The organism is Tsuneonella litorea (assembly GCF_025154015.1).
GTDB classification, from domain to species: Bacteria; Pseudomonadota; Alphaproteobacteria; order Sphingomonadales; family Sphingomonadaceae; genus Tsuneonella; species Tsuneonella litorea.
Window position 1 is genome coordinate 1 of sequence record NZ_JAOAMV010000003.1, and the last position, 113,150, is coordinate 113,150.

Here is a 113,150-nt window from a genome sequence, read left to right on the forward strand (position 1 = left end):
ATCGCTGATCTCCCGGCTGTCGGGATCATTGAATCAGCGGTTTAGTCCCTCGGCAAGGGGAGTTTTTCAACAGAATACACCCCAAATCAGACATTCGAGCAACGCTGCAAATTACCGGAAAGCGGACGTTCTGACGAGCGCGGGCTAAAAGCTGGATTAGCGTTTACACAGGGGATCGGTAATGGTGTCCTATGCGCTCCGGCCAGGCTTCAGACCGCCCCCTGTGATCGTCCTGCCGATGTTCTGCAAAATTGGATGGTTCCACTTAATGATGTCGTAGCCGAGATATGGGCTATTTCCGCCTGAGGTGAGGTGATGTGATTTGATGTGATGAAAAGCAAACGCAGTGTCCGCTTCGAGTTGAACATGCACGCGGCCTGTCGCGTACCCGCCACCCCCATGTCCGCCATCATTCTGAATCTTTCCGTCGACGGGTGCCGCGGGCGCTCGAGGTGTTTTTCGCTAAGCCGCGGTGCGACGATCATCATGAAGCTCGCATCGGGCGACGAAATGGCCGGCTAGGTTGTTTGGGCCGATCGGGAGGAGTTCGGAGTCCAGTTTTTTGAGCCGATGCCGACCGACACGGTCGCGCGTCTCAGCGCGGAACAGCCTGACAGAGGCTCGTTGCCGGATCATCGGGACCATATCCCCGTACCCGACTTCGAAGTGAAGCTGGCGCCGGATTAATCGATCTTTGTGCGGTACGACAGTGTGAAGGACGTGGGGGTACCACTTGGGGCCGCGGCAAATGCACCCTTCAATCGAACTCGCATCCGCGTGACGTTTCCGTCGAGCTGCTGAGCATCGGCTACCGGCGTGTACGTCCACGTCGCACCGTTGTCGCTCGAAAACTCCAGGTCGTCGGTCGTGCTCGATAGCGACGTGAAAGTGTACGTAAGCGATGACGGAGGCGTTCCGTTGGTGAATTGAACCGGACCGCTCGATCCCCCGCCAATGTCAGCGACCGACAATTTGGTCGACGCAGGAACCGCGAGGATCACGTCGACTGTGTTAGAATCGGGCGCTCCGGTTCCGCTGTTCTGGACGGTCGTCGAGTGTGTAACCACTGCACCCGGGATATCCAGCGGATTGACGGTGCCGCGAATCGGGTCGTTGAGCGGCGCACTCGTCAGCGTCGCGCTGATCGTCGGCGATCCGCCCGAATTGATTGGGACTGCGACGATGCCCCAGGCATCCTTCTGGGACAGGTTCCAGGTGAGCGTGTTAGTTGCAGCGCCCGCCTTGGTGCTGCCTGCGCCGATAAGACCTGCGCCGCCCGTTCCGTTCGCGATCGACCAGAGCGCGGTCTGTCCGGGATCGGCAGTCGCGTAGGTCGTGTCGCCATTGGTGACGATACCGCCAAAAATAAGTTGCGTCGCCGAGCCGGCAAGGGAAATCGATGGCACAAAGTGATCGCCGAGAAGTGTCGCTGGGGTTCCCCAAGGAGCCGATTGGTTGACGCCAAAAAAGCTTGTGACACCGATCACCGATGGGCGCGATTTGGTGAGGGTGACAACAACGTTGTTCGTGCCCATCGCCGGTGCGACCCTACCCCAGACTTCGATGGCGCCGTCGCCGCCCTTGCCGCGCGTAAGGGCGATCAGTGTCAGCGGCTGCCCGGCATATGTCACCGTCGAAACGTCGGCGTCCTTCTCCGCGATCGCCACCGTGACTAGGATCAGGCGACTGGACGACGAACCCACCGTATGGGTGAAGGTGACTGTGCTGCTGTTGACTGAATTGGTCGATACTGCGTCGACGGTCGGCTGGGCCAGAACAGCTCCAGAATGAAGAGCCACGAGCGCCAGCAGGAGGGCCCCCACGGCTCTGCAGAACATCTTCAGTCTCGGGGTGAACATCGTGGTCATCTCCGCCTCCCCAAGCCAAGAAACGACAGGCTTTCGGAATCGAACTTCATGCGGATGCTGGCGAAGAGGCCCTTGTCGGTCTCACGAGCCTCAGAGAAGTCGCGGTCACGAAAGCCCGTCATGTTGTATCCGAGCGTCACTAGTGTGTTGTCCGCCGGCGTGAAGCCGATCTGCGGTCCGATTGCGAAACTGGTTGTTCCGTCGCTAACGTTCGCCCGGATCGTTGCCGAGCCGCCGATCTCGAAGCGCTCGCCGATACCAAGGCGGGCATCGAGCCCGCCGAGCAGTGTCGTACCCGCAAGGTCGAAATCCTCGATCCGGTCGAGATTGCGACGAAGGCCCAGGAACATTCCGGGCTCCGAACGCTGGTAAAGTTGTCCGTTCCGTACGGTGTAGGGCGACCAATTGGTCGAAAGGCTCGCCAGCAGCCGCTGCGACTTTGCATCGCCACCGACGGTCACCGCGTTCGATCCAACAGGACCTGGCTCACCAAGCACGGCACCTGCGACCCGGTCGCTGCGGTACTGGAGCTTGCCAAGGAAAGAAATTTCTGATCCCGACGGCCGATATGCCAACGCGAGGGCGGCATCCATGATCTCGCTGGTCGCCGCGTCGTTGGCGGTCGCCTTGGTCCAAGTCCCGCCGCCGCCAACCACGACGCCATCCGCCAGTTGCCGGATCACGCTCGCGGTCACGCCCTTGCGGTCGACGCTCTCCCCGTCACGATATTCGCCCCGGACGGTGGCCGACCATGCATCGTGCCGCCACGAGCCGCCAAGGGTAATGGCGGTGAAGTCTTCGAACAAAGACTGTTCCGAAACGATATGGCCGCCGCTGGAAAGCGGATGGTCAGGATTGACGAGTTCGCCGCGGTCGAAGCCGCCCAGTTCGCGATTGCCGTCGATGGTCGCATCGATCGTCAGGCTCGGCGCAACGGGCAGGGTCTGGGCAAGACCGAAGGCAGCGTAAGTGCGCTGGCCGGACTCGTCGATCTGGCGACCCACAGAAGTTAATGCCCGGCTGCCCTGCCACGGGGTCAGTTCGAACCCGGCATTGAACGTGCGCGCTTCAACGGTGTCGCCCCTGGCGATCTCATAGGTGCCGACCGCGCGGGCCCAATCGGTCACTGCATAGCTCGCGCGTAGCCTATGGCGTTCGGGGAGGTCTGCCGATTCCGTCCCATCGATCGCGACGCTGCTGGTCGCGCTCAGTTCGAGCTTGTTGCCGAGCAGTCGCTGCGAAACGCCAACCTCGACGACGGTCGAATCTCGGTTGGTGCCATCGGAGAGCTTGTCGGCGAATTTGGCGATGCCGAGCCGAGCCTCGGTCTGGCCAGTCCGATAAGTGCCCGTAGCCTGGACCGCCTGGCGACTGGAGGAATCGACGACGCTGTCATCGTACCATGCACTGAACACGTATGCGATCTTCTGGCTCCCTTCGAGCCGCGCGTCGAAGCCGAACTTGCGACGGCCGACCTCCGCACCCGAAACTTGTCCGATCCCGAAATCGGCATCGACCGAGCGGACATAGGCTATGAGGTCGACTGCGCCCGTCCGATGTTCAGCTTCGACGAGCCAGGCTGTCGCCTCCCTACCGTCCTTGCGGCTGACCGCGAGTTCGGCGCGGATCTCAGTATTGTCGCCGATGCGTGCCCGCAGATCGACCGCCGCCAACTCGGTGCGGAATTCTTGACCCTTGTCGGTCAGGACCGTCGCACCGAAACGCAGGACGTCTTCGCCGAAGGTGTAATCGATCCGCGCACCAGCGTTCCACGCCGAGGAGGCTGAGGCTTCGAACACCTCGTAATCGATAACGATGAACTGCGGATTCAGATCGAAATCGCGGCTGAGAACTGGCTGCTTGAAACTGATTGTGCCCGCAAGAAGGTCGATATCGTAGTCGAGGAACCGGACCAACTCGCGGCGGGACACCACGATTTCAGATCGGAAACGGTCGCGCACCTCGATCGAGACGACTTCGGAATTTGCAAGGATATCGCGGTCGCGCAGCTGATACGGGCCGGAAAGGCCATTGCCCTGGATCTCGTCGTGGCGGTGGCGGCTGGCAACCTTCGCGGCGAACGCCTGACCATGGACCTTGCCGACACGCCCCTCGACCTTCGCGCCCGTGGCGGTGCGCCGATACTGAGCGAGGACCGTCTGGTCGAAGCCGGTCAGGAAGTCACCGTAGAGCGCGTAGAACGCCTTCGTTTCGATCCGGACATAGAGCTTTTCGCGGCCGGCGGCATCGAAGCGGCGGTCCGATCCGTCGGCGAACACGGTGTAGTATGCTTTGGGATCGATCGCGCCGAGAAGGCGCTGGTCGTCCTTCTGCTTCGCGCTGTCGTATGCCAGCGTCATGAGAAACCGACCGAGCACGCTGCCCTTGGCATATAGCGCGACCCGGGCGTCGTCACCGAAGTCGCTGTCGAACTCGCCGGTCCGCTCCATGTTGTCCGCGACGCTCTTCGCGCCGATCGATCCTTCGGCAAGGCCGATGATGGTCCAGTCGAGGTCTCCCGGCACCACCCAACTTTCGAGCTCTTGGCGGCGCTGGACACCGCCGTCGGCGAACTGGAAGTCGAGTCGTAGTGGTCCGCTCACCATCTTCGGCGCGAGCTCGATCAGGGCAACGCCCTTGTCGCCCTCGATCGTCCAGTTGGCCGATGCAGAGCCGCGTCCGGTGAGCTGGCCGAGCTGCAACTGGTCGAGCATGGCCGCACTCTGGAATGGCTCGCTTACGGCGAAGGTCCCGGTCACCCCGGCGCGGACCGGACGGCCGCGGCGGTCGGTGAACTTCACTGCCACCACCGGACGGCTCTTGCCGTCGGCGACGAGATGCGAACGAGTCTTTACCAACTCCGCTCTCCACGGCGCCGACACGAATTGCACATCGCGTACGAGCTCGGTGGCGACCGTTCCGTCGGGGTTGCGCACGATCGCGCGCAACACGGTCTGGCGCTGGGTCAGCGGGATCGCGCGCCAGGCGGAGACGGCATAGGTGCGGTTGGCCGATACCTTGGTGCCGTCTAGCGCAAGAGCGCCAACCGCCTTGCCGCCGGCAAAGAGCTCGATCTTCTGGCCGGCCCTGTGCCGAATGACCACCCGAACGGCAGGCGAACGGGGATTGTGATCGACATTGGGAAACAGGAACTCGGTCGGGCCATCACCCAGCGCCATCCAGTCGGTCTCCGCACCAGATGCCGCCCGTGAATTAACAGTATAGGTGGGGGCAGGGGCAGCGGCATCTGTGGGACCTCCATCCGCCGCAGGAACCTCCGCGGCTTGCGGGGAGCCGGGCACGACCGCATGGAAATCGGCGACCGCAAGGCTGCCGCCCTGGCCGCTCACGAAGCGCGAGATGGCGCTCCCGGCGCTGCGGGTGGAGCGGTGACAGTCGACGAAATGCCCATCTCCCGGAAGCGTCTGAGTCTGGGCCTGCACGACATGGGTGCCAGGCACCACGCCGTCGAAGTGATAACGTCCTTCGCGGTCCGTAATCGCGAAGCTCCCGTCTTCGAGCATGACCCGCACACCGGGAATGCCGACCACGGGACCTTCCTGCCGGCAATCACCGAGCATCACCCGGCCGGTGATAGTCATACGTGAAATCAATTGGTTATGTTCGATTACTACCGAAGATTCTACGTCGGTACGGGTGCCGGATGCATCGATAACGGTGGCGTGGTTGACGGCCTGTCCGGGGGCAGCGTCTTCGCGGACGACCATTGCGTAGGTCACGCGCACCGAACCGTTCGGCGGTATGCTCCCAAGCGCTGCCGTGAAGCCGTGACCGTCGATCGACGCCGAAACGACGCTGGGCTTCGCCTGGCCGTTGATCCGCAACGATTCGGGGCGAAGTCTGAGCGCGCGCGGCGCACTGTCCGCCAGCACGATATCCGTCTTCGCGCGGGTTGGATCGGGGTTGCGAACCGTGACGCTATAGAACACCGCGTCGCCCGGTTCCGCGCGTGGGCGGGAGGCGGACTTCGTGACAGCGAGGGGAACCTTGGGTCGGTCTACCGGAATGTCGATTCGTACGGGCGTGATCGAGGTCAGCGCGAAGCTCCCCCCATAGGACGCGTCGTTGATCGTCAATGCCGATCCGTCGGAATGACGAAAGTTCGCGAAGTTCGACGACGAAACCGTTGAAGGTGCGGAATACGGGGAGGGCGGGGCGACGATAATCCGATAGTTGCCTAGCGACGCATTGGGGAATCGGTACTCACCTGGTCCCATGGGGTGGGACACGCCCGCGCCGTCGACAATCGGCGCACCCGTGACGACACTGGAGGGCCAGGGGGTTACGCCATCGTCGGCGAATACGGTCGCAGGCGCACCTGATTGCGCGTCCACGAGCGAGACTCGCGCGCCCGAAACCGGGGTGCCGTCGTCGCTGTCGAAAACAAGCCCGTACGGGTCTGCCAGGATGGCGACGAGTGTGGTGGCCACCGGCGGAAGACCCGTTCCACCCCCAACCGCGACTTCAACCAATTCCTCAGGTTCGACACTCAACCTGCAGTCATTTCTAGATTTGCTAACTGTCGATGCTAACGTATTGATTGACCCTGTAAAAATTCCCGTATCTAAACCTGTTTCGAGGATAGCGATGACTTCTCTGTCACCACGCGCGCCGGTGATGGTCACGCTCACGCTATCGGCAATTGAGGGATTGAGATTTGCGGCGGGCGCCCAGAAGCGAAGAATTAGCACTTCACCGATCGCGAGAGTGCTCGTTCGAGCCGAAGCGACGTTGATAGCGCCTCCGGATTGGCCGGCAAACACGAACAACGGATTGCCGCCGCATTGGGAGGGTGAGATCGAAAGCGGGGCTGCGTTATCGACCGGATGATAGGTCTCGATCTCGGCCGGTTGCGGATCGACATCGATATCGATCGTATTGGAAAGTGCCGATCTCGCAGCACCTTCCTGCGACCAGCTCACACGTGCCGTGTTGGAAATCGTCTGTGCATTCACAGGACCCGCAAACAGCAACAGCGCCCAGATGAGCGCTGCTGCCATTTCGAGGATGAAGGCCCACGGACGCATGCGATTACTCAGTCACCGATCTCCCAGCCGTTGATCAGTTGATCGTCGCTTGGAATCGAAGAGTTCTCGTTTCCGTCGCCGCAATCGAAGCGAAGGTGTTGCTCACCGTCGTAGTCCCCGCGTTGTAGTTCGCGGCGTCCGATCCGGCCGATCCGCCGCTCGACGTACAAGTGTCGGGAGCGGAGAACGCACCGTCGAGGTAGACACTTCCCGAAACGAAGGTCATTTCGGTCGGCACCACATCGCTGAGCGCTACATCGGCCGCGGTGGCGGCGCCCGACGCGTTCGACACGACGATGCAGTACTCAACCACAGCTCCGGGGATGGAGCGTGGGTTAGTGCTACCAACAGGATCGCTGACCACACGGCTATACTTGTTGACCGATAGGAGAGCACCCGCGACTTGGTAGTCGCTGCGAGCCGCGTGCTGGCCGTTATAGGCCGTATCGCCGCTGGGGGCGTAGGCCGCGTCGGCGAAGACCGTTTCCATCGTCGTCTGGCCGTTTGCCGTACCAGGCGGGGTCTGCGAAATGGCCGAACCTCCTGAACCGGCGACTGTACCGCCGATTTGGCTGGCGCCGGATGCTGCTGTCGCCGTCAGGACTACCGTCGCGATGCTGCCGTTCGTGGGCAGCGCTGCCGGCGGACCCGCGCTGAGGACCATGTCGGCCAGGACATAAACAGTCGCGGTGTCACCCGAGGCGATTCCAGCGAGTGCGCCTGCTTGGGTATCGTCCGTCTGCCAACCCGGCGTGCCGTTCGTTTCGACGTAGACGCGCACGTTGGCGCCGTCGAAGCTGTCCGACCCGCTGAACTGCGCGCTGCCGCCCGACTGGTTCGTCGCGGCAAGCAGGAAGTCGAGCGTGGCGTTCGAGTTGTTGGTGACCGTGAAAGTCGTGACCGCATCGGTCTGACCAGGCGAAACGCTTACGGCCGATGCGTCGGTCGTCGCCACAGTCACGTTGACCTTGCGGTCGACCTTGAACGTGTCCGTAGCCGAAACCTGGGTCTGGCTGACCCCGCCGACCTTGTAGTCGACCTGGACGGTATTGGTAATGTCGCTGCCAGCGGCAGTCCCTACGGGGGCCGCTTGAACGACGGATGGTGCTACGGCCAGTGAGATGCCACTAACCGCAGCGAGCCATTTGCTCCTGAGCATCATAGTCGTGATCCATCTGCATGCTCGCTCTCGATCCCCCGCCCGCGAGCTGTGGGCGGCATTTATCTCTTCCGCGCATCATCGAACGACCGCGAAATAAGTCAGCGAACCCTGCGCTCCCGGTGCAATCCTCGCGAGGGTCCAGCGAACGTGAGTCACGTCTGCCAGGGTCGCAGGCCGCGATCCGGAGTCGCCATTGGCGACTTCCAGCGAAGCCAGATGCCCGTAAGTCTTTCCTCCATCGACCGAGACATCGAAGGATCCGTCTTCGGCCAGCATCACCGCGCTCGGCAGTGGATTGGTGACTACGAAATCTTCGGCCGGCTCGGCGCCGGAATTGATGTAACGCGTCGAGAACGCGAGTCGGTCGCCGGGAACGACCCGGGTCGGCTCCTGCAGTTCCTCGTGCTTCTCGTCCCCTTCGCCGACGACCCGCACGACCTTGACATCGCCCTTGAGTTCAACCGACTGCGGCTGCGCAAGCAGGGGAGTGCCGGGAAAGGCCACAAGAATCATCGAAGCAGCTGCAAGAAGATGCCGTTTCACGCTGATTTTCCTCACTTATCGATCGTTACTTTGAACGAGACGGTGTAGCTGGATCCGGCTGCCGCATTGCCTACGACAACCGAAATGCCAGCAGCGCTCAGCTCACCGGCATCCATATCTGCGGCGTCGGTCAGTGACACGCCATCGAGCTCGATGCTGCCGGGCAGGTACGTCGTGGACGACGACAGTATTCGCAGGCGCAGGTGCGTCCGGGGTCGATGCGGTCGTGGGCCTATCCGGCGGTCAGGCGATCGCGACGGGTGCGGTCATGGCGTCGCTCGCCAGCGTCACCCTCGTGAAATCGGCAAGCGTTGAGCCGGTGCCGGTCGCAGCTTGCGCGGTCAGCTGCAACTGGCTGTTCTGACCGTCGGTTGCACTCGCAGGCACGAGCGCGACGACGAGGATCGCGATCGAGGCGTCGGCGTCGAGCGACGGCGTGGCCGCGCCCCCGGGGATCACTGTGTCGATCCCGTCGTCGTAGACGCCGTTGGCATTCGTATCGATTGCGATCTTGTCGACTATGAGGTCGAAATCGTTCCCCGCCACTGCCGGCTCTGCCACGAGATTAAAGGTCTCAGGTCCGTTGCCGGTATTGCTCAGGAGGAAGCGGAGAACCACGTCGCCGCTAGAGGTGATCGGTCCACCGTCCTGAGAGGCCAGGGCCGCGTCGAGAGTCTCATTGACTGTGATCGAAACGATGTTTGAGTCGACCGTCTGAGTCACGCCATTGTGCGTGAAACTTGCGGTGGCAGTATTTTGGATCACCGAACCGGCCGGCACGCCTTCCGCGCGGACGGAAACCGCGCACAGTGCGGCCGCACTTGCGGCCGACAGCAAAAGACAGTGAACAGGGCAGAACTTCATCCGGCCCAAACTAAACGGTATAGGTTAACGAATCTCACCCAGTGGCTAACAGAGGCCTAGGGATCTGTATCTATTAGGGAATCGGTCAAAATCACGAATTCGGCGAGGGGGGGGCAGCGTTTCGTGGAAGCGGATGGTAAGGCTTCAGGACGCTCCCAAATTAGACGCAACCCCGACAAGACAAACTATCTCGGTTAACGGCAAGCCGTCCGGGCATTAGATTTTGAGTGACATGCCAAGAACTTCGCAAGGGCGGAGTTGCGGATCGAGGGGATCAGCGGCGGTCTGCGCCATCGGCCGTGTACAGTTATGTCCAGACGCATGTCGCGTAGCGCCTTCGTCAGCGTAATGTCATGTCGGACAGCGTCTTTCCGCGCTTCGTGCCACAGAAGACGAGGTCGCAGTTCTGTCTCTGTGCACCTTCATGCGCTCGAACAGCGCCAGCGCCGGCACGGGAAGGGGAACGACGTGCTCGCGTCCCGCCTTCATTTTACAGCTCGCCTTGTGCTCAGTACGGAGCAACTTGGCGGCTTCGCGAAACGTGGGAATACCGGCCGCCTTGCGCCGCTCAGCAACGGGATCGATGCCCGATTGGATCTGCTCTCTGACAGACTGGGCTCTTTCGCGAGCCAGGTTCAGGGGAACCTTGCTGGCGCTACCCAAGGCGATATCGCGTCGCCGACCGTCTTTCTGGCCCCGAACCATCCAACTTTTTACGCCGCCCTTGCCGACTAGCAGGAAAAGTCCGTCGCCGTCGCCTTATCGCCTCGGCCTACTCGCCGCCTTGACAGTGGTGACTGTCAGACTGCCCATTAGTCAGTCTCCCACACTTTCTCCCGCGCCATCTCGCAGCTAGCGGCGAACGGCCAGAAACGGAGGGACACGGATAAACGGCTAAGTACTGCTACGTTAGCCACCTCAACGGGTCGGTTAAGAAATAGGGAAGTGGCGGACAGGGTGGGATTCGAACCCACGGAGAGCTTGCACCCTCGCTGGTTTTCAAGACCAGTGCCTTAAACCGCTCGGCCACCTGTCCGTCGAACCGAGCGGCTAGCGAGCCGAATGGCGCTTGTCACGAACCCTTTGCGGTTTGCACCGTTACCAAGGCTATGCGACACAAACCCATGCGCCTGAAACCGTTTGGCTACGCCGCCGCTTTGCTTGCTTCCATCCTCGCAACCCCGTCTCATGCACAGGACCTGTCGTTCGACGCCTACCTGCAACTGCTGATCGCGCGTGCGCGTGCGGAAGGGGTGAGCGAGCCGACGATCCAGCGGATGACATACGACCTCACGCCGAACCCGCGGGTGATCGAGCTCGACCGGGGCCAGCCGGGCACCCCGACGAGCAGCGGATCCTTTCCGCGCCTGCAGCCCTACCTCGACGATCATGTCGACGCCGCGCGCATCAACGGAGGACGGCGGAACTACCAGGCGCTCGGGCCACTCGCCGCGCAGATCGAGTCGAAATACGGCGTACCAGCCAATGTGGTCGTCGCAATCTGGGGGCACGAAACGAATTACGGCAGTTACACCGGCAATTTCGACCTCGCGCGCAGCCTGGCAACGCTTGCATGGGAAGGGCGCCGGCGCGAGCTGTTCGCGACCGAGTTCGTCGACCTTCTCAAGATCGCTGACAAGGGCGTCAGCCGCTCCACGCTGAAGGGCAGCTGGGCCGGCGCCTTCGGCAATCCGCAGTTTCTGCCCAGCATCTACCTGCGGCTTGCCCAGGATGGTGACGGCGACGGTCACCGGGACATCTGGAACAGCCGTGCAGATACGCTCGCCTCAATCGCCAATTACTTCCGCGATGCGGGCTGGCGGCGGGGGCAGCCTTGGGGGGTGCTCGCCCGCGTCCCCCCCAGCCTCGATTGGGCAGCGCTCAAGTCGCCGATGAACGCGCCGGTGTGCAGCCGGGTGCACGAACGCCACAGCCGCTGGATGAGCGTGGGCGAGTGGAAGCAGCTCGGCGTGCAGCCGCTCGTTAACCTCCCGGACGATGTCACGGCGTCGCTGTTCCAGCCAGACGGCCCCGGCACCAGGGCTTGGCTGTTAACCGCAAATTATCGGGTCATCCTCGAATATAACTGCTCGAACTACTACGCGATGAGTGTGGGGTTGCTTGCAGATGAGATTGTCCGTTGAGGCCGGTTGCCGGCAGTTTCTCGTTGGCCTGACCGCCACGGCGCTCGCGGGTTGCGGGCTGGTCGGGGGCGGTAACCACCCGGACATGGCGACCGCAATCCAGCCTGCCAGATCCGGCCCGGCAGCGGATTACCCGATGGTTCTGGGCGATCCCTACACGATCGATGGGGTGCTCTACACCCCGGTCGATACGCTCAATTACGATGTAGTGGGCTACGCCGCGGTCGCCGGTGGCGAAGGGATCACGCTTGCGCACCGGACCCTGCCGCTGCCGAGCTATGTCGAGGTAACCTCGCTTGCCAGCGGAAAGACGATCCTCGCCCGCGTCGAGCGGCGCGGGCCAATGACCGGCGACCGCTTCGTTGCCCTGTCGGCCGCAGCTGCCGCCCAGCTCGGGGCAGACGAAGGCGCTGCGGTCCGGGTTCGCCGGGTCAATCCGCCCGAGAAGGACCGGGCCGAACTGCGGGCGGGTCGCCCGGCGCCGGAACGCATGGAAACGCCCAAGTCCCTGGTCGAGGTACTTCGCCGCAGGCTCCCCGAATCGGGGGCTGCCAGTCTGCGCGCTCCGGTGCCGGACGTGGCCGCGATCGCCGCGGCGGTGACCGTTTCCCCCTCGGCGCCCTCTGTCACGCCGTCGTCGCGCGCTGTCGCGGGACCCCCCGCCGCTGCCAAATCGACCACCGCATTCCCCCTCCTTCCGCTCGCCGGCAGCGGCGAGGCGGCCAAGCCGGTCGTCGTCGCCCGTGCCGAAGCGGAACCTGCAGCGGCTTCCCGCGCAAAGGCGCCGTCTCCGAAATCTGCCGAGACAGCGCCGGTTTCGGCTGGAGAAGGCTTCGTCATCCAGGCTGCGACCTTCTCTGTTCGCGAGAATGCAGAAAAGGTCGCGCAGGCCCTGGGCGGATTCATCAGTCCGTCGGGCAGGTTCTACCGCGTCCGGACGGGACCGTTCGAGAACCGGGGACAGGCCGAAGCCGCGCTGGCTAAGGTTCGAGCCGCCGGTTATAGCGACGCGCGAGTCTATAGCGCAGGTTGACAGCCGCCGGCTTCCGCCCGGCGCGGGAGCATCGTTGAACACCCTCATCAAGTCACTGCTGGCCGCCGCCGCACTCTCGACGAGTGCCGGCGCGGCGAGCGCGGATCGCGCTCCGATCGAACCGCTGGTGCCACCGCCCGAGGTTCCGATCGCCCTCCTGGTGGACCTCTCGTCGGGCCAGACGCTCTACTCGCGCGAACCCGACCGGCGCTTCATGCCGGCGTCGATCACGAAGGTGATGACCGTGTTCACGGCCTTCGAGATGATCGATGCGGGCAAGATCTCGCCGAGCCAGGAGGTCATCTTCAGCGAGCCGACCTGGAACGACTGGCACGGCGTCGGCTCGACGATGTTCCTCGAGCTCAACCAGCGCGTGACGATCGACGCGCTTCTTCGCGGAATCACCACCGTCTCCGCGAACGACGGAGCGGCGGCACTGGGCGTGGGGCTGGCCGGTTCGCTCGACCGGTGGGTCGACAGGATGAACGCTACCGCCCGCTCGATCGGAATGCACGACAGCCATTTCGGGACGCCGAACGGATGGATGGACGAAGGGCGCACGTTCGTGACCGCGCGCGACCTGGTCACCCTGGCGACGGCGATGATCACGCGCCACCCAGACCTCTACGAGCGGTATTTTGGTCATAAGCGACTGAAGTTCAACGGTTTCGAGCAGCGTAATCACGACCCCGTGACCGGCGTCGTCGATGGAGCCGACGGGATCAAGACGGGTTTCACCAATCAGGCCGGTTACGGATTTCTGGGCAGCGCGGAGCGTGACGGGCGCCGGCTGGTGATGGTGATCGGGGGCGCGCCGACCTCGCGCATTCAGAAGCAATCGTCGCGCTCGTTCCTCGAATGGGGGTTTCAGGCTTTTGAAGGCCATCCCTTGTTCGCCGCGGGCACGGTCGTCGGCGAGGCGCGCGTGCAGGGCGGGGCGCAGAGGTCCGTCTCGCTGGTGGCCGAACGCCCGATCGGGTATGACCTGCCGATCGGCCAGACCGGAAAGGTCGAACTGACGATCCACTACCAGGGCCCGCTCCGCGCGCCAGTCGCCAAGGGCGAACAGGTCGCCGAGCTGGAGATCGCGGTCGAGGGCCTGCGCACCTCACGCGTTCCGCTCGTCGCCGCGAGCGATGTCGACGAAGCCAACCTGGCAGAGCGTCTGGTCAACGGCGTTGTGGCCCTGTTCTGATGATCCCGGGCAAGTTCATCGCGTTCGAGGGCGGGGAAGGGTGCGGCAAGTCCACCCAGGCCCGACTGCTGGTCGATGCGCTGGCCGGACGCGGGATCGACGCCGTGCTCACCCGTGAACCCGGCGGTACCCCGGGGGCGGAGGCGATCCGCCGGCTCCTGCTCGATCCGCCGGGCGAGGGGTGGGGTGCCGAAGCCGAGGCGCTCCTCTTCGCCGCCGCGCGCGCCGATCACGTCGCCCGGTTGATCCGTCCGGAAATCGCGAAAGGCCGCTGGGTGATCAGCGACCGGTACGTCGATTCGAGCCGTGCCTATCAGGGTGGAGCGGGCGGCGTCGGTGACGAGGCGGTGCAGGCCCTCCACGCGATTGGCAGCGGCGGCCTTCGCCCCGACCTCACGATATTGCTCACCGTCGATCCCGAAACGGCGGTCGCGCGGACCCGCGCGCGCGACGGTGATGCGGCCGACGCGATCGGGGGCCGGGATGCCGGCTATCACCGGACGGTCGGTGAGACGTTCGCCCGGCTTGCCGCGAGCGAGGACGAGCGGATTGCCGTGATCGACGGGGGCGCCGCGCCCGAAGTGGTCCACGAGGCCGTGTGGGGGGCGGTTTCACCGATCACGGGAATTGGCACGTGACCCTCATCGGTCACGACGCCGCCTGGCGCGAATGGCGGGACGGGCTCCGCGGAGAGCGGATGCATCATGCCTGGCTTCTCGCGGGCAAGAAGGGGCTCGGCAAGATGCGCTTTGCGCTTGCCGCGGCGCGCGAACTGGTTGCCGAACCCGGCATCCCCCAGCCCGAGGGCCAGCATCCCGACATCCTCGTTCTCACCAACCTGCCCAAGGACGAAAAGGAAGAGAAGAAGCGCGAGGACGGCAAGGAATACGAACTCGCACGGAACATCAAGATCGCGCAGGTCCGCGAAATGCAGCGCCGGCTGACCACCCGTCCCACGCTCGGCAGCAAGCGGGCGGTCATCATCGACCCGGCCGACGACATGGAAACCGGTTCGTCGAACGCGCTGCTCAAGAGCCTCGAGGAGCCGCCTGCAGGCACCTTCTTCCTGCTCGTCGCCCATCGCCCCGCCCGGCTGCTGCCGACGATACGGTCACGCTGCCGGCTGTTGCGCTTTCCCACGCTCGAAGATGCCGCAATCGCTCGCATCCTCGGCGAGCAGGCGCCGGAAGCCGATGCCGGGACCCGCGCCGCGGCGGTCGCGGCTGCGGCGGGCTCGCCCGGAGCAGCGCTCGAATTCGTCGCCCAGGATCTGGCGCCGGTCGATGCGCTGATGCGGCGGATCGTCGAGACCGGTGATCCCGACTTCACGCTGCGCGGCAAGCTGGCGGCAGAGATCGGCGCGCGGCCCGAACGCGCGCGGATCGCCGCAGTGCTGGACCTGGCCCGCGCGCGGCTGGCACAGATGGCGGCCGCGGCCCCGCGCGGCGGCCTGCCCGCGATTGTCGATGCCCATGCCGACCTCGTGCGTCTTTCCGCGCAGGCGCCGACACACAACTTCGATCCCGGCTTGCTGGTGATGCAGATCGGCGGCTTGCTCGCGTCGACAGCGGCGGCTAGCAGCCACGCCGATGCCTGAACCCTATTATCTTACCACCGCGATCAGCTATCCCAACGGTCGCCCGCATATCGGCCACGCCTACGAAGCGATTGCCGCCGACGTTATCGCGCGCGTGAAGAAGGCCCAAGGGTTCGACGTGCGGCTCGTCACCGGGACCGACGAGCACGGCATGAAGATGGCCAAGACGGCGCGCGAGGCGGGCCGCGACACGCTCGAATTCGCAAATGAAATGTCCGGGTATTTCCGTGATATGTGCGCTGCTCTTCATATCGATTACAGCGCGTTCCGGCGCACGACCGAAGAGCAGCACTTTGCGGCCAGTCAGGCGATCTGGAAGGCGATGGAATCCGCCGGCGACCTCTACCTCGATCGTTACGAGGGCTGGTATTCGGTTCGCGACGAAGCTTTCTACGGTGAAGACGAGATTGTCGAAGACGAGGGGGGTGCCAGGCTCTCGCCGCAGGGCACCCCGGTTGAATGGCAGGTCGAGGAAAGCTGGTTCTTCCGGCTGTCGAAATACCGTGATTACCTCATTGAGCTGAACGAGAGACCGGGCTTTCTCGAGCCGGAAAGTCGCCGGAACGAGGTGCTGGCCTTCCTCAATGGCAACGACCTGCGCGACCTGTCGGTCAGCCGGACGAGCTTCGATTGGGGCGTGCCGGTGCCCGGCAGTCCCGGTCACGTCATGTACGTATGGGTCGATGCGCTCACCACCTATCTCACCGGTATCGGCTTTCCGGACCGGGAAGGGGAGTTCGACCGCTTCTGGCCCGCCGACCTCCACCTCATCGGCAAGGATATCGTTCGATTCCATGCGGTCTACTGGCCGGCATTCCTCAAGAGCGCGGGTCTGCCCGCGCCCAAGGCGATCTTCGGGCACGGCTTCCTGCTCCACCGCGGCGAGAAGATGTCAAAATCGACCGGCAACGTTGTCGATCCGCTCGAACTCGCGGAACGATACGGGGTCGACCAGTTGCGCTATTTCCTGCTGGCAGAAGTGCCGTTCGGCAAGGACGGCAGCTTTTCCGCGGAGGCGATCGTCACGCGATGCAATGCCGAGCTCGCCAACAGCTTCGGCAACCTCGCGCAGCGCGTCTTGTCGATGATTTTCAAGAACTTGGACGGCGAACTGCGCAACGATCTGCCCCTGAACGAAGCCGATGAATTGCTGGCAAAGGCGGTCGGCACCGAAATCGACACGATGCGCCAGCGGTTCGAAAACTTGGCTTTCAGCGAGGGTATCGAGGCGTGGATGCGCGCGGTCTTCGCGTGCAACGCCTATGTCGACGACCAGGCCCCGTGGACGCTCCGCAAGACCGATCCCGAGCGGATGGCGGCCGTCCTGATGACCCTGGTTCGGCAGGTCCGCGATCTGGCGATCGCGATCCGGCCGGTCGTGCCGTCGAGCATCGACCGCCTGCTCGATCAGATCGGAATCGCCGCCGATGCCCGCGGTTTCGCCGCCCTGGATGACAAGGACTGGATCGCGCAGTTGGGCGCGTTCCGCCTGTCGCAGCCGGTGGGCGTGTTCCCGCGCCTCGAGATGCCGTCCGAGGAGGCCGCGTGAGGCTGATCGACAGCCATTGTCACCTCGAATACGAGGGCGTGGCCGAATACAGGCAGGGCGTGCTTTCCCGCGCGCGCGATGCCGGGGTGACCGGGATGCTCAACATCTCGACCCGCCGCAGCGAATGGGAAACCGTGGTGGGCACGGCCGAGCGCGAGCCTGATGTCTGGGCCAGCGTGGGAATCCATCCGCACGAAGCCGACCAGCACGCAGACCTCGGCCGCGACGCGCTGCTGGCGGCAACGTCACACCCCAAGGTCATCGGGATCGGCGAAAGCGGGCTCGACTACTATTACGACAAGTCCGATCGCGCGGTGCAGCGCGACCTGTTCCGGATGCACATCGGCGTCGCGCGCGAAACCGGCCTGCCGGTCATCATCCACACCCGCGATGCCGAGGGCGACACCGCGGCGATCCTTGCCGAGGAGATGCAGCAGGGCGCTTTCCCGGCCCTGATCCATTGCTTTACCGCATCTCGCGATTTCGCGAAGTCCGTCCTCGACCTGGGCTTGACGATCTCCCTTTCGGGTATCGTCACGTTCAAGAACGCGAAGGAACTGCAGGAAATCGCTGCAGACCTTCCTTCGGACCGGCTGCTGGTAGAAACCGACAGCCCGTTTCTCGCTCCGGTGCCGCATCGCGGCCGCCCGTGCGAGCCGGCCTTCGTGCGCGACACAGCGGCGTTCGTCGCAAACCTGCGCGCGGTGCCACTGGAAGACCTGGCGGAAACGACGACCGCCAACTTCTTCAGTCTTTTCACGAAAGCCGCGGCGTGAAGCTCATCATGCTCGGCTCGGGCACCTCAACCGGGGTGCCGCGGATCGGCGAAGACTGGGGCGACTGCGACCCCGCCGAACCGCGCAACCGCCGTACGCGGGTATCGATCGTGGTCGAGAACGCCGAAGGCAAGCGCCTGCTGGTCGACACCTCGACCGACCTGCGCCAGCAACTGCTCGCAAACGCCATTGAAAAGGTCGACGGCGTGTTCTGGACGCACGACCACGCCGATCACTGCCACGGGATCGATGACCTGCGGGTCATGCGTTATGACCGCTCGGGTCCGTTGCCAGGGTTTGCCGCCGACGAGACTGCCCGGCGCCTGCGCGCGCGCTTCAGCTATGTTTTCGCCGGCGAACACGGGTATCCGACGATCTGCGAGCTCAACACGCTTGAACGCCTACGGATCTTTGCCGGATTTGGCGTCTCGCATTGCCAGATGCCGCACGGGCCGGCGCAATCGACGGCATTCCGTTTCGACGCGGACGGAAAATCAATCGGTTATGCGACAGACTTCAGCGAAATTACCGAGTCCATGGTGGCGCTCATGCGGAAGGTCGACCTGCTTGTGGTCGATTGCCTGCGCCGCAGACCGCATCCGACGCACGCGCATCTCGCCATGGCACTCGAGTTCGCGAAGCGTTGCGGTGCGCGCCGCGCGGTCCTGACGCATCTCGACAAGTCGATGGATTACCGGACCCTGGCTGGCGAGGTGCCGGACACGGTCGAGGTTGGATACGATGGGCTGGAGATCGCGTTATGAACGAAATCAGCACCGTCCAGATCGTCGCCTTGCTCGGTTGGCTGCTGCTCGCCGGCAGCGCGTTCGCCGGTTATCGCCTGGGGTGGAAGGAAAGCATCCGGCTGGCGCTGCTATGGGCTGGCATATTCATCGCCGTGGGACTGGCGTTCTCGCTGGCGATGGGGTGAGAGGCCCAGGATGTATTTAACATAATATATATTATCATCGCACAATGTCCGACCAGCTCGACCGCCTCCTCGCCATCATGGCCACTCTCCGCGACCCGGAAAACGGTTGCGACTGGGATCGCGCACAGCGGTTCGAGACGATCGTCCCGCACACGATCGAGGAAGCTTACGAAGTCGCCGACGCGGTCGCGCGCGGAGACGTCGATGACATCCGCGACGAACTCGGCGATCTGCTGTTCCAGGTCGTGTTTCAGGCCCGCATTGCCGAGGAAGCCGGATTGTTCGATTTCACCGCCGTCGCGCGGTCGATCGCGGACAAGCTCGTGGCCCGCCATCCGCACATCTTCGCGGATGCCGAGGCGCCCGGCGCAGATCGCGACAAGCAGTGGGAAGCGCTCAAGGCTGCAGAGCGCGCCGACAAGGGCGCGACCAGCGCGCTCGACGGCGTTGCGGTCGCGCTTCCCGCGCTGATGCGCGCCGACAAGCTTCAGAAGCGCGCCGCGCGGGTCGGCTTCGACTGGCCCGACCGCGACGGGCCCGCCGACAAGCTCGCAGAGGAAATGCGCGAACTTGCCGAAGCCGATGAACCCGAGCGCTTCGAGGAAGCGGGCGACCTCCTGTTCGCCGCGGTCAATCTCGTGCGCGCCTACGGCATCGCGCCCGAGGACGCGCTGCGCGCTGCCAACGCCAAGTTCGAACGTCGTTTCCGGGCAATGGAAGAACGAGCCAAGGCTGATGCCGCCGACTTTGCCGGCCTCTCGCTCGACCGGCAGGAAGCCTATTGGCAGGCCGTCAAGCTATCGGAAAAAACGCTGGATTGATCCGGCCGGACGTTCACAGGGCCTCGAACTGGCCCCGCTCCTTGGGGTTGAGGCGGACCGCAAGCCGCCGCAACGGCCCTTCGGGCCCGGCACCGGCGTCAGCTTCCTCGATCACCTCGCCATGCGCGTGAAGCCAGGCGATCTGCCGGCCGGCGCTCGCCGGAAGGACGAATTCGTGAACGCGCGCGCCCCGGGTCAACTGCTCACCGAGCCGGATCATCAGCGCATCGACGCCCTCGCCCGTTTCGGCAGAAAGCGCGATCGTCATATCGTCAGCCTCGGCGGCGGCGCGCACGTCCGCAGCCACCTCGGCGGAGAGGAGGTCGATCTTGTTCCACACCTCGAGAATGGGAATCCCCCCTGCCCCCTGCCCCCTGTCATGCCCCTCGGTGACCCCGAGATCGCCGAGCACTTCGAGCACCTGGGTCTTCTGCGCCTGGGTCGATGGGTTGGCGATATCGCGCACGTGCAGGATCAGGTCGGCACCGGTCACTTCCTCGAGCGTCGCGCGGAATGCGGCGACGAGCTGGGTCGGCAGGTCGGAAATGAAGCCGACCGTGTCGGACAGGATCGCCTTTTCCACTCCCGGTAGCGAGATCGCCCGCATCGTCGGATCGAGCGTGGCGAACAGCAGGTCCTCCGCCATCACCTCCACCCCCGTCAACCAATTGAAAAGAGTAGATTTTCCAGCATTCGTGTATCCGACCAGCGCGATAACCGGCCAGGGCGCCCTCCCCCGCCTGTCGCGGTGGAGCTGCCGGGTCCTGCGCACGCCTTCGAGCTCCTTGCGCAGGCGCGCCATGCGCTGGCGGATCATCCGCCGGTCCGCCTCGATCTGCGTTTCGCCCGGCCCGCCGAGGAAGCCGAAGCCGCCGCGCTGCCGCTCGAGGTGGGTCCACGAACGCACGAGCCGGCTCTGCTGGTAGTCGAGGTGAGCAAGCTCGACCTGCAACCGCCCCTCCGCAGTTGCCGCGCGCTCGCCGAAAATCTCGAGGATGAGCCCTGTGCGGTCGATCACCTTGCGCTTCAGCCTGTCCTCCAGGTTGCGCTGCTGGATCGGACTGAGTGCGCCATCGACGATGACAAGTTCCGCCTCGTTCTGCTCGCACGCGATACCGATGTTCTCGACCTGACCGGCGCCGAAGAGCGTGCCCGGACGGACTTCGCGCACGGGGACAACCTGGGCCTCGGCCACGACAATGCCGATCGCGAGTGCCAGCCCGCAGGCTTCCTCGAGCCGCGCCTCGGGGGAAAGGTCGTGGTGCCGGCCCCGAACGTCAGGACATACCACGACGGCCCGCGCCCCGCGGGAGACTTCGCCAAGCAGGTTTTCGTCGAAACTCAGTCGCCGTCGCCTTCGAACTCGTCGGACAGGTCCACCGGGCTTGCCGGCTGGATCGTCGACACAGCATGCTTGTAGGCAAGCTGCACGTAACCTTCGCGTTCGAGCAGCATGCAGAACAGGTCATAAGCGGCGATCTTGCCCTGAAGCATCACGCCGTTGACGAGGAACATCGTCACCTGGACACCCGCCTCGCGCACGCGGCTGAGGAATACGTCCTGCAGCAGGCGCTGCCGCGCGTTCGAACCCTGGCTCGTGAACTGCGCCGCGTCGACCGGGTTCGACGGCATGATCGTGGATACGGCGTGCTTGTAGACCAGCTGCGACTGCCCGTCCCGCCGGAGCAGGATCGAGAAGTTGTCGAACCAGGTCACGATGCCCTGCAGTTTTACCCCCTTCACCAGGAACATGGTGACGGGAACCTTGTTCTTGCGCAGCAGGTTGAGAAACGCGTCCTGCAAGCTCTGCTGCTTGCCGCTCGAGGGCGGGCCAGACGATTCGTTTTCCTCGCTCGGGGGTTTCGGGCGCGCGGACAGCGTGCGGGATGTGGACACTTGCAACGTCTCCTGTTGTTGGCGGCCGCTTCTGCGGTCCGCAATCTGGCGCGTCCCTAAGGGGAACGCCGGAATCGCTGCCGAATATGGCGAGCCCGCCTCAATTCGCAAATGCTTTTGCTGCAACTGCGTTCCGCCATGTCGCGGTTCAATCCTCGTCGCGGCGCTCGCCCATCCCCAGCAGCTTGAGTTTCCGGTGGAGTGCAGACCGTTCCATGCCGATGAAGTTGGCGGTTTTCGAGATATTGCCCGAAAACCGGCGGATCTGGATGGTCAGGTATTCGCGCTCGAAGCTCTCGCGCGCTTCGCGCAGTGGAACGCCCATCAGCGACGATACCGCCCCGCCCCCGCCGATGCGGCTGCCGGTCACTTCCCCAGGCAGCATATCGGCCTCGATCGTGTCGAGCTTGTCGCGCGGGGTAAGGATGATCGTGCGCTCCACGACGTTGCGCATCTGGCGAACGTTGCCGGGCCAGTCGTAGGCCTGGAGCGCCGCGATCGCCTCCTGGCTCACCGTCGGGGCAGGTATTCCCTGCTCGGCCGCATAGCGGGTGAAGAAATGCTCGGCGAGCGCCGGGATGTCGTCGCGCCGCTCGGCAAGCGACGGGATCGTCACCGGCACCACGTTGAGCCGGTAGAACAGGTCTTCGCGGAAACGCTTTTCCTCCATCTCCCGCGCCAGATCGCGCGAGGTCGAGGAGACCACCCGCACGTCGACACCGACCTGCCGGTTGCCCCCCACCCGCACGAAGCTCTGCTCGGTCAGCACGCGCAGGATCCGCGCCTGGGTCGAAAGCGGCATATCGGCCACCTCGTCGAGATAGAGCGTCCCGCCGTCCGCCATCTCGAGCAGGCCCGGGCGAACGAGGCTGCCGTCGGCTTCCTCGCCGAAGAGTTCCTGCTCGAACCGCTCCGGCGTGATGCGCGCCGAGTTGACGATGACGAACGCGTTCTCGGCCCGCGGACTCCAGGCGTGGAGCAGACGGGCGGCGACTTCCTTGCCTGCACCCGCGGGACCGCTGATGAGGACCCGGCTGCCGGTGTTGGCGACCCGCTTCAGCGTGGCGCGCACGGCATTGATGGCCACCGAGTTGCCGGTGAACTCCTCACCCCTGGCAAAGCCCTCGCGCAGCCGGGTGTTCTCGCGCCGCAATCGCTCTGTCTCGGTCGCCCGCTGGACGAGCAGGAGCAGCTTTTCGGCCTCGAAGGGCTTCTCGATGAAGTCCATCGCCCCCCGGCTCACCGCGCTGACCGCGGTATCGATGTTGCCGTGGCCCGAGAAGATGATCACCGGCAGCTCGGGCTCGCGCTTCTTGATCTCGTCGAGCACCTCCAGCCCGTCCATCGGGCTGCCGTGGAGCCAGACGTCGAGCAGGACGAGGCTCGGCCGCCGCTCGTCGACCGCGGACAGCGCAGAGGTGCTGTCGCCGGCCGTGCGGCATTCGTAGCCTTCGTCGGACAGAACGCCGGCGACGAGTTCGCGGATATCGCGTTCGTCGTCGACGATGAGAATGTCGAGAGCCATCAGACCTCCATCCGTTTCATTCGGCCGCCACGGTTCCGCCCTGGGTGAGTGGATCGCGCGCGAACCGCAATGTCACGCGTGTCCCTCCCCCCCCGTTCGAAGCCCCGGCGAACGTCATGTCGCCCCCGTGTTCCTCGACGATCTTGTTCACGATCGCGAGCCCCAGACCGGTCCCCTTCTCGCGCGTGGTCACGTACGGTTCGACGATGCGTTCGCGGTCCTGCGGCAGCCCGACACCGTTGTCCTCGACGCTGACCGTGACGAAGTCGGACGTGGCGTTCATCGTCACGGCGATCCGCCCGCGATAATCGGGTTCGGCGTTGCGCGCGCGTGCCTCGATCGCCTCGGCTGCATTCTTGAGCACGTTGGTCATCGCCTGGCCGACCTGGTGACGATCGGCAGCAATCGTCACCGGCGCCTCTGCGTCGGTCGAGAATGCGAAATCGATTTCTGGATGCGCGACCTCCTGCAGGAACAGCGCCTGCTTGACGAGGTCGAGAGCATCCTCTGGCCGGAACACCGGTTTTGGCAGGCGCGCGAAGCTGGAGAACTCGTCGACCATCTTCCTGAGGTCGCCGACCTGGCGGACGATCGTGTCGGTCAGCTCGTCGAACAGTTCGCCGTCGCTCGCGATCTGCTTGCGATAGCGGCGCTTCAAACGCTCGGTGGCAAGCTGGATCGGGGTGAGCGGGTTCTTGATCTCGTGTGCGATCCGGCGGGCCACGTCGGACCAGGCTGCCTGGCGCTGGTCCAGGATCTGGCGGGTGATGTCCTCGAACGTGATCACCCGTCCATCGGGGGCATCGGCGACTTTCACCGCGAGGGTCAGCAATTCGCCGCCCTTCGACCAGTTGACGATCCCGCTGGCGAGGCGCGCATCGGCCAGGTTCGCCAGTTGGGGCGCGACTTCCGACAACTGGACCGCGGCGGGGACAGGGCCTTTTTCACCGAGCAGGAGTTCCTGTGCGGAGCTGTTCATCAGCAGCACCCGTCCATCGCGATCCAGTGTGACGATGCCGGCCGATATCGATTCGACAACCGCCTCGATGAACGCCCGCCGCTCGTCAAGCTGGCGGTTCGCGCCGAGTAGCGCGGCGGTCTGCTGCTCGATCTGGCCCGCCATCCGGTTGAACGCGCGGTTGAGCATCCCGATCTCGTCCGAGCCGGTGCGCCCCTCGACCCGCACGAAGTCGCCCGCGCCGATCTTGCGCGCTGCACCGACCAGTTCGGTCAGGGGCTCCACCTGCCGATCGGCGAACCGCAGCGCGAACCACACCGCTAGTCCCACCAGCGCCAGGCTGACGAAGAACAGCGCCAGGTTGAAGCGCAGCTGCAAGGCCCGGGCGCGCTTCGTCAGCACGTCGTACGCGCCGACCACGGATTGCGCCGTGGACCACTGGCTGAAGCCGAGCGATTCGGTATTACGCGCGTTGTAAAGATAGATTCCCGCCTTCGGGTCGATCGGCGCCAGCGCCTCGATCCGCATGGGGTTTCCGCTGACCACCACCGGCTCGCCGGTCGCAAGGCGGTTGGCGGCCGCCTGGGCGAACACCGTCGGCTGGTTCCCTTCGTTGAGATCGAACACCGCGGCGATGCGCATCGAACCGTCCGGCACGCGTTGGAGAATGGCGGATTCGTTGATCTCGCGCTGCTTCACCTGCAGGAAATAGATGTCGGCGAGGTCAGGATCGGTCAGCTTGAAGGACTGCAGGTAGTACTGCATGTCGCTCGCCATCGCGACTGTCTGGTTGGCCACCTGGACCTGGTTCTGCTCGTAGTAGCCCCGCGCCAGGTTGTTCGCGTTCTGCATCAGGCCGCGCGAATTGTCCGAGAACCAGAAGTCGACGCCCGACTGGAACAGAAACGCGGCGAACGCTGCCACAAGCAGCGTGGGTACCGCGGCGATCAGCGAGAAGAAGAACACCAGGCGCACGTGCATCCGCGCGGTCGTTCCCGCCGCCCGGCGCAGCGCGAGCCGCCGCCCCAGCAGCACCAGCAAGGCCATTGCCGGAAGCAGCGTGGCGATCAGCAGACCGGCTACCTTGCGCGAAGGCAGCAACTGGCCATCGGGCGGCGCGCTCGTGAACGTGTACCAGGTCGTCCAGACCATCGCGCCGAAGGCGATCGCGGCGACCACCTCGAGGATGAGGTAGAAGTTGGCCTTGCGGCTGGCGACGACGAAGCGTCGCCACCAGCGCGGGCTGCGACGGTAGGCGACGTCGGTCGGTCCCTGTTCGGAAGCAGCCATCGTTGCTGAGTTACAACGCCACTGTTGCAGAAATGCAAGTGATTTTAGGCAAACCGTTTCAATCCCGCCGAAGGCAGCCGTCAGGATCGATATCGAGATCGGTGAGCCGCTTGCGAAGCGTGTTGCGATTGATGCCGAGAAGGCGCGCGGCGCGAAGCTGGTTGCCGCCGGTTTCCACCAGCGCATGGATCAGCAGCGGCCGCTCGAACTGCGCAAGCGCATCGTGGTAGAGCTGGCCTTCGCGCATCGGCGCCACGCGAAGCCATGCCTCGAGCGCGCCTGCAAAACCCTGCGCGCGACCGTCCCCTGCCACCGATTCCGGCGTGCCCAGCACGGCTTCGACCGTCGCCGCGTCGATCGCCTCCTCGCGTGCGATCAGGGCAAGCCGGTAAATCGCGTTGCGCAGTTCGCGGACGTTGCCACGCCAGGCGAAGCGTTCGAGCGCCGCGATGGCGTCCGGTTCGATGCGCCGGCGCGGAAGTCCCTCACCCACCGCCTGGCCGAGGAAGTGGCGCGCCAGGGCGGCGATATCGTCGCGCCGCTCGCGCAGCGGCGGCAGTTCGATCGGGACGACGTTGAGTCGGTAGAACAGGTCCTCGCGAAAGGTCCCCGCGGCGATCATCGGGACGAGATCCCGATTGGTCGCCGCGACGATTCGCACGTCGACCACAATCTCCTGCCGCCCCCCCACCCGGCGGATGCGGCCCGATTGCAGCGCGCGCAGCAGGCGGGTCTGCGCCTCGAGCGGCATGTCGCCGATCTCATCGAGGAACAGCGTGCCTCCGTTGGCCTGCTCGAACTTGCCGATCGCCTGCGCGATCGCGCCGGTGAATGCGCCCTTTTCGTGCCCGAACAGCTCGCTCTCGATCAGGTCGTGCGGGATCGCCGCGGCGTTTACGGCGACGAACGGTCCCGACTTGCGGTGACCGAGCTGGTGGATAGCCTCGGCGACCAGTTCCTTGCCAGTCCCCGATTCGCCCAGGATCAGCACCGTCAGGTCGTTGCGCAGGACGCGCGTGATCATGCGGTAGACGCCCTGCATCGCCCGGCTGCGCCCGACGAGCGGCAATCCCTCTCCGCTTTCGTCGATCGGCACATCGCCCGGTTCGGCCCGCTGTCCCGCCGCCTGGCGGACCGCGCGCACCAGTTCGTCGAGATCGAAGGGCTTGGGAAAATATTCGAACGCGGCAAGGTCGCTCGCGCGGACCGCGGTGTCGAGCGTATTCTGCGCCGACAGCACGATGACCGGCATGGCGGGATGCCTGTCGCGCAACGCGGGCAGCGTCGCCAGGCCGTCGCCGTCGGATAGCATTACGTCCGTCAGCATGACGGCATAGGGTTCGCCCGCCAGGCGCACGTCGCGCGCGGCGATTCCGTCGACCGTGTCGACCGCAAAGCCTTCATCCTCGAGCGCGGTGACGATCACCGTCGCGATGCCGGGGTCGTCTTCGACGAGGAGAATGCGATTGGTCATCTCTATCCCTGTTTCGCCACCGGCAGATGTATGCGGAAGTGCGTGCACCCTGCCTTCGCGTCGCGCTCGTGGGCGATGCGGCCATCCATGTCGTGCACCAGCCGGCGCACCAGTGCGAGACCCAAGCCCTGCCCGCTCTTCTTGCTGCTCACGAAAGGCTCGAACACGTGGTCGAACAATTCAGGGTCGATGCCCGGTCCGTTGTCGCTGACGGTCAGCTCGATCGGCAGGCGGACAGAGCGACCGGGACGGATCGCGTTGTAGATGAGCCCGCTGACATAGCGGGTCTTGACGGTGATCTGCGCACCGTCCTCTCCAGCACAGGCATCCCGCGCATTGGCGAGCAGGTTGATAACGACCTGCTCGAGCGCCTCCTCGTTGCCCATCACGGGGGGCAGCGAGGGATCGAATTCCTCGATGATCTCGACCCCGCGAAGGCCGCCGCCCCGCACCGTGCCGATCGCCCGGCGGATCGCTTCGTGGAGGTTGAGCGGGAAATTCGGTTCGGCTCCGCGTGCGCCGAGGCGCTGCATCCGGTCGATGAGCGAGGCGATCCGCGCGACCTCGGTGGCGATCAGGTCGGCCAAGGGGCGGTCCCGTTCGTCGAGCTTGCGAGCGATGAGCTGTCCGGCTCCCCGGATCGCGGCGAGCGGGTTCTTGATCTCGTGCGCCAGCACGGCCGGGGCACTGAGGCGGCTGGCCCGGGCCTCCTCGCCCATTTCCTCCTGCCCAGCGTCGGACAGCGTGACCACCCGCCATCCAGGGTGCGACGAGAGCGGCGACATCGACAGGTTCACCCGGCGCTCGCGCTCGCCCGCCCGTATCGCGACGCCGCGGGCGACCAGCGGGGCCGCGTCCTCGCGCGAATGGGCGGTGACGCGCGAATCGTCGATCCGCACGACCTCGAACAGTGGCCGCCCGATCATTCGGTGCGCGCTGCGGCCAAGCATTTCCTCGCTGGCCGGATTGGCCTCGACGATGGTCATGTCCGGGTCGAGCAGAAGGGTCGCGAAGACCAGGCCCGCCAGCTGCTCGCGCGCGCCGGGCGACCCGCCCGTTCCGTTCACGCAGCCATCCGCAGCCGCAGCGGCTCGTAGAACCGGTCGATCTCCCCGAGCACCTGGCCCGCGTCGTCGATGAAGTTCACCTTGTTGCGGAACTCGGCCGAGCCGTGGAGGCCCTTGGTGTACCAACCAATGTGCTTGCGGGCCATCTTCACGCCCGTGTCCTCGCCATAGTGATCGAGCATCGCGCGGTAGTGCTCGACGAGCGTTTCGTGCTGCTCGTCGAGCGCCGGGTCGGCCAGCGCCTCGCCGCTCTTCCACCAGTGCATGACCTGGCCAAGTAGCCACGGCCGGCCATAGGCCCCGCGCCCGATCATCAGACCGTCCGCGCCGGATTGCTCGAGCGCCTTCGCGGCATCGGGGATCGAGCAGATGTCACCATTGACGATGACCGGAATGCGCACGGCATCCTTGACCTTGCGGACGAACGCCCAGTCGGCTTCGCCCTTGTACATCTGGTTGCGGGTCCGTCCGTGGACCGTGATCATCTGCACGCCCAGGTCCTCGGCGATGCGCGAAAGCTCCGGTGCGTTCAGGCTGTCGTGGTCCCAGCCCATCCGCATCTTGACGGTCACCGGCACGTCGACCGCCTTCACGCAGGCCTTCATCAGCTCGATCGCGAGCGGTACCTCGCGCATCAGCGCGCTCCCGGCGTACTGGCCGACGACCTTGCGCACCGGGCAGCCGAAATTGATGTCGACGATCGCGGCTCCGCGATCGGCGGCAAGCTTGGCCGCCTCGCCCATCGATACGGGGTCGCAGCCGACCAGCTGCATCGAGACCGGATCCTCGATCGGCGCCCATGCGGCTTTCTGGATCGACTGGCGTGTCTCGCGGATCGCCGCCTGGCTGGCGATCATCTCGGTCACGTTGAGGCCCGATCCGTACCGCCGCACGAGCGCGCGGAAAGGCATGTCGGTCACGCCGGTCATCGGCGCGAGCACGACGGGCGTGTCGATCGTGACCGGGCCGACCCGGATCGGCGCCATTGGCGGCGGGGAAGGAAGCGAGTTCAACTGCTGGATGCCTAAAATTTGGGCAGCGCATAGTGGATTGATGGGGTGCGCGCAAGGCGGTAGCGCGCGCAGGTCATGACCACCCTCCCCTCCTTTGCCGCCATCGTCGTTGCCGCTGGGCAAGGCCTGCGGGCCGGGCAGCCAGTACCCAAGCAGTTCGCCCATTGGCGCGGCAAGCCGGTCGTTCGCCATTCGGTCGAGGCGCTGCTCGCAGCGGGTGCGAAGCCGTTGGTCGTGGCGATTCCCGATGGCGCCAGCCCGTTGGCCGAAGAGGTGCTGCGCGGACTCGATGTCCAGCTAGTGACCGGGGGAGCCACAAGACAGGTGTCGGTCGCTCTCGCGCTCGAAGCGATCGAGGAAGCGCAGCGGGTGCTCATCCACGACGCCGCCCGCCCCGTTCTCCCTGAGAGCGTCATCGGGCGATTGCTCGTCGCGCTCGAGACTCACCCTGGCGCCATCCCGGTGCTTCCCGTGGTCGACAGCATTGCGATCGAGCACGACGGCCTCATGGCGGATGCGGCAGACCGCGCGGTGCTGCGCAGGGTGCAGACGCCGCAGGCCTTCCGCTTCGGAGACATCGCCTCGGCCCATCGCGCATGGACCGGCGAGCCGAGTGCAGGCGACGACGCCCAGGTGCTGCGCGCGGCGGGCGGTTCCGTCGTGCTCGTCCAAGGCGACGAGGCGCTCAGGAAACTGACATTTGCGGGAGATTTCATGGCCGAAGCCCAATACCTGCGGGTCGGCACGGGGTTCGACGTTCACCGCCTGGCGCCGGGCGCGGACTTATGGCTCTGCGGCGTGCAGATCGATCACGCCTTCGGGCTTGCCGGTCACTCGGATGCCGACGTGGGCCTTCACGCAGTGGTGGACGCGCTGCTCGGCGCGGTCGGCGCAGGCGACATCGGGCAGCACTTTCCGCCGAGCGATCCGCAATGGAAGGGCGCGGCGTCATCGCGCTTTATCGAGCACGCGGTGCGCCTCGTCGAAGAGGCCGGATACCGCGTGGGCAACATCGACGTCACGCTGGTCTGCGAGGCGCCGAAGATCGGCCCTCACCGCGACGCCATGCGGGATCGCATCGCCGCACTTGCCGGGATCGATGCAGCCGCTGTAAATGTGAAGGCCACTACCACCGAGGCGCTCGGCTTCACCGGACGCGGCGAAGGGATCGCCGCGCAGGCCGTGGCCACTGTGATCCGCAACTCGTGAGGTTTTTCGTGAAACGCACCCCTACCCTGATCGCCGCCGCAGCGTTGGCATCGCTTGTCCCTGCGCAGGTCCAGGCGCAGTCGGCAGCCGCGTGCCTGACCGAGCGCGAGGTCGCGCAGATGGCGATCTATGCAGTCCCCTCGCTGGTCGATGGGGTTCGCGGAAAGTGCGCCGGAAAGCTCGCCCCGACCGCTTTCCTGGCCACGCGCGGGGACGCGTTCGCCGCGAAGTATGCCGCCTTGCAAGGCGAAACCTGGCCGGTCGCGAAATCGGCGATACTCAAGTTCGTTTCGGGATCGGTCAAGGACCGGAATGCCGACACCCTCGCGATGGTCGCCGCGCTGCCCGACGAATCCGTCCGTCCATTGGTCGACGGAATGATAGCCCAGAAGATCGGAGAGTCCGTCAGCCCCGACCAGTGCCGCAACGTCGAGCGCGGGATGCAGCTGGTTTCGGTGATGAACCCGCGCGACAGCGGGGCGATGATCGCGTTCGTCATGGCGGTTGCCAAGCCGAGAAGCCCGGCGATCTGCCCGGCCAGCTCATGAGCGATCTGTTGCCAGCGGAAATCGTCGACCTCGCCCGGCGCGTGGTCGAGGAAAATGCGAAGATCGGCCGCAAGGTGGCGCTCGCCGAGAGCTGCACCGGAGGCCTCGTCGCCGCGGCACTGACCGAGATCCCCGGATCTTCGGCGGTACTCGATCGCGGGTTCGTGACGTATTCGAACGATGCGAAGCAGCAGGAACTCGAGGTTTCGAGCGAACTGATCGAAACCTTCGGCGCGGTCTCAATCGCATGCGTCTGGGCGATGGCCCAAGGCACGCTCAAGCATTCTTCGGCCGACATAGCGGTCGCGATCAGCGGCGTTGCCGGTCCGGATGGCGGCACGCCCTTGAAGCCGGTGGGAACGGTCGTTTTCGCGCGCGCCTGCCGCGAGGGCGACGGCGAACCCGAAGGCGAAATGAAGCAGTTCGACGGAAAGGACCGGTCGGAAATCCGCCGTCAGGCGACGCTCGCCGCGCTGGAGCTGCTGTTGCCGTAAAGCTGGTGGGCGCGCTGCTCGAACGCGGCGACCATCTTGCGGAAAGCGCGGTCGAAATACTGGCCGGCAAGCGCCTCGAACACGGCGTTGCGGAAGGTGAAATCCACGCAGAAGTCGACCTCGCACCCGCCGTCCGCCAGCGCCCGGAACAGCCAACGGTTGTCGAGGTCCTTCATCGGCCCGTCGAGGTAGTGAACCTCGATCCGGTCCGGCCGGTGCTTGATCACGCGCGAGGTGAACTTTTCCCGCAGCTGCTTGAACCCGACGAGAAGGTCGGCGACCATCTCCGTCTCGCTGTTTGACTTCACGCGGGTTGCGACGACCCAGGGCAGGAACTCCTGGTACCGGCCGACATCGGCGACCAGGTCGAACATCTGCTCTGCCGAGTACGGCAGGACGTGAACCTCGTGAATGCCCGGCATCAGCGTCGCTGCCGCGCCAGCTTTTCCTCGCGCGCGGCCCGCATCTGGGCGAAATCGTCGCCCGCATGATAGCTCGACCGGGTCAGCGGGCTCGAGGCGACCTGGAGAAATCCCTTCGCCCGCGCGATCGCGCCATATACCGCAAAGGCCTTGGGCGTGACGAACTCCTCGACCTTCGCGTGGCGCGGGGTGGGCTGCAGGTACTGTCCCATGGTCATGAAATCGACATCGGCGCTGCGCATGTCGTCCATCACCTGGTGCACCTCGAGCCGCTGCTCGCCGAGGCCGAGCATGATGCCCGACTTCGTGAAAATCAGCGGGTCGTGTGCCTTCACTTCCTCGAGCAGTCGCAGCGAGGCGTAATACCGCGCGCCGGGACGGATCGTCGGATAGAGCCGCGGCACGGTTTCGAGGTTGTGGTTGTAGACGTCAGGACCAGCTTCGCAGATCGACTCGACCGCGGGGCGCATCTTGTTGCGGAAGTCCGGTGTCAGGATCTCGATCGTGGTGCCCGGGGTTTCCCGCCTGAGGGCCTCGATCACCTTGACGAACTGCGAGGCACCGCCGTCGGGCAGGTCGTCGCGGTCGACGCTGGTGACCACGATGTGCTCGAGGCCCAGCTTCGCGGCTGCGGTCGCGACGTGCTCGGGCTCGAGCGGGTCGACGATCCGCGGCATACCGGTCTTCACGTTGCAGAAGGCGCAGGCGCGGGTGCAGACATCGCCCAGGATCATCACGGTCGCGTGCTTCTTGGTCCAGCACTCGCCGATGTTGGGGCACGCCGCCTCTTCGCAGACGGTGTTGAGCGAGAGGTCGCGCATCAACTGGCGGGTCTCGTGATAGCCCTTGCTGACGGGCGCCTTGACGCGAATCCAGTCGGGCTTGCGCTGGCGACCGGGTTCGTTGGCCGGCTTCGGAGCGGACGCGAGGTCGTTCATATCGGGGGCACTTAGTGTGGGGCCTTGCCAGAGGCAATGCCGTGCGGCATCGGCTGTTGCATGAATACGACCCCGTCGCTCGAACTCGCCGCCCTCATCGAAGGCTATCGCCGCTTCCGCGAAAGCGGGTGGACTCCGCGCCGCGAACGCTGGGCGGCCCTGCGCGAAGGACAGGAGCCGCGGGTGATGGTAATCGCCTGCTCCGACAGCCGGGTCGATCCGGCTCAGATTTTCGACGTCGATCCGGGCGAGATCTTCGTTGTCCGCAATGTTGCCGCGATGGTTCCGCCGTTTGAGACGACGCCGGGTCACCACGGTGTCTCGGCGGCACTCGAGTTCGCTGTCCAGTTCCTGAAGGTGCGCGAGATTGTCGTGATGGGCCACGGCCTGTGCGGCGGCTGCAACGCCGCACTCACCCAGTCAATGCGGGGGACCGAGCCGGGCCAGGGCGGCTTCATCGCCGACTGGATCGCCCTGCTCGACAACGCGCGCGAGCATGTGGTGGCGCAGCACGGAACCGAAGGACGCGAAGCCGCACGCGCCATGGAACTCGCCGCGGTGAAGGTCAGCCTCGCAAACCTGCGCACATTCCCCTGCGTCGCCGAGCTCGAATCGCGTGGCAAGTTGCGCCTGCGCGGCGCTTTCTTCGCCATTTCGGACGGAGTGCTCCACTTGCTCGACGAAGACAGCGGCAAATTCGCGCCTGTTGCCTAATGCGGGTGCGCGGCCCATTTAGCCGCGATGGAAAGCAATAGCGACAATCTCAGGAACATCGCGCTCCTGATCGATGCCGACAATACCCAGCCCAAGGCGATCGATCCGGTGCTAACGGTCATGGCCGAACTGGGCCAGGTCAACATTCGCCGCGCCTACGGCAACTTCGCCAAGGGCAACCTTGCCAAGTGGGACACCATCACCAACCGCTACGGCATCCGGCCCCAGCAGCAGTTCGATGTTTCCAAGGGCAAGAATGCCACCGACATGGCAATGACCATCGACGCGATCGACCTGCTCAACCAGGGCAAAGTGGACGGGTTCGGCATCATGAGCTCGGACAGCGATTTCACGCCCCTGGTTACCCGGCTGCGGCAAGACGGCATCGTCGTCTACGGCTTCGGCAGCGCGAAGACCCCGCAGGCATTCAAGTCGGTCTGCACCCGTTTTATCGACATCGACCAGCTTCTGCGCACCGCCGCGCAGGAAGAAAACGCCGGCGCCAATTCGGCCGAGAGCGTCGAGGCCGACGTCGAGCTGATGGAACTCATCGGAGCAGCCTACAAGGAGGCCAAGCGCGACGACGAGGGTTTCGCGAAAGTCCAGCAGGTCGGTCAAATCGCCGGCAACCGGTCGAGCTTCGACGTGCGCAACTATGGTTTCAACAGCCTGTCGGCGATGTTCCGCAGTCTCGGCAATTTCAAGGTCGAGCGGCGCGACGACGGGCAACTGTGGGTCAAGCGGCTGCGTTGAGCCGGGCGATGTCTCGCCTCCAATAGAAACGGGGCGCGCTTCCGCAAGAAAGCGCGCCCCGCCTGTTCGTGATCGCGAGGATCAGGGAGCGGTCGAACCGGCGGTCCCCGCTGTCTGCTTGGCGTAGATCGCCCACAAGCGGGCGATCGCCTGCCGCGCCCCTTCGACCTTCGCAAAGGTCGCCTGCGCCTCGGCCGTCTTGCCCTGGTCGAGCTGGGCGATGCCAAGGCGCGTGAGCACCCGCGCGGTATCCACACCGGGACGGGAGAGCGCGAGCTTGTAGAACTCCTCGGCCTTCGCCGGCTGCTGATAGCTCAGAAGCGCATCGCCTGCGGCCATCGCGGTCGCCGCGGTCGCGCCCGAGGCCTTCGCATCGCGCTCGAGACCCGGAAGGTCGGCAAGGTCCGCCTTCACCCGTCCAGCGGCGATGGTCCGCGCCTCGTTGACGAACACGTCGTTGGACTTGAGCAGGCCTGCTGCGATTCCCTCGTCGATGACCCGCTGGGTTTCTCCGGGCAGACGTCGGGCGTCGGCCGCTGTGATGTAGTCGGCATAGTCGCGCTCGTAGCGCATGGCACCCACGCGCTGCGCCAGGCGCATCACGTCGAGAAGCTCCTGCCCTTCGTAGTTGGCGATGTTCCGCTGCACCGCGATCGCATCGCCCCAACTGCTCTTGGACGGGTAGTACTGGGCATACATTCCCGCATATTTCAGGGCCTCGGCATCGAGGTTCGCCTGGTAGGCCTGCGCCAGACCGCGCTTGATCCACGATTCCGGAACGGCCTGGCCGGCCGCCAGCTTGCGCGCGATCGCCTTGTCGAGCGCCTGGATACCAGTCGGGGCCTGGTCTTCCGCGAAATAGGTTTCCGCGATCAGGAGTTCGGCATCGCCTTCGTATCCCGCCGCGATCGCCTGTTCGGCGCGCATGCGCGCGGCGGCCCAGTCCTTCGCATTGTAGGCGAGCTGCGCAGCGGCGAACGTGTTCGACGGCAGGGCTTCCTGCGTCAGCTTTCCGCTGTCGAGCATCATGTCGAGGCCCTGGCGCTGAAGCGACACGGCGTTCGTCTTGGCGCCGATGTTGTAGACCATCTGGCCGGCGGCGAGCTTGTCGTCGGGAGTCGTCGCGGCCGCGACGAGCGCGGGCACCTGTGCGGCAAGCGCGGCGACATCGCCGTTATCGTTCACGACCTTCGCCATCGGCTGATACGTCGCGACGAATTCCTTCGAATAGTTCGCCTTGCCCGCGGGCTGTTGCTTGCCCTTCTTCTGGGCAAAGGCCGGCGTGGCGGTGGCGGTCAGGCCGACCGCGGCCGAGGTGGCAAGCGCGACGGCGAAGGCAAGCCGCGAAGGCGCGGCACGAAACTTGTGCATCGAGTGGTCTCCCATGGTGAACTGGGGCCCCGAGGGAGGGGCCGTCTGCCGGAACAACGTGCGCTAGTGGCCAATCGGACCGAACATTGCAATCTCCTCTAGGGTAACGGCGCTGAACCCCTTTTGAACGGGCGTTTCAGGGGGCGCTGTCCGGTTGTGCCGGAGGGCGGTCATTCTTATGTGGAAAACGGCCGGCACGACGGCTGTTCGCGCCCTTGAAAACTGGCGATCCGGACGCCCTTCCCCTAGGCCATTTGCAGCCCGCCGCGCCGCAGTGCGCGCCACAGAAACGGCAGACCCTTGAGCGACGATATCGAAACCCTGAACCCGCCCGCTTCACCGGGAGACTACGCCCGCGTCGACATCGTCGACGAGATGAAGACGAGCTACCTCGATTACGCGATGAGCGTGATCGTGTCCCGCGCGCTGCCCGACGTGCGCGACGGTCTGAAGCCGGTCCACAGGCGCATCCTGTTCGCCAGCAACGAGGGCGGGTTCGTCGCCGGGCGTCCCTATCGCAAGAGCGCCAAGATCGTCGGCGACGTGATGGGCAACTACCACCCGCACGGCGACAGCGCGATCTACGACGCGCTCGCCCGCATGGTGCAGCCGTGGAGCTTGCGCGTTCCGCTGATCGACGGCCAGGGCAACTTCGGCTCGATGGATCCCGATCCCCCGGCCTCGATGCGCTATACCGAGGCGCGGCTGGCCAAGGTCGCCAATTCACTGCTCGACGATCTCGACAAGGACACCGTCGACTTTGCCGACAACTACGACGGCAGCCGCAAGGAGCCGACCGTATTGCCGGCGCGCTTCCCCAACCTGCTGGTGAACGGCGCCGGCGGCATCGCGGTCGGCATGGCGACCAACATTCCGCCGCACAACCTGGGCGAAGTGATCGAGGGCTGCCTTGCGCTGATCAACGATCCGCTGATGGCGCCCGAGGCGCTGATGGAAATCATCCCGGGGCCCGATTTCCCCACGGCGCCGCTGATCCTCGGCCAGTCGGGTGCAAAGTCCGCCTACCTGACGGGGCGCGGGTCGATCCTGATGCGCGCGCGGCACACGATCGAGAAGGGTCGCGGCGACCGCGAGGCGATCGTCTTCACCTCGATCCCCTACCAGGTCGGCAAGGCCGGTCTCGTCGAGAAGATCGCCGAAGCAGCCAAGGACAAGCGGATCGAGGGCATCGCGGACATTCGCGACGAATCGAACCGCCAGGGCGTGCGCGTGGTCATCGACCTCAAGCGCGACGCGACGGCCGAGGTCGTGCTCAACCAGATCTGGCGGCACACGCCGGCGCAGGCGAGCTTCCCGGCGAACATGCTCGCGATCCGCGGCGGGCGACCGGAGACGCTGGGCCTCAAGGACATCCTCCAGGCGTTCATCACCTTCCGCGAGGAAGTGATCACCCGCCGCACGAAGTTCGAGCTCGCCAAGGCGCGCGACCGGGCGCACATCTTGCTCGGCCTGGTGGTCGCGGTGTCGAACCTCGACGAGGTCGTGGCGATGATCCGCGGCTCGTCGAACCCGGCGGACGCGCGCGCCAAGCTGCTCGCCAAGGAATGGCCGATCGGCGACATCGCGCAGTACATCGCGCTGGTCGAGGCGATCGAGCCGACTGCCGAGGAGCACGGGGGCACCTACACCCTTTCGGAGCGGCAGGTCCGCGCGATCCTCGAGCTGCGCCTGCACCGCCTCACCGCGCTGGGCCGCGACGAGATCGGTGACGAGCTCAAGCAGCTCGCGACTGCGATCGAGAAATATCTCTCGATCCTCGGGGACCGGGCCAAGCTCTACGAGGTGATGCGCACCGAACTGCGCGAGATCCGCGATCTTTACGCGACCCCGCGCGTCAGCGAGATCGCGCCGGCGTGGGATGGTCTCGACGACGAGGACCTGATCGAACGGGACGAAATGGTCGTGACCGTCACCCTCGACGGCTACATCAAGCGCACCCCCCTCTCGACCTTCCGCGCGCAGCACCGCGGCGGCAAGGGCCGTGCCGGCATGGCGACGAAGGAAGAGGACGCTGTGTCGAACATGTTCGTCACCAGCACCCACAACCCGGTGCTGTTCTTCTCCACCGCGGGCAAGGTCTATCGCCTGAAGGTCTGGAAGCTTCCCGAGGGCGGACCGACGACGCGCGGACGGCCGATCGTCAATCTCCTGCCCGCGCTGGACGACGGCGAGACCATCCGCACCGTGCTCCCACTCCCCGAGGACGAGGACAGCTGGGGTACGCTCAATGTCGTGTTCGCGACCGCCAAGGGCAACGTGCGGCGCAACAGCATGGACGCCTTCACGAACATCCCGTCGAACGGCAAGTTCGCGATGAAGTTCGACGAGGACAGCGACGACCGCCTGATCGGCGTCGCGCTGCTCGAGGCGGGCGACGACGTTCTGCTCGCCACGCGCGAGGGCAAGGCGATCCGGTTCGACGGCGAGGACGTGCGCGAATTCGTCAGCCGAACCTCGACCGGCGTGCGCGGGATGAGACTGCGCGACGGCGACGAGGTCGTGTCGCTCTCGATCCTCCATCGCGTTGGCACCGAGCAGGAGGAACGCGAACAGTACCTGCGCTTTGCCCCCTGGAAAGCGGAAAAGGAGGGCGAACCCGACCTCCCCGAAGCGCGCTTCGACGAACTGGCGGCGAAGGAACAGTTCATCCTGACGGTGTGCGCCAACGGCTACGGCAAGGTCTCGTCGGCCTATGAATACCGCCGGATAGGACGCGGCGGCCAGGGCGTGACCAACATCGACAACATCGAACGCAACGGGCCGGTCGTGGCAAGTTTTCCGGTTCAGGACGGGCAGCAGCTGATGCTGGTGACCGACCAGGCCAAGCTGATCCGGATGCCGATGGACCTGCGCCACCTCCAGCCCGACCCTGAGAACGCGCCGCGCGCATTCCGGATCATCGGGCGCGGCTCCGCCGGGCTCAAGTTGTTCGACGTCGCGAAAGGCGAAACGATCGTCAGCGCGGTCCTGATCGACGAGCAGGAAGAGCCCGAGAACGAGGCCGAGGAGATGATCGCCGAGGAGCTGGCGGGCCGCGATGCCCAGGCGACCGAGCCCTACACGCCGCCGCAGTCCGACGACGACATTGCGGGCGAGCCCGACGCCGGATGAGAATCGAGCCGTCTGGAGAGGTCTGCGGCGCCGAAGTCTTCGGCGTCGATCTCTCCGGGCCGCTCTCCGCTCAGACGGTCGCCAAAGTCCGCGCCGCGTGGCTCGCGCACCGAGTCCTCGCGTTTCCCGACCAGTACCTTGACGACGACGCGCTCGAACGGTTCACGCTGGCAATGGGCGGCTTCGGCGAGGACCCGTATTTCGCCCCGATCGAAGGGCGCGCCCATATCGCTGCGATCCTGCGCGAAGCGGACGAGACGACGCCGCTGTTCGCCGAGAACTGGCACAGCGACTGGTCCTTCCTGCCCGAGCCCCCGGCGGGGACCTGCCTCGCCGCGGTCGAGATCCCGCCGGTCGGCGGCGAAACCTTGTTCGCCGACCAGGTCGCGGCGTTCGCGGCGCTACCCGACGATCGCAAGGAACGCCTCCGTTCGCTGACCGCGATCCATTCTGCCCGCCTCGCCTACGCGCCAGAAGGATCGTACGGTTCACGCGACAAGGGACGCAGCATGGCGATCCGCCCGGACGAGAGCGCGCGAGCGACGCAGCGGCATCCGCTTGTCCGGCACCATCCTGAAACCGGCGAGGAGGCCCTGTTCAGCACGCTGGGCTACATCGTCGGGATCGAGGGTATGGACGACGCGGAAGCGCTCGCCCTCCTGCGCGACCTTTCCGAATGGCAGGTGCGCGACGAATTCGTCCACCGGCGGCGGTGGGCGCCAGGCATGGTGGTCCTGTGGGACAATCGCAGCGTGCTTCATCGCGCCACCGGCGGATACGAAGGCTACCGGCGCGAGCTGCACCGCACGACGATAGCGGCGCCGCGTCAGGCCGCGTGATCGCGGCGGACCGTGCGGACCACGCCCGTGCAGATCAGGAACTGGCCCGCGTAATAGAGCGGCCAGACGGACCATTCGGTCACCGCCTGGTCGAGCGCGCCGCCAAGCCGCGCGAAGATCAGTAGGTCGCTCGCCACGAACAGCAGGGCGCCCACGCCGACGTGGTAGCGGCTGAACCGGCTGAGCCATGCGCTTGCCGCCATGCCGCCCAGCGTAGCCGCGTAGATCACCGCGAGCGGATCGCGCGTCAGCAGCCAGGCCGCGAGCGGCACGCCGGCGAACAGCGCCAGAGCTGCCGCGAGTTGCGTCGTCGCGGGCTGTGCTCGCCGGTTGATCAGGTAGAGCGCGATCGCGACGAGGTGCGAGAGCAGGAACAGCCCTCCCCCGACGACGGTGTCGAGTTCCATTCCGACATCGCCTGCAGCGCCGATCGCCATGACGGCGGCGATCGTCCGCGCCGCGGGTGCCTTGCTGCGCGCAAGGGCATAAGCAGCCAGCGCGGCGACAGATGCGCCCTTCAGGGCGATGATGAAGAGGCCTCCGATCCGTGCGTCCCCCAGCACCCAGAACGCGACCGCAAGCCCGATTCCGGCCAGCAGCCAGGGCCGGTGTTCGACAAGAGCGCGCTTCGGCATCGGCAGTCCCCCTTCCCCAATCGCATCCGGCCGGGCTGACTGCCCTTGAACTTGCCCCCGTGCAAGCACTAGGCGATGCGGCGATGGCGCACGATATCCACATCATCGGCGGCGGCCTCGCCGGAAGCGAGGCGGCCTGGCAGCTCGGCCGGCGCGGCTATCGCGTCCGGCTGTCGGAAATGCGCGGCGGCGGAGATTCCACCCCGGCGCACCAGGGCGCTGGCCTGGCCGAACTCGTCTGCTCGAACAGCTTTCGCTCCGACGACGACGCGAAGAACGCGGTCGGCCTGCTGCACCACGAGATGCGCCGGCTCGACAGCCTGGTCATGCGCGCGGGCGAAGAGGCGCGCGTTCCCGCCGGCTCGGCGATGGCGGTTGATCGCGACGTGTTTTCCGCAGCGGTCGAGCGCGAGCTTTCCGCATTGCCGAACGTCGAGATCGTCCGCGAGCGGGTGGATGTCCTGCCCCCGTCCGGCGCGACGATCGTGGCGACCGGGCCGCTGACCGCCGCCGCGCTTGCACAGAGCATCGCCGGGGCCACCGGGCAGGACAGCCTCGCCTTCTTCGACGCAATCGCTCCGATCGTCCATCGCGACAGCATCGATATGGACGTCGCATGGATGGCGGCCAGGTGGGACAAGGGCGGCAAGGACTACATCAACTGTCCAATGACCCGCGAACAGTACGAGGCTTTCGTCCAGGGCCTGCTCGACGGCGAAAAGACGACCTTTCGCGAGTGGGAGAAGGACACCCCCTATTTCGAGGGCTGCATGCCGATCGAGGTCATGGCCGAACGCGGTCCGGAGACGCTGCGCTTCGGCCCGATGAAGCCGGTCGGGCTCGACAACCCGCACGCCGCGACGCCCGAGCACCCGAACGGGCGCTGGCCGTACGCGGTCGTCCAGCTGCGGCAGGACAACAAGCTCGGCACGCTGTGGAACATGGTCGGCTTCCAGACCAAGCTGAAGCACGCCGAGCAGGTGCGATTGTTCCGCACCATCCCCGGCCTCGAGAACGCCGAGTTCGCACGGCTCGGGGGCTTGCATCGCAATACCTTCCTCAACTCGCCGGTCGTGCTGGATCGCCAGCTCCGCCTTCGGGGTGCAGAGCACATCCGGTTCGCGGGACAGATCACGGGCTGCGAGGGATACGTCGAAAGCGCCGCGGTGGGCCTGATGGCGGGACTAATGGCGGTGGCGGACCTTTCGGGCGAGAGATGGGTCTCGCCTCCGCGCACGACGGCACTGGGTGCCCTGCTCGCGCACATAACCGGCGATGCGGACGCCGATACCTACCAGCCGATGAACATCAACTTCGGCCTGTTCCCGCCGCTGCCGGACATTTCCAAGAAGGCGCGCAAGGAAGCCTACACCCAGCGCGCCAAAGCCGACCTAGGCGAATGGGTCGCCGCGCACCGGGCTTTGCCCGCCTAACAGCGGCAGGCGGACTTCCTGGCCGCTCTCTTGGGCGCGGTGGTACGAAACTCGGCCATGTCGAGCTGGTTGTCGTGGTTCGCATCCGCGCCCTCGAACCGGTCTACCGTCGCCACGGCCCATTCCTCAAAGTCGAGCAGGTTGTTGCCATCCTTGTCGAGCTTGCGAAACGCGGCGCTCCGCGTGGAGAGCATCTCGTTCCGGCTGATGATGCGGTCGCGGTTGCGGTCATAGCGGAAGAAACGCTGCTCCTCGCGCGTAAGCTCGGTGGCTTCCGGCGGAGCGGGCCCTTTCAGCTCGCCCGGATCAGCAGTCGGCAGGCTTTCGGGATCCGGGGGATCGAGCTGTGCCATCGGCGGCGGAGCGCCCTGTTCGACCTCCGCGCGGCCTTGCCACCAGAACAGTCCCAGCCCGACGAGCGCCAGCGCCAACACTCCCCCCAGCACCAGCCTGCTCATGCGCGTCCCTTACGAATTTTCGCTTGTTCCATCATAGCCTAGCGGCCCGTCATGCCAACCCGAAGCGCAATCAGCGGCGCGATCCGGCCGGCAAGGACGGGTTCGTGCCGGTCAATCGCGCGGTCGGCAAGCGCACCCAGCACCGCGATTCCCCGGACCTGGCGCGGAAGCCGGCCCGGCGGGGGCGTGGCGCGTGCAAGGGCAAGTGCTGCCGCGCGCTCGCGCTCATCGCTCGTCCGGAAGGCAAAGTCCGCCAGCGCCCAGCGCCGGGCTGCCCGCCGAGCCAGCTCTGCGCCTGCCGGCTCGACCCGGGCGCAGCGGGCGATCGCCGCGAGAGCGTCCGCCCGACCGTCGGCGAACGCGTCGATCGCGGTTTCCGGTAGCGGCGCTTCGCCAAGCAGCTCTTCCCATCCGTCGACGAGTGCCGCCAGTTCGGTCTGCGCGCCAGCCAGGCGGGTTTCGAGCGATGCCAGCAGGGGATTGCCGGTCAAGCGCGCACCTTCGGGCTGGCTCAGGCGCTCACGCCACCAGGCAAGCCGCATCTGGGCGAGCACGCCCTCGCGAGCCTGGGCGACGATACGAGCGAGCTGCGCGTCCAGTTCCAGCACCGCCTGGAGCGCGGCGCGCGTCTCTCCGGGATGCCATGCGAGCGCGACGCGCAGCGCCGGCTGGAGAACTTCAGATGAGTCCATGAGGTTGCCTTCCGTTCGCCCTTGCCGCGCTGTCAAGCGATAGCGGCGGGGGGCTGCATTTCGTTAACCCTGTCGTTTCGCACTCCGCTTACCGTGGGCCCGCTAAGGGATGGGCGAGAGAACCCGTTCATTACGAGGATTGCTGACCATGCAAGCGATCAGCGACTGTTTCAGTAGGCTGCGAAAGGACCGCAGCGGCAATGCGATGATGCTTACCGCCGTCGCGCTGCCGGCGCTGATCGGCGCGGCCGGATTCGGCGTCGATACCGCGCAGTGGTACATGATCCAGCGCGAACTGCAGCACGCCGCCGACCAGGGCGCGATCGCCGGTGCATGGACCCTTGCCTACAAGGACACCGGATCGACTTACGACAACCGGGCGCGCAAGGAATTCGCCAACAATCTCGGCATCGCGAAGACATATGCAACGAGCATCACACCCACCGTAAAGCGGGGCAACTTCCAGGGTGGCACCAACAATTCGGTCGTTCTCAACGCGGAAGTTTCCGTCACACTCCCGTTCTCGAAGTTCATGAGTTCGACACCGACCGTGATCCGTGTCGCCTCGGAGGCGGCGTTCGCGGCGGGGACGGTTCACAAGGCGTGCCTGCGCACGTTGAAGAAGGGGGCAGCGGGCACCTTCCAGGTCGGGAACGGCGCAACGGTCATCGCGAACTGCGGCGTGATCGCGATTTCCTGCGAGCCAGAAGCGATCAGGATCGACGAGAACGCCACCATCGACATTGCCAAGATTACCGCCTGCAACACGGACGCCGCATCGCTGCCGTCCACCTTCACGGGCGAGCTTGTCGTGGACAACACGATCGGCAACTACGTCAACGAACTCTACGGCCCGCAGCCACCGGCAGACGAGCCCAAACCGCCGGCCTACGATTGCAAGAACGCGCCCAAGAAGGGCACGTACACGATCACGCCCGGGGTTTACGAGCAGGGCATCAAGATCGCCTGCAACACGATCTTCTCGCCCGGTTTGTACTATGTGAAGACCGAACTCGATCTGACCCACAACGCGGTCGTCAGCGGTTACGGGGTCATGTTCGTGCTGCTGAACGGCGCGACGATCAAGCTGGGCGGCAGCGGTGCCAACGGCACCGGTGACGGCGGAACGATCAGGAGCAGCCTAAACCTGACGCCCCCGACCTACGCGAAGCTGATCGAACTCGGATACTCCGACGACTTCGCGAAGAAGTACGAGAATGTCCTGATCATCGCCGACAACACGGCGACGGAAGTCGACCATATCATCAATGGCAACGCAAACATGCACATCCAGGGCAAGATCCACCTTCCCAAGGGTAACGTGAAGGTGAATGGCGGTGCCCAGGCCGCCGACGGCGTCTGCTTCCAGATCACCAGCTACACGCTGGACGTTTCGGGCGGCGCGTATCTCTACACCCTGTGTTCGCAGGAAGAGACGCAATCGCTCGAAAGCCAGCCCGGCGTGAGGTTGATATCGTGAGGCGCGCGCTGGGACAGGCGCTCGCCTGCACGCGGGGAACCGCGGTGATCGAGACAGCGCTGATCGCGCCGGTACTCGCCGTCATGGCAGTGGGCACGTTCGAGGCCGGAACGATGGTGCAGAAGCAGCAGGAACTGCAGAGTGCGGCTTCCGAAGCGGAAGCCATCATCCTGGCAGCGGCAGCAGGATCGGGCGTCGATTCCACGAAGCTCAAGGAAATGCTGGCCACTTCCACCGGATTGCCGAGGGACAATATCACCCTTGCCGCAAAGTTCCGCTGCAATAACTCGGACGGCTTCGTGAACAGCGCGAGCAGTTGCGGGAGCGGGCAGCGCGCCTACCAGTTCGTGCAGGCCACGTTCAAGGCGCAGTACACCCCGACGTGGACGAAGTTCGGCCTTGGTTCGGCCTTCACCTACACCGTCACCCGCACGATCCAGGTAGGCTGAGCGATGAACGCGTTCACCCGCAAGCTGAAATCCGACCGTCGGGGGGCCACCCTCGTCGAATTCGCCGTGATCTCGCCGATTCTCATCACGATGCTGCTCGGCGTCGTCCAGGTCGGCGCGTGGATCCAGGCCTACAACTCGGTGCGCAACGTAGTGAACGACACCGCCCGGTTCGCGATGGTTGAATACCAGCGCGGCAACAAGATATCCGACGAATCGATCCAGGACAGGGCGAGCGAGATTGCGGTCAGCGGCAAGTATCAGCTCGATCCATCGCTCGTCGTGCCGGTTGTCACGGCAAAGACAACGCAGGTCAACGGCATCAAGCAACGGCGACTGGTCATTTCCTACCAGGCACCCGAATTCATGCCGCTTGCCTCGGTCGTCTCGCCGAAGATCCAATACGGCCGCGACATCTACCTCTACGACAAGAGCGCGGTAGCCGGCACATAACGTGCGCCGCGAGGCGGCTTTCCTACCGGATTAACCATTCTCCTTCGGCAAGACGTTAGCCTGCGCGCGCTACGCGCGAAGATGTGAAGAACCCTGCGCGCCTTGCCCCGGTCGACCGGATCCGCGGTTTCTTCGCGCGGATTGCCCGTGATCGCGCCGGCAACACGCTCGCCCTCATCGCCGCTGCGATCGCACCGATTATGGCGATGGTCGGCGGCGGGGTTGACATGGGCCGGTCCTACATGGCCCAGGCGCGCTTGCAGCAGGCATGCGATGCCGGCGTGCTGGCGGCGCGCAAGCGGCTCGGTTCGGAAGTGGTCGTCACCGGCGTGGTCCCCACCGACGCGGCGATGATCGGGCAACGCTATTTCAACATCAACTACCGCGCCGGCGCCTATGGATCGACCGACCGCAGCTTCGTCATGACGCTGGAACAGGACTACGCCGTATCCGGGGTGGCGAAAGTGACGGTGCCGACCACCATCATGCGCGTGTTCGGGTTCAACCAGGTCCCGGTCAAGGTCGACTGCGAAGCCCAGATCAACTTCAGCAACACCGACGTGATGATGGTGCTCGACGTCACCGGATCGATGGCCCAGACCAATCCCGGGGACACGAGCAACCGCATCGACGTGCTGAAGAACACCGTGCGCGGTTTCTATCAGCAGCTGCAGGCATCGGCCCAGGCAGGCACCCGCATCCGCTACGGCTTCGTTCCCTATTCGACCAACGTCAATGTCGGCGGTTTGCTCAAGGACGACTGGGTGGTCGGTTCGTGGACCTACCAGTCCCGCCGGATCGTCAGCGACATCACCAAGATCATCACCTTCACCTACTGGACCAAGGCAACCTACGTTTCCGGCACCGCCAGCACGGCCGAGCATTCGACGTACGCGGCAAGTTTTGACGAGATGAAGGGGTATTACTGCCCGACTGCTCCGTCCAACAGCGTCAGCACGACGACGTCGTCGTCGACCACCACCGAAACGATCACGACACCCCTGCCCGGGGTGCGGACGACGACCACCTATGTCCGCACCCGCAACGGCTATGCCTATTCGGTCTACCTCGTCGACACGACCTGTCATGTCACCCAGACCACGTACACCGATTACAAGGACACCTACCAGCAGGTCACCGAGCCCGCACTGGGGCAGGATTCGCGCTGGGAATACGCGCCGCTGACCTTCGACGTCGCGAACTGGCGGAGCGAAGGAAACGGCTGCATCGAGGAACGCGACACCTACAAGATCACCAATTACGATGCGGTCGACCTGTCGAGGGCACGCGATCTCGACATCGACCTCGTCCCTAGCCCCGGCGTTCCCGGGACCCAGTGGCGCCCGATGTACCCGTCGCTCGTCTATGCCCGTGCGGTGGAATGGTCCGGATCGGGCAGCTTCACCAAGGTTCCGATCACGACCGACAAGGAGTTCGTGCAGCCCTATGCGCTGGGATCGGCGGCCTGCCCGCCGCCGGCGATGAACATGACCACGCTGACGCAGGAAGACCTCGACGCCTACCTCGCCACCCTCAAGCCCAACGGCAGCACCTATCACGACATCGGGATGATCTGGGGTGGGCGGCTGATCTCGCCGACCGGGCTGTTCGCCGCGGAAAACGCCGATACCAGCCCGAGTTCGCCCACAAGCCGCCACCTCATCTTCCTTACCGACGGCGAAACGGCACCCTACGACCTCAGCTATTCGAGCTACGGGATCGAGCCGATCGACGGGCGGCGGTGGGATGCGACGACGCCGATGTCGCTGACCAAGACGGTCGAAAACCGCTTCGCTTTCGCGTGCAAGGAAGTGAAGAAGCGGAACGTCACCGTCTGGGTCATCGGCTTCGGAACCGCGCTCAGCGACGTATTCAAGGACTGCGCGGGCACCGGACACTTCTTCGAAGCGGCCGACGCCGCCGAACTGAACGCGACCTTCGCCACTATCGCCCGCAATCTCAGCCAGCTGCGGATTCAGCGGTGAACCGGCGGCGATCACTTCTGCGCGACAGCAATGGTGCGGCGCTGATGGAATTCGCGCTGATCTCGCCCGCGCTGCTGCTGCTCCTGCTCGGAATGTTCGAGATGGGCTACAATTACTACCTGCAGGCGCAGCTACAGGGAGCCGTGCAGAAGGCCGCGCGGGATTCCACCACGCAGGCGGCCGTCGGCAGCATGGGCGCGATCGACGCCAGGGTGACCGCAGCCGTGCGCACGATCGTCCCCGATGCCACGCTCACGTTTTCCCGCCGCGCCTATTCCAGCTTCTCCGACGTGCACCGGGCAGAGGATTTTACCGACCTCGACAACAACGGCATCTGCAGCAACGGCGAGCCGTTCGAGGACGCGAACGGCAACGGCATCTGGGACGACGACCGCGGCGTGGGCGGCGGCGGAGGCGCGCGCGACGCGGTGCTCTACGTGGTGGAAGTGCGATACCCGCGCGCGTTCGGCGCCGCGCAGATGGTCGGTCTTCCCGACACCGTCACCACCCAGGCGACGACGGTCCTGCGCAACCAGCCCTGGGAAGGCCAGGCGGTGATTGCCGGCGTGGGAAACTGCACGTGAAAACCGCGACTGGCCTGTGGCATGCGATACGGGGATGCCGATCAGGAACGGCGGTCACCGAGTTCGCGCTCGCCGCGCCGATCCTGATGGCCGCGGGCCTGTGGGGCGTGGAAACCGCCAACCAGGCGATCGTGCAGATGCGCGTGAACCAGATCGCGATGCTGATTGCCGACAACGCGTCACGGGTCGGCGAGAACTCGCTGCTCGGCGAATCGAAGATCTACGAAAGCGACATGAACGACGTGCTGTACGGCGCCCATGTCCAGGGCGGCGAAAGCTTCGGCTTCTACGATCATGGGCGGGTGATCCTCTCCAGCCTCGAGGTGTATCCCGGCACCGTGGACCAGCAGTACATCCATTGGCAGCGATGCATGGGCAAGCTTACCCATCCGTCGAGTTACGGCCATGCCGGCGACGGCACCGACGGCTCGCTGATCGGCATGGGACCACCCGGAGAGGAAATCATCGCGTTCGAGGGTGAGGCGGTGATGTTCGTCGAGGTTGCCTACGACTATCAGCCGCTGATCTCCGAGGCTTTCACGGCCGCGGGCAGGTTGACCGCGACCGCCGCGTTCAACGTGCGCGAGAACCGCGACCTCAGCCAGATCTTCCAGCGCGACCCGGCGAGCCCGGATCCGGTCGCCAGCTGCGACAAGCACCAGGGCGTGGCGGACTACTACAGCTGATCGCTACTGCCGGCCGCCTGGCGCGACCAGGCCAGGTCAGTCGCGGTAGCAGACCTTCCTGGCCGCGGCGACGATCCGCGGCGCGTCGATCAGGGCAAGCTTTTCCAGGTTCGCGGCGTAGGGCAGCGGAACGTCCTCGTCGCAGACCCTCAGCACCGGGGCGTCGAGGTGATCGAACCCTTCTTCCATGCAGATGGTCACCACTTCCGACGCGATCGAACAGGTCGGCCAGCCTTCCTCGGCGATGATCAGCCGGTTCGTCTTGGCGAGCGAGGCGAGGATCGCCTCCTTGTCGAGCGGGCGCAGGGTGCGAAGGTCGATCACTTCGGCGTCGATCCCCTCGCCCGCCAGCGTCTCGGCCGCCTCGAGCGCGAGGCCGACGCCGATCGAGTAGCTAACGATCGTCACGTCGCTGCCTTCGCGCACGATCCGCGCCTTGCCGATCGGAAGGACCCAGTCCTCGAGATCGGGCACCTCGAAGCTGCGGCCGTAGACGAGCTCGTTCTCGAGGAAGACGACCGGGTCCTCGCTGCGGATCGCCGCCTTGAGCAGGCCTTTTGCATCGGCCGCGTCATAGGGGGCGATCACGATCAGCCCAGGGACGCTGGCGTACCACGGTCCGTAGTTCTGGCTGTGCTGCGCGCCGACCCGGCTCGCCGCGCCGTTGGGCCCGCGGAACACGACCGGGCAGCGCATCTGGCCGCCCGACATGTAGTTGGTCTTCGCCGCCGAGTTGATGATGTGGTCGATCGCCTGCATCGCGAAGTTGAACGTCATGAATTCGACGATCGGCCTCAGGCCGCCCATCGCAGCGCCGGTGCCGATGCCGGCGAAGCCGTATTCCGTGATCGGCGTGTCGATCACCCGCTTCGGGCCGAACTCGTCGAGCAGCCCCTGGGTCACCTTGTAGGCACCCTGGTACTGCGCGACTTCCTCGCCCATCACGAACACCCGGTCGTCGGAGCGCATCTCCTCGGCCATCGCGTCGCGCAGTGCCTCGCGCACGGTGACCGTGGTCATCGCGGTGCCTTCGGGGACTTCGGGATCGCGCGCGGGTTCGGCCTTGGGCTCCTTCGCAAGCGGGGGTTCGCCCGGTTCGTCGCGGCCGACGTCCTTGCCCTCGCCCGGTACGTCCTTCACGGCTTGAGTCGACCCGGCGTCCGCGGGCGCTTCGTCGCCCCCCTCGCCCGCCATGGTCGCGATGACTTCGCCGACCTTCACGTTCTCGGTCCCTTCGGGCACGACGATCTTGCCGATCGTGCCCTCGTCCACGGCCCCGAATTCCATCGTCGCCTTGTCGGTCTCGATCTCGGCGAGAATGTCGCCGGCAGACACGCTGTCGCCTTCCTTGACGAGCCACTTGGCGAGCGTGCCCTCTTCCATCGTCGGCGAGAGTGCGGGCATCTTGAGTTCGAGGGCCATCAGTAGCTCTCCACCAGCACGTCGGTGTACAATTCTGCGGGTTCCGGTTCGGGGGAATTCTCGGCGAAGTCGGCGCTTTCGGACACTTGCGCGCGGATGCGCTTGTCGATGTCCTTCAAGTCATCCTCGCTCTTGCCGCGCTCCAGCAGTTCCTTCTTCGCGCGCTCGATCGGGTCGTTGTGCTCGCGCTGGTCCTGCACTTCCTCGCGGGTGCGGTACTTCGCAGGGTCCGACATCGAGTGGCCGCGGTAGCGATAGGTATTGAGTTCCATCAGCACCGGGCCGTTGCCTTCGCGCACGTGCCTGAACGCGACTTCCGCCGCCTGGCGCACCTCGAGCACGTCCATGCCGTTCACGTCCATCCCGGGGATGCGGAATGCGGTGCCGCGGCGGTAGAACTCCGTTTCGGCGCTGGAACGCGCGGTGCTGGTGCCCATCGCATACTGGTTGTTCTCGATCGCGAACACGATCGGCAACTTCCACAGCGACGCCATGTTCATCGTCTCGTAGACCTGGCCCTGGTTCGCCGCGCCGTCGCCGAAATAGGCGAGGCACAGCCCCCCGTCGCCGCGGTACTGGTGGCCGAGCGCCAGCCCGCCGCCAAGCGAGACCTGCGCACCGACGATGCCGTGTCCGCCGTAGAACCTGTGCTCGGTCGAGAACATGTGCATCGAGCCGCCCTTGCCCTTGCTGATCCCGGCCTCGCGCCCGGTCAACTCGGCCATGATGACCTTGGGATCGATCCCGTAGGCGAGCATGTGGCCGTGGTCGCGATAGCCGGTGATGACGCTGTCGAGCCCTTCGGTCAGCGCGGACTGCAGCCCCACCGCGACCGCTTCCTGGCCGATGTAGAGGTGGCAGAACCCGCCGATCAGGCCGAGGCCATAGAGTTGCCCGGCACGCTCCTCGAATCGACGGATGAGCAGCATCTGCTCATAAAGCTTGAGAAGTTCCTCGTCCTTCGCCTTGTATCTGGGCGATTTCGCATGTTCTTCCTGAAGCGAATGAAGGACGAAATCGAGGTCCTCGGCAGGCGATTTCGGCGCCGCCGCCTTCTTCGCAGGGGCAGACTTGCGGGCTGTGCTCTTGCTGGCTGGCTTGGCCAATGGGAGGTCCTCAGAAATGGGCTGCCGGGGAGGTAGCGGGTATCGGGAGCCTATGGCGCAAGGCCCGCGCGGGCGCAATGCACGTGCATACGAAAACCCGCTTTCCGTAAGGGCTGGCGGCTATTTGCGGGGCTGGTCGGCGGGATCGAGAAGGATCACGACCTCGTCGGGATGAACCACGTTGAGGTCCCGCCGGATCAGCTCGCCGACGAAATCGGGATCAGCGTGCTTGGGATTGAGCGCATCGACCTGCAGCTTCAACTCGTCGCGCTCGTGCGTCAGGGCCGCAATCTGCGCGCGCCGCTGGTCGAGAAGACGCAGGTTGTCCCCCCAGGCTAGCAGGCCGCTGGGCCCGACGATCGCCAGTCCGCCGAGTACGAGCAGCAACGCCAGGGCGATCCCCTGGGTCAGCCGATCCTTCGGCGATTCTATTCGATGCCCTTCCCGTGTCACGAATGCGACAGAATCACAGTTAACCCGGGGATTCAAGCGCTTTCACTGCCGTTTTGCGACGCGACGTGAAAAGCCCGGGCCGGCCGCCCCGGCCAGCCCGGGCTTCCCGGGAGTGGACCCCGCCGCGGGGGGAGGGTTTGTCGAGGCGGGGTCTCGGGTCGTTACTCCGCCGGTTCATCCTTGGCCTGGCGGCGGGCGGTCTTCTCGAGCTTGCCTTCGCTCATCGCCGATACCAGCAGCGAGCCGGAGCCGGTGAAGTTGGCGGCCGGAACCGTCGCCAGTCCGTCTTCGGTCATCACCACCAGCTGTTCGACACGGCCGCGGCTGTCGGCGATAACCTCGCTAACGGTTCCGATGCGGTCGCCGTCGCGGTCGCTCACCGGCATTCCCGGCGCGATGTCGAACGTGCCGGCACCCTGACCCGCGAGGCTTCCGGCGAGTGCGAGCTGGCCCGCAGCGCCGGAGAAGAGTGCATTCGCGCTGCCGTTGGCCGCACCGCTGGCGGAGCCGGCAACGCCCGAAGCGAGGCCCTGCGCCCGTCCGGCGGCGTTGCCCGCCGCATCGACCGCCGCGCCTGCCGTGCCGCGGACGGTACCCGCGAGGCTACCGGCGGTGCTGCGCACGGCGTCGGTCCCGATCAGCTGCGCGTCGCCGTTCACCGAACCGCTACCCTGGGCGCTGCCCGAGCCCGATCCGGCAAAGCTGCCGAGCGGCGCGGTGACGGTCTGGTCGAGCGAGCCAGAACCTTGCGCCGAAGCCTTTCGGCTCGCCGAAACACGACCCGACTTGCGATCGACGCTGGCGGCGCCTTCGCTCGATCCACTTGCCGAGCCAGTGGTGCGGGTGACGGTTTCGACAGAGCGCGTGGGCAGGTTCACCGAACCCGCACCGTTCAGAGCGCCGCCTACGGTGCCGCCGAGTGCCCCACCGAGACCGCCCCCACCAAGGAGCTGGGCCTGCGCGGGCGCCGCAGCGAGCAGCAATGCGGCGGAGGTGAGAAAGATGGTCTTCATCGGTCTGATCCTTTTTTCATTCGCGGCAGGGAGGCCATTCGCCGTCCCTCGAAACAAAAACGGATCACCGCTCGAAATCCATCCAACGGACACGGAAAAAAGATTACAATACGCTGATATTCATCGACATTTTCCGCACACGAGGCCACGACCATAGGTGTCATCGGGTCCCTTGCGGCCAAGATCGACGGCCTCTGCATCAAGCTTCGCCCGCCAGTTCGATCCTCCCGCAGCGGCAATCCGCGCTGCCACGAGCGGCGCAGCGAACGAGGTGCCGCGCAGCTTGACCATGCGGCCTTTTGCATTGGCCCCCGCGATGTCCGCTCCCGGCGCGGCATAGTCGAGGTCCAGCGCACGCCCGGCCTCGATCAGGGCCCGGTTGCGCCCATCCACCCCGGTCACGGACACGACCCCCGGATAGCTCGCCGGATAGGCCGGCGGCGCGGCCGGACCGTCGTTACCGACAGCCGCGACGATCGTGACCCCCTTGCGCTGCGCCGCGGCGATCGCGCGCGCCAGAAGCGGATTGTCTGGACCGACGAGGCTGATCGTGACCACCCGCGCACCCCCGCCGACCAGCCAGCCAAGCCCGCGCGCGACCGCGCTCGCACTTCCGCCCGCGGGATCCGTGCCATAGACGTCCGCGACCGCGACGTTACGCGCGCCTGCCCTCCGCAACAGCGACACGATCGCGCTGCCGTGATTGCTGGGGGCCGGCGCCCCCGCGGCAAAGCCCTTTGTTGCCGCGACCCCCAGCCCTGCTCCGGCCGCGCCGTCGATCACGCCGACCCGCGCGGCGATCGGTTTTTCGTTGCCACTTGCGGACAACGCGCCGGTCGAGCGTCCCGACTGCTCGAACACGTGGTCGGGCGTCCATTCGACGCCGGGGGCGGCGCGCTCTATGATCGGACCGGCCTCGCGAATGGTCAGGCCGGCCGGTATCCTCACCCGCGTAACCGCGATCCCCAGCCCGTCGATCTCCTCTTCGCCGAGGTTGCCGAACCCCAGCGCGACGAGACCGCTGAGGGCAACGTTGCTCGGTTCGAACAGAAGGATCTCTCCGCGCCGTGCGGGATAACCCTCTGCAGTCAGTTCGAGCGCCCTCGGGTTGGCACGGACCAGGCGCTCGATCCGTGCCTCGCGCAGGGCTGCCAGCCGGCGCCCGGCATCCGCCAGTACGGGTTCGACCGAGCGGGTGACCCCCTCGAGTGCCCCGCGGACCGGGCCCGTCGGCAGCGTCACGCCCGGCAGTCCGAGCTGGGCCGCAGCCGGGGCCGCGAGCAGCAGGACGGGCAGCATTATCTTGAAAATCGGCAATCGCATCGTTCACCCGGTGTGTTTTTTCGGCTTAACAGGGATGGAACGAGCGGCGCCATCCGTTTCATCCATGGAAAACCCGCCGAACAGGAAGGCCAGAACCCATCGCCAGCGGCTTCGAAGACGAGATGGTCGCGCTTCTCCCGCGCTTGCGGCGGTTCGCAAGCGGGCTGGCGCGCGACCGTGCCGATGGCGACGACCTGGTGCAGCTGACGGTGGAACGTGCGCTCGATTCCCGAGCGCAATGGCAGCCCGGCACGCGGCTCGACAGTTGGATGATGAGGATCATGCGGAATATCTGGATCGACGAAGGACGCAAGAAGACCCGCAGGGCGCAGACCTTCGTGGCCGAGGAGGCCGGGATTGCGGTCGGCGGTGACGGCGGGCAGGAAGCCGCGGCCGAACTCGGCGACGTCGGCCGGGCGATGAACCGCCTGCCCGACGACCAGCGCGAGGCGGTGATGCTGGTGCTGGTCGAAGGCTACAAATACGCGGAGGCCGCGGAGATCGTCGGCTGCCCGGTCGGTACGCTGACCTCGCGGCTGGGCCGCGGGCGCGAGGCTCTCTTGCACATGCTGGGAGAAGCGGCATGACCCGCGACGCCGACACCGTCCGTGCATTCGTCGACGGCGAACTCGACGACCTGACCGCGGCGCGCATCGCGCGCGAGGCGCAGGGCGATCCCGAACTCGCCTCCGCGATCGCCGCCGAACGCCGGTTGCGCGACACGCTGGGCACGCACTTCAACCGCGTGCTGGCCGAACCGGTGCCCGAGCGCCTTTCCGCTCCTGTCGAGGCGGCGCGCAAGGTCGTTTCGCTCGACGAAGCGCGCCAGCGCCGTTTCGGGTTCAACGCCCGCACGCTGCGCTGGGCCGGGCCGGCGATGGCAGCGGCGCTGGTCCTCGCGGTCGCGATTCCCGCGCTCCAGCGCGGCGGGCAGACCGAGAGCCGCGATAGCCTCACCTTCGCCGCGAACGATCTCGCCCAGGCGCTCGACACCCAGCTGGTGGCCGATCAGCGACAGGGCAGCGAGACGCGCGTCCTGCTGAGTTTCGCCGACCAGGACGGGACCCTCTGCCGCGGGTTCGCCCGCGCAGACCTGTCGGGCATCGCCTGCCGCGAGGATGGTGGCTGGCACCTGCGGGTTCAGCGCGACGGGGTCGACCTGTCGGCGAACGACTACCGGCAAGCCGGATCGGTCGATTCCGCGATCCTGGCCGCGGCGCAGGACATGGCCGCCGGCCCCGCTCTCGACGCCGCCGGGGAACGTGCCGCCAGGGCCAGTGGCTGGAAGCGCCGCTAGCCTGCCCGGAACTTCAGGCGCGGCGGTGCATACTCTCTTGCGATGAGGGAATCCCGTTGAGCGCCGCGCCGCAGTCCATCCAGCCCCTGGCCACGCTGCAAGTGCAGCTCGTCGAGATGGGCCGCGACCTCGTGCGCGCATTGCCCAACCTGGCGATCGCGCTCGTTGTCCTGCTGATCACCTGGCTGGTGGCGAAGTTCGCCACGCGCATCGCAGACATCATCATCGGGCGCTCCTCGCTCCGCCCCAGCCTCAAGAACCTGATCGATACCCTGGTGAAGCTCGCGATCTGGCTGGCGGGGCTGATGGTCGCGCTGGTCGTCGTGATGCCAGGCTTCACGCCGGCAAGCGTGATCGCGGGTCTCGGCATCGGCGCCGTCGCGATCGGCTTCGCCTTCCAGGACATCTTCGAGAACTTCCTCGCCGGCGTGCTGATCATGCTGCGCGAGAAGATGCGCATCGGCGACGTCATCGAGTGCGAGGGAATAGTCGGCAAGGTCGAGCACATCACCTTGCGCGAAACCCACGTGCGCAAGCTGTCGGGCGAGGTGACGCTGGTCCCCAACGCGATGCTGTTCAAGAATCCGGTGATGATCCTCACCGACGAGGTCCAGCGCCGGCACGAGGTGGTCGCGGGCGTCTCCTACGACACCGACCTCGACCGGGCGGCGGACGTCATTCGCCAGGCGGTCGCGGGTGCCGAGGGTGTCGATACCGACAAGGGCATCGATGTCTTCGCGCAGGAATTCAATTCGAGCTCGATCGACTTCAAGGTCCGCTGGTGGTCGGGATCGAAGCCGCGCGATATGTGGGAAAGCCGGGACAAGGTGGTCCGGGCGATCAAGCGCGCCCTCGACAAGGAGGGGATCGAGATCCCGTTCCCTTACGTGACCTACACGTTCAAGGAACGGGTGCCGCTGGGCCGGGAGCCGGGCGAAGCGGCCGAAGACTGATTGTCACCGGGCAGGCGGGTCGATATGGCGCTCAACCGGAGGCGCCCGTAGCTCAGCAGGATAGAGCACCAGATTCCTAATCTGGGGGCCACAGGTTCGAATCCTGTCGGGCGCACCAGAAATTCCCCGCCGGAACCCACGGTGATCGCCGGCTGCAATCAGGAATGGGCGAAGCGCCTGACTTCCTGTACCGGGCCCGATACTCAACAGAACAAGGTCCGGCGCATGGAGCGCAAAGCTCAGCCACCGATCGAACGCATCCAGGAAAACCTGCTCGCCCGAAGCGAGCGACGCCTGCTGACCTGGATCTGCGCGCGGATGCCCGGGTGGGTCTCGCCCGACCTGCTCACCTTCATCGGGATGAGCGGCGCATTCCTCGTCTTCGCAGGATACGTCGCGAGCAACCTTGGCGGGCAATGGCTGTGGCAGGCGAACGCGGGTTACGTGATCCAGTGGTTTGGCGATTCGACCGACGGCAGTCTCGCCCGTTTCCGCAAGATCGAGCGGCCGCGGTACGGTTATTTCCTCGACCACAGCTGCGACGGCCTGGCCACCACTCTGGTGGTGGTCGGCATCGGGCTGAGTCCCTTCGTGACCCTCGAAGTCGCGCTGGTCGCGCTGGCCGGGTACCTGCTGCTCTCGATCCACGCCTTCCTGTCGGTCCGGGTATTGGGCGAACTGAAGCTGTCCTACCTCAATGCCGGGCCGACAGAATTGCGCTTCGTGCTCATCGGACTCACGCTGGCGATGATCTTCCTCGGGACGGGTCCCGGCATCTTCGGTCGCATTAACGGCTTCGACCTCTTCGTGGGCGGGGTCGGGTGCCTGCTGATCGTTCTTTTCGTCTTGCAGACATGGGTCACCGCACGGCGGCTTGCCCGTGACGAACCATCGCGCAATGCGGAGTGGCACCAGTAGCGCCCCGGGAAGGCGAAACGCCCCATCCGGCGCGGGGCCGGGCGAATGTCAGTTGAGCTCCTCAGGGGGCGCCACGGGAAGCGGCAGCGGCGCCACCGGCACGCCTTCCTCGAGCAGTGACTTTGCCTCCTCAGGGGTGGCCTGCCCGTGGATCGTCGCGTGGTCGCGTTCGCCGTAGTGCATCGCCCGGCTCTGTTCCGCGAAATCCCGGCCCACCCAGGTGCTGCTCTCGAGCGCCCTGGCCTGCGCCTCCGCCAGCGCGTGCATCGCCCTTGCCACCTCCGCCGGCAGCCGATTGGCGACGGCGGGCGAAGGCGCATCGGGGCGTGCGTTTCCCTTGGCCGGGACCGCGGGCGCCATGGGGGCCTTGGCCACGTCGATCGAGCCGCATGTCGGGCATTCGACGAGCCCGCGCGCCCGCTGCTCGGCAAACGCGTCAGAGGAGGCGAACCACCCTTCGAACCGGTGGCCGTCTGCGCAGGCGAGGTCGAACACGATCATGACAGGTCCAAGTTGGGTATCTCGCGCCTGTTGGCAAGACTGGGAACCTGCGCCCGGACCTCGACGGTGCGGGCCGCATCGATCTCGGCGAACCCGACGCCCGCCGTCTCGCCGCCCATGTCGAGCACGATCTTGCCCCACGGATCGACGACCAGGCTGTGACCGTAGGTGCGCCGGCCGTCAGCGTGCGTCCCCACCTGCGCGGCGGAAATCACCCACGCGCTCGCCTCGACCGCGCGGGCGCGCTGGAGCAGGTGCCAGTGCGCCTCTCCGGTGGGGACGGTGAAAGCGGCAGGGATCGCGATGGCGTCGCACCGGCGGCGTCCGAGTTCCTCGAAAAGCGCGGGAAAGCGGATGTCGTAGCAGACCGTGAGGCCGAGACGGCCCAGGGGCGTGCCGTCCACGGTCACGACCTCGTTGCCCGGCGCGTAGGCGTTCGATTCGCGCCAGCTTTCGCCGCCGGCAAGATCGACGTCGAACATATGGATCTTGTCATAGCGCGCGGCGACATTGCCGGCCGGATCGACCAGCAGCGAGCGGTTGGCCCACTTGCCGCTTTCTCCCGCCACCGCGAGCGAACCCAGGGCCACCCAGATCCCGTGCCGCGCCGCCGCCGCGCGCGTTGCCGCGAGGACGGGATCGCCATCCTCGCGCACGATATGCGACGCGGCACGCGCGCGATCCCGATCGAGCAGGCCGCTCATCTCCGGGGTGAACAGCATCGCCGCACCGCCCCGCGCCGCCTCGGCAACGCCATCGGAAATGGTCGCGGCGTTGACGGCCGGGTCGATGCCCGCCGTCATCTGCAGCAGCGCGACCCGCGTCATCAGCCTTGCAGCATCGCGTCGAGCTTGCCGGACTGATCGAGCGCGTGGAGTTCGTCCGACCCGCCCACGTGGGTCTCGCCGATGAATATCTGGGGTACCGTGCGCGCGTTTGGCGCGCGGTCCATCATCTCGGCGCGTTTCGGCCCGCCCATCGTGATATCGTGTTCGGTGTAATCAACGCCCTTGGCGTCGAGCAGGCGCTTGGCCCGGAAGCAATAGCCACAACCGAACTTGGTGTAGATCACGACTTCGGGGGCAGCCATAACTAATCCTTCGATATCAATGCTTTGTCAGGGCTTGAAACCGCAAATGCGGCTCCTATCTCGGAACCGTTCTCGTGCCGCATCGCGGGCGGGAATGCAATCGTGGCGGTCGCCGGTTTCCGGGGCCGCCCACCTGTTCAAATTGCTCGCAGGAGGATTTGTTTCATGTCACGTCTCGATTTCACCCCCTATCGCCGTACCACCGTCGGGTTCGACCGACTGTTCGACCTGCTCGAGAGCCAGGTCCGCAACAACGCGGGCGACAATTATCCGCCGTTCAACATCGAGCGGAAGGGCGAGGACGAATATCGCATCACCATCGCGGTCGCGGGCTTCAAGCCGGGTGACCTCGACATAACCGCGCAGCAGAACCTGCTCGTGGTTCAGGGCAAGAAGCGGCCCGAGGGCTCGCAGGGCGAGATGCTCCACGTTGGCATCGCCAATCGCGGGTTCGAACGCCGGTTCGAACTGGCCGATTTCGTCCGGGTCGACAACGCCGACCTGTCCGACGGGCTGCTGACGATCGACCTCGTGCGCGAGGTGCCCGAGGCGATGAAGCCCAAGAAGATCCACGTCGGCGGCCAGCCCACGCTCGAGGTCGTCAAGGACGAGGAAAAGAGCGACGAAGGCAAGGCTGCCGACGCCGCCTGATCATCGCGTAGTCGCGAATTATTCGGGGGCGAACCGCAAGGTTCGCCCCCACGACGACTGAACGCCGTCTCGTGCGAAACTGACCGTCCGGGTCGCAGAAGACGATCAACTCCGCGCCAAGCCTGTCTAACCCGGACGCCCCCGAAAAACCACCGCAATCTTAGCAATTGCTAAGTTCTGCGCAGGTGCCGCCCCTAGGCCCCCTACCCAAAGTGAGCAAGATATAAACGAGTTCTAATCTAGCGACTTGTAAGAAATGACCGCATTGGGCCTGTCGGGGACGAAAAAGTGTCCGAAAATCAGACGAGACGCGCCTGCTGCAGCGCCGCCTTGATGAAACCCGCGAAGAGCGGGTGCGGCTCGAACGGCTTGCTCTTGAGCTCGGGGTGGAACTGGACTCCGATGAACCACGGGTGGTCGGGCCGCTCGACTATTTCGGGCAGCAAACCATCGGGCGACATGCCGGAAAAGACGAGTCCGTCCTTCTCGAGCGCGTCGCGATAGGCGGCGTTCACCTCGTAGCGATGGCGGTGCCGCTCGCTGATCGTGGTCGCGCCGCCGTATAGCGCGGACACGTGGCTGTTGCCCGAGAGGCATGCCTCGTAGGCCCCGAGCCGCATGGTTCCGCCCAGGTCGCCCTCGGCGCTGCGCTGCTGGAGACCTTCCTTGCTCATCCACTCGGTGATGATGCCGACCACCGGTTCGTCGGTGGGGCCGAACTCGGTCGAGCTTGCCTTCGCGTGTCCCGCGGCGCGGGCGCCCTCGATGCAGGCCATCTGCATCCCGAGGCAAATACCGAGGAACGGAACCTTGCGCTCCTTGGCAAAGCGGACCGAGGCGATCTTGCCCTCGCTGCCGCGCTCGCCGAAGCCCCCGGGAACCAGGATGCCGTGCATCGGCTCGAGCCGGGCGGCGATCTCGTCGTCGCCCTTCTCGAACAGTTCGGCGTCGATCCAGCGGATGTTGACCTTGACCCGGTTGGCCATCCCGCCGTGGACCAGTGCCTCGTTCAGCGACTTGTAGGCATCGGGCAGGCCGACGTACTTACCGACGACGCCGATCGTCACCTCGCCCTCGGGATGCTCGTAACGATCGAGGATGTCGTCCCAGCGCGCCAGGTCGGGTGCAGGGGCGGTCATGCCGAAATGGCGCAGGACCTCGTCATCCAGGCCTTCGCGGTGGTACTGGAGAGGCACCGCGTAGATGCTCGACGCGTCGAGCGCGGGGATGACCGCCTCCTTGCGCACGTTGCAGAACAGCGCGATCTTGGCCCGCTCGCCGTCGGGCAGCGGCTTCTCGCACCGGCACAGCAGGATGTCGGGCTGGACCCCCAGCCCGGTCATCTCGCGCACCGAGTGCTGGGTCGGCTTGGTCTTCAGTTCGCCGGCAGCCGCGATGTAGGGCACCAGCGTCACGTGGACGAAACAGGTGTTGTCGCGCCCGAGCTCGTTCCGCAGCTGGCGCAGCGCCTCGATGAACGGAAGGCTCTCGATATCGCCGACCGTGCCGCCGATCTCGCACAGCACGAAGTCGAGGTCGTCGGTATCGCTCTGCGCGAAATCCTTGATCGCGTCGGTCACGTGCGGGATCACCTGGACCGTGGCTCCCAGGTAATCCCCGCGCCGCTCCTTGGCGATGATGTCGCGATAGACGCGCCCCGAGGTGATGTTGTCGCCCTGGTGCGCGGAAACGCCGGTGAAGCGCTCGTAGTGGCCCAGGTCGAGGTCGGTTTCCGCCCCGTCGTCGGTCACGTAGACTTCGCCGTGCTGGTACGGGCTCATCGTCCCCGGATCGACGTTCAGGTAGGGATCGAACTTGCGGATGCGGACGCGGAATCCGCGTGCTTGCAGGAGAGCCGCGAGGCTCGCCGCCATGAGACCTTTGCCGAGCGAGGAGACCACGCCGCCGGTGATAAATATATACCGCGCCATGGGAGTCGGGCCTTAAGCGTGTGTAGGGCCTGCACGCAAGCGGCTTGGTGCGGCGGCATGCCGCAATCCACAGCCGCTTCGTCGCAGACGGTTAGCGGGTTACGTCGGCGAGCGGGTCGTCGGACGGCGGGGGAGCAACCGGCTGTGCAGGCGCGGCGGGCGCGCGATCGAGCGTCGATTCGACCGAGACGCCGCTGCCCGAGCTCTTCGCCGCGATGGCCGCAAGGACGATCGAGAGGACCACGAACAGGATCGCCAGCCACCGGGTCGAGCGGGTCAGGAAATCCGCCGCTCCGCGCGCGCTCATCATGCCGCTGGGCGAACCGCCGATGCCAAGGCCGCCGCCTTCCGATCGCTGGATCAGGATGATCCCGACGAGCGCGGCGGCAACGACCGCCTGGACGACGAGGAGGAACAGGAAAAGCGACATGGACTGTGGATCTCGGTGTTCGTGGGTTCCGCGCACTTAGGGATGCGCGTGCCGATCGGCAAGCAGGAGGTCGAAGGGAAGCGTCAGGCGTCTTGCAGGTCGGCCGCCGCCATGACGATGCCGAGGAAGCTTTCCGCGGTGAGACTGGCCCCGCCGACGAGCGCGCCGCCGACTTCGTCCGCGCCCAGCAATTCGCGGGCATTATCGGGTTTCACCGACCCGCCGTAGAGGATGCGGACCGCGCCGCCTTCCTCTTCGCCGTAACGCTCGACCAGCAGCGCGCGGATCGCACGGTGCATGGCCGCGATGTCGTCCACGGTCGGCGTGCGCCCGGTGCCGATCGCCCAGATCGGCTCGTACGCCACCGAAAGCCGCTCGCCGACCCCTTCGAACGGCTCGGGCAGCGACCCTTCGAGCTGGCGCACGACGAAGGCCTCCGCTCCGCTGGCGTCGCGGGTGGCCTCGGTTTCCCCGCAACAGACGATGAGCTTGAGCCCCGCCTCGAGCGCGGCGTCGGCCTTGGCACGGACAAGCGCGTCGCTCTCGCCGTGACCCTGCCGCCGCTCGCTGTGGCCGAGGATGACGAACTTCGCGCCCGCGTCCGCGATCATCGCGGCCGAAACGTCGCCGGTGAACGCGCCGTCGCTTTCGGCGCTGCAATCCTGCGCGCCGACGCCGATCTGTTCGGCTTCCTTATGCACAGCGTGGATCAGCGTATATGGCGGGGCCAGCGCGACCTCGACCTTCATCAGGCGCTGCGCGGACCGGTCGATCGCGCGCGCTTCGGCAAGCATCGCGCGCGTGCCGTTCATTTTCCAGTTTCCGACGATAAAGGGCCGCAGGGCCATGACGTGTTCCCAAGGGTGTCGTGTGAAGTGGCCGCGGGCCATAGACACCATCGGGCCGCAGCGCAAAGACCCTTCTTCACGGGCGCCTCAAAACGACGCGCGACCTGTTGCGGCAAGGTCGCAGGGCTTCTAAAGCCCCCGCAAACGCCGCGCGGCCACTCCTGCGCGGCTGCCCCTTCTTGTGTCCGGATCGCCATGCTCCAGTTCTTTCGCAACATTTTCAAATCCAAGATCGGCCTCGCTGTCACCATCGGCTTCATCGGCCTGATCGGCCTCGCCTTCGCCGTTGGCGACGTCGCCTCCAGCGGCACCTTCGGGGGCATCGCCGGCGGCGACAACGTCGCAGTGGTGGGCGACGAGAAGATCAGCGCGAACGAATTCAGCGAGGCGGCCACGGTGGCGGTCGATCAGCTCCGCCAGCAGAATCCGACGCTGTCGATGCAGGCATTCGTCGAACAGGACGGACTCGACGACGTGCTCGATCAGCTGCTGGACCGGCGGGCGATCGGCTGGTGGGCGGACGAGCACGGGATCGCGGCGGGCAGTAACCTGGTCAACAGCGAAATCCGCCGTCTTCCCGCCTTCGCGGGCGCCGACGGCCAGTTCAGCGAAAGCGCCTACCAGCAGGTTCTCGCCATGCGGAAGCTTAGCGACGCGACGGTTCGCCGCGACATCGCCGAAGGGCTTCTTGCCCAGCAGGTTCTGGTGCCCGGCTCGTTTGGGGCGAAGATGCCGACCAAGATCACTGCACGGTATGCTGCACTGACTCGTGAACGCCGCGAGGGCGCCGTCGCGATGATTCCCAGCGCGGCCTTCGCCCCCAAGGGCGATCCTACCCCTGCGCAGCTGACCGCTTACTACAATGCAAACCGGAGCCAGTTCATCCGCCCGGAACGGCGGGTGCTGCGCTACGCGGTTTTCGGCGCCGATTCGCTTGGCAGCATCGAACCCACCGCTGCCGAGATCGCCGCGCGCTACGAGCGTGACCGGGCCGAAAAGTACGCCGGTCGCGAATTGCGCTCGTTCACCCAGCTGGTCGTGCCAACCAAGGCGGCGGCCGACGCCATCGCGGCCCGCGGCGCGGGCGCGCTCGAAGCCGCCGCGCGCGAGGCCGGGCTGGAAACGAGCAAGGTCGAGCGGGTCGACCGTGGGTCCTACGCCGGGACGACCTCGCAGGCTGTCGCCTCTGCCGCCTTTTCCGCAAGCCAGGGCACGATAGCGAAGCCCGCACGCGGCGGGCTGGGCTACTACGTCGTCCGGGTGGATTCGGTCACCCAAACCCCCGCCCGCACGCTCGATCAGGTTAAAGAGGAGATCGCCAAGACGCTTCGGGAGGAAAAGCGCGTGCGGGGCCTTGCCGACCTTGCATCGGAGGTCGAAAACCAGATCGACGACGGGGGCGCTCTCAGCGACATCGCCCGCTCGCTCAAGGTCGACCTTCAGACTACCCAGCCGCTGGTCGCCGACGGTCGCGTCTATGGCTCGCCGAACGAGACTGCGCCCGAGATCCTTGCGCCCGCGCTTTCTGCGGCGTTCGAGATGGAAGAAGGCCAGCCGCAGATCACCGCCATCCCTGGCAGCGACCGCTACCTCGTCTTCGAGACTGCGCGGATTACGCCCTCGGCCGCCGCTCCGCTCGCGGAAATCAAGGACGACGCCACCGCCGGCTGGCGGCGCGACGCCGGGCAGAAAGCGGCCAAGGCGGCCGCCGACCGCGTGGTCGCGCGGGTCGCCAAGGGCCGGCCGCTGTCCGCCGCGCTCGCCGCGGAGAAGGTCTCGCTCCCGCCCGTCGACAGCATCAACATGACCCGCGGCGAACTGGTCGAGCAGGGCCAGCGCGTGCCGCCGCCGCTGGCGCTCCTGTTCTCGATGGCCAAGAACAGCGTGAAGCGCCTCGAGGCTCCGCGCGATGCCGGGTGGTATGTCGTCACCGTGGACAGCATCGTTCCGGGCAAGATCGATGCCGATGACCCGCTTCTCGCGCAGGCGCGGGCCAGCCTGGGCCAGCTCCTCGGCCGCGAATACGGTGACGCGATGCGCGCCGCGATCCGCAGCGAGGCCGAGATCGAGCGGAATGCGGACGCCATCGCCGCGGTGCGCAAGCAGCTCACCGGCACGGGCGACAACTGAGGACGGCGCGCTGAGCGACGCCGCACTCCCCAACGCCGAGGCGGCACGCTCGGCGCTGGCCGCGGGGCGGCCGGCGCTCGTGTGGCGCCGCGTCGTCGCGGATACCGAAACGCCGGTCGGGGCGGCGGTGAAGCTGATCGAACCGGGTCGCGGCGATTTTCTGCTGGAATCGGTCGAAGGCGGCGAAGTCCGCGGGCGCTACTCGATGCTCGGGCTCGACCCCGACCTCGTGTTCCGGGCCGAGGGCGAAGGCGCGGCGATCAACCCGGAATGGCGGTCGGACAGAAGCGGATTTCGGGACCTGCCGGGCAATGCGCTGTCCGAACTGCGCGCGCTGGTCGAGCGGTGCCGGATAGACGTGCCCGATGGGCTGCCGCCGGCGCTTTCGTTCCTGGTCGGATATTTCGGCTATGAAACGATCGGCCTGGTCGAAAAGCTGCCGCGCGCCGCCGCGCCGGGTCTGGGGCTTCCCGACATGTTCTTCGCCCGCCCGACCGTCCTGCTGGTGTTCGACCGACTGACGGACGAGCTGTTGTGCGTCGCCCCCGTCTGGCCCGGCGAGGCGGATCCGGCAGCGACCGTCGAAAGCGCGGGCGAACGCATCGACGAAGTTCTGCGCCGGTTGTCCGCCGCCCGAGTACACGCGCCCCGGCCAGACGCGCTGCCGGACATGGCGCTTGCGCCGACAATGCCGGCCGAGACGTTCGCCGGATTGGTCGCCCGCGCGAAGGAATACATCGAGGCCGGGGACATCTTCCAGGTCGTGCTTTCGCAGCGGTTCACCTGCCCGTTCCCGCTTCCCCCGCTCGCGCTCTATCGCGCGCTGCGGCGGGTCAATCCCAGCCCTTTCCTCTATTTTCTTGACTTGCCCGGGTTCGCGGTCGTCGGGTCGAGCCCGGAGATCCTCGTCCGCGTGCGCGACGGACAGGTCACGATCCGGCCGATCGCGGGCACGCGTCCGCGCGGCACCACGCCCGAGGCCGACCGCGCAGCCGAAGAGAGCCTGCTTGCCGACGAGAAGGAGCGGGCCGAGCACCTCATGCTGCTCGACCTGGGGCGGAACGACGTGGGCCGGGTCGCCGCAGCGGGCAGCGTGCAGGTCACCGACAGCTTCACCGTCGAGCGGTACAGCCACGTGATGCATATCGTCAGCAACGTCGTCGGCGCGCTCGACCCGTCCAAGGGCGCGCTCGACGCGCTGTTCGCCGGCTTTCCGGCGGGGACGGTCAGCGGCGCGCCCAAGATCCGCGCCTGCGAGATCATCGCCGAACTCGAGCCTGCCGCGCGCGGCCCATACGCGGGCGGCGTGGGCTATTTCGCGCCCGACGGAACGCTCGATTCGTGCATCGTCCTGCGCACTGCCGTGGTAAAGGACGGCGTCATGCACGTGCAGGCCGGGGCCGGCATCGTCGCCGACAGCGATGCGGCTTACGAACAGCGCGAGTGCGAGGCCAAGGCGGGCGCACTGATCGCCGCCGCGCACGAGGCCGCCCGCCAGGCGCTCGAACCGGGTTTCGGCCAGTGAGGGGCGCCATCGGGCGCGCGGCCCTGCCCTTTCTCGCCCTGCTCGGCGCCTGCAACGAGCAGCCCGCCGGCAAGGCGGTGACCCGCATCGACCTCGAAAATCCGGACAAGGTCGCCACGGCAGCCCCTTCCCCGGCACCGAGTCCGACCATCGCATCCGCCTGCGAGGCGACCGCGTTCGAGGACGCCCGCCTCACCCACTGCGTCGCCGATCCGGCGAAGCACCGCATCACCACGATGCTCGGCAACCCGCCTTACCGCGGGTTCAAGGCCTTTGCCGAAACGTCTCCCGACGAAGCGCGGCGCGTGGTCTTCGGGATGAACGCCGGGATGTTCGACGGCGAAGGCAAACCGATCGGCTACTACGTCAAGGACGGCGAGAGGCTGAAGGAACTCAACCGCAACGACGGGGCGGGCAATTTTCACATGAAGCCCAACGGCGTCTTCTTCGGCGGCGGGGGCAAATGGCGCGTGATGACCTCGGACGACTTCTATGCGCAAGTCGGCGATCGTCCCGAGTTCGGCACGCAGAGCGGCCCGATGCTGGTGGTGGACGGCAAGCTGCATCCCGAAATCACCGACGACGGGCCGAGCCGCACGATCCGCAACGGCGTCGGCGTGGATAGCGCCGGCCGCGCGCATTTCGTGATCAGCGAGGGACCGGTCAGCTTCGGCAAGATCGCGCGCTATTTCCGCGACGTGCTCAAGACGCCCAACGCGCTCTACCTCGACGGCGGCGTTTCATCGTTGTGGGACCCGGCAAGCGGCCGGGTGGATTCGCGCACGCCGCTGGGACCGCTACTGCTGGTGGAGGACAAGTCGCAATGACCGCATCGCTGGAAGGCGAAACCCGCCGCACGCTCTACCCCGAAATCGAGCCCTACGAGAGCGGGCACTTCGACGTCGGCGAAGGCCACTCGCTCTATTACGAACGCGTCGGCACGCCTGGCGCAAAGCCGGCGGTCTTCCTCCACGGCGGTCCCGGCGGGGGGATGAGCCCCGCGCACCGCCGCCAGTGGGACCCGGCGCGCTACGACGTGCTGCTGTTCGACCAGCGCGGATGCGGCAAGTCGCTGCCCTTCGCCGGACTGGAGTTCAACGACACCTGGCGGATCGTCGAGGACATCGAGCGGCTGCGGAAGATGTGCGGACACGAAGCGTGGCAGGTCTTCGGCGGCAGCTGGGGCGCCACCCTCGCCCTCGCCTACGCGCAGGAATACCCCCAGCGGACCACCGAACTGGTCCTGCGCGGCGTGTTCCTCGCCAGGGCCAAGGAGAAGGACTGGCTCTACTCCTACGGCGCAAGCGAGGTGATGGCCGAGCAGTGGGACAGCTTCTCGGGCCACATCCCCGAACCCGAGCGCGCCGACCTGGTGCAGGCCTACTACGACCGGCTGACCAGCGAGGACGAGGCTGCGCGCCTCGCCGCGGCGACCGAGTGGTCGCTGTGGGAAGGCACCGTGGCGACGCTTCTGCCCAACCCCAACCTCATTTCCGATTTCGAGGATCCCGCCAAGGCAGTCCCGTTCGCCCGCATCTGCGCGCGCTTCTTCCTCAACGATTTCTGGCTCGAGGAAGGCCAACTCTTGAGGAACGTCGAGAAGATCCGCGGGATTCCCGGGATCATCGTACAGGGCCGGCACGATATCTGCACGCCGCCCACGTCGGCGTGGGCATTGCACAAGGCCTGGCCCGAGGCCGAGCTGTGGATCGTGCCTGACGCGGGCCACTCGGCGGGGGAACCCGGCATCGTCGACGGGCTGGTGCGCGCAACCGACAAGTTCGCTAGCAGGACCGCATGATCCCCGAACGGACCATCCTCGTCGTCGACAACTACGACAGCTTCACCTTCAACCTGGTCCATTACCTCATGGAACTGGGCGCCGAGGTGCGCGTCGAGCGCAACGACGCACTTTCCGCATCAGAGGCGCTGCGGACGAACGCGGCCGGTTTCCTTATCAGCCCGGGCCCCTGCACCCCGAACGAGGCCGGGATCAGCCTCGATCTCGTTGCCGCCTGCGCCGACGCGGGCAAGCCGCTGCTCGGCGTATGCCTCGGCCACCAGTCGATCGGGCAGCACTTCGGCGGGCGGGTCGTGCGCGGCGGGCTCATGCACGGCAAGACCTCGCCGGTCAGTCACGACGGAAGCGGCGTGTTTGGCGGGCTGCCCTCGCCGTTCAACGCCACGCGCTACCACTCGCTTGTGGTCGAGGACATTCCAGATGTGCTCGCGGTCAACGCGACAGCCGACGACACCCACGTGATGGGCTTCCGCCATGTCGATCTGCCGATCCACGGGGTGCAGTTCCATCCCGAATCGATCGCGACCGAGCACGGCCACGCGCTGCTCGCCAACTTCCTCGCGATCTGCGGCATCGAGACGAAGGTGGCCGCATGAGGACCCTGCCCCAAGCCGAGCCACACCTGACCGAGGCGCAGGCCGAGGAAGTGTTCGGTGCACTGCTCGACGGCGAGGCGAGCGAAGAGGAAATCGCCCGCTTCCTGTGCGACCTTTCCGACCGGGGCGAGACCGCAGACGAAATCGCGGGCGCGGCGCGTGCCCTGCGCGCGCGGCTGATTCCGATCAACGCGCCCGACAACGCGATCGACGTCTGCGGCACCGGGGGCGACGGGCACCACACGCTCAACGTCTCGACCGCGGTCAGCCTCGTGGTCGCCGCCGCGGGCGTGCCGGTCGCCAAGCACGGCAACCGCGCGGCGAGCAGCAAGGCGGGCGCGGCCGACACCTTGGAAGCGCTCGGCCTCGACATGGAAGCCGCGGGAAGAACCGCCGAGAAGACGCTGGAAAAACTCGGTATTTGCTTCCTTTTCGCGAAGAACCACCACCCTGCGATGGGACGCATCCAGCCCATCCGTCAGCGGCTTGGCCGGCGCACGATCTTCAACCTCATGGGGCCGCTGTCCAACCCCGCCGGGGTCAGGCGCCAGCTCATCGGCATCGCGCGCCCCGCCTACGTCCCGATCTATGCCGAGGCGAAAGCGCGACTCGGCAGCGAGCGGACGCTGATCGTCTCTGGCGACGAGGGGCTCGACGAACTGAGCCTCGCCGGCGGCAACGAGATCGCCGACGTCCAGGGCCACGAATGGGAAATGCGCCGCGCGCGCGCCGCCGACGCGGGCCTGCCGACCGCGCCGATCGAGGCGATCCGCGGCGGCGACGCGGCGCACAACGCCAAGGCGCTGAAGGCGCTGCTGATGGGGGCGCCCGGCCCCTATCGCGACGCGGTCCTGTTCAACGCCGGTGCCGCGCTGATGATCGCGGACAAGGCACCAGACTACGCGGGCGGAGCCGCCCTGGCGGCGGAAGCACTGGATTCGGGCCGCGCCGAGCGCCTGCTCTCCGACTGGATCGATTTGGCGAAATGAACAAGCTCGACGAGATCTGCGCGACCAAGCGCGAGGAAGTTGCCGCGCGCAAGGCGACCGCGACCGTTGCCGACCTCGACCGGCTGGCGAGCGAGCAGAGCGCGCCGCGCGGTTTCCGCGATGCGCTGGCATCGCGGGCGGCGGACGGCTTCGCGCTGATCGCCGAGATCAAGAAGGCCTCGCCATCGAAAGGGCTCATCCGCGCCGATTTCCGCCCCGCCGAACACGCCGCCGCCTACCAGCAGGGCGGCGCGGCGTGCCTCTCGGTGCTGACCGACGCACCCTATTTCCAGGGACACGAGGATTATCTCGCGGACGCGCGCAGGGCCTGTTCGCTGCCGGTCCTGCGCAAGGACTTCATGGTCGATCCCTGGCAGGTCGCCGAGGCGCGCAGCATCGGCGCCGACGCGATCCTGATCATCGTCGCCGCGCTGGCCGACGGCGCGATGGCGGACATCGAGTCGGCGGCGATCGAACGCGGGATGGACGTGCTGGTCGAGGTCCACGACGAGGCCGAGATGGAGCGCGCTGCGCGATTGCGGTCGCGACTCATCGGGGTAAACAACCGCGATCTCAAGACCTTCCGCACCGAACTTGCGACGACTGAACGACTCGCCCCGCTCGCGCCGGAGGGCACGCTGCTGGTCGGAGAGAGCGGAATAAACACCCATGCCGACTGCGAGCGGCTGGCGCGCGCGGGGGTGCGGACGTTCCTCGTGGGCGAAAGCCTCATGCGACAGGACGACGTCGCCGCAGCGACCCGCGCGCTGCTGGGCGGCACGTGAGCTTTCCTACAGGCGGGGCGGCGTGGCATAGGAGCGTGATGCCTCGCACGATCCCATCTGCTGTCGCCCCCTTCACGCGCTTCGGCGGCGCGAAGCCATTTGCGCCAGGACTGTGTGACGGGTGTGACACGGGACTGACCCGTTGAGCCTTACCCATCTCGACGAAGCCGGTGCCGCGCGGATGGTCGATGTGGGCGGCAAGGCGGAGACGGCGCGTTCGGCCATCGCGACGGGTCGAATCCGGATGAACGCCGCGGCGCTTGCCGCCGTGCGCGACGGCAGCGGCCCCAAGGGGGACGTTCTCTCCGTGGCGCGAGTCGCGGGGATCATGGCGGCGAAGAAGACCGCCGAACTGATCCCGCTGTGCCATCCGCTCGCGCTCGAATCGGTGACGGTGGACTTCGCGTTCGAAAAGGATGCTGTCGCCGTCACCGCGCGCGCCTCGCTAACCGGCCGGACGGGCGTGGAAATGGAAGCGATGACAGCCACTTGCGTGGCGCTTCTCACGATTTACGACATGGCCAAGGCAGTCGACAAGGGCATGATTGTCGAGGGCGTGCGGCTGGCCCAGAAGACCGGCGGCAAGTCGGGCGACTGGCGGGCCGCGGACCAGGTGCCCACGCGGGTTGACGAACTGTAACAAGTTTCCTAATTGTTCCGCGTTCGTTCCCGGATTGGAACGGTTGTAGGGGAATAGGTCCCATGCTCACGGCCAAGCAGCGCGAACTCCTGCAGTTCATCACCGTCCGCCTAGAGGAGAACGGCATTTCGCCCTCGTTCGAGGAGATGAAGGAGGCGCTCGACCTCAAGAGCAAGTCGGGGGTTCACCGGCTTATCTCCGCGCTCGAGGAACGCGGGTTCATCCGCCGCCTGCCCAACCGGGCCCGTGCGCTCGAGGTGATCCGCCAGCCCGAGGATTCGGTCGCCGCCCCGCGTTCGAAATCGAATGACAACGTCGTGCCCCTGCGCGCGCCCGCGGCGTCACGGCCCGAGCCGGCGAACGACATCGTCGAGCTCCCGCTCCATGGCCGGATTGCCGCCGGCATGCCGATCGAGGCCCTCGAAGGGCAGAGCACCCTGCCCGTCCCCGCCGCGCTGCTCGGTCCCGGCGAGCACTACGCGCTCGAGGTTTCCGGCGATTCGATGATCGAGGCGGGCATCTTCGACGGTGACTTCGCGCTGGTGAAGCGGACCGATGTCGCCCGCGACGGAGAGATCGTCGTGGCGCTCGTCCGCGACGAGGAGGCGACCCTCAAGTACCTGCGGCGGCAGGACGGGATGATCCGGCTCGATCCCGCCAACGGTGCATACGAGCCGCAGGTGTATCGTGCGGGCGAGGTGAAGGTACAGGGCAAGCTCGCCGGGCTGCTGCGCCGCTACCACTAACCCCGTCCCGGGCGCGGGCCTATCGCCCGCGAGCTGTCCACCAGGGGTGCGCACCCTGTCCCTCCGCTACGGTCGTGATCCGCTGCGAGGCGAGATTGACCGCGAGGCCGCCGGCGCGCTCCAGATAGCGCCGGTCGGCCCTGAGCCAGCGCGGCCGGCAACTGCGCGGCAGGAAACGGTCGGCGATGACGATGTCGGACGCCTCGCACGCAGCTGCCAGCGCGCGCTCCTCGATCCGCGACCGGCTCCGCGCGAGGAGCAGCGCCCACGTCTTGCCGGCCCGTTCGATGGCGATGCTGCAGAAGTCCCGGCTGCAACGTGCGCCCGGCCAGCGGCCCAGCGCCACCGGTTCGCCCTCCTGCCCCGCGAGCTCGAGAAGGTTGTCGCGGGCAAACGTGCTTCGCCCGTCGTGGAGGACGAGGAGCCGCTCGCCTTCGCCCGCAATGCCGACGTTCCGTCCATCTGCGCCGATCAGGAGGTCGGGCACCGGCGTGGCCAGAAGCAGGCCCGCGGCGATGCCCGCCGGAACCAGCCCAAGCAATCGCACGCGGCCGCGCCAGAGCGCCAGCCAGGCGCCTCCCGCCAGGAACAGGGCATAGGTGCCCCACCCCATCTGCGGCATGAGCCGGACCGCTCCCGGTTGGTCAGCCGTGAACCGCGCGATGCCGAGCATCAATTCAAGCGACTTGCCGACAAGCCACCACACCGGTCCCCCGGCTCCGACAAGATCGAGCGCCAGCGCAAGGGCGATCAGCGGCATCGACACGAACGACACGAGCGGAATGGCAAGGACATTGGCGAACGCGCCGTAGAATCCCGCACGGTGAAAATGGAACAGGACGATCGGCATCAGCGCGATCTCGATCACCAGGCCGGTGACAAGCAGCATGGCGAGGCGCCGCCCCGTCCGCGCGAACCAGCTTTCCTCGCGCGGGGCGAGGAACGCGCGCACGGGCGCGGCTTCGTGCAGCGCCACGATTGCGACGACCGCGGCAAAACTCATCTGAAAACTCGGCCCGACGAGCGCTTCGGGCCAGACGATCAGGACCGCAAAGGCCGCCGTTGCGACCATCCGCAGCGACAACGGCTCGCGTCCGAGCGCGAGCGCCGCGAGCACGAGCAGAGCGCCGATGCAACTGCGCACGGTTGGCACCTCTGCCCCGGTCAACAGCGTGTAGCCGATCCCGGCAAGCGCGGCGACCAACGCGGCGACCACCGGCAGTCGCACGCGCAGCACAAGCCAGGGCCACAGCGCGAGCAGCCGGATCGCGAGGAAATAGGCCGCGGCGATCACTGCGCTAACGTGCACACCGCTGATCGACAGCAGGTGCGTGAGGCCCGAATCGCGCATCGCCTCCTCATCCGCAACCGCGATACCGCCCCGGTCACCGCTGGCGAATGCTGCGGCGATGGCCCCTTCCGACCCACCCAGCCGGGAATGGACGTGCGCCGAGAGCGCGCGCTGGGCCCGCGCGATCGTCCCCCCGGAAGGCGCGGGTTCGAGCGTCTCGACGGGGCTGATCGCGCTGCCGGTCGCCGCCAGACCCGCGAACCACGCGGTGCGCGCGAAATCGTATGCCCCGGGGGCCAAGGGGGCACCTGGCGGCATCAGGCGCGTCCGTAGACGTACACGCGCGCCCTCCTCGACACCAGGCGACAACAGGTCGGGGGCGACGTTGATCCGCACTTTCCGCGGCGTTCCCGCTTCCGCATCACGGTAGGCCAGCGTCAGTCGCACCCGCCCCTCGGCGGGCTGGTCCTGCCGCGCAAGGACACGGCCATCTATCCATTGCACCTGCGGACGCTCGAGCGGCTGCGCTCCGACGATTTCGGATCGGGACCAGATCAGCACCGCGCCAAACGCGAGCAGCAGCGCCACCGCGACCACGGCGCGGCGCAAATGGCTTCGCGTGTCGTCCTCGCGCCAGATCGCGGCGGCAGAGATAGCCGCAAGAAGCGCGCCCGCGATCCAGGCCAGCCAGGCGAGCGGGCCCGGGAGCACGAACCAGCTCGCAATTCCCACGACGAGCGCGATGGTGAGCCATGGCGCACGGTCGAACGCGGCCCGTTCCAGAAAGCGGTCGGCGAAATCTGCCCCACTGGACAAGGCGCGCGCCTTGCGCCAAGGCCGCTGCAGTGCAGCATCGGCGGGCTCTTCGCCCTCCCAGTCGTCATCGGACAGGGGAACCAGCGGCACTGTGCGGGTCGCCATGAAGCTACTGGATAAGGACGAGATTTCGGATGGCAAGCGATAGCGCGAAGGTGGTCACACGCTTTGCCCCTTCGCCCACCGGGTTCCTTCATATCGGCGGCGCGCGTACCGCGCTGTTCAACTGGCTGTACGCCCGCCACCACGGCGGAAAATACCTGCTCCGCATCGAGGACACCGACCGGGCGCGCTCGACCGAACCGGCGATCGCGGCCATCTTCGACGGTCTGGGGTGGCTGGGCCTCGAAGGGGACGACGAGCCGACCTTCCAGTTCGCCCGCTCGGATCGCCACGCCGCAGTGGCGCACGAGCTCTTGGAAAAGGGCGCGGCCTATCGCTGCTACCTGACCCCCGAAGAACTCGCCGAGCGCCGCACGCAGGCACAGGCGGAGCGGCGCACGTTTCGCATCGACAGCGAGTGGCGCGACGCAGATCCCGCGACCTGGCCCTCGGATGCCCCCTTCGTCGTTCGCATCAAGGCCCCCCGCGAGGGCGAAACCACCATCGAGGACGAGGTCCAGGGCAAGGTGACCGTCGCCAATTCGGAACTCGACGACTTCGTGTTGCTGCGTTCGGACGGGACGCCGACGTACATGCTCGCGGTGGTGGTCGACGATCACGACATGGGCGTCACCCACGTGATCCGCGGAGACGATCACCTCAATAATGCGTTCCGCCAGATCGTCATCCTCGAGGCGATGGGCTGGCCGGTCCCGGTCTATGCCCACGTGCCGATGATCCTGGGGGCCGACGGCGCAAAGCTGTCGAAGCGCCACGGCGCGGTGGGCGTCGACGCCTATCGCGACGAGATGGGCCTGTTGCCGGAGGCCGTGTTCAACTACCTGCTGCGGCTCGGCTGGGGCCACGGCGACCGCGAGGAAATCACGCGCGAAGAGGCGATCGAGCTGTTCGATCTGTCCGGTGTGGGCAAGAGCCCGAGCCGGTTTGACATCAAGAAACTGCTCAACCTCAACGGGCATTACATCCGCGAAGCCGACGATGCGCGCCTGGCGTCGCTCGTCGCGCCGTTGATCGGTCCCGAGGCCGACGAGGCGTTGCTCACCGAGGCGATGCCCCAGCTCAAGCTTCGCGCCAAGGACCTCCACGAACTCGCTGCGGGCGCTGCATTCCTCTTCAAGCAGCGCCCCCTGTCTCTCGACGAGAAGGCCGCCGCGCTGATCACTGATGACGCGCGCGACTTGCTCGCAAGGATTTCTGCGAGGCTCCACAGGATTAGCGACTGGACGGTGGCCACGCTGGAGAGCAATCTCAAGGCATATGCCGAGGAACAGGGGCTGGGACTCGGCAAGCTCGCACAGCCGATGCGCGCTGCTTTGACGGGGACGACGACATCCCCAGGCATTTTCGACGTACTGGCCCTGCTCGGTCGGGATGAAGCCCTCGCGCGGCTTGACGCGCAGGCAAGTTCCGCCGACGCGGACCACACAGCTTAAGGAGACCGGACATGGCGGACAAGGCGGCGACGCTCACCTACGACAACAAGAGTATCGAGCTTCCGGTTCTCGAGGGCAGCGTGGGCCCCGAGGTCATCGATATCCGCAAGCTCTACGGCCAGACCGGGGCCTTCACCTACGATCCGGGCTACAAGTCCACCGCCAGCTGCGAGAGCGCGCTGACCTACATCGACGGCGACGAGGGCGTCCTGCTCCATCGCGGCTACCCGATCGGCCAGCTCGCCGAGCATTCGAGCTTCATGGAAGTCAGCTACCTGCTGCTCAACGGCGAATTGCCGTCGAAACAGGAACTCGACGACTTCAGCTACACGATCAGCCGCCACACGATGCTGCACGAGCAGCTGATGACGTTTTACCGCGGCTTCCGCCGCGATGCGCACCCGATGGCGATCATGTGCGGCGTGGTCGGCGCCCTTTCGGCGTTCTACCATGACAGCACCGACATCTCCGATCCCGAGCAGCGGAAGATCGCCAGCCACCGCCTGATCGCCAAGATGCCGACGATCGCGGCGATGGCCTACAAGTACGCCGTCGGGCAGCCGTTCCTCTACCCCGACAACTCGCTCAGCTACACCGGCAACTTCCTGCGCATGACCTTCGGTGTCCCGGCCGAGCCCTACGAGGTGAACCCCGTCGTCGAAAAGGCGATGGACCGCATCTTCATCCTGCACGCCGATCACGAGCAGAATGCCTCGACCTCCACCGTCCGGCTTGCCGGTTCATCAGGCGCGAACCCGTTCGCCTGCATCGCTGCGGGCATCGCCTGCCTGTGGGGCCCGGCGCACGGAGGCGCGAACGAAGCGGCGCTCAACATGCTGCGCGAGATCGGCACGCCCGATCGCATCCCCCACTACATTGAGCGCGCGAAGGACAAGAACGACCCCTTCCGCCTGATGGGCTTCGGCCACCGCGTGTACAAGAACTACGACCCGCGGGCCACGGTGATGCAGAAGACCGTGCGCGAGGTGTTCGAATCGCTCAAGGTCACCGACCCGCTGTTCGAAACCGCCCTGCAGCTCGAGGAGCTCGCGCTCAACGACCCCTATTTCATCGAAAAGAAGCTGTTCCCGAACGTGGACTTCTATTCGGGCATCATTCTTTCGGCGATCGGCTTCCCGACGACGATGTTCACCGCGCTGTTCGCGCTCGCCCGCACGGTCGGCTGGGTCGCCCAGTGGAACGAGATGATTTCCGATCCCGGCCAGGTCATCGGCCGTCCGCGTCAGCTCTATACCGGCCCGACCGAGCGCGACTACGTGCCGCTCGGTCAGCGATAGGCGGGCGCGGGGCATGCGCGCGCTGCGGCTTCTTGCGCAGGTCCTCGGAGTAGCGCTCGTCCTTTCGGGCGGACTGTGGGCGCTTCAGGGCCTGGGCCTGGTGATGTGGCCGGCGGAAAGCTTCATGCTCGCCGAACGCCAGTGGGCGCTCTACGGCACGATTACGGCGATCATCGGCGCCCTGCTGTTCTGGTGGGGCAGCCGGCGGCGCTGACGCCACCTGCGCCAGCTCAGTCGGCCCCTGGCAATTCGAGCGTGAAGCGCGCGCCCTGTCCGGCGTCGCTATCGACCGTCAGGTCCCCGCCCATCGCGCGCGCCAGGCGCCTGGAAATGTAGAGGCCGAGACCCGACCCCCCGTCTCCGCCCCGACCCAGGCGCTCGAACTTGTCGAACACGCGGTCGATCTTGTCTGCGGGAATGCCCGGCCCGTCGTCGATCACGACGGCCTTGGCGAGACTGCCTTGCGTACTTGCCTCGATCCGGACGATGGCCCCTTCGGGCGCATAGGAAATGGCGTTCCCGACGAGGTTGAGGAGGATCTGGAGCACGCGGCGAAATTCCCCGGTCGCGGGCACCACGACGGCATCCCCGGGCGGCTCGAGCCGGGTTCCGCGCTCGCGGGCGCGCACCCCCAGAATGCCCACGGCGCGCCGGGCGACGTCGGCAAGGTCTATCCGGTCGGGCGCGGTGCGGAAGTCTTCGGCCTCGACCACTTCAAGGTCCGACAGGTCCTCGATCAGCGAGAGCAGGTGCTGTCCCGCCGCGGCGATGTCGGCAGCATAGTTGCTGTATTCCTCGGGCAGCGGCCCGGCGAGTCGGGAACGGATCGTCTCGGCATTGGCGATGATCCGGGCGATCGGCTGACGCAGGACCGGCGTCATTTCGCGGCCGAACGACGGCGTGGCCGGCTGCCTCTCCTCGGCTGCCGGAAAAGCCGCCGGGAGCGGCGCGTCTGCGACGAGAAGCAGTTCGAAACCGGCGCTGCCCGGATCGGGGCGGCCAAGCGGAACGAGCGTTGCCGTCCAGCCCCTCTGCGAGCCGGGCACGACGCAGCGCGCGCCGTCGACCAGCCGCCAGTGGATCGGTTGGTGGAGCGAAAGGTCGGGCAGGTCGACGAAGTCGGTCCACGGCGTGCCCGGCCTGTTGCGCATCTTGCGCACGAGCGCGGCGAGGTCGGGTGCCGCGCTGTCTACGGTGAGCACGCCCTGTTCGGGATCGAGGCGGGCGGAAAGCTCGGCCACGGCACGATCTATCGCGATCCGCAGCGCCTCGGTTTCCTCGTCGGACGGGGTCGCCCGCGGAGTGGTCGACCATGCCCCGATCGAGATCGCGCAACCGCCGCTCCCGCGATCGCCCTCGGGATCTATCTCGACCCACGCGCGGACCGTCTCTTCGCCGTCGAGCGCCTCAATCGTCCGCGCTACCTTGAGCCCCAGCCGCCGCGCCTTGCGCACGATCTCGAGCAGGGCGGGCACGGCGACCGTTCCGGGCAGGTCGCCCCCGCAGCGACGCTGCAGCCCCGCAAGCGGTTCATCCGCCTCGATCAGACGGTCGTCCGCGTCGGTGCGCGCACGTGCCAGGACGACGCCGGCGCCGGCCATCTCAGGCGACCGAGTTCCGCGCCGAGCCGCCAAGCAGCGCCGCCGCACGATCCGCGCGCAACTGGTCGAACCCCTCTGGCAGCGCGACGTCGGGGTGGAGGTGCAGGAACTGTTCCTCGACCTCGCGCGGCTTGAGCCCGGCGGCCCGAAGCGATAGGGCAAGGCGCGCCAGCTGCCGGTCGTTCGTCGAAATCACGGCAAGGTCCCGGTCGTGACGCGCGGCGGCGGCCAATGCGGTCAGAAACAGGGCGACGCCTGCGTGGCCCACCGAAAGAGCGGCGCGGGCACCCGCGCCCATGCCGGTCACGAGGCGCGAAAGCAGGCCAAGCCGGCTGGCGCTTTCGTCATAGGCTTCTCGCAGCGCGTCGGTCGCCGCGGCGGCGTCCGGGCCGGTCGAATCGACAAGTCCGCTGGCCCAGATCGCGACGACCTGGTGAAACAGGTCTGCCGGCAGTTCCGCCAGCGGCAATTCCATCCGCCGCTGGGTTTGCGCAAAGCGCGACTGCGCCGCCAGCGCGGCCATTGCGGTCGCGGCGGTCGGGCCATCGTCAGAAGCGATGAGCGCCTGAAGCAGCGGCGAAAGAACCGGATCGATCGCGGAACGCTTTTCGAGCCGAGCCGTCAACTGCCACTCGAGCGACAACGCGTGGCAATGTCCGACCAGTTTCTCGTCGGTAAGCAGGCGGTTGGTTAGTTGAGCGCAGTCGCGCTCGGCGCGGGCCCTGGGATCGGTCGCACCGGCCGCCTGCGCCTCGACGAGCAGCACCTGCCGGGCGAGATCGGAGATCATGCCGCGGACCCGGCTGACGATCTCGTCGCTGAACAGCGAATGGTCATGATTGGCGAGCAGGTGGCCGAGCACCGGCCCGATCGTGCCGATCACGACGTCTCCCTGCGCGAGTTCGTCGCGCAGCACGGCTTCGACGGGCGCTTCGCTCGATTGCATCATCACCGCTTCGCTCATGCACCGGCCATAGCGGCCCGTGGTTAAGCCTGCGTTAGCTTCGCCGCGCCCCGGAAAACAGCCGTCCACCGAGCGCGGCCAGCCCAGTCGCTGCCATCGCAGGCACGAATGCCCCGAAAACCGCTGCCACGGCAAGGCCGGCGATGACCAGGATGCGGTCGCCGAGCAGACGGAGAGCGCGCGGTCCGTCGCATTCGCGCAGGAGTCGCGTCGCCGCGACCAGCACGAGCGCAACGAAGGGCGCGTGCCAATCGGCGAACTCCTGCGGGCTCGCCGCGACTGCGATGAGCGCCAGATCGAGTGCGCCGTCTCGCACCTCCGCCATGCGCCCCTTCGCGGCCACCCCCGAACCGGCGCGCGCGAAGCGCCCCATCCGCCCTCCGGTTTCCGCGACGAAGGCGCCAATGGCGAGCGCGACGAGCCCACCGACCGTGCTGCCGAGATAGCCGGCTGCGCCCCCGGCCAAAGCAAGCGCGATGCCCCCGATCGCCAGCCCCGGCGCGAGCGCGGGCCTGTTCGCCGCGCGCGTGAGCAGGACCCGCGCAAGTCCATGCGCGAGCGTTTCGCCCGGCCGCTCCACGCCCGGCGCCGGAACGTGGCGCGCCTGCCAGTTGCGTTCCATCCGCTGCGCCGCGGCGCCATCGCCCAGAAGCGCCCAGCGTCCTTCGTCGAGCCAGTGTTGCGGCACCTCGACGCATCGCCCTCCCCTCTGGAGCGCGACCCGCAGCAGTCCGGCGACGGGGTCGGCATCGGGGGGCAGAAACGCCAGCGCCTCGACCGAATCGCCACGCGTGGCGAGGACCCCGCCCCAGGCGCGCTCGCGGTCTATCCGCTCGAAGCCGCGTTCGACCGCGCCATCGGCCGGCAGAACGGCGATCCCCGCCCGCGCGCCCAGCGCCTGCGCCAGCCAGTCGCGATCCGGCAACACGCCCGGAGCGAAGACGAAGAGATTGTCGGCGGCGCTGACCAGGCCCGACAGCGTCCGCGAGTGTGCAATCGCGCTGAACTTCGCACCGCGCCCCTCGGTTTCGCGCTGAAGTGCCGCAAGCTCGGGGCCAGGCGTCTCGGCGAGGCAGACCACGCGTTCGCAGCCGAGCGCCAACGCCGCCTGGAGCTGGTGCCAGGCGACGGGCCTGCCGCCGAGCCTCACCGGATCGGCGCCGTCCTGCGTCGTTGCCAAAAGCGCGACCCGCACGCCCATACCTCCCTGACCGATCGATCGGCACTGGGTAGATTGCGGGAATCGGGTTGGCTAGAGCCGAGGCTGCGAGCCGGCGTCAGGCGCCGACGAAATGGTCGCGGAATTGCTCGATTTTGCGCACGACGCTGGGATCGCCGGGCGCGCCCTCGATCGCTTCGGCCGCGAGTTCGACAAGTTCGGAGGCGTGGAAGCTGGCGGCAAGACCCCGCAGGCGCTGCGCCGCGACCGTCCAGTTGCCGTCGCAGCGCGCCCGCTTCAGGTGATCGAGGTGCCTTTCGAGGCTGTCCCTGAACGCGTTCCGCAACTCCGCAAACAGCGCGGGATCCTCTCCCGCCGCCGCCGCGATCGTCGCGTCAAAGGCTGCCTGCTCGTATGCCATACCCCGACAAATACGCTTCCGATGATTAACACTCTGTTGAACATGACTGGAATCGTGTAGATTCCTCGTCATGAGTGGGGGACATCACATTCGGGCCGTCGGGTCCGGGAGCGGCGCTGATGCGTCTGGCGAAACCGGCGCTGCGGCTGACGAACCGCTGACGCTCGACGCCAGCTGGGTCGAAGACGCCCCGTCGGACGACAACTGGGAAGAAGAAGCCCCGGCCCGGCGCACCGGGTGGATCGCGCCCGTAGCGGCAATCCTCGCCGCGCTCGGCTGGAGCGCGTTCTTCCTTTACGCCCACTGGTCCGAAATCACCGCGGGGGTGACACCCGCCGCCGGTTCGGCGCTCGTCGTATCGTGGGCCGTGCCGGTGCTCCTGATCGTTTCGCTCGTCCTGCTCGCACTGCGCCTCAGCACCCGGGAAGCGGCGCGGTTTGCTGACGCCGCCGCCGCCCTCAGGGGCGAATCCGTCGCGCTCGAAACGCGCCTTTCGGTCGTCAACCGCGAGCTCAGCCTCGCGCGCGAGTTCCTGGCCGCGCAAAGCCGGGAGCTCGAATCGCTCGGGCGGATCGCCACGCAGCGCATTTCCGAGCACGCCGACCGCCTGCAGGAACTGGTCCGCGACAACGGCGCACAGGTCGATGCCATTGCCGGAGTGAGCCGGGCGGCACTCGAAAACATGGACAAGCTGCGCGACGACCTGCCGGTCGTGGCCAACGCCGCGCGGGACGTGTCGAACCAGATCGGCGCCGCCGGCAATACCGCGCATGACCAGCTCGAGGGGCTGGTTGCCGGGTTCAACCGGCTCAACGAGTTCGGCCAGGCGAGCGAACGCCAGGTCGCCTCGCTCCGCGGCAAGGTTGACGACGCGATCGGGGGCTTCGAAGCGCAGGTTCACCAGCTAGACGAGATCGTCGGCGCGCGCTTTGCCGCCCTGCGCGAACGCAGCGACGCATTGCGCGCCGAACTCGACGGGCGCGAGGTCGAAGCGCTCACCGCGATGCGCCACCGCGCCGATCGACTTCGCGAAGAGATCGCCGGGGTATCGCAGGCGCTGGAATCCAGCGAAGAAGAACTCCTCCGCTCGCTTCAGGCCCGCGTCAGCGCCGTGCGCGAAGGTGCCGACACGGTGTCCGAGAGCCTCGCCGGCACAGAACGCGAAGCGATGGCCGCCTGGAATGCGCGTGTCGAAACGCTCAAGACCGATCTCGAGGCCGCGATCCGGCATGTGGAATCGATCGACAACGCGGCCAAGACGGGCGCCCAGCAGCGCCTCGCGATCATCAGCCAGGAAGCGACGCTGGTCGACGCCAAGCTGACCGAATCGCACAGCCTGTTCGTCACCGAGATCGAAAAGCGCCGAGCCGAGGCGGCCGCGCTGGCAAAGGAACACGCGGGCGTCGTCGCCGCTCTTCTTGCAGAGCTCGACACTGGCCTCGCCGAACGGCGGGACGATCATGCGGTTCGCACGCAGGCATTCGTCGAACAGGGCGAGGCGATCGCCGCCCGGCTCGCGGAATTGTCCCGGGAAATGGCCGCCGCCGCCGAACACGGGCGCGAAGCGGAGAGCGCGCTGGCAGCGGCCATCGACACCCTGGGCGACAAACTCGGCGCCAGCAGGAAGGCGCTCGGCGATACCGACCGCAAGGTGGCGGACCTGACCGACGCAAGCGTTCGCCTGCTCGAACTCATCCGGGCCAGCGCAGAGCACAGCCGAACCGACTTGCCCACGGCCTTGTCCGAAACCGAGGAACGGCTTGTCGCGCTGGGCGAGCGGGGCGAGGCGCTCGGCCTGATGCTCACCAGCGCCGGTGACAAGAGCCGCGAGGTATCGGACTACGTGATCGCGGCCCAGCGCGACAGCACGTCCGCGATGGAGGCGCTCAAGAGCCTCCAGGGAGAGGTTGACGCCAACCATGAGGCAGGCGCGCGCCGCATCGCCGAGCTGCGCGGCCAGCTTGCCGCGCTTGCCCGCGACAGCGAAGCCGCCTCGGCCGACGCCCAGGGGGCGCTGCGTGACGCGATCGCGGAGCTGGAGGCCGCCGCGCGGTCCGCGGTGACGCTTATCGAGGAAGAAGCGAGCAGCAAGGTCAGCGCGCTTGCCGCGCGAATCGCGGATGACACGAACGCCGCTCTCGACGCGGCATTGCGCGAGCGGGTCGGTACGGCCATCGCCGAGCTGGAGGACACGGCATCTCACGCGGCCGGGACGGGTCGGGATGCCGTGCAGCAGCTGCGCGACCAGCTTGCCAAGGTCAACGAACTGACTGCCAACCTGGAAAGCCGGGTCGCGCTGGCGCGCCAGCGGGCCGAAGAACAGGTCGACGGGGATTTCTCGCGCCGGGTGGCGCTCATCACCGAAAGCCTCAACTCGAACGCGATCGACATTGCCCGCGCGCTGTCCGCCGATGTCACCGACACCGCGTGGACCAGCTACCTGCGCGGCGATCGCGGCATCTTTACCCGCCGCGCGGTCCGCCTGCTCGAACCCGCCGAAGCGCGTGACGTCGCCGAGCTCTACGACAACGACGGCAATTTCCGCGAACATGTCAACCGCTACATCCACGACTTCGAGGGGATGCTTCGCACGATGCTGTCGACCCGCGACGGGCACGCCATCGGGGTGACCCTGCTCAGCAGCGACATGGGCAAGCTCTACGTTGCCCTCGCGCAGGCGATCGAGCGCCTGCGCGACTGACGGTTCAGGCCGCCGCGATCTCGATTCCGAAAGTCGCCGGGGTGATCCACCCGTTGACGTAATTCGCGACCCACAGCGCGGTCAGGACTGCGGCAAGAACGGTCGCGCGCACCACGATCTTGCGCGGCTGGAAATTGGCCGGCGCGCTGTCGGCCTGGCCGGGGACCTTCTCGATCCCGAGTTCCTCGTGCGTCTTTACGCCGAACGGCAGCAGGACGAACGCGCAGGCCACCCAGAACAGCACGTAGATCGCTAGGATCGATGTCCAGTTCATGCCGCTTCTCCAGGTATGATGACCCGCACCTGAGGTCGCTTGCCGCTCCACCGTCCGGCCGCACGGCGCGCGGCCAGCCTGGCTGCCTCGATCAGCGCCTCGCGATCGCGCGCGGCCGGCCCGCGCAACCTCCCGAGGGCCTCCGCGACATGGCGCTCTGCCTCGGCGATGAACGCCGGGTAATCCTCGTCAAGCGGAAGGCCGATGCCCTCGACGAATATCCCGCCCTTGGGGCCGACCACGACCACCAGCACCCCCTCGCGTGCGATGCGGCGGCGCATGACGATCGCGTCGCCGTCCGCCGGGGCGATGATGTCCCCGTCGAGCACGAGCCGCCCGCTGCGCACTTCGGCGATCTTGCCCGGCTTGCCCGGCGCCAGGCGCACGAGATCGCCGTTGCCCTGCACCACGGTCTGCGGGATGCCGCTTGCCTTCCCCAGCCGCCCCTGTTCGGCCATGTGGCGCATTTCGCCGTGGACCGGCACCAGCACCTGCGGCCTGAGCCATGCGTATAGCGCCTCGAGTTCCGGCCGGCCGGGATGGCCCGAGACATGGATCATGCTCTGGCGATCGGTGACCATCACGATCCCGCGGTTCGCCAGCAGGTTCTGCACGCGCCCGATCGCGATCTCGTTGCCGGGGATCTGCCGGCTGGAGAACAGCACGACGTCGCCCGCGGACAACTCGATGGGATGGTTCTCCTCAGCGATGCGGGCAAGCGCGGCGCGCGGCTCGCCCTGCCCGCCGGTGGCCAGGATCAGCACCTCGCCCCGCGGAAGCCCCATCGCGGTATCGAAATCGACCGTTTCCGGGAAATCTTCGAGATAGCCGTTGTCCTGGGCCACCTCGATGATGCGGTCGAGCGAGCGGCCTGCGATGCACAGCTTGCGGCCGGTCGCCTCGGCAACCGCACCCAGCGTGTGCAGGCGCGCGACGTTGCTGGCGAAGGTCGTCACCAGGACCCGGCGGCCGGACCACTTGGCGACCTCCTCGTGCAGCGCCCGGTAGACCGCGCCCTCGGAGCCGCTTTCGGCCGGGTTGAACACGTTGGTCGAATCGCAGACGAGCGCGAGGATGCCCTCGTCCCCCAGTTCGCACAGTTCTTCCTCGGTCGTCGGTACGCCGACAATCGGCTCCTCGTCGAGCTTCCAGTCGCCGGTGTGGAACACCCGCCCGAAGGGCGTTTCGATCAGCAGCGCGTGCCCTTCGGCGATCGAGTGCGCGAGCGGAACGTAGGACACGCCGAACGGCCCCAGCTGGAACTGCTCGAGATCGTCGACGACGACCAGCTCGACCTCGCCCGCGATCCCCGCCTCCTCGAGTTTTCGCCGAACGAGGTCGGCGGTAAAGGGCGTCGCGTAGAGCGGCACGCCGAGATCGGCGGCAAAGTATGGCACGGCGCCGATGTGGTCCTCGTGCGCGTGGGTAAGGACGATCCCCTCGAGCGCATCGGCGCGCTCCTCGATGAATTCGAGGTCGGCGAACACGAGGTCGACGCCCGGGTACTCGTTCCCGCTGAAGGTCATGCCGAGGTCGACCATCAGCCACCGCCCGCGGCACCCGTAGAGGTTCACGTTCATCCCGATCTCGCCCGATCCGCCGAGCGCGAGGAAGAGAAGCTCGTCTTCGGGAGTGAAATCCTTTTTCAAGTCAGTTCGCCTTTCCGCCCGCTCGTTCGGCCAGGATCGCCAGCCCCTCGAGCGTCAGGTCGGGGTCGACCGCGTCGAAGATGTCCGTGTGCTCGTCGAACAGGATTGCCAGGCCGCCCGTCGCGACGACCCGCGCCGGCCGACCGATCTCGGCCCGCATCCGGGCGATCAGCCCCTCCATCATCGCGACGTAGCCCCAGAACACGCCGATCAGCATCTGGTCTTCGGTGTTGGTACCGATCACGCTGTCGGAACGCGGGGCCTCGATCGCGATGCGCGGCAGCTTGGCGGTGTTGCCGACCAGCGCGTCGAGCGACAGGTTCAGGCCCGGGCAGATGATGCCGCCCTTGTACGCGCCTGTGAAATCGACCGCGTCGAACGTCGTCGCGGTGCCGAAATCGACCACGATCAGGTCGCCCTCGTACTTCGCGTGCGCGGCGATCGTGTTCAAAGCCCGATCCGCACCAAGCGAGCTCGGCTGGTCTACATCGACCGCAATGCCGTATTCCGCCTTGCCCTCTCCCGCGATGAGCGGGGTGAGGTCGAAGTATTTCTCGGCCAGCACCGTCAGATTGTGGATCGAGCGAGGCACGACCGAACCGACGATGATCTGGGTGATCTCGTCCCGCTTCACCCCTTCGATCGCGAGAAGTTGAAGCAACCATACGGCGTATTCGTCGCCGGTCCGGCGTGGATCGGTCGCGATGCGCCAGCGCGCCTTGATCTCCCGCCCTTCAAAGAGCGCGAAAACAACGTTGGTATTGCCGACATCGGCGGCGAGCAGCATGGCGGTGTCCTTCAACCCAGCATCACGTCGCCGGCGTGGATAGAGCGCAACCGCCCGTCTTCCAAGCGCAGCAGGAGCGATCCGCCGTCGTCAAGACCGGCAAAGGCCCCATTGGCGACCGCGCCGCCGGGTTCGTGCACGGTCAGCGCGCTGCCGATCGGCAGGGCGGCGGACCGCCAGCGCCGCAGCAGCGGCTCGAGGCCGACCGACCGCCACCTTTCAAGCTCGCGGTCAAACGTGCCTGCCAAAGCCCGGGCAAACAGGTCGCGGTCAGGCACGGGCCCGAACGCCGACAGGGCCATTGTTTCGCGACCTTCGACCTGTGGCGCTGCCGCGAGATTGACGCCGATCCCGACGATCACCGCATCGCCCTCGCTTTCGAGCAGGATGCCGGCCAGCTTGGCGCGCCCGGCAAGCAGGTCATTGGGCCACTTGAGCGAAAGCACCGTCGGATCGGCAAGCATCGGGACCACGGTTTCGTAAAGCGCAAGTCCGGCCAGCAGCGCGAGCGTGGGCGCCGGTGGATCGTGGGGACCGGGGCGGACCACGGTCGAACCCATGAAGTTGCCCGCTCCGTCGAACCAGGCGCGCCCCTGCCGCCCGCGGCCGGCGGTCTGGCGGTTTGCGACAAGCCAGTCGCCTTCCGCCACGCGCTCGCCGCTGCGGATCGCGGCGATGAGATCGGCGTTGGTCGAGCCGGTTTCGGCGACGAAGCGGATCGTTGCCAAGAACCTAGGCGGTCAGGAACAGCGCGGCCGACGCCGCGTCGGCGAGATTGCCCAGCCACCCCGTCAGCAGGTAGCCGAGGGGCGAGATGAACACCGTGCTGGCGATCAGTAGCGTCCAGTGCGCCCAGTCGTTGCGCCCCTGCGCCTTGTTGGCCGGCTCGTCGAAGAACATGACCTTGCCGACCTTGAGGTAGTAGAACGCGCCGATCACGCTCGCGGCGATGGCGATGGTGGCAAGCAGGACCATCCCGGCATCGACAGCGGCCTTGAACACGACGAGTTTGCCCCAGAAGCCGAACAGCGGCGGAATGCCCGCCAGGCTCAGCATCAGCAGGAGAAGGCACCAGGCGATTGCCGGGTTCGTGCGGCTGAGGCCCGCCAGGTCGGCGATCGATTCGATCTGGTTGCCCTCGGCATCGCGCAGCATCAGCACGGCGACGAAGCTGCCGATCGACATCGCGACGTAGATGACAAGATACACGAGCATCGCACTCGCGCCTTCGACGGTCGCCGCGGCAAGCCCGACGAGGATGAAGCCGACGTTGTTGATCGACGAGTAGGCGAGCAGGCGCTTGATGTTGTCCTGCCCGATCGCGCCCAGTGCGCCGACCACAATCGAGGCGAGCGCGGCGAACGTCACGACCTGGCGCCAGGCGTCGGCGTGGCCTCCGAACGCGTCGAGCGAGACGCGCATGAGCAGCGAGACCGCGGCGACCTTGGGTGCGGTGGCGAAGAAGGTCGTTACCGGGGTCGGCGCTCCTTCGTAGACATCGGGGGTCCACATGTGGAACGGAACCGCGGCAATCTTGAACGCGAGCCCCGCGAGCACGAAGATCAGCCCGAACAGCGCACCGGTGGACAAGCCGCCCGACAGCGCGGCGCGGATGCCCTCGAAGCTGGTCGTGCCGGCAAACCCGTACGTCAGGCTCATGCCGTAAAGTAGGATCCCGCTGGCCAGCGCGCCGAGCACGAAGTACTTCAGCCCCGCCTCTTCCGAACGGCTGTCGGTCCGCAGGAACGCCGCGAGCACGTAGGCCGCGAGGCTGTTCATCTCGAGCCCGATGTAGAGCGCCATCAGGTCGCTCGCCGAGACCATGATGCTCATGCCGAGCACCGCGAACACGATCAGCACCGGGTATTCGGCACGCATCGCGTTCCAGCGATCGAAGAAGCGGGGCGCGATCATGAGCGCCGCCGCCGCCGCGGCATAGATCAGCAGCTTGCTGTAGGCGGCAAACGCGTCAACGCGGAGCTGGCCGAAGAACGCCTGGGTATCGGCACCCATGTTACCGCCACACAGGACCGGGACGGTGAACGCCGCGGCGGCGGCAATCACGACGACCGCTGCGACCGAGATCCCGCGGCTCGCCTTGTCACCCAGCCACGCGGCCGCAAGAAGGAGCACGAGGCCGCCGACCGAAAGGATCTCTTCCGGAACGATCAGTGCGAGAGAGTGCTGGAGGTCCATCAGTGGCCCTCCCCTTCACCGGCACCTTCGGCGTGGGGCATCGCGTTCGCGGGCTCCTTGCGGACCTGCTCGGGCCGCGCCGCGGCGAGCGCGCTGTCGAAGGCGGGCTTGGCCCGGGCGACGCGCGCATCGAGCGCGGCGATGTCCTTGCGCATGGGGGCGAGAAAACTTTCCGGGTAGACGCCCATCCACAGCACCGCTGCGGCGATCGGGGCGAGCATGAGCCACTCCCGGGCGTTGAGGTCGGGCATGGCGGCCGCATCGGCGTTCTTCTGTACGCCGAATGCCACGCGCCAGTAGAGGTAGAGCATGTAGGCCGCGCCGAGGATGATGCCGGTGGTGCAGACCAGCGTCACGAAGGTCGACACCTGGTAGGTGCCGGCCAGGCTCAGGAACTCGCCCACGAAGCTGCTGGTCCCGGGCAGGCCGATGCTCGCCATCGTGAACAGCATGAAGAACAGCGCGTACTTGGGCATATTGATGCTGAGGCCGCCGTAGCGGTCGATCTCGCGCGTGTGGAGCCGGTCATAGATCACGCCGACGCACAGGAACAGCGCGCCCGACACGAGCCCGTGGCTCAGCATCACGATCATCGCGCCTTCGAGGCCCTGGACGTTGAACGCGAACAGGCCGATCGTGACGATCGCCATGTGCGCCACCGAGGAATAGGCGATCAGCTTCTTCATGTCGTGCTGGACCAGCGCGATCAGGCTGGTGACCACGACCGCGATCATGCTCAGCGCGAAGATCAGCCAGGCAAGCTGCGCGCTCGCTTCGGGGAACATCGGCAGGCTGAAGCGGATGAAGCCGTAACCGCCCATCTTCAGCAGCACGCCGGCAAGGATAACCGAGCCCGCCGTGGGCGCCTGGACGTGCGCGTCGGGCAGCCAGGTGTGCACCGGCCACATCGGCATCTTCACCGCGAAACTGGCGAAGAAGGCAAGGAACAGCCAAGTCTGCGCCCCGACCGGGAAATCGTACTGCATCAGCGTCGGGATGTCGGTGGTGCCGGCCTCGCCGATCATCCACAGCATCGCGACCAGCATGACGACCGAGCCGAGCAGCGTGTAGAGGAAGAACTTGTAGCTCGCGTAGATGCGATCCTTGCCCCCCCAGATGCCGATGATCAGGTACATCGGGATCAGGCCGGCCTCGAAGAAGATGTAGAACAGCAGCAGGTCCTGCGCGGCGAACACGCCGATCATCAGCAGTTCCATGAACAGGAACGCGGCCATGTATTCGCCGACCCGTTCCTCGATCGCTTCCCAACTGGCGAGGATGCAGATCGGCATCAGGAAGACGCTGAGCACGATCAGCAGCAGCGCTATCCCGTCGATGCCGAGCGCGTAGCTGAAGCCGGCGAAGAGCTCCGCTCGCTCGGTAAACTGCCACTGCGCGCCGCCGATGTCGTAGTTGGCCCACAGCGCGATGCCGAGCGCGAGGTCGATCAGCGTGGCGGTAAGCGCGACCACGCGCGCAGCCTTCGCATCGAGGAAGAAGCACGCGAGCCCGCCGACGAGCGGGACGAGGAGCATGAGCGAAAGGATCGGAAAGCCCCCCATCAGAGCAGAACCCAGGTAATCGCGGCGACGAGGCCGATGAGCATCCACAGCGCGTAGGTATTGAGGAAGCCCGACTGGAGGCGCTTGGCCCCCACGGTGCCCTGCGCGACCGCCCATGCGGCACCGTCAGGACCGAACCGGTCGATGATCCCCTCGTCGCCTACCTTCCAGAACTTGCGGCCGAGCCAGAAAGCCGGGCGCACGAAGAGGAAGTGATAGAGCTCGTCGAAATACCACTTGTTGAACAGGAACGAATAAACCGGGCCAAGCTGTCTGGCCGCCCGTTCGGGCATTTCGGTATCGCGGATGTAACCCAGCCACGCGATCGCAAGACCGACCAGCATGACGACCGTCGCGGTCAGCTTCACCCACAGCGGAACCCCGTGCATCGCGTGCATCAGGTTCTCGTTGTAGAAGATCGCGCCCTTCCAGAAGCCCTCCTGGTTGAGGAAGGCGTCCTGGAAGACGAAGCCCGCAGCGACGGCGCCAAGCGTCAACACGCCCAGCGGGACCAGCATGGAGACCGGGCTTTCGTGCGGGTGATAGCCCGCGGTGCCGTCGCCGTGATCGGGAGCGGGCACGTGGTGCGCCACGTCGTGCCCCGCGTCCTCTTCCGAAGGTTGATCGTGGTGGTCGCCGTGCACCGCGTGCTGGATGTGCTCGCTCGCGGCCCAGCGCGGCTTGCCGAAAAAGGTCAGGAAGATGAGCCGCCACGAATAGAAGCTCGTCAGCAGCGCCGCGAACGCGCCGAGCCAGAAGGCGAAATGGGCTGTCTCGGTGCCGCGCGCCCAGGCCGCCTCGAGGATCGGGTCCTTCGAGTGGAAGCCGGCGAACCCGGCATGAAGCCAGTAGATGCCCACCCCGGTGATCGCGAGGGTGCCGGCCATCATCGCCCAGAACGTGAGCGGAATTTCCTTACGCAATGCGCCGTAATACCGCATGTCCTGCTCGTGGTGCATCGCGTGGATGACGGATCCGGCACCCAGGAACAGCAGCGCCTTGAAGAACGCGTGCGTGAACAGGTGGAACATGGCCGCGCCGTAGGCGCCGACGCCGGCGGCGAAGAACATGTAGCCGAGCTGCGAACAGGTCGAATAGGCGATGACGCGCTTGATGTCCCACTGCGTGGTGCCCACGGTCGCGGCGAACAGGCAGGTCGCCGCGCCGATGAAGGTAACGAAGCCGAGCGCGATGGGCGCCGCCTCGAACATCGGCGACAGGCGGCAGACCATGAACACGCCCGCGGTCACCATCGTCGCCGCGTGGATCAGCGCGGAAACCGGGGTCGGACCTTCCATCGCGTCGGGAAGCCAGGTGTGCAGGCCCAGCTGCGCCGACTTGCCCATCGCACCGATGAACAGGAGGATGCACAGCACGTCTATCGTGTCGACGCGGTAGCCGAGGAAGCCGATCGTGCTGCCCGCCATGCCCGGCGCAGCAGCGAGGATCTCTGGGATCGAGACCGTACCGAACACCAGGAACGTGCCGAAGATGCCGAGCATGAAGCCGAGGTCGCCCACGCGGTTGACCACGAACGCCTTGATCGCGGCGGCATTGGCGCTGGGCTTCCTGAACCAGAACCCGATCAGCAGGTAGCTGGCGAGGCCGACCCCTTCCCACCCGAAGAACATCTGGACGAGGTTGTCCGCCGTTACCAGCATCAGCATCGCGAAGGTGAACAGGCTGAGGTAGGCGAAGAAGCGCGGCTGGTCCGGGTCCTCCTCCATGTAGCCCCAGCTGTAGAGGTGGACGAGCGCCGAAACGGTCGTGATGACGACCAGCATGACCGCGGTCAGCGTGTCTACCCGCAGCGCCCAGTCGAAGCTCATGGTGCCCGACTGGACCCATTGCAGGACCGGGACCACGACCGGATCGTAGCTTCCGCCGATGAATCCGAGGAAGATCGGCCAGGACAGCGCGCACGACAGGAACAGCGCGCCGGTCGTGATCGACTTGACGATCGTGTTGCCGAGCGCGCGGTTGCCCAGCCCGCCGACGATGGCCGCGAGCAGCGGCCCGAATACGATGATGAGGATCGGATGCACGGCCCCGCCTATCCCTTGAGCCGGTCGACGCTGTCGACCGCGATGGTCCCGCGGCCGCGGAAGTAGATGACGAGGATCGCGAGCCCGATGGCGGCCTCGCCGGCGGCGACCGTCAGCACGAACATCGCGAAGATCTGGCCCGTCAGGTCACCCAGCGCGCTGCTGAACGCGACGAGGTTGATGTTCACTGCGAGGAGAATCAGTTCGATCGACATCAGGATGACGATCACGTTCTTCCGGTTGAGGAAGATGCCGAGCACGCCGAGCACGAACAGGACCGTGCCCACGACGAGGTAGTGTTCGAGGCCGATCACAGCTGCACTCCCTGCCCGATCTCGGGCTTCACGTTGCGGGTCGCCTCGCCCGGCCGGCGGCGGATCTGCTTGCCGATGTTCTGCGGCCGCGTGTCCTTGCGATCGCGGTGCGTCAGCACGATCGCGCCGATCATCGCGACGAGGAGGATGATGCCGGCGCTTTCGAACAGGAACAGGTACTGGCCGTACAGCACCTGGCCGATCGCCGCGATGTTGCTGTCGGCCATCGCCGTCACCTGGTCGGCCGTGCCGGTCGCGAGTTCGATCCTGCCGGCCTGGTAGGCGCCGATGCCGAACACCAGCTCAGCCAGCAGGACGAGCGCGATCAGCAGGCCGAGCGGGAAGTTCCGAACGAACCCGGCGCGCAGCTCGCTGAAATCGATGTCGAGCATCATCACCACGAACAGGAACAGCACCGCGACCGCGCCGACGTAGACAATCACCAGCAGCATCGCGATGAACTCGGCACCGGCAAGCACCATCAGCCCCGCGGCGTTGAAGAACGCCACGATCAGCCACAGGACCGAATGCACCGGGTTGCGCGCGCTGATCACGAGCACCGCGGAGGCGATCGTGAGGGCGGCGAAGAGGTAGAAGGCGAGAACCTGGATCATGGTGTCATAGCGTCCTGGGCGCGGCCCCTATCGGTAGGGCGCATCGGCTTCAAGGTTCGCGGCCAAGGCCCGCTCCCACTTGTCCCCGTTGGCCAGCAGTTTCGCCTTGTCGTAGAGCAGTTCCTCACGCGTTTCGGTCGCGTATTCGAAGTTCGGCCCCTCGACGATGGCATCCACCGGGCACGCTTCCTGGCAGAAGCCGCAGTAGATGCACTTGGTCATGTCGATGTCGTAGCGCGTCGTGCGGCGGCTGCCGTCCTCGCGCGGTTCGCTTTCGATCGTGATCGCCTGCGCCGGGCACACCGCCTCGCACAGCTTGCACGCGATGCAGCGCTCCTCGCCGTTGGGATAACGGCGCAGCGCGTGCTCTCCGCGGAAGCGCGGAGACAGCGGGTTCTTTTCGAACGGGTAGTTGATCGTCGCCTTGGGCTTGAAGAAGTACTTCAGCGTGAGGGCGTGCGCCTTCACGAACTCCCACAGGGTGAACGACTTGACGAGATGCGCGAGGCTCATGCCACGCCTCCGTAACGCGTGATCATCAGCCAGCCCGAGACAAGCACCACGAACAGCAGCGAGATCGGCAGGAACACCTTCCACCCCAATCGCATGAGCTGGTCGTACCGGTAGCGCGGCACCGTCGCCTTCACCCAGCTGAAGATGAAGAAGAAGAACAGGATCTTGAGCAGCAGCCAGACCACGCCGGGAATTTCGAACCAGGGTATGAGGTCGATGTTCAGCGGCGGCAGCCACCCGCCGAAGAACAGCACCGCGTTCAGGGCGCACATCAAGAGCACGTTGGCGTATTCGCCCAGCCAGTAGAGCGCGAAGGCCATCGAGCTGTATTCGGTCTGGTACCCGGCGACGAGCTCGCTCTCCGCCTCGGTCAGGTCGAACGGCGCGCGCGCGGTCTCGGCCATGCCGCTGATGAGGAACATCACCCACATCGGGAACAGCAGCAGGTTGAACCAGTAGCCGTTGACGATGCCGAAGCCATGGCCGCGCTGCGCCTCGACGATCGCGTTCATGTTGAACGAACCGGCATAGAGCACCACGCAGATCAGGATGAACCCGATCGAGACCTCGTAGGAGATCATCTGCGCCGCTGCGCGCATGGCGGAGAAGAACGGGTACTTCGAGTTCGAAGCCCACCCGGCGATCACCACCCCGTAGACGCCGAGGCTGCTGATCGCGAGCACGTAGAGCAGGCCGACGTTGATGTCGCTGAGTACCGCGCCCGAATTGAACGGGATCACCGCCCACGCTAGCAACGCGACGGTGAAGGTAATGATCGGCGCGATCAGGAACAGGCCCTTGTTTGCGGCGGACGGAATGATCGTTTCCTGCAGGAACACCTTCAGTCCGTCCGCGAAGCTCTGGAGCAGACCCCACGGACCGACCACGTTCGGCCCCCTCCGCAGCGCCATCGCCGCCCAGATCTTGCGGTCGGCATAGATGATCATCGCCACGCCGAGCATCAGCGGCAGCGCGATCAGCAGGATCCCCGCGACGGTCGCAAGGAACCAGGCCCAATCGTAGGACAGGCCCCAGTTGACGAAAGTCTCGGTCATTCCGCGGCCTCCGCCAGGGTTTCGCCGTGGAGCAGCTCGGCCGAACAATGCTGCATCACCACGCTCGCGCGGGCGATCGGGTTGGTGAGATAGAAGTCCTTGATCGGATAGGCGATCCTGCCGCTTGCCCTGCCCTTGCCCGGCTTCGGCAGCGCGCCCCCGGAAAGACTCATAACGTCGGCCAGCCCCTCGACGCCCAGCGCGGGGACTTCGGCGATCATCGCGGCCTGCAGCTCGGCAAAGCTGTCGAACCCGACGGTGACGCCCAGCGCATCGGCCAGTGCGCGCAGGATCGTCCAGTCCTCGCGCGCGTCGCCGGGCGCGAACACGGCTTTCTCGGCGAACTGCACGCGGCCCTCGGTGTTGACGTAGGTCCCGTCCTTCTCGCTGTAGGCTGCGGCAGGAAGGATGATGTCGGCGGCATGGGCGCCCTTGTCGCCGTGGTGGCCGATATAGACCTTGAGGCTGCCGTCAAACTGCGACCAGTCCACCTCGTCGGCGCCCAGCGCGAGCACCACCTTCGGCGCGGACTTCGCGATATCCGCGATGCCGCCCTCCTGCGCGTAGCCGAGCATCAGCCCGCCCATCCGCGAGGCTGCCATGTGGAGCACGTTGAACCCGTTCCAGCCATCGCGCTGCACCGGAAGCGCCAGCGCCGCGTCGAGCGCGCCGGCGGCAAGCCCCGCGCCCCCGACGATCACCGCCGGACGCTCGGCCTTCTCCAGGGCCTCGGTCACATGGGCCGGAAGGTCGTGAAGCACGCCCGCGTCGTCGCCGAGGAACTCGGCGGGATAGGTCGTCTCCCACCGCGGCCCGACCACGAACACCTTTGCGCCGCGCTTGACCGCCTTGCGCAGGCGCACGTTCACCAGCGGCGCTTCCCAGCGGACCATGCTGCCGACGATCAGGATCGCGTCGGCGGTCTCGATCCCGGCGAACGTCGAGTTGAAGTTCACCGCGGCGAGGTTACCGGCGGGATAGCGCATCCCGGTCTGACGCCCCTCGAGCAGGTCACTGCCGAGCGCGTTCACCAGCTTCTTGGCCGCGAACATCGTCTCGCAATCGACCAGGTCGCCCGCGATAGCCGCGACCGAGCCCTTGGGCTTGGCCTTGGCAATCGCCTTGAACGCGTCCTCCCAGCTTGCTGCCTGGAGCTTGCACTTGCTGCGAATCCAGACCTTGTCGAGGCGGCGGCGGGTCAGCCCGTCGACCATGTAGCGGCCCTTGTCGGACAGCCACTCCTCGTTGACGTCGTCGTTGATGCGCGGGAGGGCGCGCAGCACCTCGCGACCGCGGCTGTCGAGGCGGATGTTCGCGCCCACGGCGTCCGACACGTCAATCGAGAGCGTCTTCTTGAGCTCCCACGGGCGCGCCTCGAACGCATAGGGACGGCTCGTCAGCGCGCCGACCGGGCACAGGTCGATCACGTTGGCCGACAGCTCGTGCTTCGCCGCCTGCTCGAGGTAGGTGGTGATCTGCATCTGCTCGCCGCGATAGAGCGCGCCGATCTCGTCGACGCCCGCGATCTCTTCGGAGAAACGCACGCAGCGGGTGCAGTGGATGCAGCGCGTCATCACCGTCTTGATGAGCGGGCCCATGTACTTCTCGGTCACTGCGCGCTTGTTCTCGTGGTAGCGCGTTGCGCCGCGGCCGTAGGCGACCGACTGGTCCTGCAGGTCGCATTCGCCGCCCTGGTCGCAGATCGGGCAATCGAGCGGGTGGTTGATGAGGAGGAACTCCATCACCCCTTCGCGCGCGGTCTTGACCATCAGGCTGTCGGTGCGGATTTCCTGGCCTTCGGTGGCCGGCAGGGCACAGCTTGCCTGCGGCTTGGGCGGCCCCGGCTTCACCTCGACGAGGCACATCCGGCAATTGCCGGCGATGCTCAACCGCTCGTGGTAGCAGAAACGCGGGATCTCCTTGCCGGCAAGCTCGCACGCCTGCAGCACGGTCGCCCCATCGGGGACCTCTATTTCCTGACCGTCGACGGTAACCTTGGGCATCAGGCGTCCTTGGCAGCTACGACCGAACGGAATGCAGCAGTCGCCAGCATCGCGCGCAGTCCGGCCGGATTGATCGAGAGGGGCTTGGTCGCCTCGGCCGCCTTTGCGCAGAGGCCCATGACGGCGGAAACCTGGTCCAGCGCGGCTGTTTCCTCGGCGCTGTCACGCCCGGTCGAGAAGAGGGCAGCAATCTCGTTGGGGGCCGAGCGAACGGTGCAGATCGCGACCCTGTCGGTAAACGAGTACGCCTCGGCCGCCGGACCCGCCGCCGCCCGCGCGAGGCGCGTGACGACCGCTTCTCCGGGCTGCTCGAGCAACGCCTCGGCCATCTCGCCCGCAAACAGCAGCCCGCCGGCGCGCAGCGTGCCCTGGAAGCGGATGCAGTCGCGGCTTTCGGTCGACAGCGTCCTGAGTGCGCGCTCGTAAGCCGGCGTCCTGAAATCCATCGTCAGCACCCGCGCCGCCTCGCCGGCGTTGTCGCGCGCGACGCATCCCGCCCACTCCTCGAGCGCGACACGCGACCCGCGCGTGGCAGCAGCAGGCGCGGCGTCGTCTGCGAGAGCCGGCACAACCACTGCAAGGGCCGCAACGATTGCGATCATCGCCTTCATTCGGCCGCCTCCGCGATGTTGCCCGCCTCGGCGATGCGCCGCTCGATCTCGGGCCGGAAGTGCTTGATCAGGCCCTGGATCGGCCAGGCAGCCGCGTCGCCCAGCGCGCAGATCGTGTGGCCTTCGACCTGCTTGGTCACCTGGTGCAGCATGTCGATCTCCTCGACGTGTGCATCGCCGGTGCGCAGGCGCTCCATCACGCGCCACATCCATCCCACGCCTTCACGGCACGGGGTGCACTGGCCGCAGCTCTCATGCTTGTAGAAGTAGCTGATCCGGCTGATCGCGCGGACGATGTCGGTCGACTTGTCCATCACGATCGCCGCCGCGGTGCCGAGGCCGCTGCCGACTTCCTTCAACCCGTCGAAATCCATCGGGCAGTCCCAGATCTGGTCCGCCGGGACCAGCGGAACCGACGAGCCGCCGGGGATCACCGCCAGCAGGTTGTCGCGTCCGCCGATGATGCCGCCGCAATGCTTCTCGATCAGCTCGCCGAAGGGGATGCTCATTGCTTCCTCGACGACGCAGGGCCTGTTCACGTGCCCGCTGATCTGGAACAGCTTGGTCCCCGCGTTGTTCGGCCGCCCGAAGCTGGCGAACCATGATGCCCCGCGCCGCAGGATCGTGGGCACGACCGCGATGCTCTCGACGTTGTTGACCGTGGTCGGGCATCCGTAGAGCCCGGCGCCGGCCGGGAACGGCGGCTTCAGGCGCGGCTGGCCCTTCTTGCCTTCCAGGCTCTCAATCATCGCGGTCTCTTCGCCGCAGATGTAGGCGCCCGCGCCGCGATGGACGAAGACGTCGAAATCGTAGCCCGAACCCGCCGCGTTCTTGCCCAGCAGCCCCGCGTCGTATGCCTCGGCCACCGCCTTGAAGAGCGTCTCGGCCTCGCGGATGAACTCGCCGCGGATATAGATGTAGGCCGCCCGCGCGCGCATCGCGTAACCGGCGACCAGCGCGCCCTCGATCAGCTTGTGCGGATCGTGGCGGATGATCTCGCGGTCCTTGCACGAACCGGGCTCGGATTCGTCGGCGTTTATGACGAGGAAGCTCGGCCGCCCGTCCTTGCTCTCCTTGGGCATGAAGGACCACTTCATGCCGGTGGGGAAACCCGCCCCGCCGCGTCCGCGCAGGCCCGATTCCTTGATCTCGTCGATGATCGCGTCCTGCCCGCGGGCCATAAGCGTCTTCGTGTCGTCCCAGTCGCCGCGCGTCTGCGCCGCCTTCAGGCCCCAGTCCTGGTAGCCGTAGAGGTTGGTGAAGATCCGGTCCTTGTCGGCGAGGCTCATGCGAAACCTCCCTGGGTCAGGAACCAGGCCGCGGCGACGACGATCAGGATGATCGCGCCGAATTTGACGATGCCCATCAGCACCTTCCAGGCGATGAAGATCAGCGCGAGCGCGATGATGATCGTGACGATATCCATCACCATTCGCCCCGGTAGTCGTGGTTGTCGGTGACCATTTCCTTGAGCGTGGTCGGTCCGCCCACCGGCTCGACCGTGTGCCGCTCGGGATCCTGCGTCCCTTCCTTGGGCGTTTCACCGCGTTCGAGGGCGTCGAGCACCTTGTCGAGCCTCTCGGGCGTCAAGTCCTCGTAGTTCCCGTCGTTGATCTGGACCATCGGCGCGCTGGCACAGTTGCCCATGCACTCGACCTCGGTGAGGGTCCACAGGCCGTCGTCGGTCGTGTGGCCCTTCTTCATTCCGCGCTTGTAGCAGGCATCGAGAATGGCATCCGAGCCGCGCAGCATGCACGGCGTGGTGCCGCAGACCTGCACGTGGAAGCGGCCTACGGGCGCGATGTTGTACATCGTATAGAACGTCGCGACCTCGAGCACGCGGATCACCGGCATGTCGAGCTCTTGCGCGACAAACTCCATCACCGGCAGCGGCAGCCAGCCTTGCGTATTGGTCTCCGCGCCGACCTGCCGCTGGGCCAGGTCGAGCAGCGGCATCACCGCAGAGCGCTGCCGCCCCTCGGGATAGCGCGCGACGATTTCCTTCGCCCGTTGCGCGTTCTCGGCAGTCCAGGCGAACTTGCCCCACCGCTCGCGCAGTTCGGGGGTGTCGGGTGCAGGCGCGCGGTCAGCCATTAGCGGTCACACTCCCCGAACACGACGTCGATTGCGCCCAGGATCGCCGTCGCGTCGGGCAGCATGTGGCCCTTGGACATGAAGTCCATCGCCTGCAGGTGGCTGAACGCGGTCGGGCGGATCTTGCAACGGTACGGCTTGTTGCTGCCGTCGCTGACCAGATAGACCCCGAATTCGCCCTTGGGGCTTTCAGTGGCGACATAGACTTCGCCCGCAGGCACGTGGAACCCCTCGGTGTAGAGCTTGAAGTGGTGGATCAGCGCTTCCATCGACTGCTTCATCTCGGCGCGCTTGGGGGGGACCACCTTGCGATCGTCGCTGGCGATCGGACCCTCGGGCATCTCGGCGAGGCACTGCTTCATGATGCGCGCAGACTGGCGCACTTCCTCGACCCGGACCATGAACCGGTCATAACAGTCGGAGTTCGTGCCGACGGGAATCTCGAAGTCCATCCGGTCATAGACGTCGTAGGGCTGGCTTTTCCTGAGGTCCCACGGGATGCCCGCGGCGCGGATCATCGGGCCGGAAAAGCCCCAGGCGACCGCGTCGTCCTTGCTCACCACCGCGATATCGACGTTGCGCTGCTTGAAGATGCGGTTGTCGACGACGAGGCTCATCGCGTCCTCGAACAGCCGCGGCAGGCGGGTGTCGAGCCAGTCGGCGATGTCGCTCAGCACCTTCAGCGGCACGTCCTCGTGCACGCCGCCGGGGCGGAACCACGCGCTGTGCATCCGCGCGCCCGAGATCGCCTCGAAGAAGTTCATGCAGTCTTCGCGGATCTCGAACAACCACAGGTTCGGCGTCATCGCGCCGACGTCCATCACGTGGCTGCCAAGGTTCAGCATGTGGTTCGAGATGCGCGTCAGTTCCGCGAACAGCACCCGGAGGTACTGCGCGCGGATCGGCACCTCGATGTTGAGCAGCTTCTCGATCGCAAGGACGTAGCTGTGCTCCATGCACAGCGGGCTGCAGTAGTCGAGCCGGTCGAAATACGGCAGCGCCTGCAGGTAGGTCTTGTGCTCGATCAGCTTCTCGGTGCCGCGGTGAAGCAGCCCGACGTGCGGGTCGATCCGCTCGATGATCTCGCCGTCGAGCTCCATCACCATGCGCAGCACGCCATGCGCCGCGGGGTGCTGAGGCCCGAAGTTGATCGTGTAGTTGGTGATGACCTCGTCGCCGGTGGTCGGCGAGTGTTCGAGTTGCATGCTCATGCGGTGCAGCTCCAGGTTCCCGGCGAGAACGTCGTTTCGCCCTGAGGGCCCGCGACCCTGAGGCCCGCGGTCCATTCATTCCGCTCGCCCCTGGCCTGCGGCGGCCCTTCGGCGCGCAGGACGGAAACGGTGTAGCCTGCGCCCGACAACGTCGGCCCGCTCTCGACCACCTGGACGCCGCCGGCGGCATTGCCCGGAAGGACGACCTGCTGGCCATCGATCACCAGCACGCCGCGGCCGCTGCCGGGGTCGGTCCCTTCGCCTGCGCCGACGACGAGGAGCGAGCGGCCCTGGTAGATGAACGAGCACCCGCCGGCGATCGCGCCGAGCGCCCGCGGTGCGTCGGCACTGAGCGGGGTCAGCTGCGCCGCGCCGGTGGGAGCGACGACCGGCTGCGCATTGATTTCAGCGACCGACGGCACCGAGTCAGCCGGGACATCGAGCCCGGCACGCTTGGCGAAATCGTCGGCGCTCTCGCCTGTCGCCCCTTCAGGCGATTTCGAGCACGCGGCCAACAGCAGCATCGCGGACAGGGCGAACGCGCGGCTCATTCGCCGTCGCCCTTCTTCTTGCGCGATGCCCGCTTCTTCGGCTCGGTGGCGGGCTTGGTGTCGCGCGCAGTGGCCTTGCGCGGCTTGCGCGCCGGGCGGCTCTCGGTTGGCTCGGGCGCCTCGGGATCCTTTCGGCCCGTCGCCTTCTTGGCTGGCGGAGGCGCGGATTTCTTCTCGGCCGCCTTGCCGTTGGTCTTCTCGCCCGCCCCGGTATCGGACTTCTTCTCGGTCGTCTTGGGCTCGTCGACCGGAGGCGTAACAGCCTTCTCGTCGCCCGGAAGGACGTAGTCTGCGCCTTCCCACGGACTCATGAAGTCGAACTGGCGCAGGTCCTGCGGCAGGTCGACCGGCTCGTAGACGACGCGCTTCTCGTCTTCCGAGTAACGCAGCTCGGTATAGCCGGTCAGCGGGAAGTCCTTGCGGAAGGGATGCCCTTCGAAGCCGTAATCGGTCAGGATGCGGCGCAGGTCGGTGTTGCCGTCGAACAGCACGCCGTACATGTCGAAGACCTCGCGCTCGAGCCAGCCGGCGTTGGGCCAAAGGGTCGTGACGGTCGGGACCGGGGTATCCTCGGCCGCGGTGACCTTGACCATGATCCGGTGGTTCTTCGTCAGGCTGAGCAGCATGTAGACGACCTCGAACCGTTCCGGGCGGCCCGGGTAGTCAGCCCCGGCGATCTCCATCAGCTGCTGGTAGTCGTGGCTGTCGCGAAGCAGGCGCAGCGCGTCCTCGATCGCGCCGCGCGCGACCGTCAGCACGATCTCGCCGTGCTCCTCCTTGGCCGAGACGAGCATGTCGCCGAGCGCGCCCGAAAGCGCGGCCTGCACGCCCTCGTTCGAGGAGATCTTCGGTGCCGGGTGAAAGACGGTCGCCATGTCAGCGCGAGCCCCTCATCGCTCGATGGTCCCTTCACGGCGGATCTTCCGCTGGAGCTGCATCACGCCGTAAAGCAGCGCCTCGGCCGTCGGCGGACAGCCGGGCACGTAGATGTCGACCGGCACGATCCGGTCGCACCCGCGCACCACGCTGTAGCTGTAGTGATAGTACCCGCCGCCGTTCGCGCACGAGCCCATCGAGATGACGTACTTCGGATCCGACATCTGGTCGTAGACCTTGCGCAGCGCCGGGGCCATCTTGTTGCAGAGCGTCCCGGCGACGATCATCACGTCCGACTGCCGCGGTGACGCGCGCGGGGCGACGCCGAACCGCTCCATGTCGTAACGCGGCATGTTGACGTGGATCATCTCCACCGCGCAGCAGGCGAGACCAAACGTCATCCACCACAGCGAACCGGTGCGTGCCCACTGGAACAGCTCCTCGGTCGAAGTGACGAGAAAGCCCTTGTTGTCGAGTTCGGTCGACAGCGCGTTGAAATAACCGCCGTCGGGCATCCGCAACGCCGGGTTCTCACCCGGGCCGGCGACCGTGCTCGACGCGGGATTCGCAAGCCGGTGATCGAGCGAGGGCTGGCGATCTACTCCCATTCCAGTGCCCCCTTCTTCCACGCATAGGCAAGGCCAACGGCAAGCTCGCCGAGAAAGATCATCATCGTCACCCAACCGGGCCATCCGGTCATGTCGAGGCTGACCGCCCAAGGAAACAGGAACGCCGCCTCGAGGTCGAAGATGATGAACAGGATCGCCACCAGGTAGAATCGCACGTCAAACTGGCTGCGCGGGTCCTCGAACGCGGGAAATCCGCATTCGTACTCGCTCAGCTTCTCCGCGTTGGGGTTATGCGCCCCGGTCAGCCGGGCGACGCCCATCGGCAGGAACACGAACAGCGCCGACAACCCCAGGGCGATGCCCAGGAAGATCAGGATCGGCAGGTATTGCGACAGGTCGACCAAGAGTGATTCCCAGCGGAGGGGGCCAATTTACGCGTGCCTCTAGATGCCCCACCCCGGCGGTGCAAGGGCTCGGGGACCGCATTTCGCGTTTGAGCGATTTCGCGACGTATCGAGGCCAGGGGGACGACCGAGCCGGCCGAATGAGCCAGGCTGCAATCTCGCGTCGGCTTTCAGGTTCCTGCGCCTATCGGCGGGTCAGCAGGCGCCTTTCTCGATTGCCACCGATGCGCAGGGCGTGATCGCCCGGGAAAGCATGCGCCACCCTTCCCCGGTGCGGACGAAGGTCGCGATGTATTTCATCGGCGGAAGCTTGCCGAAGGGTTCCATCGCGGCATTACCCTGCATCTTGCCCGTAACAATCGCGGTGTCGCCGACGATGATGGCCTCGGTCTCGACATTGTCGAGGTTACCCACGACCGTCCCAAGCCCCTTGATAACCATCGCCTTGTCTTCCAGACGCCCGCCCGGCGCGAGGACGCGAAGATCGTTAACGGTCAGGTCGCCAAACGCTTTCGCATCTTTGTCCCTTACCGCCCGCAGTACGGCCTCGTTTGCCTGCAGAACCGCGAGTTCCTCGGTGGAATGTTGTGGCTGACCAGCTTCGGCGCCCGCTGGAACCTCGGTCGCAATGAGCGCGAATAGCGCAAACAGCGGGGCGACAAGGACTGGTTTCATCGGCCTGCTCCATCCTGTGCTGCAAGGGAGGGTATCACCGATAGCATTATAATCCAGAGTTGCGCGCCCCGCCGCCGGTCGAACCGCGCCGGCCGGCACCCGCTCTAATTACCAACCCGATGGGGCACGTCATTCACCTCATCATCGAGCGGATCGCCTTGTCGGTGGCCGGTCCATAAGGCGGCTTGAAACCGCCGAGTTTTGCCACGTCGATCTTCGGCTGTGTGTAGACGCTGCGCGCGTGGCTGAATTCGCGGAAACCTTCGACCCCGTGATAGCTGCCCATCCCCGATGGCCCGACGCCGCCGAACGGCAGGTCCTCCATCGAGACGTGGAACACGACGTCATTCACCGTCACCCCCCCGCTGATCGTGCGGGTAAGCACCTTCTCGCGTTCGCCGGAATCGCTACCGAAGTAATATAGGCCCAGCGGGCGATCGTGCGCGTTCACGTAGTCGATCGCCTCGTCGATCTGGCGATAGGTCTTCACCGGCAGGACCGGTCCGAAGATTTCCTCCCGCATCGCGGCCATGTCGTCGGTGACATTGCGCAGGATCGTCAGCGGCATCTTGCGCGTGTTCGCGTTCGCAAAGTCCTCGTTCCCCGGGTTGACCTCGATCACCTCGGCTCCTTTTTCGCGCGCGTCGGAGACGAGACTCTGCAGGCGGTCGAAGTGCCGGTCCGAGACCACGCTGGCGTAATCGTCGTTCGCGAGCAGCGTCGGATACATCTCGTGCACGCCGAGCTGGACCGCGGCGACCGCCCCCTCCTCGATCTCTTCCGGCACGTAGAGGTAATCGGGCGCGAGGCATATCTGCCCGGCATTCATCATCTTGCCCATCGCGATCCGCTCGCCGGCCTTCTTGAGGTCGGCGTCGCGGCCCAGGAATACCGGGCTCTTGCCGCCCAGCTCCAGCGTGACCGGCACAAGGTTCTTCGCCGCCGCCTCCATCACCTTGCGACCGGTGGCGGTCGAGCCGGTGAAGACGAGGTGGTCGAACGGCAGTTCGCTGAATGCGTGCGCAACCTCGGGGCCGCCGGTCACGACCGCGCACTCGGCGGGATCGAAGCGCTTGTCGACGAGCTGGGCCATCAGCTCGCTCGTGCGCTCGGTGAACTCGCTCGGCTTGATCATTGCCCGGTTGCCAGCCGCGAAGACCTGCATCAGCGGGCCGAAGCTGAGATTCACGGGAAAATTCCAAGGGGAAAGGATGCCGATCACGCCCTTCGGTTCGAATCGCAGTTCGGCTTTCGCCCCAAGCAGACCGAGCGGGAACTGGACCTTGCGCCGCTCGGACCTGGCCCAGCCCGACAGGTTCTTCAGGCAATATTTCCCGAAACCGATCGTCCCGGCGATGTCGGTGATCATCGACTGCTGGATGCTGCGGCTGCCGAAATCGGCGCTCATCGCACGGCAGAGTTCGTCGGCATTGTCGCGCAGCAGCGCCATCGCCCGCTCGATCCGGTCGCGCCTGGCCGACAGCGGCTCTGGTCGCGCCGCGGTGAAGGCTGTCCGCTGGAGCTCCAGGAGGGCGACCAGTTCGGGCTTGCGATCGTCGGCCATGCCGTCTTCCTCATGCGTTGCTGTTTGCCACGGGTTTCGGGGATAAACGGCCGGTTGGCAAGACGCGCCGCAACCGTCCCGCACCCGTATCGCGTTTGGCGAAAGCGAAGACTTGCTTGTTTGCCTTTGCCGCACTGCAGCACTAGATCGCCGGCAACACGAACACAGAAAGGCCCGCCATGCCCACGTTCTCCGAAGCCGATCCCGTCGTCATCCTTTCCTACGCGCGCACGCCGATGGGCGGCATGCAGGGCGCGCTGTCGGACGTTTCGGCGACCGACCTCGGCGCGACGGCGGTCAAGGCCGCGGTTGAGCGGGCCGGGATCGACGGCGAGGACATCGAACGGATCTACATGGGCTGCGTCCTGCCCGCCGGCCTGGGCCAGGCGCCGGCGCGCCAGGCGGCGATTAAGGCCGGCTTGCCCAAGTCGGTCCAGGCGACCACGGTCAACAAGGTCTGCGGCAGCGGGATGCAGACGATCATCATGGCGTCCGAGGCGCTCGCGAGCGGCAGCATGGACGTGGCGGTCGCGGGCGGCATGGAAAGCATGACCAACGCGCCCTATCTCCTCAAGAAGCACCGGTCGGGCGCGCGGATCGGACACGATACCGCCTACGACCACATGTTCCTCGACGGACTGGAAGATGCCTACGACGCGGGCCGCGCGATGGGCACCTTCGCGCAGGATACCGCGAACGAGTACCAGCTCACCCGCGAGAACATGGACGACTACTCGGTCGAATCGCTGCGCCGCGCGAACGAGGCGATCCAGTCCGGCGCCTTCGCCGACGAGATCGTCCCGGTGACCGTGACCACCCGCAAGGGCGAAACGACCGTCGATACCGACGAACAACCGCCAAAGGGCAATCCCGAAAAGCTGCGGCAGCTGCGCGCGGCGTTTGCCAAGGACGGCACGATCACCGCCGCCTCGTCGAGCTCGATCAGCGACGGCGCCGCAGCGGTCGTGCTGGCGCGAGAGAGCGTGGCGAAGGACAAGGGCGCGACCCCTGTGGCGAAGATCGTCGCGATGGCCGCCCACGCCCAGGAACCGAAGGACTTCACCGTCGCTCCCGTCGGCGCGATCAACAAAGTGCTCGACAAGGCCGGCTGGTCGATCGGCGATGTCGACCTGTTCGAGGTCAACGAGGCGTTCGCCTGCGTCGCGATGTTCGCGATGAAGGACCTCGGCATCCCCCACGACAAGGTCAACATTCACGGTGGAGCGACCGCGCTGGGCCACCCGATCGGCGCCAGCGGCACGCGCATCGTCGTCACGCTGCTAAACGCGCTGAAGCAGAAGGGCCTGAAGCGCGGCGTCGCATCGCTGTGCATTGGCGGCGGCGAGGCGACCGCGGTGGCAGTCGAACTCGTCTGACGGCGCCCGGCGGGCCGGGGGGCAACATGACAAGGCGGTGACGCGCCTTCTCCGGCGCGCGCCGCAGGGTGCTTCAACGCGGGCATTCCTACCCGCGAGCCGATGTGGTATCCCGCCGCCAGGGTCGCTCACGTCGAGGGAGTGCATCCCATGAGAAAGCTTGTCATTGCAGCGGCTTCGGTCGCTCTTGCTGCCTGCAGTCAGTCCGAGCCAGCCGCCGAAGCCACGACCGAAGCGGCCCCGGCCGAACCTGCTCCGATGGCGACCGTCGCCAACGGCTCGCCCGCAGGAGCCTACGAAGTCACCTATCCCGATGGATCGGTGATGACCGCGACCCTCAACGACGACGGGACCTACACCGACACCGACGCCGATGGTAAGGTGGTCGAGGAAGGCACTTGGGCGGTGACCGGCGGCAAGACCTGTTTTACCCCCACGACCGAGGGCGGGAAGCCGATGTGCTTCACGGAGACACCTCCGGCAGCTGACGGTTCCTTCACCGCGACGCCTGACGAAGGCGACCCGGTGATGGTCAAGCCCAAGCCGGCCGAAGCCACCGCCATGTGATCATGCACGGAACATAGGGGAGCGGCCGTGCTGCTCCCCTTTTCTTCCGCCTTCAGCGCGCACCGGCCCCCCATAGCCGATTGGCCTGCACGAAGCCCGCTCGCCCCGCGACGTCGAATTCGCACCATCCGCTTTCGCATTTGCCGAGCTTTCCGACGACGCCCGGCTCCGCGTTCCACCTGGCCATCGCGCCCTCGGACGGGGCCGCGCGGATTGCTGCGAGACCCTCGCCCACTACGATCGCGCCGCGTTCCTTGCTCAGCAGGTTGGCGGTCACCCAGCCCTCGTCACCGGCGGGGTCCTGCACCAGCCGCCACCCTTCGTGGACCCGGATGACCTTCAGCGGCAGGCCTTCGCGCGTATAGACCCAGCGGATCGGGAAATCGCGCCCCGGCCCCGCGCGCATATTGAGCTTTTCGGCCTTGATCGTCGCCCAGTAGGGCACTTCGCGATCCTGCGCGGCGACGGGAGCGGCGGCGAGCGTGACGGCCGGAATGAGGTAAAATCGCATGGCGACATCGCGTTAGCGCGTAATCCCTCCTTCGTTCAAGCGAGCAGCGCTTGACCGCCACGCCCCGTTCCCGATAGCCCCCGCTGCCATGAGCGACCGTCCCGAACCCCGCCGCACCGCGAAACCCCGGGTGGTCGTGACGCGCCACCTGCTCCCTTCGGTCGAGAGCCGGATGAGCGAGCTGTTCGACACCACGCTCAACCTCGAAGACGTGCCGATGACACGCGATGCGCTCGCCGCGGCGATGAGCGAGGCCGACGTGCTCGTCCCGACCGTCACCGACCGGATCGATGCGGCGCTGATCGAGCAGGCCGGACCCAGCTTGGGCCTGATCGCGAGCTTCGGCGCGGGGGTCGACCACATCGACCTTGCCGCAGCCCGCGCGAACCGGATCATCGTGACGAACACGCCCGGCGTATTCACCGACGATACCGCCGATCTCACCATGGCACTGATCATCGGCGTGCCGCGGCGCCTGCGCGAGGGAACCTCGCTCATCCGGCGCGGCGAGTGGACCGGCTGGGCGCCAAGCGCGCTCCTGGGACGCAAGCTGTCGGGAAAGGTTCTCGGGATCGTCGGAATGGGCCGGATCGGCCAGGCCGTGGCCTTCCGCGCCCGCGCCTTCGGACTCGACATCCGTTATCACAACCGGCGGCGGCTGCCCCAGGCGGTCGAGACCATGTTCGGTGCGACATGGGTCGAGAGCCTCGACGAACTCCTGGCCGCCGCGGACATCGTGACGCTGCACTGCCCTTCGGCGGCGGCCAACAAGGGCATGATCAATGCCGCGCGCATCGCCGCGATGAAACCTGGCGCCATCATCATCAATACCGCGCGGGCCGACCTGATCGATTACGACGCGATGATCGAGGCGCTCGAAAGCGGGCATCTCGGCGGGGCCGGACTCGACGTCTTTCCCGAGGAACCGCGGGTGGACGAGCGTATCGTCGCGCTGCCCAACGTGATCGCGCAGCCGCATATCGGCAGCGCGACGATCGAGGGGCGCGAACAGGCCGGCGAAAAGGTCATCGCCAACATCCGCTTCTGGGCCGACGGCCACCGCCCCCCGGACCAGGTGCTGGAAGGGCTCGTATAGGGTGCCCGGCCCGCCGCGGCATCCTCCGCCCCCCGACGATTGCGAAGCGGCTCCGGCCACCGATATTTGCCGGTCCTGCGGCCTGTGCTGCAATGCCGGCATCTTCCCCTATCTCGACCTGACCGCTGCCGACCGCGACCGCCTCGCGGGAGGTGGCGTTCCGGCGCCCGAGCGGATCGCCCAGCCCTGCGGGTTCTGGCAAGGCCAGTGCACCGTTTACGCAGTGCGCCCCGCCGCGTGCCGCCGGTTCGAGTGCGACACGCTTGGCGCCTTGACCCGAGGTGAGATCGACCGCCAGGAAGCGTCGCGCCGGATCGACACCGCGATCGCGTTGCGCGCGAAGCTTGCCGAGAAGCTCCCCGGCGAGGCAGCCCAGCGGGATCTCCTGAACCGGTGGATCGACGCAGCGCCGGGCGAACGCGCCGCCGAGGCGGGAAACGCGTTCGCCGAACTCCTCGCCTACCAGCTCTATATCGACCGGCACTTCCACCGCGCCGCGCGCGGCGAGAGCCTCAGTCCCCGGTAAGAATCCGCTCGACCAGCTGCTTCACCGTCGGGGTGAAGTTGTTCGAATAGAACGGGTCCTGCTTGAACCGGTAGGCGGCGTGGCCGGCGAAGGCGAGGTTCTCGTCCGGATCGCCGCCGTGGGCGATGTCCTGCAGGGTCTTCTGGATGCAGAAGCTGCGCGGGTCCGCCAGCCGGCCGGTCGTGTGGTTGTCGTGGTCCTTCCAGCTCGAGAACTGGCAGTGCGACAGGCAGCCCATGCAGCCTTGCTGGTCGGCGCGGATCTGCTCGGCGCTTTCCGGGGTAACGAAGACGACCGTGTCGTCCGGGGTCTTGAGCGCCTCAGTGAAGCCCTCGTGGATCCACGCGAGCGCCTTGCGCTGGTCCCCGGGGTGGACCCAGAAGTACTTGGCCTTTCCGTGGTCGAGCAGCGGCATCGTCCCCTCGACCTCGTCACGCTTGAAGATCGGGATCTGGCGTTCCGACCGGTGCATCAGGTCATACAGGAAAGGCGTCTTCACCGCGCTCGAATAGAACCCGGTCGGCGAGAACTTGTGCAGCAGCACGTCGCCCGGTTCGACGGTGCGGAGCATGTCCTTCCACACCTGCGGGATCGGGCTTTCCTCGGTCAGCAGCGGACGGGTGCCGAACTGGAACACGATCTTGCCGAGCTCGGCATTGTCGATCCAGTCGTTCCATTCGCGCAAAAACCACACGCCGCCGGCCATGACGATCGCGGTGTCCTCCGACACGCCTTCGGCCCGCATGGTTTCGCGCAGGGCCTTCACCCGCGGATAGGGATCTTCCGGCCTGGTCGGATCCTCGGCGTTCGACAGCCCGTTGTGCCCGCCGGCAAGCCAGGGGTCCTCGTAGACCACCGCCGCCATCAGTTCCGGCACCTTGGAATAGCTGCGTTTCCACAGCGCGCGAAACGCCCGCGCCGAGCTGACGATCGGGAGATAGTAGACGTTGAAGCGCGCCGCGATCTCGGCGAGCTTGTAGGGCATCCCGGCGCCGCAGGTCACCCCGGTGACGAGGCCCTTGCAGTTTTCCAGCACGCCTTCGAGCACGCGCTGCGCGCCGCCCATCTCCCAAAGCACGTTGATGTTGATCGCGCCCTGGCCGCCGGCGATCTCGTGCGCGCGCCGGACCTGCTCGGTCGCCCCGTCGATCGCGTAGCGGACGAGCTGCTCAAAGCGTTCGACCCGGGTGGTCTGCGGATAGACCTGCGGGATCGGATTGCCGTCGACGTCGTAGCTGTCGGCGTTGACCGCGCTGACCGTGCCGATTCCGCCCGCGGCGGCCCAGGCGCCTGAACTCGCGTGGTTGGTGGCGGACACGCCCTTGCCGCCTTCGATCAGCGGCCAGACCTCACGACCGCCGTACAGTATGGGTTGCAACCCCTTGAATGCCATTGGCTTGTGCTACCTCTCCGGAGCGTCAGTTGGGGGCGGCGCCATTGTGCGCCGCGTCGTGCCGGCAGGGCTTGATGGCCGCCGGTTCGGGCCTCGTAGCGGCTCGCTTGAACTGTGCATAGTACCCCGCCAGTTCGGGCGCGTCCTTGAACTGGTCGAGCTTGAACCCCACCCGTTCGAACTCGCAGCTCAGCAAAAGGGGATCGATGCCGTGCTGGCCTGTGGGGCGATCGACGTCGACGACCACCACCAGCCCGCCTTCGCGCAGCGATGGCCACAGCCGCCAGAGGAACGCGTAGGGTTCCTGCACCTCGTGATACATGTGCACCATGAACACGCGGTCGAAGCTGTTCTCGGGAAGCTTGGGGTCGTCGGGCGTGCCGAGTCGGATGGACACGTTCTCCAGCCGCTCGCGCTCGACGCGTTGGCCGAGACGGTCGAGCGCGGCGCGGTCGATGTCTTCGGCCAGTACCCTGCCCTTGCGCCCCACCCGCTCGGCCAGACGCACGGTGTAGTAGCCTTCGCCCGCGCCGATGTCGGCCACGGTCATCCCGCGGGCGATCTCGGCGAGATCCATCACCTTCTTCGCCTCTCCCACGCTGTCGCGCTGGTTTTCGCTGGAGAACTGGGTGCCGACGGCGTCGGCGACCTCGCGATGCGCGCGGGGAAAATCGCGGGCGGTGTCGGGGCGGCTCGAATCGGTATCCGCCCAGCGGCACGCGCCGAGCGCGAGGACAGCCAGCACGAGCATCGCCCGCCGGCGCATCAGTCGGCGTCCTCGACCTCGACCGTTTCCCCGGTCACCCGCTGGGCGAGTGCGGCCGAAATGAACGGGTCGAGCGCGCCGTCCAGCACGTCGTCCGGGGTCGGCGAGGTGTGTCCGGTGCGCAGGTCCTTCACCATCTGGTACGGCTGCAGGACGTAGCTGCGGATCTGGTGGCCCCAGCCGATGTCCGTCTTGCTCGCGTGCTCGGCGCTGGCGGCCTCCTCGCGAGCTCGCATCTCGGCCTCGTACAGCCGCGCCTTCAGCATGTTCATCGCGATGTCGCGGTTCTTGTGCTGGCTGCGGTCCTGCTGGCTGGCGACGATGATCCCGCTCGGCACGTGGGTGATGCGCACCGCCGAATCGGTCGTGTTGACGTGCTGTCCACCCGCGCCAGAGGCGCGATAGGTATCGATCTTGAGGTCGGCCGGGTTGATGTCGATCTCGAAGCTGTCGTCGATCACCGGGTAGACCCAGACCGAGCTGAAGCTGGTGTGCCGGCGCGCACTCGAATCGTAAGGGCTGATGCGGACGAGCCGGTGCACGCCGCTCTCGGTCTTGGCGTAGCCATAGGCGTTCTCGCCCTTGATCAGCAGGGTCGCGCTCTTGATGCCGGCCTGGTCGCCCGCGTGATAGTCGACGAGATCGACCTTGTAGCCCTTGCGCTCGGCCCAGCGGGTGTACATCCGCTGGAGCATCTCGGCCCAGTCCTGGCTCTCGGTTCCACCGGCGCCGGCGTGGATTTCGAGGTACGTGTCGTTCGAATCCGCCTCGCCCGACAGCAGCGCCTGGACCTTGTCCGCGTCGGCCCGCTGGGCCAGCCGCGCGAGGGTTGCCAGCCCCTCGCCCTCGATCTCGGCATCGCCCTCGGCCTCTCCCATCTCGACGAACTCGATCGCGTCGGCCATTTCGGCCGAGATCTCGTTGACTGTACCGATGGCGCTTTCGAGCCGCCGGCGCTCGCGCATGACGGCTTCGGCCTCCTTGGGGTCGTCCCACAGCTGGGGGTCCTCGACGCGCGCGTTGAGCTCGTCGAGACGCCGAAGCGCCCGGTCCCAGTCGAGCGACTGGCGGACGAGCGAAAGCGCGGCTTCGATACGGTCGATGTGGGCCTGCCCTTCGGCACGCATGAATTCAGTTCTCCAGCAGGATGGGCCCGCCGCTTAGCGGAGGGGGCGAGCGGGCGAAAGGGGATGCTGTCAGCTCGTGCGCCTGGCCTTGAGCTTCTTGACTGCGTCGAGCGTCAGGCGGACGTGATCCTTGTAATCGAGGTCGGAGTGCACGAACACGATCCTGCCCGACTTGTCGATGACGTAGCTGGTCCGGTCGGTCACGCCTGTGCTCTTGCCGTCACGCACGAGGTCGACGTCGTAGGCCGAAACGATCTTCGGGGTCGCCGAACCGACCGCGAACTTGTTTCGGCATGCCTCGGTCGAAAACAGCCGCAGGGTATCGATGTCGTCGTTCGACATTCCCACGATCGTGGCGCCGTATTTCGCGAACTCGGAAGATGCCTCGGCAAAGGCGTGCGCTTCCAGCGTGCACCCGTGGGTGAACGCCTTGGGATAGAAATAGAGGACGACCGGCCCCTTCTTAAGGGCACGCGCAAGATCGAACCGGAACGGTTTTCCCGCCTTTGCCGCCTGGGTGGCGAAGGTCGGGGCCTTTGCCCCGGTTGGCAGGCTCGCAGACGCGGGACATGTGACCAGCGCCAGCGCGGCGGCAAGGGTGGTGAGCGTTTTCATCGTCGTTATCCTCTCGCGTGGCGATCAGTATATACCACCTTGCTCCTCGACGAAATCGCCGGGTCTGTCCTCGCTTCTGCGGGAGGTCGAGGCCGTTTCGGCGGCCTGACGTCCGCGGCGGATCATCTCGAGAATCTCGTTGCGCTTGGCGGCGATCTCGTCCTGCCGCGTTGCCCGCGGCGGCTCGGTGTCGGGCTTGAACGCTTCCCAGATCACGGCGGCCTTGGGATCGTCGGTCGGCCAGGCATCGAACACGCGCTTGCCGCTCTGGCGGTCGATGCGGACCATCCGCACACCCGCCGGAGCGACGAACGGGTCGTCCGACCAGCGGTCGCGGGTCGCCTTCACGAAATCGATCATCATCGGCGCAGCGGTGTTGCCGCCCTGCACCCACCCGCCGAGGTTGCGCGGCTTGTCGAAGCCGATGTACATCCCCGCGATCAGGTCCGGGCTGCCACCGACGAACCAGGCGTTGGTCGGCCCGCTGGTGGTCCCGGTCTTGCCGAACAGCGGCAGGTCGAGCGCGCGCAGGCGGACCGCCGTGCCGCGCTGGACGACCCCTTCGAGCATGTGGATCACCTGGTAGGCCGTTCGGGCATCCATCACCTGCCGCCCGGTCGGG

111 protein-coding genes, 2 tRNA genes and 1 pseudogene (1 of these 114 running past the window's edge) are annotated in these 113,150 nt (G+C 66.4%); 48 read left to right on the forward strand and 66 right to left on the reverse strand.

Annotation, left to right across the window (positions count from 1 at the left end; genetic code table 11):
* Positions 1-330 precede the first annotated feature (330 nt).
* A complete protein-coding gene (locus tag N0B51_RS06485; protein ID WP_259961498.1) occupies positions 331-522 on the forward strand; it encodes a hypothetical protein in 192 nt (63 codons plus the stop codon).
* Between the two features lie 161 nt (positions 523-683).
* On the opposite strand, the gene N0B51_RS06490 is transcribed toward N0B51_RS06485, so the two are convergent.
* The 8 genes and pseudogenes from N0B51_RS06490 to N0B51_RS06525 all read right to left on the reverse strand — a co-directional run bounded on the left by N0B51_RS06490 (position 684) and on the right by N0B51_RS06525 (position 10,521).
* Entirely contained in the window at positions 684-1,868 is a 1,185-nt protein-coding gene (locus N0B51_RS06490; protein ID WP_259961499.1) for a hypothetical protein, read from the reverse strand.
* On the reverse strand, positions 1,865-6,916 hold the full coding sequence (locus tag N0B51_RS06495; RefSeq protein ID WP_259961500.1) for a hypothetical protein: 5,052 nt from the start codon (positions 6,914-6,916) through the stop codon (positions 1,865-1,867). The genes N0B51_RS06490 and N0B51_RS06495 overlap by 4 nt, the downstream gene beginning before the upstream one ends.
* Before the next feature lie 34 nt (positions 6,917-6,950).
* Positions 6,951-8,078, reverse strand: coding sequence for a hypothetical protein (locus tag N0B51_RS06500; RefSeq protein WP_259961501.1), 1,128 nt, complete (start codon positions 8,076-8,078; stop codon positions 6,951-6,953).
* A 75-nt stretch (positions 8,079-8,153) separates the two neighbouring features.
* On the reverse strand, positions 8,154-8,591 hold the full coding sequence (locus tag N0B51_RS06505; protein ID WP_259961502.1) for a hypothetical protein: 438 nt from the start codon (positions 8,589-8,591) through the stop codon (positions 8,154-8,156).
* Between the two features lie 41 nt (positions 8,592-8,632).
* Positions 8,633-8,761 carry a hypothetical protein gene (locus tag N0B51_RS06510; RefSeq protein WP_259961503.1) on the reverse strand — a complete coding sequence of 43 codons (129 nt, stop codon included), beginning with the start codon at positions 8,759-8,761 and terminating at the stop codon, positions 8,633-8,635.
* A 103-nt stretch (positions 8,762-8,864) separates the two neighbouring features.
* Positions 8,865-9,485 carry a hypothetical protein gene (locus N0B51_RS06515; RefSeq protein ID WP_259961504.1) on the reverse strand — a complete coding sequence of 207 codons (621 nt, stop codon included), beginning with the start codon at positions 9,483-9,485 and terminating at the stop codon, positions 8,865-8,867.
* 351 nt (positions 9,486-9,836) lie between these two features.
* Positions 9,837-10,229: pseudogene (locus tag N0B51_RS06520) on the reverse strand (Arm DNA-binding domain-containing protein); the annotation flags it as partial.
* Between the two features lie 202 nt (positions 10,230-10,431).
* A tRNA-Ser gene (locus N0B51_RS06525) sits at positions 10,432-10,521 on the reverse strand.
* Between the two features lie 88 nt (positions 10,522-10,609).
* Between N0B51_RS06525 and N0B51_RS06530 the strand changes: the two genes are divergently transcribed.
* The 10 genes from N0B51_RS06530 to mazG are packed head-to-tail and all read left to right on the forward strand — an operon-like array spanning position 10,610 to position 19,531.
* Positions 10,610-11,629, forward strand: a complete 1,020-nt coding sequence (locus N0B51_RS06530; RefSeq protein WP_259961506.1) for a lytic murein transglycosylase — start codon at positions 10,610-10,612, stop codon at positions 11,627-11,629.
* On the forward strand, positions 11,613-12,662 hold the full coding sequence (locus N0B51_RS06535; RefSeq protein ID WP_259961507.1) for an SPOR domain-containing protein: 1,050 nt from the start codon (positions 11,613-11,615) through the stop codon (positions 12,660-12,662). Before N0B51_RS06530 ends, N0B51_RS06535 begins: the two co-directional genes overlap by 17 nt.
* A gap of 34 nt (positions 12,663-12,696) precedes the next feature.
* Positions 12,697-13,857, forward strand: coding sequence for a D-alanyl-D-alanine carboxypeptidase family protein (locus tag N0B51_RS06540; RefSeq protein ID WP_259961508.1), 1,161 nt, complete (start codon positions 12,697-12,699; stop codon positions 13,855-13,857).
* A complete protein-coding gene (tmk, locus tag N0B51_RS06545; RefSeq protein ID WP_259961509.1) occupies positions 13,857-14,495 on the forward strand; it encodes a dTMP kinase in 639 nt (212 codons plus the stop codon). Before N0B51_RS06540 ends, tmk begins: the two co-directional genes overlap by 1 nt.
* Complete coding sequence (locus N0B51_RS06550; protein ID WP_259961510.1) at positions 14,492-15,454, forward strand: DNA polymerase III delta subunit-related protein; 963 nt, start codon at positions 14,492-14,494, stop codon at positions 15,452-15,454. Before tmk ends, N0B51_RS06550 begins: the two co-directional genes overlap by 4 nt.
* On the forward strand, positions 15,447-17,003 hold the full coding sequence (gene metG / locus N0B51_RS06555; RefSeq protein ID WP_259961511.1) for a methionine--tRNA ligase: 1,557 nt from the start codon (positions 15,447-15,449) through the stop codon (positions 17,001-17,003). The genes N0B51_RS06550 and metG overlap by 8 nt, the downstream gene beginning before the upstream one ends.
* Positions 17,000-17,779, forward strand: a complete 780-nt coding sequence (locus N0B51_RS06560) for a TatD family hydrolase (RefSeq protein ID WP_259961512.1) — start codon at positions 17,000-17,002, stop codon at positions 17,777-17,779. The genes metG and N0B51_RS06560 overlap by 4 nt, the downstream gene beginning before the upstream one ends.
* Positions 17,776-18,543 carry an MBL fold metallo-hydrolase gene (locus N0B51_RS06565; protein WP_259961513.1) on the forward strand — a complete coding sequence of 256 codons (768 nt, stop codon included), beginning with the start codon at positions 17,776-17,778 and terminating at the stop codon, positions 18,541-18,543. The genes N0B51_RS06560 and N0B51_RS06565 overlap by 4 nt, the downstream gene beginning before the upstream one ends.
* Positions 18,540-18,710 carry a hypothetical protein gene (locus tag N0B51_RS06570; RefSeq protein WP_259961514.1) on the forward strand — a complete coding sequence of 57 codons (171 nt, stop codon included), beginning with the start codon at positions 18,540-18,542 and terminating at the stop codon, positions 18,708-18,710. The genes N0B51_RS06565 and N0B51_RS06570 overlap by 4 nt, the downstream gene beginning before the upstream one ends.
* Positions 18,711-18,754: 44 nt before the next feature.
* On the forward strand, positions 18,755-19,531 hold the full coding sequence (gene mazG / locus N0B51_RS06575) for a nucleoside triphosphate pyrophosphohydrolase (RefSeq protein WP_259961515.1): 777 nt from the start codon (positions 18,755-18,757) through the stop codon (positions 19,529-19,531).
* A 13-nt stretch (positions 19,532-19,544) separates the two neighbouring features.
* On the opposite strand, the gene hflX is transcribed toward mazG, so the two are convergent.
* The 7 genes from hflX to dusB all read right to left on the reverse strand — a co-directional run bounded on the left by hflX (position 19,545) and on the right by dusB (position 28,727).
* Positions 19,545-20,822, reverse strand: coding sequence for a GTPase HflX (gene hflX / locus N0B51_RS06580; RefSeq protein ID WP_259961516.1), 1,278 nt, complete (start codon positions 20,820-20,822; stop codon positions 19,545-19,547).
* A gap of 50 nt (positions 20,823-20,872) precedes the next feature.
* Positions 20,873-21,427, reverse strand: a complete 555-nt coding sequence (gene hfq / locus N0B51_RS06585; protein WP_259961517.1) for an RNA chaperone Hfq — start codon at positions 21,425-21,427, stop codon at positions 20,873-20,875.
* A 148-nt stretch (positions 21,428-21,575) separates the two neighbouring features.
* Positions 21,576-22,952: a nitrogen assimilation response regulator NtrX gene (gene ntrX, locus N0B51_RS06590; protein WP_259961518.1), complete on the reverse strand. Its 1,377-nt coding sequence runs from the start codon at positions 22,950-22,952 to the stop codon at positions 21,576-21,578.
* A 16-nt stretch (positions 22,953-22,968) separates the two neighbouring features.
* On the reverse strand, positions 22,969-25,200 hold the full coding sequence (locus N0B51_RS06595) for a sensor histidine kinase (RefSeq protein ID WP_259961519.1): 2,232 nt from the start codon (positions 25,198-25,200) through the stop codon (positions 22,969-22,971).
* Positions 25,201-25,258: 58 nt separating this feature from the next.
* The gene (locus N0B51_RS06600) at positions 25,259-26,674 is read right to left on the reverse strand and encodes a sigma 54-interacting transcriptional regulator (protein ID WP_259961520.1); all 1,416 of its coding nucleotides are present in this window, start codon (positions 26,672-26,674) and stop codon (positions 25,259-25,261) included.
* Positions 26,675-26,676: 2 nt separating this feature from the next.
* On the reverse strand, positions 26,677-27,741 hold the full coding sequence (locus N0B51_RS06605; protein WP_259961521.1) for a two-component system sensor histidine kinase NtrB: 1,065 nt from the start codon (positions 27,739-27,741) through the stop codon (positions 26,677-26,679).
* A complete protein-coding gene (gene dusB / locus N0B51_RS06610) occupies positions 27,738-28,727 on the reverse strand; it encodes a tRNA dihydrouridine synthase DusB (RefSeq protein ID WP_375545935.1) in 990 nt (329 codons plus the stop codon). The genes N0B51_RS06605 and dusB overlap by 4 nt, the downstream gene beginning before the upstream one ends.
* 102 nt (positions 28,728-28,829) lie before the next feature.
* Between dusB and N0B51_RS06615 the strand changes: the two genes are divergently transcribed.
* Genes N0B51_RS06615 through N0B51_RS06625 form a run of 3 tightly spaced genes read left to right on the forward strand, consistent with a single transcriptional unit; the run spans position 28,830 to position 31,005 of the window.
* The gene (locus tag N0B51_RS06615) at positions 28,830-29,963 is read left to right on the forward strand and encodes a bifunctional 2-C-methyl-D-erythritol 4-phosphate cytidylyltransferase/2-C-methyl-D-erythritol 2,4-cyclodiphosphate synthase (protein WP_259961523.1); all 1,134 of its coding nucleotides are present in this window, start codon (positions 28,830-28,832) and stop codon (positions 29,961-29,963) included.
* Positions 29,964-29,971: 8 nt separating this feature from the next.
* Complete coding sequence (locus N0B51_RS06620) at positions 29,972-30,511, forward strand: hypothetical protein (protein WP_259961524.1); 540 nt, start codon at positions 29,972-29,974, stop codon at positions 30,509-30,511.
* Positions 30,508-31,005, forward strand: coding sequence for a CinA family protein (locus N0B51_RS06625; RefSeq protein ID WP_259961525.1), 498 nt, complete (start codon positions 30,508-30,510; stop codon positions 31,003-31,005). The genes N0B51_RS06620 and N0B51_RS06625 overlap by 4 nt, the downstream gene beginning before the upstream one ends.
* Here the strand turns inward: N0B51_RS06625 and N0B51_RS06630 are convergent.
* Positions 30,966-31,427: a type II toxin-antitoxin system RatA family toxin gene (locus N0B51_RS06630; RefSeq protein WP_259961526.1), complete on the reverse strand. Its 462-nt coding sequence runs from the start codon at positions 31,425-31,427 to the stop codon at positions 30,966-30,968. The genes N0B51_RS06625 and N0B51_RS06630 overlap by 40 nt on opposite strands.
* The gene (lipA, locus tag N0B51_RS06635) at positions 31,427-32,365 is read right to left on the reverse strand and encodes a lipoyl synthase (RefSeq protein ID WP_259961527.1); all 939 of its coding nucleotides are present in this window, start codon (positions 32,363-32,365) and stop codon (positions 31,427-31,429) included. Before lipA ends, N0B51_RS06630 begins: the two co-directional genes overlap by 1 nt.
* A 60-nt stretch (positions 32,366-32,425) precedes the next feature.
* Between lipA and N0B51_RS06640 the strand changes: the two genes are divergently transcribed.
* Both N0B51_RS06640 and N0B51_RS06645 read left to right on the forward strand, forming a co-directional pair.
* Positions 32,426-33,079, forward strand: a complete 654-nt coding sequence (locus N0B51_RS06640) for a carbonic anhydrase (protein ID WP_259961528.1) — start codon at positions 32,426-32,428, stop codon at positions 33,077-33,079.
* Between the two features lie 27 nt (positions 33,080-33,106).
* On the forward strand, positions 33,107-33,832 hold the full coding sequence (locus tag N0B51_RS06645) for an NYN domain-containing protein (protein ID WP_259961529.1): 726 nt from the start codon (positions 33,107-33,109) through the stop codon (positions 33,830-33,832).
* 81 nt (positions 33,833-33,913) lie between these two features.
* Here the strand turns inward: N0B51_RS06645 and N0B51_RS06650 are convergent, their stop codons facing one another.
* The gene (locus N0B51_RS06650; RefSeq protein WP_259961530.1) at positions 33,914-35,203 is read right to left on the reverse strand and encodes a hypothetical protein; all 1,290 of its coding nucleotides are present in this window, start codon (positions 35,201-35,203) and stop codon (positions 33,914-33,916) included.
* 300 nt (positions 35,204-35,503) lie between these two features.
* Between N0B51_RS06650 and gyrA the strand changes: the two genes are divergently transcribed.
* Positions 35,504-38,335, forward strand: coding sequence for a DNA gyrase subunit A (gene gyrA, locus N0B51_RS06655; RefSeq protein ID WP_259961531.1), 2,832 nt, complete (start codon positions 35,504-35,506; stop codon positions 38,333-38,335).
* Positions 38,332-39,174, forward strand: coding sequence for a TauD/TfdA dioxygenase family protein (locus N0B51_RS06660; protein ID WP_259961532.1), 843 nt, complete (start codon positions 38,332-38,334; stop codon positions 39,172-39,174). The genes gyrA and N0B51_RS06660 overlap by 4 nt, the downstream gene beginning before the upstream one ends.
* Here N0B51_RS06660 and N0B51_RS06665 read toward each other — a convergent pair.
* Positions 39,162-39,809 carry a lysoplasmalogenase family protein gene (locus tag N0B51_RS06665; protein WP_259961533.1) on the reverse strand — a complete coding sequence of 216 codons (648 nt, stop codon included), beginning with the start codon at positions 39,807-39,809 and terminating at the stop codon, positions 39,162-39,164. The genes N0B51_RS06660 and N0B51_RS06665 overlap by 13 nt on opposite strands.
* Positions 39,810-39,892: 83 nt before the next feature.
* Here N0B51_RS06665 and trmFO point away from each other — a divergent pair, with 83 nt between their 5' ends.
* The gene (gene trmFO / locus N0B51_RS06670; RefSeq protein WP_259961534.1) at positions 39,893-41,242 is read left to right on the forward strand and encodes a methylenetetrahydrofolate--tRNA-(uracil(54)-C(5))-methyltransferase (FADH(2)-oxidizing) TrmFO; all 1,350 of its coding nucleotides are present in this window, start codon (positions 39,893-39,895) and stop codon (positions 41,240-41,242) included.
* Here trmFO and N0B51_RS06675 read toward each other — a convergent pair.
* Positions 41,239-41,700, reverse strand: coding sequence for an EF-hand domain-containing protein (locus tag N0B51_RS06675; RefSeq protein WP_259961535.1), 462 nt, complete (start codon positions 41,698-41,700; stop codon positions 41,239-41,241). The two genes, trmFO and N0B51_RS06675, sit on opposite strands and share 4 nt — an antisense overlap.
* Before the next feature lie 38 nt (positions 41,701-41,738).
* Complete coding sequence (locus tag N0B51_RS06680) at positions 41,739-42,392, reverse strand: hypothetical protein (RefSeq protein ID WP_259961536.1); 654 nt, start codon at positions 42,390-42,392, stop codon at positions 41,739-41,741.
* Positions 42,393-42,597: 205 nt separating this feature from the next.
* On the opposite strand from N0B51_RS06680, the gene N0B51_RS06685 reads away from it, so the two are divergent.
* The 6 genes from N0B51_RS06685 (at position 42,598) to N0B51_RS06710 (ending at position 48,029) form a co-directional block, all read left to right on the forward strand.
* The gene (locus tag N0B51_RS06685; protein WP_259961537.1) at positions 42,598-43,872 is read left to right on the forward strand and encodes a pilus assembly protein TadG-related protein; all 1,275 of its coding nucleotides are present in this window, start codon (positions 42,598-42,600) and stop codon (positions 43,870-43,872) included.
* A complete protein-coding gene (locus N0B51_RS06690) occupies positions 43,869-44,321 on the forward strand; it encodes a TadE/TadG family type IV pilus assembly protein (protein WP_259961538.1) in 453 nt (150 codons plus the stop codon). Before N0B51_RS06685 ends, N0B51_RS06690 begins: the two co-directional genes overlap by 4 nt.
* A 3-nt stretch (positions 44,322-44,324) precedes the next feature.
* Entirely contained in the window at positions 44,325-44,774 is a 450-nt protein-coding gene (locus N0B51_RS06695) for a TadE family protein (protein ID WP_259961539.1), read from the forward strand.
* Between the two features lie 83 nt (positions 44,775-44,857).
* The gene (locus N0B51_RS06700; RefSeq protein ID WP_259961540.1) at positions 44,858-46,759 is read left to right on the forward strand and encodes a Tad domain-containing protein; all 1,902 of its coding nucleotides are present in this window, start codon (positions 44,858-44,860) and stop codon (positions 46,757-46,759) included.
* Positions 46,760-46,803: 44 nt separating this feature from the next.
* Positions 46,804-47,343, forward strand: a complete 540-nt coding sequence (locus N0B51_RS06705; RefSeq protein WP_259961541.1) for a TadE family protein — start codon at positions 46,804-46,806, stop codon at positions 47,341-47,343.
* Complete coding sequence (locus tag N0B51_RS06710; RefSeq protein WP_259961542.1) at positions 47,340-48,029, forward strand: TadE/TadG family type IV pilus assembly protein; 690 nt, start codon at positions 47,340-47,342, stop codon at positions 48,027-48,029. Before N0B51_RS06705 ends, N0B51_RS06710 begins: the two co-directional genes overlap by 4 nt.
* A gap of 36 nt (positions 48,030-48,065) precedes the next feature.
* Here the strand turns inward: N0B51_RS06710 and N0B51_RS06715 are convergent, their stop codons facing one another.
* The 5 genes from N0B51_RS06715 to N0B51_RS06735 all read right to left on the reverse strand — a co-directional run bounded on the left by N0B51_RS06715 (position 48,066) and on the right by N0B51_RS06735 (position 53,322).
* Positions 48,066-49,451, reverse strand: coding sequence for a pyruvate dehydrogenase complex E1 component subunit beta (locus N0B51_RS06715; RefSeq protein ID WP_259961543.1), 1,386 nt, complete (start codon positions 49,449-49,451; stop codon positions 48,066-48,068).
* Complete coding sequence (gene pdhA / locus N0B51_RS06720) at positions 49,451-50,557, reverse strand: pyruvate dehydrogenase (acetyl-transferring) E1 component subunit alpha (protein ID WP_259961544.1); 1,107 nt, start codon at positions 50,555-50,557, stop codon at positions 49,451-49,453. Before pdhA ends, N0B51_RS06715 begins: the two co-directional genes overlap by 1 nt.
* A gap of 120 nt (positions 50,558-50,677) precedes the next feature.
* On the reverse strand, positions 50,678-51,010 hold the full coding sequence (locus N0B51_RS06725) for an FtsB family cell division protein (protein ID WP_259961545.1): 333 nt from the start codon (positions 51,008-51,010) through the stop codon (positions 50,678-50,680).
* 161 nt (positions 51,011-51,171) lie between these two features.
* Positions 51,172-52,023 carry a PRC-barrel domain-containing protein gene (locus tag N0B51_RS06730; RefSeq protein ID WP_259961546.1) on the reverse strand — a complete coding sequence of 284 codons (852 nt, stop codon included), beginning with the start codon at positions 52,021-52,023 and terminating at the stop codon, positions 51,172-51,174.
* A gap of 120 nt (positions 52,024-52,143) precedes the next feature.
* Positions 52,144-53,322 carry a S8 family serine peptidase gene (locus N0B51_RS06735; RefSeq protein ID WP_259961547.1) on the reverse strand — a complete coding sequence of 393 codons (1,179 nt, stop codon included), beginning with the start codon at positions 53,320-53,322 and terminating at the stop codon, positions 52,144-52,146.
* 146 nt (positions 53,323-53,468) lie between these two features.
* Between N0B51_RS06735 and N0B51_RS06740 the strand changes: the two genes are divergently transcribed.
* From N0B51_RS06740 to N0B51_RS06760, 5 genes are all read left to right on the forward strand, one after another.
* Complete coding sequence (locus tag N0B51_RS06740; protein ID WP_259961548.1) at positions 53,469-53,933, forward strand: sigma-70 family RNA polymerase sigma factor; 465 nt, start codon at positions 53,469-53,471, stop codon at positions 53,931-53,933.
* The gene (locus tag N0B51_RS06745; protein ID WP_259961549.1) at positions 53,930-54,643 is read left to right on the forward strand and encodes an anti-sigma factor; all 714 of its coding nucleotides are present in this window, start codon (positions 53,930-53,932) and stop codon (positions 54,641-54,643) included. Before N0B51_RS06740 ends, N0B51_RS06745 begins: the two co-directional genes overlap by 4 nt.
* Positions 54,644-54,759: 116 nt before the next feature.
* Positions 54,760-55,596, forward strand: coding sequence for a mechanosensitive ion channel family protein (locus tag N0B51_RS06750; protein ID WP_259961847.1), 837 nt, complete (start codon positions 54,760-54,762; stop codon positions 55,594-55,596).
* A gap of 41 nt (positions 55,597-55,637) precedes the next feature.
* Positions 55,638-55,714 (forward strand) — tRNA-Arg (locus tag N0B51_RS06755).
* A 107-nt stretch (positions 55,715-55,821) separates the two neighbouring features.
* Entirely contained in the window at positions 55,822-56,514 is a 693-nt protein-coding gene (locus tag N0B51_RS06760; protein ID WP_259961550.1) for a CDP-alcohol phosphatidyltransferase family protein, read from the forward strand.
* A 48-nt stretch (positions 56,515-56,562) separates the two neighbouring features.
* Here the strand turns inward: N0B51_RS06760 and N0B51_RS06765 are convergent, their stop codons facing one another.
* The 3 genes from N0B51_RS06765 to grxC are packed head-to-tail and all read right to left on the reverse strand — an operon-like array spanning position 56,563 to position 58,105.
* Positions 56,563-57,015, reverse strand: a complete 453-nt coding sequence (locus tag N0B51_RS06765) for a DUF1178 family protein (protein WP_259961551.1) — start codon at positions 57,013-57,015, stop codon at positions 56,563-56,565.
* Positions 57,012-57,842, reverse strand: a complete 831-nt coding sequence (locus tag N0B51_RS06770; protein ID WP_259961552.1) for a carbon-nitrogen hydrolase family protein — start codon at positions 57,840-57,842, stop codon at positions 57,012-57,014. The genes N0B51_RS06765 and N0B51_RS06770 overlap by 4 nt, the downstream gene beginning before the upstream one ends.
* The gene (gene grxC, locus N0B51_RS06775) at positions 57,842-58,105 is read right to left on the reverse strand and encodes a glutaredoxin 3 (RefSeq protein WP_259961553.1); all 264 of its coding nucleotides are present in this window, start codon (positions 58,103-58,105) and stop codon (positions 57,842-57,844) included. Before grxC ends, N0B51_RS06770 begins: the two co-directional genes overlap by 1 nt.
* Before the next feature lie 165 nt (positions 58,106-58,270).
* On the opposite strand from grxC, the gene N0B51_RS06780 reads away from it, so the two are divergent.
* On the forward strand, positions 58,271-58,756 hold the full coding sequence (locus N0B51_RS06780) for an Hsp20 family protein (RefSeq protein WP_259961554.1): 486 nt from the start codon (positions 58,271-58,273) through the stop codon (positions 58,754-58,756).
* Between the two features lie 299 nt (positions 58,757-59,055).
* On the opposite strand, the gene pyrG is transcribed toward N0B51_RS06780, so the two are convergent.
* From pyrG to tpiA, 3 genes are all read right to left on the reverse strand, one after another.
* Positions 59,056-60,687 (reverse strand): CTP synthase, encoded by a 1,632-nt coding sequence (pyrG, locus tag N0B51_RS06785; protein ID WP_259961555.1) that lies wholly within the window; start codon positions 60,685-60,687, stop codon positions 59,056-59,058.
* Positions 60,688-60,778: 91 nt separating this feature from the next.
* Positions 60,779-61,117, reverse strand: coding sequence for a preprotein translocase subunit SecG (secG, locus tag N0B51_RS06790; RefSeq protein ID WP_259961556.1), 339 nt, complete (start codon positions 61,115-61,117; stop codon positions 60,779-60,781).
* 83 nt (positions 61,118-61,200) lie between these two features.
* Positions 61,201-61,965, reverse strand: coding sequence for a triose-phosphate isomerase (gene tpiA, locus N0B51_RS06795; RefSeq protein ID WP_259961557.1), 765 nt, complete (start codon positions 61,963-61,965; stop codon positions 61,201-61,203).
* A gap of 195 nt (positions 61,966-62,160) precedes the next feature.
* Here tpiA and N0B51_RS06800 point away from each other — a divergent pair, with 195 nt between their 5' ends.
* From N0B51_RS06800 to lexA, 9 genes are all read left to right on the forward strand, one after another.
* Positions 62,161-64,095: a peptidylprolyl isomerase gene (locus tag N0B51_RS06800; protein ID WP_259961558.1), complete on the forward strand. Its 1,935-nt coding sequence runs from the start codon at positions 62,161-62,163 to the stop codon at positions 64,093-64,095.
* Between the two features lie 79 nt (positions 64,096-64,174).
* Complete coding sequence (trpE, locus tag N0B51_RS06805) at positions 64,175-65,620, forward strand: anthranilate synthase component I (RefSeq protein ID WP_375545936.1); 1,446 nt, start codon at positions 64,175-64,177, stop codon at positions 65,618-65,620.
* On the forward strand, positions 65,617-66,447 hold the full coding sequence (locus tag N0B51_RS06810) for a phosphodiester glycosidase family protein (RefSeq protein ID WP_259961560.1): 831 nt from the start codon (positions 65,617-65,619) through the stop codon (positions 66,445-66,447). Before trpE ends, N0B51_RS06810 begins: the two co-directional genes overlap by 4 nt.
* Complete coding sequence (gene pip / locus N0B51_RS06815) at positions 66,444-67,421, forward strand: prolyl aminopeptidase (protein WP_259961561.1); 978 nt, start codon at positions 66,444-66,446, stop codon at positions 67,419-67,421. The genes N0B51_RS06810 and pip overlap by 4 nt, the downstream gene beginning before the upstream one ends.
* Positions 67,418-68,017 (forward strand): anthranilate synthase component II, encoded by a 600-nt coding sequence (locus N0B51_RS06820; protein ID WP_259961562.1) that lies wholly within the window; start codon positions 67,418-67,420, stop codon positions 68,015-68,017. Before pip ends, N0B51_RS06820 begins: the two co-directional genes overlap by 4 nt.
* A complete protein-coding gene (gene trpD / locus N0B51_RS06825) occupies positions 68,014-69,006 on the forward strand; it encodes an anthranilate phosphoribosyltransferase (RefSeq protein ID WP_259961563.1) in 993 nt (330 codons plus the stop codon). Before N0B51_RS06820 ends, trpD begins: the two co-directional genes overlap by 4 nt.
* The gene (gene trpC, locus N0B51_RS06830) at positions 69,003-69,791 is read left to right on the forward strand and encodes an indole-3-glycerol phosphate synthase TrpC (RefSeq protein ID WP_259961564.1); all 789 of its coding nucleotides are present in this window, start codon (positions 69,003-69,005) and stop codon (positions 69,789-69,791) included. Before trpD ends, trpC begins: the two co-directional genes overlap by 4 nt.
* A 142-nt stretch (positions 69,792-69,933) precedes the next feature.
* The gene (gene moaC, locus N0B51_RS06835) at positions 69,934-70,431 is read left to right on the forward strand and encodes a cyclic pyranopterin monophosphate synthase MoaC (protein WP_259961565.1); all 498 of its coding nucleotides are present in this window, start codon (positions 69,934-69,936) and stop codon (positions 70,429-70,431) included.
* 62 nt (positions 70,432-70,493) lie between these two features.
* On the forward strand, positions 70,494-71,177 hold the full coding sequence (gene lexA, locus N0B51_RS06840) for a transcriptional repressor LexA (protein ID WP_259961566.1): 684 nt from the start codon (positions 70,494-70,496) through the stop codon (positions 71,175-71,177).
* A 19-nt stretch (positions 71,178-71,196) separates the two neighbouring features.
* Here the strand turns inward: lexA and N0B51_RS06845 are convergent, their stop codons facing one another.
* Positions 71,197-73,389, reverse strand: a complete 2,193-nt coding sequence (locus tag N0B51_RS06845) for a ComEC/Rec2 family competence protein (RefSeq protein WP_259961567.1) — start codon at positions 73,387-73,389, stop codon at positions 71,197-71,199.
* Between the two features lie 29 nt (positions 73,390-73,418).
* On the opposite strand from N0B51_RS06845, the gene gltX reads away from it, so the two are divergent.
* From gltX to N0B51_RS06860, 3 genes are read left to right on the forward strand one after another with little or no spacing between them, the layout of a single operon-like run.
* Positions 73,419-74,840, forward strand: coding sequence for a glutamate--tRNA ligase (gltX, locus tag N0B51_RS06850; RefSeq protein WP_259961568.1), 1,422 nt, complete (start codon positions 73,419-73,421; stop codon positions 74,838-74,840).
* Positions 74,841-74,851: 11 nt separating this feature from the next.
* Complete coding sequence (locus N0B51_RS06855) at positions 74,852-76,138, forward strand: citrate synthase (RefSeq protein WP_259961569.1); 1,287 nt, start codon at positions 74,852-74,854, stop codon at positions 76,136-76,138.
* 13 nt (positions 76,139-76,151) lie between these two features.
* The gene (locus tag N0B51_RS06860; protein WP_259961570.1) at positions 76,152-76,352 is read left to right on the forward strand and encodes a hypothetical protein; all 201 of its coding nucleotides are present in this window, start codon (positions 76,152-76,154) and stop codon (positions 76,350-76,352) included.
* A 16-nt stretch (positions 76,353-76,368) separates the two neighbouring features.
* On the opposite strand, the gene N0B51_RS06865 is transcribed toward N0B51_RS06860, so the two are convergent.
* The 4 genes from N0B51_RS06865 to N0B51_RS06880 form a co-directional block, all read right to left on the reverse strand.
* Positions 76,369-77,739, reverse strand: coding sequence for a sensor histidine kinase (locus N0B51_RS06865; protein ID WP_259961571.1), 1,371 nt, complete (start codon positions 77,737-77,739; stop codon positions 76,369-76,371).
* 1 nt (position 77,740) lies between these two features.
* On the reverse strand, positions 77,741-78,703 hold the full coding sequence (locus tag N0B51_RS06870) for a hypothetical protein (protein ID WP_259961572.1): 963 nt from the start codon (positions 78,701-78,703) through the stop codon (positions 77,741-77,743).
* A 34-nt stretch (positions 78,704-78,737) separates the two neighbouring features.
* Positions 78,738-79,898 carry a hypothetical protein gene (locus tag N0B51_RS06875; protein ID WP_259961573.1) on the reverse strand — a complete coding sequence of 387 codons (1,161 nt, stop codon included), beginning with the start codon at positions 79,896-79,898 and terminating at the stop codon, positions 78,738-78,740.
* A gap of 82 nt (positions 79,899-79,980) precedes the next feature.
* Positions 79,981-80,283 carry an Hpt domain-containing protein gene (locus N0B51_RS06880; protein ID WP_259961574.1) on the reverse strand — a complete coding sequence of 101 codons (303 nt, stop codon included), beginning with the start codon at positions 80,281-80,283 and terminating at the stop codon, positions 79,981-79,983.
* 70 nt (positions 80,284-80,353) lie between these two features.
* Here N0B51_RS06880 and N0B51_RS06885 point away from each other — a divergent pair, with 70 nt between their 5' ends.
* Positions 80,354-82,984: a coiled-coil domain-containing protein gene (locus N0B51_RS06885; RefSeq protein WP_259961575.1), complete on the forward strand. Its 2,631-nt coding sequence runs from the start codon at positions 80,354-80,356 to the stop codon at positions 82,982-82,984.
* Positions 82,985-82,988: 4 nt separating this feature from the next.
* On the opposite strand, the gene N0B51_RS06890 is transcribed toward N0B51_RS06885, so the two are convergent.
* From N0B51_RS06890 to N0B51_RS07000, 23 genes are all read right to left on the reverse strand, one after another.
* Entirely contained in the window at positions 82,989-83,258 is a 270-nt protein-coding gene (locus tag N0B51_RS06890; protein ID WP_259961576.1) for a DUF1467 family protein, read from the reverse strand.
* Positions 83,255-84,907 (reverse strand): ribonuclease J, encoded by a 1,653-nt coding sequence (locus tag N0B51_RS06895; RefSeq protein WP_259961577.1) that lies wholly within the window; start codon positions 84,905-84,907, stop codon positions 83,255-83,257. The genes N0B51_RS06890 and N0B51_RS06895 overlap by 4 nt, the downstream gene beginning before the upstream one ends.
* A gap of 1 nt (position 84,908) precedes the next feature.
* Positions 84,909-85,694 (reverse strand): type III pantothenate kinase, encoded by a 786-nt coding sequence (locus N0B51_RS06900; protein ID WP_259961848.1) that lies wholly within the window; start codon positions 85,692-85,694, stop codon positions 84,909-84,911.
* Positions 85,695-85,705: 11 nt separating this feature from the next.
* Positions 85,706-86,422, reverse strand: a complete 717-nt coding sequence (locus N0B51_RS06905) for a biotin--[acetyl-CoA-carboxylase] ligase (RefSeq protein WP_259961578.1) — start codon at positions 86,420-86,422, stop codon at positions 85,706-85,708.
* A gap of 4 nt (positions 86,423-86,426) precedes the next feature.
* Complete coding sequence (gene nuoN, locus N0B51_RS06910; protein WP_259961579.1) at positions 86,427-87,890, reverse strand: NADH-quinone oxidoreductase subunit NuoN; 1,464 nt, start codon at positions 87,888-87,890, stop codon at positions 86,427-86,429.
* On the reverse strand, positions 87,890-89,452 hold the full coding sequence (locus N0B51_RS06915) for an NADH-quinone oxidoreductase subunit M (RefSeq protein WP_259961580.1): 1,563 nt from the start codon (positions 89,450-89,452) through the stop codon (positions 87,890-87,892). Before N0B51_RS06915 ends, nuoN begins: the two co-directional genes overlap by 1 nt.
* Positions 89,452-91,497 carry an NADH-quinone oxidoreductase subunit L gene (gene nuoL / locus N0B51_RS06920; protein ID WP_259961581.1) on the reverse strand — a complete coding sequence of 682 codons (2,046 nt, stop codon included), beginning with the start codon at positions 91,495-91,497 and terminating at the stop codon, positions 89,452-89,454. The genes N0B51_RS06915 and nuoL overlap by 1 nt, the downstream gene beginning before the upstream one ends.
* A gap of 8 nt (positions 91,498-91,505) precedes the next feature.
* On the reverse strand, positions 91,506-91,811 hold the full coding sequence (gene nuoK, locus N0B51_RS06925; protein ID WP_259961582.1) for an NADH-quinone oxidoreductase subunit NuoK: 306 nt from the start codon (positions 91,809-91,811) through the stop codon (positions 91,506-91,508).
* Positions 91,808-92,425: an NADH-quinone oxidoreductase subunit J gene (locus N0B51_RS06930; RefSeq protein WP_259961583.1), complete on the reverse strand. Its 618-nt coding sequence runs from the start codon at positions 92,423-92,425 to the stop codon at positions 91,808-91,810. The genes nuoK and N0B51_RS06930 overlap by 4 nt, the downstream gene beginning before the upstream one ends.
* A gap of 27 nt (positions 92,426-92,452) precedes the next feature.
* Positions 92,453-92,938: an NADH-quinone oxidoreductase subunit NuoI gene (gene nuoI / locus N0B51_RS06935; RefSeq protein ID WP_259961584.1), complete on the reverse strand. Its 486-nt coding sequence runs from the start codon at positions 92,936-92,938 to the stop codon at positions 92,453-92,455.
* A complete protein-coding gene (gene nuoH, locus N0B51_RS06940; RefSeq protein ID WP_259961585.1) occupies positions 92,935-93,993 on the reverse strand; it encodes an NADH-quinone oxidoreductase subunit NuoH in 1,059 nt (352 codons plus the stop codon). Before nuoH ends, nuoI begins: the two co-directional genes overlap by 4 nt.
* Positions 93,990-95,996, reverse strand: coding sequence for an NADH-quinone oxidoreductase subunit NuoG (gene nuoG / locus N0B51_RS06945; RefSeq protein ID WP_259961586.1), 2,007 nt, complete (start codon positions 95,994-95,996; stop codon positions 93,990-93,992). Before nuoG ends, nuoH begins: the two co-directional genes overlap by 4 nt.
* Positions 95,996-96,607 carry a hypothetical protein gene (locus N0B51_RS06950; protein ID WP_259961587.1) on the reverse strand — a complete coding sequence of 204 codons (612 nt, stop codon included), beginning with the start codon at positions 96,605-96,607 and terminating at the stop codon, positions 95,996-95,998. Before N0B51_RS06950 ends, nuoG begins: the two co-directional genes overlap by 1 nt.
* Entirely contained in the window at positions 96,604-97,896 is a 1,293-nt protein-coding gene (gene nuoF / locus N0B51_RS06955) for an NADH-quinone oxidoreductase subunit NuoF (protein ID WP_259961588.1), read from the reverse strand. The genes N0B51_RS06950 and nuoF overlap by 4 nt, the downstream gene beginning before the upstream one ends.
* Complete coding sequence (locus tag N0B51_RS06960) at positions 97,893-98,033, reverse strand: hypothetical protein (protein WP_259961589.1); 141 nt, start codon at positions 98,031-98,033, stop codon at positions 97,893-97,895. Before N0B51_RS06960 ends, nuoF begins: the two co-directional genes overlap by 4 nt.
* On the reverse strand, positions 98,033-98,701 hold the full coding sequence (locus N0B51_RS06965; protein WP_259961590.1) for a complex I 24 kDa subunit family protein: 669 nt from the start codon (positions 98,699-98,701) through the stop codon (positions 98,033-98,035). Before N0B51_RS06965 ends, N0B51_RS06960 begins: the two co-directional genes overlap by 1 nt.
* Positions 98,701-99,912, reverse strand: coding sequence for an NADH-quinone oxidoreductase subunit D (locus tag N0B51_RS06970; protein ID WP_259961591.1), 1,212 nt, complete (start codon positions 99,910-99,912; stop codon positions 98,701-98,703). Before N0B51_RS06970 ends, N0B51_RS06965 begins: the two co-directional genes overlap by 1 nt.
* Positions 99,909-100,463 (reverse strand): hypothetical protein, encoded by a 555-nt coding sequence (locus N0B51_RS06975; protein ID WP_259961592.1) that lies wholly within the window; start codon positions 100,461-100,463, stop codon positions 99,909-99,911. The genes N0B51_RS06970 and N0B51_RS06975 overlap by 4 nt, the downstream gene beginning before the upstream one ends.
* Positions 100,460-101,338, reverse strand: a complete 879-nt coding sequence (locus N0B51_RS06980; protein WP_259961593.1) for an NADH-quinone oxidoreductase subunit C — start codon at positions 101,336-101,338, stop codon at positions 100,460-100,462. The genes N0B51_RS06975 and N0B51_RS06980 overlap by 4 nt, the downstream gene beginning before the upstream one ends.
* A gap of 15 nt (positions 101,339-101,353) precedes the next feature.
* Positions 101,354-101,854, reverse strand: coding sequence for a NuoB/complex I 20 kDa subunit family protein (locus tag N0B51_RS06985; RefSeq protein WP_259961849.1), 501 nt, complete (start codon positions 101,852-101,854; stop codon positions 101,354-101,356).
* Between the two features lie 83 nt (positions 101,855-101,937).
* Positions 101,938-102,312: an NADH-quinone oxidoreductase subunit A gene (locus tag N0B51_RS06990; protein ID WP_259961594.1), complete on the reverse strand. Its 375-nt coding sequence runs from the start codon at positions 102,310-102,312 to the stop codon at positions 101,938-101,940.
* A gap of 195 nt (positions 102,313-102,507) precedes the next feature.
* Entirely contained in the window at positions 102,508-102,987 is a 480-nt protein-coding gene (locus N0B51_RS06995; protein ID WP_259961595.1) for a nuclear transport factor 2 family protein, read from the reverse strand.
* Positions 102,988-103,120: 133 nt separating this feature from the next.
* Complete coding sequence (locus N0B51_RS07000; protein WP_259961596.1) at positions 103,121-104,551, reverse strand: coniferyl aldehyde dehydrogenase; 1,431 nt, start codon at positions 104,549-104,551, stop codon at positions 103,121-103,123.
* A 179-nt stretch (positions 104,552-104,730) separates the two neighbouring features.
* Between N0B51_RS07000 and N0B51_RS07005 the strand changes: the two genes are divergently transcribed.
* Entirely contained in the window at positions 104,731-105,927 is a 1,197-nt protein-coding gene (locus N0B51_RS07005; RefSeq protein WP_259961597.1) for an acetyl-CoA C-acyltransferase, read from the forward strand.
* Between the two features lie 150 nt (positions 105,928-106,077).
* Positions 106,078-106,494, forward strand: a complete 417-nt coding sequence (locus N0B51_RS07010) for a hypothetical protein (protein ID WP_259961598.1) — start codon at positions 106,078-106,080, stop codon at positions 106,492-106,494.
* Positions 106,495-106,546: 52 nt separating this feature from the next.
* Here the strand turns inward: N0B51_RS07010 and N0B51_RS07015 are convergent, their stop codons facing one another.
* A complete protein-coding gene (locus N0B51_RS07015; protein ID WP_259961599.1) occupies positions 106,547-107,005 on the reverse strand; it encodes an SH3 domain-containing protein in 459 nt (152 codons plus the stop codon).
* 88 nt (positions 107,006-107,093) lie between these two features.
* Here N0B51_RS07015 and N0B51_RS07020 point away from each other — a divergent pair, with 88 nt between their 5' ends.
* Complete coding sequence (locus N0B51_RS07020) at positions 107,094-108,101, forward strand: 2-hydroxyacid dehydrogenase (protein ID WP_259961600.1); 1,008 nt, start codon at positions 107,094-107,096, stop codon at positions 108,099-108,101.
* A gap of 1 nt (position 108,102) precedes the next feature.
* Entirely contained in the window at positions 108,103-108,627 is a 525-nt protein-coding gene (locus tag N0B51_RS07025) for a YkgJ family cysteine cluster protein (RefSeq protein ID WP_259961601.1), read from the forward strand.
* Here N0B51_RS07025 and N0B51_RS07030 read toward each other — a convergent pair.
* From N0B51_RS07030 to N0B51_RS07050, 5 genes are all read right to left on the reverse strand, one after another.
* On the reverse strand, positions 108,614-110,020 hold the full coding sequence (locus N0B51_RS07030) for an NAD(P)H-dependent flavin oxidoreductase (protein WP_259961602.1): 1,407 nt from the start codon (positions 110,018-110,020) through the stop codon (positions 108,614-108,616). The genes N0B51_RS07025 and N0B51_RS07030 overlap by 14 nt on opposite strands.
* Before the next feature lie 25 nt (positions 110,021-110,045).
* Entirely contained in the window at positions 110,046-110,786 is a 741-nt protein-coding gene (locus N0B51_RS07035; protein WP_259961603.1) for a class I SAM-dependent methyltransferase, read from the reverse strand.
* The gene (gene prfB / locus N0B51_RS07040) at positions 110,786-111,913 is read right to left on the reverse strand and encodes a peptide chain release factor 2 (RefSeq protein ID WP_259961604.1); all 1,128 of its coding nucleotides are present in this window, start codon (positions 111,911-111,913) and stop codon (positions 110,786-110,788) included. The genes N0B51_RS07035 and prfB overlap by 1 nt, the downstream gene beginning before the upstream one ends.
* A gap of 69 nt (positions 111,914-111,982) precedes the next feature.
* Positions 111,983-112,528, reverse strand: a complete 546-nt coding sequence (locus N0B51_RS07045) for a peroxiredoxin (protein ID WP_259961605.1) — start codon at positions 112,526-112,528, stop codon at positions 111,983-111,985.
* Positions 112,529-112,552: 24 nt separating this feature from the next.
* Positions 112,553-113,150: the 3' end of a penicillin-binding protein 1A gene (locus N0B51_RS07050; protein ID WP_259961606.1), read on the reverse strand. Its footprint extends 1,919 nt past the window's final position; 598 of the gene's 2,517 nt are visible here — the last part of the coding sequence; its start codon lies beyond the right edge, outside the window; its stop codon occupies positions 112,553-112,555.

Bases quoted from the DNA above. Each gene is read 5' to 3' on its own strand.
- mazG (WP_259961515.1), top strand. From the start codon at position 18,755: ATGTCCGACCAGCTCGACCGCCTCCTCGCCATCATGGCCACTCTCCGC.
- pip (WP_259961561.1), top strand. From the start codon at position 66,444: ATGACCGCATCGCTGGAAGGCGAAACCCGCCGCACGCTCTACCCCGAA.
- N0B51_RS06685 (WP_259961537.1), top strand. From the start codon at position 42,598: ATGATGCTTACCGCCGTCGCGCTGCCGGCGCTGATCGGCGCGGCCGGA.
- N0B51_RS06855 (WP_259961569.1), top strand. From the start codon at position 74,852: ATGGCGGACAAGGCGGCGACGCTCACCTACGACAACAAGAGTATCGAG.
- N0B51_RS06705 (WP_259961541.1), top strand. From the start codon at position 46,804: ATGGAATTCGCGCTGATCTCGCCCGCGCTGCTGCTGCTCCTGCTCGGA.
- trmFO (WP_259961534.1), top strand. From the start codon at position 39,893: ATGGCGCACGATATCCACATCATCGGCGGCGGCCTCGCCGGAAGCGAG.
- N0B51_RS06665 (WP_259961533.1), bottom strand. From the start codon at position 39,809: ATGCCGAAGCGCGCTCTTGTCGAACACCGGCCCTGGCTGCTGGCCGGA.
- N0B51_RS06865 (WP_259961571.1), bottom strand. From the start codon at position 77,739: ATGGCCGGCGCCGGCGTCGTCCTGGCACGTGCGCGCACCGACGCGGAC.
- nuoN (WP_259961579.1), bottom strand. From the start codon at position 87,890: ATGGACCTCCAGCACTCTCTCGCACTGATCGTTCCGGAAGAGATCCTT.
- N0B51_RS06780 (WP_259961554.1), top strand. From the start codon at position 58,271: ATGTCACGTCTCGATTTCACCCCCTATCGCCGTACCACCGTCGGGTTC.
- N0B51_RS06695 (WP_259961539.1), top strand. From the start codon at position 44,325: ATGAACGCGTTCACCCGCAAGCTGAAATCCGACCGTCGGGGGGCCACC.
- trpC (WP_259961564.1), top strand. From the start codon at position 69,003: ATGAACAAGCTCGACGAGATCTGCGCGACCAAGCGCGAGGAAGTTGCC.
- N0B51_RS06515 (WP_259961504.1), bottom strand. From the start codon at position 9,485: ATGAAGTTCTGCCCTGTTCACTGTCTTTTGCTGTCGGCCGCAAGTGCG.
- N0B51_RS06615 (WP_259961523.1), top strand. From the start codon at position 28,830: ATGACCACCCTCCCCTCCTTTGCCGCCATCGTCGTTGCCGCTGGGCAA.
- N0B51_RS06870 (WP_259961572.1), bottom strand. From the start codon at position 78,703: ATGAGCGAAGCGGTGATGATGCAATCGAGCGAAGCGCCCGTCGAAGCC.
- N0B51_RS06735 (WP_259961547.1), bottom strand. From the start codon at position 53,322: ATGCTGCCCGTCCTGCTGCTCGCGGCCCCGGCTGCGGCCCAGCTCGGA.
- N0B51_RS06505 (WP_259961502.1), bottom strand. From the start codon at position 8,591: ATGATTCTTGTGGCCTTTCCCGGCACTCCCCTGCTTGCGCAGCCGCAG.
- N0B51_RS06535 (WP_259961507.1), top strand. From the start codon at position 11,613: ATGAGATTGTCCGTTGAGGCCGGTTGCCGGCAGTTTCTCGTTGGCCTG.
- N0B51_RS06680 (WP_259961536.1), bottom strand. From the start codon at position 42,392: ATGGACTCATCTGAAGTTCTCCAGCCGGCGCTGCGCGTCGCGCTCGCA.
- N0B51_RS07000 (WP_259961596.1), bottom strand. From the start codon at position 104,551: ATGGCCGACGATCGCAAGCCCGAACTGGTCGCCCTCCTGGAGCTCCAG.
- N0B51_RS06960 (WP_259961589.1), bottom strand. From the start codon at position 98,033: ATGGATATCGTCACGATCATCATCGCGCTCGCGCTGATCTTCATCGCC.
- N0B51_RS06595 (WP_259961519.1), bottom strand. From the start codon at position 25,200: ATGGCTGCTTCCGAACAGGGACCGACCGACGTCGCCTACCGTCGCAGC.
- N0B51_RS06885 (WP_259961575.1), top strand. From the start codon at position 80,354: ATGAGTGGGGGACATCACATTCGGGCCGTCGGGTCCGGGAGCGGCGCT.
- N0B51_RS07045 (WP_259961605.1), bottom strand. From the start codon at position 112,528: ATGAAAACGCTCACCACCCTTGCCGCCGCGCTGGCGCTGGTCACATGT.
- N0B51_RS07030 (WP_259961602.1), bottom strand. From the start codon at position 110,020: ATGGCATTCAAGGGGTTGCAACCCATACTGTACGGCGGTCGTGAGGTC.
- N0B51_RS06750 (WP_259961847.1), top strand. From the start codon at position 54,760: ATGGGCCGCGACCTCGTGCGCGCATTGCCCAACCTGGCGATCGCGCTC.
- grxC (WP_259961553.1), bottom strand. From the start codon at position 58,105: ATGGCTGCCCCCGAAGTCGTGATCTACACCAAGTTCGGTTGTGGCTAT.
- metG (WP_259961511.1), top strand. From the start codon at position 15,447: ATGCCTGAACCCTATTATCTTACCACCGCGATCAGCTATCCCAACGGT.
- N0B51_RS06980 (WP_259961593.1), bottom strand. From the start codon at position 101,338: ATGGCGACCGTCTTTCACCCGGCACCGAAGATCTCCTCGAACGAGGGC.
- N0B51_RS06950 (WP_259961587.1), bottom strand. From the start codon at position 96,607: ATGAAGGCGATGATCGCAATCGTTGCGGCCCTTGCAGTGGTTGTGCCG.
- N0B51_RS06485 (WP_259961498.1), top strand. From the start codon at position 331: ATGAAAAGCAAACGCAGTGTCCGCTTCGAGTTGAACATGCACGCGGCC.
- N0B51_RS07010 (WP_259961598.1), top strand. From the start codon at position 106,078: ATGAGAAAGCTTGTCATTGCAGCGGCTTCGGTCGCTCTTGCTGCCTGC.
- N0B51_RS06660 (WP_259961532.1), top strand. From the start codon at position 38,332: ATGAGAATCGAGCCGTCTGGAGAGGTCTGCGGCGCCGAAGTCTTCGGC.
- N0B51_RS06975 (WP_259961592.1), bottom strand. From the start codon at position 100,463: ATGAGCCGCGCGTTCGCCCTGTCCGCGATGCTGCTGTTGGCCGCGTGC.
- N0B51_RS06630 (WP_259961526.1), bottom strand. From the start codon at position 31,427: ATGCCGGGCATTCACGAGGTTCACGTCCTGCCGTACTCGGCAGAGCAG.
- N0B51_RS06970 (WP_259961591.1), bottom strand. From the start codon at position 99,912: ATGAGCATGCAACTCGAACACTCGCCGACCACCGGCGACGAGGTCATC.
- N0B51_RS07005 (WP_259961597.1), top strand. From the start codon at position 104,731: ATGCCCACGTTCTCCGAAGCCGATCCCGTCGTCATCCTTTCCTACGCG.
- N0B51_RS06645 (WP_259961529.1), top strand. From the start codon at position 33,107: ATGGAAAGCAATAGCGACAATCTCAGGAACATCGCGCTCCTGATCGAT.
- N0B51_RS06800 (WP_259961558.1), top strand. From the start codon at position 62,161: ATGCTCCAGTTCTTTCGCAACATTTTCAAATCCAAGATCGGCCTCGCT.
- N0B51_RS06570 (WP_259961514.1), top strand. From the start codon at position 18,540: ATGAACGAAATCAGCACCGTCCAGATCGTCGCCTTGCTCGGTTGGCTG.
- ntrX (WP_259961518.1), bottom strand. From the start codon at position 22,952: ATGGCTCTCGACATTCTCATCGTCGACGACGAACGCGATATCCGCGAA.
- N0B51_RS06740 (WP_259961548.1), top strand. From the start codon at position 53,469: ATGGTCGCGCTTCTCCCGCGCTTGCGGCGGTTCGCAAGCGGGCTGGCG.
- lipA (WP_259961527.1), bottom strand. From the start codon at position 32,365: ATGAACGACCTCGCGTCCGCTCCGAAGCCGGCCAACGAACCCGGTCGC.
- N0B51_RS06930 (WP_259961583.1), bottom strand. From the start codon at position 92,425: ATGATCCAGGTTCTCGCCTTCTACCTCTTCGCCGCCCTCACGATCGCC.
- N0B51_RS06730 (WP_259961546.1), bottom strand. From the start codon at position 52,023: ATGAAGACCATCTTTCTCACCTCCGCCGCATTGCTGCTCGCTGCGGCG.
- N0B51_RS06495 (WP_259961500.1), bottom strand. From the start codon at position 6,916: ATGCGTCCGTGGGCCTTCATCCTCGAAATGGCAGCAGCGCTCATCTGG.
- N0B51_RS06715 (WP_259961543.1), bottom strand. From the start codon at position 49,451: ATGGCCCTCGAACTCAAGATGCCCGCACTCTCGCCGACGATGGAAGAG.
- dusB (WP_375545935.1), bottom strand. From the start codon at position 28,727: ATGGCGCCGATCCGGGTCGGCCCGGTCACGATCGACACGCCCGTCGTG.
- nuoH (WP_259961585.1), bottom strand. From the start codon at position 93,993: ATGACCGAGACTTTCGTCAACTGGGGCCTGTCCTACGATTGGGCCTGG.
- N0B51_RS06770 (WP_259961552.1), bottom strand. From the start codon at position 57,842: ATGACGCGGGTCGCGCTGCTGCAGATGACGGCGGGCATCGACCCGGCC.
- gltX (WP_259961568.1), top strand. From the start codon at position 73,419: ATGGCAAGCGATAGCGCGAAGGTGGTCACACGCTTTGCCCCTTCGCCC.
- N0B51_RS06640 (WP_259961528.1), top strand. From the start codon at position 32,426: ATGAATACGACCCCGTCGCTCGAACTCGCCGCCCTCATCGAAGGCTAT.
- secG (WP_259961556.1), bottom strand. From the start codon at position 61,117: ATGTCGCTTTTCCTGTTCCTCCTCGTCGTCCAGGCGGTCGTTGCCGCC.
- N0B51_RS06915 (WP_259961580.1), bottom strand. From the start codon at position 89,452: ATGGGGGGCTTTCCGATCCTTTCGCTCATGCTCCTCGTCCCGCTCGTC.
- N0B51_RS06765 (WP_259961551.1), bottom strand. From the start codon at position 57,015: ATGATCGTGTTCGACCTCGCCTGCGCAGACGGCCACCGGTTCGAAGGG.
- N0B51_RS06530 (WP_259961506.1), top strand. From the start codon at position 10,610: ATGCGCCTGAAACCGTTTGGCTACGCCGCCGCTTTGCTTGCTTCCATC.
- N0B51_RS06745 (WP_259961549.1), top strand. From the start codon at position 53,930: ATGACCCGCGACGCCGACACCGTCCGTGCATTCGTCGACGGCGAACTC.
- N0B51_RS06890 (WP_259961576.1), bottom strand. From the start codon at position 83,258: ATGAACTGGACATCGATCCTAGCGATCTACGTGCTGTTCTGGGTGGCC.
- N0B51_RS06860 (WP_259961570.1), top strand. From the start codon at position 76,152: ATGCGCGCGCTGCGGCTTCTTGCGCAGGTCCTCGGAGTAGCGCTCGTC.
- N0B51_RS07015 (WP_259961599.1), bottom strand. From the start codon at position 107,005: ATGCGATTTTACCTCATTCCGGCCGTCACGCTCGCCGCCGCTCCCGTC.
- lexA (WP_259961566.1), top strand. From the start codon at position 70,494: ATGCTCACGGCCAAGCAGCGCGAACTCCTGCAGTTCATCACCGTCCGC.
- N0B51_RS06985 (WP_259961849.1), bottom strand. From the start codon at position 101,854: ATGCCCGACGGCGGTTATTTCAACGCGCTGTCGACCGAACTCGACAAC.
- tpiA (WP_259961557.1), bottom strand. From the start codon at position 61,965: ATGGCCCTGCGGCCCTTTATCGTCGGAAACTGGAAAATGAACGGCACG.
- N0B51_RS06845 (WP_259961567.1), bottom strand. From the start codon at position 73,389: ATGGCGACCCGCACAGTGCCGCTGGTTCCCCTGTCCGATGACGACTGG.
- N0B51_RS06995 (WP_259961595.1), bottom strand. From the start codon at position 102,987: ATGAAACCAGTCCTTGTCGCCCCGCTGTTTGCGCTATTCGCGCTCATT.
- N0B51_RS06820 (WP_259961562.1), top strand. From the start codon at position 67,418: ATGATCCCCGAACGGACCATCCTCGTCGTCGACAACTACGACAGCTTC.
- N0B51_RS07035 (WP_259961603.1), bottom strand. From the start codon at position 110,786: ATGCGCCGGCGGGCGATGCTCGTGCTGGCTGTCCTCGCGCTCGGCGCG.
- N0B51_RS07020 (WP_259961600.1), top strand. From the start codon at position 107,094: ATGAGCGACCGTCCCGAACCCCGCCGCACCGCGAAACCCCGGGTGGTC.
- pyrG (WP_259961555.1), bottom strand. From the start codon at position 60,687: ATGGCGCGGTATATATTTATCACCGGCGGCGTGGTCTCCTCGCTCGGC.
- N0B51_RS06965 (WP_259961590.1), bottom strand. From the start codon at position 98,701: ATGGCTGACCGCGCGCCTGCACCCGACACCCCCGAACTGCGCGAGCGG.
- tmk (WP_259961509.1), top strand. From the start codon at position 13,857: ATGATCCCGGGCAAGTTCATCGCGTTCGAGGGCGGGGAAGGGTGCGGC.
- nuoF (WP_259961588.1), bottom strand. From the start codon at position 97,896: ATGAGCCTCGCCGACAAGGACCGGATCTTCACCAACCTCTACGGCTAC.
- N0B51_RS06650 (WP_259961530.1), bottom strand. From the start codon at position 35,203: ATGCACAAGTTTCGTGCCGCGCCTTCGCGGCTTGCCTTCGCCGTCGCG.
- N0B51_RS06500 (WP_259961501.1), bottom strand. From the start codon at position 8,078: ATGATGCTCAGGAGCAAATGGCTCGCTGCGGTTAGTGGCATCTCACTG.
- N0B51_RS06880 (WP_259961574.1), bottom strand. From the start codon at position 80,283: ATGGCATACGAGCAGGCAGCCTTTGACGCGACGATCGCGGCGGCGGCG.
- prfB (WP_259961604.1), bottom strand. From the start codon at position 111,913: ATGCGTGCCGAAGGGCAGGCCCACATCGACCGTATCGAAGCCGCGCTT.
- N0B51_RS06490 (WP_259961499.1), bottom strand. From the start codon at position 1,868: ATGACCACGATGTTCACCCCGAGACTGAAGATGTTCTGCAGAGCCGTG.
- nuoI (WP_259961584.1), bottom strand. From the start codon at position 92,938: ATGAGCCTCGCGCATCTCGTCAAGTCGTTCACCCTGTGGGAGTTCGTG.
- trpD (WP_259961563.1), top strand. From the start codon at position 68,014: ATGAGGACCCTGCCCCAAGCCGAGCCACACCTGACCGAGGCGCAGGCC.
- N0B51_RS06900 (WP_259961848.1), bottom strand. From the start codon at position 85,694: ATGCTGCTCGCCGCCGATGTCGGCAATACCAACGTTGTTTTCGCGCTC.
- N0B51_RS06600 (WP_259961520.1), bottom strand. From the start codon at position 26,674: ATGACCAATCGCATTCTCCTCGTCGAAGACGACCCCGGCATCGCGACG.
- nuoG (WP_259961586.1), bottom strand. From the start codon at position 95,996: ATGCCCAAGGTTACCGTCGACGGTCAGGAAATAGAGGTCCCCGATGGG.
- N0B51_RS06675 (WP_259961535.1), bottom strand. From the start codon at position 41,700: ATGAGCAGGCTGGTGCTGGGGGGAGTGTTGGCGCTGGCGCTCGTCGGG.
- N0B51_RS06625 (WP_259961525.1), top strand. From the start codon at position 30,508: ATGAGCGATCTGTTGCCAGCGGAAATCGTCGACCTCGCCCGGCGCGTG.
- N0B51_RS06760 (WP_259961550.1), top strand. From the start codon at position 55,822: ATGGAGCGCAAAGCTCAGCCACCGATCGAACGCATCCAGGAAAACCTG.